A 112,674-nucleotide genomic window follows, 5' to 3' on the forward strand; every position below is an offset into this window, starting at 1 on the left:
CTAACCACTAACCACTAACAACTAACAACTAACAACTAACAACTAACAACTAACAACTAACAACTAACAACTAACAACTAACAACTAACAGCGTTAGCGATTGTAGTGAAAAGCCCACAGAGAGGTACGAACGAGGACTTGTAACGGAAAGCGCGACCCTTGTGGGAACGCCCAAAAAAACAAAGCCATCGCATTCCATCAATTTTAACAGCTAAGCGTTTAATTTTTAAGTATTTTTGCACGGTTATGCAAGAGTTAAAACTTTCAGATTGGTTGCCTACCACAAACAAAGAGGTTAAGATTCGAGGTTGGGAATACCTGGATGTCATCTTATTTAGTGGTGATGCCTATGTAGATCATCCTACCTTTGGACCTGCTGTAATTGGTCGTTTGCTGGAAAGTATGGGCTTGCGTGTGGCGATTGTGCCGCAACCGAATGTGAATGATAATCTTCAGGATTTTGTAAAACTTGGAAAGCCAAGATTGTTTTTTGGTGTGACTGGTGGTTGTATGGATCCTATGGTGAGCAATTATAACGCGAATAAAAAACGTCGTGATAAAGATGCGTATACACCAAATGGTGATATCGGTTTCAGACCAGATTATGCATCTTCTGTATATTCCAATATTTTAAAAGAAAAATGGCCAGATGTTCCTGTATTAATTGGAGGGATTGAAGGTTCATTGCGTCGTGTGACGCATTATGATTACTGGAGTGATCAACTCATGCCAACCATTTTAGAAACCTCTAAAGCCGATATGCTGGTGTACGGCATGGGTGAACAACCCTTGCGTGAAATTATACGTTTGCTTGAAAAAGGCGTTCCGTTTCGCAGTTTGAACACCATTAATCAAACCGCTGTGCTTTTAGATAAAGACGAAGCGATTCCGAAGAACAGTAACTGGGAAGATGTTGAAATTGCGTCTCATGAAACCTGTTTGAAAGATAAAAAGCAATACGCTTCTAATTTTAAGGTGATTGAGCAAGAATCGAATAAGCTGGCTGCACGTCGTATTTTTCAGAAAGTAGGTGATAAGACTTTGATGATTAATCCGCCTTATCCGACGATGACTGAGGAAGAAATTGATGCCTCTTTCGATTTGCCTTACACACGATTACCACATCCGAAATATGACAAACGTGGACCGATTCCTGCGTTTGAAATGATTAAGTTTTCTATCAACATTCATCGTGGTTGTTTTGGTGGTTGTAGCTTTTGTACCATTTCGGCACATCAAGGGAAGTTTATTGCCTCTCGTAGTCAGGAATCGATTTTGAAGGAAGTCGATACCGTTGCGAACATGCCAGATTTTAAAGGCTACTTGAGTGATATTGGAGGACCAAGTGCCAATATGTATAAAATGAAAGGCAAGGTGCAATCGATTTGCGACAAGTGTGTGGCACCAAGTTGTATTTCGCCTGTGATTTGTAGTAATTTAGATACCTCGCACAAACCGCTTACCGAATTGTATCAGGCTGTTGACAGTCATCCGAAAGTCAAAAAATCCTTTATTGGTTCTGGAATACGTCATGATATGCTGGTGCCAGAATTCAACAAAAATGCCGATCCGAAAGAGCTCGACGATTATACCGAAGAAGTGATGACCAAGCATGTGTCTGGTCGCTTGAAAGTCGCGCCAGAACATACGAGTGATCCTGTGTTGAAGCTGATGCGGAAACCGTCGTTCACCTACTTCCATAAGTTTAAGGAGCGTTTTGATAAGATTAATATCAAGAAAGGCTTGAAGCTTCAGCTCATTCCGTATTTTATTTCGAATCATCCAGCCTGTGAAGTGGAAGATATGGCTAATTTGGCTGCCGAAACTAAAGATATGGGCTTTCAGTTAGAGCAAGTGCAAGGCTTTACACCAACACCAATGACGGTTGCGACAGTGATTTATTACAGTGGTTACCATCCGTATACCCTAAAGGAAGTCAATACGCCAAAAACTCGCAAGGAAAAAGATGAGCAGCATCGTTTTTTCTTTTGGTATAAAGATGAAAACAAAGCCTGGATAAAAAAGACCTTAAATCGATTGGGTCGTCAGGATTTATTAGATGTGCTGCTTCCTGCCAAAACCGAAAAGTGGCGTAAAAATAAACCTAAAGGTGAGGCGAAACATACCTTTGATGATGCTGTGCCTTTTAATCAGCGGAAGAACAAGGTGAAGTATAAGGGGAAGAAGAAGAGGTAGTTTTTCTGTTTTAGCTTATCCAACAGAGAGTTTCGCAGCATCTTTCCATAAATAATGTGGCATTGGTTCCTCAAGTTTCCAGTTAATGCTCATTGGCTTAGATCCGTTATAGTCTTTTAAATTGCCTTCTCCAATAAAGACATATCCTAAACTGTTTCCAAATTCATTCTTTGCTTTTTCACGAACAAAGAGTAAAATTCGTTTATCATTTTCTTTATGCTTTATATAAGACAAGCCTTTACCTTTATCTGGTCTTGCTGAATTTTGAGTTTGCCAGTGAAATAATAATTCATTTACTGCATAATCATCATACATCGTAGTGGGCGAAAAGTTTTCTTCTGATTTAATGAGATTTATAAACAAAATTTCTGTGTTTAAGTTTTTGTTTTCTGCCGTACCTTCTCGGTTTGAAGATTTTTTATCAAAACTACTAAATTGAAATGCGGTTAAAATTTGGTCTCGAGTATAACGGCTATGAAGTTTCAATGGTTGTTCGTAAGGAAGATTTATTGGTATTTCTTTAAAGTCAATATTTTCAATCAATACCTCGAGAACCTCCTTTATTTCATCAACCAAAATTTTGTTCTCACCAATGGCTTTAATACTATTTTCTAATGAATCAAAACCACCTTCCTTTTGCCAAACATCATAATGTAACATCAAAAGCATCGTTTTTTCATTTTCATTGAAATCCGAAATATTGATATTGAAATTTTGTTTAGCAATTTTTAAAATGAAAGAAAAATAACTTAATGAATTTGTTGAGAGCCATTTATTAGAAATAGCGGATACAATGGCTTTTTCATTTTTTCTGTCAAAATCATCCATTTTTCCAGCAATTTGGCACAAACGCTTCCAACTGTCTCTTTTGTAGATAGATTCTAAAGGAATATTATATAGGGAACTAAAATTACCTAAATTTAAAGGTAGAGTAGTGTCATTCTGGAACTGTTGAATTCTTTGAATTAATTTTCTCTTATTTAAAGATGTTGCAGCTGTAATATTACTTAGAATCGTTTCTTTTGCTTTTTTCTCTAAAATAATAGAGCATCCTAAAGGGAGATGCGGAAAATTGTCCTCTAACTCTTTTTTAACCGTTGTGTTCGTTTTTCCTATTAGTGCTCTAAATTTACTTTCAAAATTATATTCAGAGTGAGCGTTACCTACAAAGTCTAAAACGGTTAAACAATCTTTATCTTCATGCAGTCTTAAACCACGTCCTAGTTGTTGTAAAAATACGGTCAAACTTTCTGTTGGTCTTAGAAATAAAACTGTATCAATTTCTGGGATATCAATTCCCTCATTAAACATGTCCACGACAAACAAATAATTTATTTGTTTTTTCTCTAATTTTTTACGAATCTCAACTCTATTTTTGTTATTCTGACTCGTTAAATAATCGGCTTTAAAACCTGCTAGTGTAAACTTTTCCGCCATGTACATAGCGTGGTCCATCGAAACACAATAGCCTAAAGCTCTAACATCATTTATATCTTTTGTATATTTATCTAATGCGTCAATTACTTCTCGAATTCGTCTATCATTTGAGGTGTATAAATTAGTTAATTCGCTCGGTACATACTTACCTCTAACCCAACTTACATGTGTTAAGTCTATGCTATCAGTAATGCCAAAATATTGAAAAGGACAAAGTAATTTCCTGTTCATTGCTTCAGGTAATCTGATTTCTGCTGCAATTTTATTGTCAAAATCTTCTAAAATGTCTCCACCATCCATTCGTTCAGGCGTAGCAGTTAGACCAAGAAGTATTTTTGGTTTGAAGTAATTGATTACCGACCTGTAGCTGTTTGCAATTTGATGATGACATTCATCAATAATGATATAGTCATAGTAATCTTCTGATAGATTGCTATTCGCAAGTTGATTATTTACTGTTTGAACAGAAGCAAATACAAACTCGAAGTTATTAGGAACCATTCCATCAACCCACAATTCTCCAATATTATTGTTTCTTAAAACGCCTTGAAAAGTTGAAAGTGATTTTTGTAATATTTCTTTTCTATGAGCAAGAAAAAGAAGTTTTGAAGATTCGTTATCCTGTTTAAAACGTTTATAATCAAAAGCTGAAATTACAGTTTTTCCAGTTCCTGTTGCAGCAACTACGAGATTTCTATATCTACTATGCACAGTTCTTTCAACCTCTAATTTTTCTAAGACTTCATTTTGATATGGAAATGGTTTGATGTCGAAAAAAGCAGTCGTGTTTTCATAAGGCTTACTAAACTTACTCTGTTTTAAAGCGTCTTGAAGCTTGTCGTTATGGATTGATTCATCAAATAATTCAAAATCATCACTTTGCCAATATGCATCAAATGTTTTCTGAAATTTATCAATGATATGGCTGACTTCTTTAGTAGTAACTTTTAAATTCCATTCTAAGCCATCAGTTAAAGCTGACCTTGAAAAATTTGACGAGCCGATATAAGCAGTATGAAAACCTGAATTTCTATAGAATAGATAAGCTTTTGCATGTAATCTTTCGTTTCCAGTGTTGTAAGATATTTTGACTTCTGTATTTGAAAGTCTAGCAAGTAGTTGAATAGCTTTATAATCTGTGGCTCCAATATACGTCGTTGTAATTACTTTCAGTTTTCCACCACGCTGAGTAAATTCTTTTAATTCTTTTTCAAGAATTATAATGCCTTTAAATTTTATAAAAGAGACTAATAAATTTATTTGGTTTGAAGAAAGAATCTCCTTTTTAAGTTCACTTTCTAAAGATAAACCTCCATTTCCACCAGTGAAAAGTTCACTCTGAGTTAATGTAGTGTAAGGTGTTATTTCTTTTAGATGTAAATCTAAGTTTGAAAAGTGTGCATCTGTTTTGGAGAAAACTGCCTTTAAAATTTCCCCTTCAATACTTACTAAGTCTTCTTTAAATTCTTGTTTGTTTAGCTCTTCTTTTAGGAGTCTTATTATTTTATTTGCAATTCGAATTTGTTGTTCTATTTTATTCTCACCTTTGATAATCTCAAAAGCATGTTTTAAAGTCTTTGAGAGATGTTTGGAAAGTACACGCGAAGCTTCCTCTTTATCTATTAGACTCTTTTTTAAAAAGAATTTATCTTTATCAAGCTCTTTCAACTTTTCAGAGATAAGTTGCGTAATTAATTCTTCATAAATACCTTGTTTCATATCTCTAAAAATTCTTTTAAAATTGGTAAATCGGCTTCAGCCCAATCTAATTTATGCAAATCCTCTTTATTAGCTAAAACAAAATCTACATGTTCTTTAAGTGTTAATTCTCCTGAAATATATTCCGCAATAAATGGAATTAATTCAATTTCAAAATCAGAATATTGATGAGTTACAGGAGTAAGTCTTTTTTCGATTTCAATGAGAATATTCAACTCTTCAAAGATTTCTCTTTTAATACAATCAATTTCAGATTCAGCTGCTTCTATTTTGCCTCCTGCAAATTCCCATTTAAAAGGAAGTTTCATTGTTTCACTTCTTTGAACGGCTAATATTTTATCCTCAAATTGAATGATAGCGCATGTGACAGAAATTGTTTTCATCTAAATTGAAATTAATGCGCCTCCAACCAATTATCACCAATATCTAAATCGACATCGAGAGGCACTTCTAATTTATATGCATTTTCCATTTCGGTTTTGATAAGCGTTTTCATGGTCTCGAGTTCTGGTTTGTAAATGTCGAATACCAATTCATCATGCACCTGTAAAAGCATTTTAGATTTGTAATTGCCAGTTTGAAGTTTGTCGTAAATTTTAATCATCGCAATTTTAATGATGTCGGCTGCAGAGCCTTGAATTGGCGCATTCACAGCATTTCGTTCGGCTGCACCACGAACCACTGCGTTTCGCGAATTGATATCTTTTAAATAACGACGACGACCTAAAACGGTTTGTACATACCCATTGTCACGAGCAAAATCGACTTGGTCATGAATATAGCTACGGAGTTTCGGATAGGTTTCATAATAGGTGTCAATGAGCTCTTTGGCTTCGCTTCTTGATAAATCGGTTTGATTGCTTAAGCCAAAGGCAGAGACGCCATAAATGATTCCGAAGTTAACGGTTTTGGCATTGCTACGTTGCTCACGAGTCACTTCAGCCAATGGTACATTAAAGACTTTAGATGCTGTGGAGGCATGAATGTCTTCGCCATTTTTAAAGGCGTCAATCATGGTTTCTTCTTTACTCAAGGCGGCAATGATACGCAGTTCTATTTGCGAATAATCGGCAGCTAAAAGCGTGTAGTCCTCATTTCTTGGGACGAAGGCTTTTCTAACCTGACGACCACGTTCGGTACGAATTGGAATGTTTTGTAAATTCGGATTGTTACTACTCAATCGTCCGGTTGCTGCAACGGTTTGCATATAATCGGTATGCACACGTCCTGTGCTTTCTTCAACCTGTAATGGTAAGGCGTCCACATAGGTGCTTTTCAGTTTCGCTAGTCCGCGATACTCCAAAATATTTCTAATAATCTCATGGTCTTTTGCCAAATAGGATAAGATATCTTCAGAGGTAGCGTATTGTCCGGTTTTGGTCTTTTTCGGTTTGTCAACCAGTTTGAGTTTTTCAAAAAGGATAATTCCCATCTGTTTTGGTGAGGCGATATTAAATTCTTCGCCTGCCGCTTCGTAAATCTTTTGTTCGAGATTGGCGATATCGCTATTAAGTTGCTCCGACAAGGAATTTAAGAAGTCTATATCGAGATTAATGCCTTCCAACTCCATAGCTGCAAGCACTCGTAGCAGTGGAATTTCAATCTCATCAAATAATTTTTGGGTATTGGCTTCACCGAGTTCTTTTTCGAAATGTTCTTTGAGTTGTAAGGTGATATCAGCATCTTCAACCGCATATTCGGTTTGTTTTTCGAGTGGCACCTCGCGCATCGACAATTGGTTTTTACCTTTTTTGCCAATAAGTTCTGTGATTGAAATTGGCGTATAATTGAGATAGGTTTCAGCCAGCACATCCATATTATGTCGCATATCAGGATTAATCAAATAATGCGCTAACATGGTGTCGAAGAGTTTGCCTTTGACTTCGATATTATATTTTGCTAAAACTTTGATGTCGTATTTTAGATTCTGACCAATTTTTTGAATGTTTTCATTTTCGAAGAAAGGTCGCAAAATTTCAATGAGGTCTTGCGCTTCTTCTTTTTTCTCTGGAAATGGGACGTAAAAACCTTTACCAGATTCCCATGAAAAAGCGATGCCAACGAGTTCTGCTGTTAACGGGTTAAGTCCAGTAGTTTCAGTATCAAAACATACAGAAGTTTGATTCAGTAAATTTTTGACGAACAATTTCGTTGCCATTCCAGACGCGACGCTCTGATAAAAATGCGAGGTTGTTTCAGCGGTTTTACGTGTATATTCTGAAACGGTTTCGGTTGTGGTGGAAGCATCTCCTCCAAATAATGAAAATTGTCCTTCACCAGCTGATTTTTGCTCTTTCGGAGTTGGTTTGGCTTCTGTAGGTTTAGAGTCTTGTGATTGAGTAGCTGAAGCTACTTCTGTTTCCGAAGCAAAGGTTTTTAAGAAATTATCAGTAAGACGTCTGAATTCTAAATCGGTGAAAATTTGTTTTACTTTTTCAACATCAGGATGGTCGAGTTCAAAATCTTTAGCATTAAAGGTTACAGGAACATCAAGCATAATCGTTGCTAATTGTTTGGAAAGCATCCCTAAGTCTTTGGCAGCTTCTACTTTTTCTCGCATTTTACCTTTCAACTGATCAGTATTGGCGAGTAGATTTTCCATGCTTCCAAACTCTTTGATAAACTTTTTTGCTGTTTTTTCGCCCACACCAGGCAATCCAGGAATATTATCGGAAGAATCGCCCATCATACCTAAAAAGTCAATCACTTGCATAGGGTTTTCCACTTCAAATTTCTTCTGTACTTCAGGAATTCCCCAGGTTTCATAACCACCACCAAATACAGGCCTGTACATGAATATATTTTCAGTAACCAACTGTGCAAAATCCTTATCAGGAGTGACCATATAGGTTTTGTAACCTTCTTTTTCGGCTTGACGCGATAAGGTGCCAATGACATCATCGGCTTCAAACCCTTCTTTGACCATGATTGGAATGTGCATGGCTTCTAGGATGTCACAGATATATGGAATCGCAGTTTTAATACCTTCTGGTGTTTCATCGCGATTGGCTTTATAAGCTTCGAACATTTCCACACGATCCACACTTCCGCCTTTATCAAAGCAAACGGCCAAATGATCTGGTCGTTCACGTTTAATCACATCTAATAAGGAATTCATAAAACCCATGATGGCTGAAGTATCTTCCCCTTTGGAATTGATTCTCGGGTTTTTTATAAAAGCGTAATACCCACGAAAAATTAGGGCATAGGCATCAACAAGAAATAAGCGTTTTTGATCTGACATATTGAATTTTAATTTGGAAACGAATGTCACCTTGAGCGCAGTTGAAAGGTTTTTTTGTTTAAAATAGTTCTCGACTGCGCTCGAACTGACAGCTTGCAAATTACAAAACTTAAGCCTTGAAATGAAACAAACCCATTTTAAAAAATCAACAAAAAAGGAAAGTCGTTCCCTACAAACGACTTTCCTAATCAAAAATATAGTTACTTACTAAATTTAACTATTTTATAAATGTGACTCCGTGTCGACCACATATTTCAGAAACTTTTGCGAAATCTGGAGGACCAGCAGTTAAATCGGCTAATTCTCTAAACATGATTTCAATTCCTGCTGGAAATGCACTGGTGATCATTTTTGCTTTTTCAGTCCCTACAACCTTCCAGGAATGAGGTAAGTTTTTTGGAGCAAAAGCTACATCACCAGCTTCCAGGATTGTTGTGTTGCCATCGATCATAATTTCGACTTGACCTTTAATCACTCTAAAAATTTCATCCTCTTTCGTATGCACATGAGGAGGAATTCCGACACCTGGCTCTACATCATCTACCCATTCTACAATTTGATTATTGGTGTCACTACCAACAAGCTTATGGGTTTGAATGTCACCAATGACATTTAATATTTTACCCTCATCAGCCCTGACAATTTTGGATTTCAGGTATTCTTTAGTAGAGATTATGGTCTTGGCAAATGCATTTTTGGGAATAAGCGTCAATAAACTTAATCCTCCAAGTGATTTAATAAAGTGATTTCTATTCATAATATGTGATTTTTTAAAGATTTTTAGATTGAACTTTATCGTATTTGTTCTATTTCAAAAGAGGTCACAATATCATTTGAAAAGACATCGATTGGTCCTGTATTTAAGATTTGTATTTCTACGCTATCTCCAGCATTTAAGTCCAATATTCTGTTAATAGATCGAAACACATAACCACTTCCAGAGTTATTAAAGTTTACTGCACCTTCAAAAACACCATTAACTACAATGGCAATTCCAAAGGCGTTTGTAGAGGTTGAAGTGTTGGTGCTTCTCCAAGAGGCATTAATGCGGTAGTAACCTGTTGAATTCACATCGAATTCATCTGTTGTGGTATTGAATTCAGAGTTAAGGTCAAAATCAACAGTATCAAAATTCAATTTTTGCCAGGAACTTGTAGTAAATGACTGATCGGCTGACATTGTTATACGCGCTAATGACAATGATGCTGATGGAAGATTCTGCCAGCTTGTATTACCAATGCCATCAGTGGTTAATACCTGACCAATTGTACCATCAGACGCAGGCATTGTGTACCGGTTTGATGAGGTGTTTCCAAAAGATGTTCTTCCAATAAAATAGCCAGCATAGCCATTTGTAGTTGAAACGTTAGAGTATATGCCATATTCGATACCTGTTAAATCTTCGGGTATTCTTACTTCTACACCATAAATACTATAAGAGCCTGTTAAGTATTTACCAATGTTTACACTTGTATCACCAAGTTCATTAAACACTGCAATGCCAGATCTTGAGGCAAGCGTATAACTGTTATCCACAGAGATGTCAATTGCGTTTCCACGTTGTGAATTATGATTGATATCGATAAAGTCATTAGTACTTGTTGTGTTATTCCCAATTCTGATTTCATTTAGATTAGATAATGAACTGAGACTAAATTTGTAATCGCTTGGTGCAGTTAAACCAATACTTATTTCGCCATCATTTTGAATTCTAAACGATTCGGTTCCATTTGCTGAATAGGCTGTTACCGCGTTTGATGGGCTAAAAAAACCGGTATTTGTGGACTGGAATCGAATACTCGGATCTGTTTCGGTTCCTGAATCAAATTGAATTTCATCAACAACACTTAGCTCGTCGGGATTTAAGTAATAATTAGTATTGTCCCAATCGATAATGTTATTACTAATATGAAGGTCATTATTTGTTGTATTAGTATTTCCGATGTAAACATCTCCATTTTGTCTTTCAATATTGGCGCCTACAGTAACCCAGTCATTGTCGTCGGTTAAACTCGCTAAATTTACTGAAGTTCCAGTACCATTTTGAATGCCTAAATTGAGTGTTGTCCCTGTTAGTGTTGCAGTGCTTAGGTTTTGGTTATCAGTTCCAGTACCATCTTGCAGACTAGCCAAATTTACTGAAGTTCCAGTACCATTTTGAATGCCTAAGTTAAGGGTCGTTCCTGTAAGTGTTGCGGCAGTTAGGTTTTGATTGTCGGTTCCAGTACCATCTTGCAATGTGGATAAATCAACATTAGTAATATTTCCTGCTTCTGTAATTTGTAAAGTAGTACCACTGAGCCCAGCAGCAGTGATAATTTCGTTTCCAATCACGGTGTCCGCATCATTGGCAATATGATTAGTAATAGTTGTTGTGTTATTAGCAACAGCTACGGATTGATTAAGTGCCGATAAGTCAACAGTATCTGCAGTACCATTTTCAATCCCAACGGTTAAAATGTTACTACCATTAAGGCTAAGGTTTTGGATATTTTGATCGTCTGTCCCGACACCATCTTGAAGTGCGGATAAATCTATAGACGTTCCGGTACCGTTTTCTATATTTAGGTTTAAGGTTGTTCCTGTTAAGGTTGGTGCCTGTAGGTCCTGGTCGTCAGTATTTACTGTTGCATTTTGAAAGCTGACGTTTCCTGCTCCATCTGTTGTCAATATTTGTCCTACAGCTCCATCAGTGGTTGGTAAGATAAATCCTGTTGTTGTTGGATTACCAATTTGAAATTGGCCATTTACTCTTAATAAATCGGCACCAAAATCACCATAAATAAGAGCGTTATCGGAATTAGCACTAGAGTTTTCTATATACAATTTATTACTTCCCATCTCACTCAAACCAGACTGATAGCCAATCATAACGTTGCCACTCCCTAAATTCCCTATACCAGAATTAGTACCAATAAAGACGTTTGCAAAACCTGCTATGCTATTGGCACCTGCACTTGCTCCGAGTGCTACATTTGAGTTTCCTGTCACATTATTTTCTAGAGCACTACTACCAACTACAGTATTAGAGAAGCTAGTGTTCTGTCTTAGACTTCTAACGCCTATGGCTGTATTTTGAAAGCCTGTTTGGTTTGCTCTTAAAGAGTTGGTTCCTAAGGCTATATTATCGTTTCCTGATGTATTATTAAATAAGGCCTGAAAGCCCAATGCAATGTTACTGTTTCCTGTCTGATTTGTAAACAGGCTTTGTGCTCCAATTGCTGTATTGTTATTGCCAGAAGTATTTGAGGTTAATGCTTGAAAGCCTATAGCATTATTGAAATTGTTAGTGCCATCATCTACTAATCCAGATCCAATACCAAAGAAAATTGAAGCGCCATTAAAAGATCCGTCATTATCGCTTTTTGCATCTATTAAATCGTTTATTTTTTCCACGCCTTTTACACTTAGCCAAGAACTACTTCCATTGTCCCAATAATAAAAGCCTTTTGCAGGAACTCCATTTCCAGTGACATAAACCATCATCCCATCTTGATCTGTTCCAGGATTAGTGCTTGGAAAATTATCAATTTTCGGAATTAAGAGACCGTCGGTGTGAGTTGGATTCGTTAGGCTACTAGACGCTACATCTAAACTCGCTTTCGGGTCGGTAGTCCCAACGCCTACTTGAGCATGAGATATTTGCAGAAAAACAACAAGTGTAAGGGTGTAAAGTATTTTAGTTTTCATAATGCTATGCTTTTGAGATTTTACTGCTATACATTATGGAATTTAAACTGTAACCTTTCTTTTTTGTGTAGGCAAAAAAGAATAGTATAGGTCACAACTTCTAGGTCTTAAAAAGAGGTCATAATTAATAGCTCTTCAAAGCTATCTGTAGCGTCAGAAAATGACGTGGATTATTTTTTCAAAGTCGGGTAGTATTTCGTCAAGCGCAAGGAAATAGGGTGTTTTGGTCTCTTTTGTTTCAGAAATAGGTCTCCATTGCGCTCGAACAGCCAAGAAACTCAAAGCTACTAAACGTAAGCCTTGAAATGATTGAAACCCATTTTGAAACAACAACAAAAAAGGAAAGTCGCTCCCTATAAGCGACTTTCCAAATCAAAAACATAGTTACTTACTAAATTTAACTACTCTGTTTTATTTAACTTTTTCAAAGTTATTTTAAGCTTTTACTTTTTTATCAATAGTTTCTTTGTGATGATTTGCTGGCCTACTTCAATGGTTACGAAATACATGCCATTAGCCAAATGCTTTACATCAATGATGTTTGATTGATTTTGACTCAGTAGTTTTTTACCAGAAATATCAATGATAGAAATAGTTCCAATTTCGTCAGTGACATTAGATGTTATGGTCACTATATCTGAAGAAGGGTTAGGATAAAGTGCTACAGATACTTTTGAAGAGGTAAAATCTTCGGTATTTAGAGTGTCGTTGAATAAAATGTCAAAACTGGTAAAGTTACTATTGCTTGCAGTTGCAGCAGTTCTAAAAACGCGCAATTTATAAGTGGTTCCAGTTGTGAGATTATCTATGATACTAAAATTGTTAAAACAGGCAATTTCAGTGCCTTCACAGGCATCATAAAGTGTAAATCTATTGACATTAACAGAGCCATTAATGCCTATAGCACCATCTTCTGGCATTGTAAACTCAAACCAAGTGTCTGCATAGGCAGCCATATTGCCAGAGCATCTCATGCCATTGCTGAAGATTTCGTTAGTAAAGTCGAAATTTACCGTAGTCACTGTTTCCGAAACCTGAATCAATTCCGCATTAGCGCAATTACTGCTATTGCTGCAGTCGATGCTAAAACCAGATTGGGCATCGATGTTGCTCCAGTTAGTGATGCTGTAAACAGCATTATCTACTTCGATACAATTAAGGTTTGGATTGTTAGCTGCATCAAAAAATGAAATGTTAGTATTGTTGCCGTTTTTTATGTTTAAACCAGTTAGGTTATTGGTATCAACTTCTACAACATCCAAATTGCTGTTTAAGGACAAATCGAGTGTTGTGATTTGATTTCCTGTAAGCTGTAGGGTTTCAAGTGCCGTATTTTGACTTAAATCAATGCTAGATAATTGGTTATTCTGTACCGACAAGGATTCCAGAAGCGCGTTTTGAGTTATGTTTAGTTCTGTTAATTGATTGTTTCCGACGTAACAATTTACTAGTACTGTATTCGCGCTTATATCTAGTGTGGTTAATTGATTATCAGAAACGGATAAATATTCAAGAACCGTATTTTGGTTTACATTTAGGTTTGTTATTTGATTGCCAACGAAGTTTAAATACGTTAGTGCCGTATTTTGGCTCATATCGGCATTTGTAATTTGATTGTTTGAGCAAACAAATGTCTCTAGTGCAACGAAGTCTTCAATTCCCGTTAAGTCGCTTATGTTCTGATTGGCAAGGTTGAGGTAGGTTTCTGCATTAATATTGGCCGTGGGCACATAATTGTCTAAAGCCATATCGTAACCCAAATCTATAAGGGCTTGTTCAAAATTATCGTCTGGCACATAAGTCTGTGGTGCGTTGCAATCTTCACTAAAGGTGGTTTGAGCATCTATGTTTGTCCAGTTTGTAGTACTGTAAGTTGCATCATCAACTTCAATACAGGTTAAGTTTGGGTTATTAACGGCTTGAAAAAAAGTAATCGCTGTATTATTACCATTTTTTAAGTTGAGACTTGTTAATTGATTCGAAGAGCAATCTATGCCATTTAGCAGTATGTTTTGACTGAAGTCTATACTTGTTAATTGATTAGAAACACAATTTAACTCTTGTAATGCTGTATTTTGGCTTAGGTCTAAAGTTGAAAGTTCATTAATACCACACGCCAAAATTTGAAGAGCTGTATTCTGACTTAGGTTTAAATTGGTTAGATTATTAATGCCACATTGTAATTCTGTGAGCAATGTATTTTGACTAACGTTTAAATTTATTAATTCATTTTGGTTACAATTTAATGTCTCTAAAGCAGTATTTTGGCTTAAGTCTAGATTGGTTAATTGATTATACACAACACCCAAAGTTTTCAGTGCTGTATTCTGACTTAAATTTAAACTAGTGAGTTGATTCGAAAACACATCTAAATCCGTTAGAAAAGTGTTTTGGCTGAGGTCCAAGTTCGTTAAGTTATTATTACCTGCATAAAGTTCTTCCAATACAATAAAATCTTCAAGACCAGTTAAATCGGCTATGCCTTTACTGCTAACGTCCAGCGATGTAATACCATCAATATTTGCAGTAGGGACATAATCGTCTAAAGAGCCTGAATCGTAACCCAAATCTATAAGGGCTTGTTCAAAATTATCGTCTGGCACATAAGTCTGTGGTGCGTTGCAATCTTCACTAAAGGTGGATTGAGCATCTATGTTTGTCCAGTTTGTAGTACTGTAAGTTGCATCATCAACTTCAATACAGGTCAAATCTGGGTTATTAACGGCTTGAAATACAGTAATTGCTGTATTATTGCCATTTTTCATGTTGAGACTTGTTAATTGATTGGAAGGGCAGTTTAATAATTGTAATTCTATATTTTGACTTAAGTCTAAAGTTGTTATATTGTTTGCAACCACATCTAATTCTTTAAGATTTAAATTTTGACTTACATCTAAACTGGTTAAGTTATTACCTCCACAATATAAAATTTCGAGAACTGTATTTGAATTTAAGTTCAAATTATTTAATTCATTAGCAACCGCACCTATATATGTTAGTTCAGTATTTTGACCTAAATTAAGACTTGTAATATCGTTTAGTGAGCATTCTAATTCTGTAAGATTACTATTTTGACTCACATTTAAATCCGTTAATTCGTTGTTTGCACATTCTAACACACTTAGATTTGTATTTTGACTTACGTCCAAGTTCGTTAAATTGTTGGTAATTACATTAAGTTCTTCTAATGACGTAAAATCTTCAATACCTGTGATATCACTAATGCCTTTGCTACTAACATCCAAAGACGTGATACCATTAATATTTGCGGTAGGTACGTAATCATCTAAAGGACCAGAGTCATAGCCTAAATCGATGAGCGCTTGCTCAAAATTATCGTCAGGCACAAAAGTTTCGTTATAGTGACAATCTTCGCTAAAGCTGGTTTGAGCATCTATAAATGTCCAGTTTGTGGCACTGTAGTTAGCATCATCGACTTGAATACAATTTAAATTAGGATTGAAAGCAGCAACAAAAAAAGTAATCACTGTGTTATTACCATTTTTTATATTGAGATTTGTTAATTGATTAGAATTGCAGTCTAGATGTTCTAGACTTGTATTTAAACTAAGGTCTAAACTAGTAAGTGCATTTAAATCACAATTTAATTCAGTTAACTCAGTATTATTCGTGACATCTAAACTCGTTAGTTGATTGTTGGTGCAACTTAAATAATCTAATAGGGTATTGATAGTGACATTTAAATTTGTTAATTGATTGCCAGTGACATTAAGATTTGTGAGGTCAGGGCTTGTAGTTACATCGATATCTGTTATTTGATTACTGTGACAGTCTAAAGTGGTTATCAATGTCGTGTTTGGACTTAGGTCTAAATTCACTAATTGATTATCAGAGCAAAATATGAAATGTAATAAAGTATTGCTAGTAAGATCTAAAGTAGTTAATTGATTATTGTTTACGTTAAGATATGTAAGTAGGGTATTTTGGCTTACATCTAAACTTGTTAATTGATTAACATGGCATTGAAAGTTGTTCAATAAAGTATTCTCGCTCACATCTAAGCTTTCTATTTGGTTACCTGAGCAATATAAATTTTGTAGCTGGGTGTTTTGGCTAACGTTTAAATCGGTTAGGTTGTTTGCAGAACAGTTTAATACTTGAAGTTGCGTATTGTTACTAATGTTTAAATTACTTAAATTATTTTGAGCACAACTTAATTCTTCTAAAGCGAAAAAATCTTTTATACCTGTCAGGTCGTCAATATTTTTATTGTCAACATTTAATATAGTAACCGTATTAATGTTACTTCTTGGGATGTAATCATCCAAAGGTCCAGCGTCATAGCCTAAATCAATGAGTGCTTGTTCAAAATTATCATCTGGGACATAGGTGTTAATTTCAGAAATACAATTTGTATTAAAATTAGTCTGTGGATCTATGTTAGTCCAGTTTGCATTGGCATAAGCCACATCATCAACTTGAATACAGGTTAGCCCTGGATTATTAGTCGCATTGAAAGAAATCAATCCGGTGTTATTACCATTTAAGATAGAAATGCCTCCCAAATTATTATCGGTACAACTTACTACAGAGAGCAGAGCATTTTGGTTGAGGTTTAATATGGAGAGTTGATTTCCATTTAAAGACAATGTTTGGAGTACTGTATTTTGTGTTAAATTAATCTCAGTAAGTAAATTAAAGCGAACATCTAGGTAGTCTAAGGCTGTATTTTGACGAACATCAAGACTCGTGATATTGTTGCTGCTGCAGGATAAAAGCGTAAGCGCAGTATTTTGAGTAACATCTAAACTCGTAAGATTATTATTGTCAGCGTATAATAGTTGCAATGCTGTAAAATCTTCAATACCCGTTAAATCATTGATATTTTGGTTTTGTATGTTCAGGGATGTTACTGCATTGATATTTGCTGTTTGTACTGAATTATCCAGCAAAGTGTCGTAACCTAGATCGATTAAAGCTTGTTCAAAGTTACTGTCTGGTATAACAGTTACTTGGGTATGTCCTATATTATAAAACAGGATAATTGCTAAGAAGGTAAGAATTGTTTGTTTTGAAAGCCAAAAAAAAGAGTAGTGTTTTTTCATTTTCTTATTGATTTAAAGTTTATACTTAGTGCATCACCTTCATAAAAAAAGAGGTGATAATTAATAGCTCTTCAAAGCTATCTGTAGCGTCAGAAAATGACGTGGATTATTTTTTCAAAGTCGGGTAGTATTTCGTCAAGCCCAAGGAAATAGGGTGTTTTGGCGATTTTTTTGTTTCTGAAATAGTTAATTTCTGAATTCAGTCGGACTAATATTAAAAGTCTCTTTAAAGACTTTACTAAACCAATTTGGGTCGTTAAATCCGGTAGCATAAGCGATTTCTGAAACGGAAAGATTTGTAGTTTTAAGGAGCTCTTTCGATTTTTCTAAACGTACGTTTCTTATAAAAATGGAGGTGCTTGAATTTGAAATGGCTTTTAATTTTCGGTACAGTTGTGAATCACTCATAGCTAAAGCTTTGGACAATTTTGAAGCATTAAAACTAGAATCTTCAAGGTGTTCATGAATAAGGTTTACAACTTGCTTTAAAAATTCTACATTTTTGTCTGGTGTTTTTTGTGGTGTTTGTGCTTTAAGTTGATCTAGACTGTAAGTCGCTTGCAGTTGTTGCCGTTTGCTTATGAGCATTTGCATTCGTAGGAGCAATTCTTCCTTTTGAAAAGGTTTGGTTAAATACGCATCTGCACCGCTGGAAATCCCTTCTAATTTGTCTTCTTGCATAGCTTTCGACGTTAGCATCACAATAGGAATATGATTCGTAGTAACCTGCGATTGAAGTTTTTGAGTTAATTCAAACCCATCCATAACAGGCATCATCACATCGGTAATGATAATATCTGGTATGGTGTCTTCAGCCTTTTCAAAACCTTCTAAACCATTATTAGCAAATGATACTTTGTATTGTCCTTGTAAACAAGAGGCAATATAACGCGCCATGTCAGAATTATCTTCAACAATTAAAACGGAATTGGTGTCTTCGGGAGTTACAACATCATCTAGTTTTGGGACATAGGTTTTACCAATACTGCTTTTTAATGGGTTCAACTCTGGTGAACCTTCAAGGGCCGAATTTCTAATCGGTAATGTCACTGTAAATGTTGTGCCTTTGTTGACTTTTGAATCAACCTTGATGTTGCCTTCCATAAGTTGCACCAATTCTTTGGTTAGTGACAAGCCAATTCCAGTGCCTTGAGAGACTTTATATTCTTGGTTTTCAACTTGAAAAAAGCGATCAAAAATATGAGGTAATTGGTCTTCAGGAATTCCTAAGCCTTGGTCTTTTACGCTAATTTTTAATGTATCATTTTTGATTTTAGCAGCAATTGTAATTTGTGAATCTTCGACAGAAAATTTTATCGCATTAGACATTAAATTAGTAAGTATTTGACGCATTTTTTCAGCATCAAAATCCATTTTTAGTTCGTCAATGTCCGATTCAAATTTGAGGCTTATCGATTTTTCTTCAGCAATACTGGAGAAACTATGTACCAGATATTGCATGTAGGATACGATATCACTTTGTGTCGTATTAAGGGTTAATTTTCCTTGTTCTAATTTGGCTAAATCCAGCATTTGATTAACCAATTGAAGTAAATTATTGCTGTTCTGTTCAATGGTGTTCAAAGCAGTATTACCCTCATCTTTTTCTGAAAATCGTTCTTTTAAATGATTTAAATAGCCCAGAATTACCGTTAAAGGTGTTCTGAATTCGTGGGTTATATTTGTTATGAATCGTGATTTTAAATCATCTAAATCTTGAAGGCGTTTTGATTCTTGTCCGGCAATTTGCCTTTGTAAACTTATTTTATAGAAAGCGTAAACGATTCCTAAAAACACTATTAAATACGCTAGGTAAGCTAAGTTACTTTTATACCAAGGTGGTATTACTTTGATGTTTAGTTGTAAAGGTGGTTTATTCCAAACTTTATCTCGAGATTTTCCTTGAATTTGAAGTATATGATTACCCTTAGTTAATTCTAACAGTTGAATTTCTCGAGTGCCTCGTAAGTCGTTCCATTCATTTTCATTCAAGGTGTAAATAAATTGATTGTTTTTGTTAGGTCGTAAATCCAAATCTGAAAAACTGATGTAACAAGGAAAGTCTGTATAATTGAGCCTGATTTCATCGGTTTTTGTAATGCTTTCCTTTAAAATTGATGGATGGTTTATCGGACTTATTTCTTTATCTTTTATTTTTAAAGAGGTATAGATAAGGTTGCCTTGAACATCTAATTCTGAGACTTTTTCTGGATTAAAAATATTGAATCCGTTGATGCCACCAACATAAACCTCGTTAGTCTCTTTATTGTAATAATGAGCACCTAAATTAAACTCAGAGCTTTGTAATCCGTCCTGTTGATTATAGTTAATAAACTGTTCAGTAGTTTTATCAAATTTAAAAAGGCCTCCATTAGTTGTAAGCCATAAATTATTTGCTTTGTCTTCGGTAATGCTATACACAAATGTGTTCGTTAACCCATGGTCTTCACCATAACGTTTAAAGGTGTTTTTTATAGGATCGTATTTATTAAAACCATCTTGTGTAGCAATCCACAAAATTTGATTATCATCATGCCACGTATGCAATGTTGTATTACTACTTAGGCTATTGACATCGTCTTTGTTATGATAAAATTTAGTGAATTTTGGTTCTGAATAATTAGCACCTTCAAAACTTAGTTTATTTAGGCCTTCTTCAGAAGTAATCCAATAATTTAAATCCTTGTCCTGAGACATGTTATAAGTAAAATTTGAACTTAAAGAATTATTGTCAGCACTGCTTTTGTAGTGTTCAAATGTGATTGTATTTGTTTTTAAATTACCAGTAAATCGATTTATTCCACCACCATAGGTAGCTATCCAAACACTATTATTGTGGTCTATATAAATGCCTCTAGTGGTATTTGAGCTTAATGAAGACGTATCAGTTTCGTCATGAAAGAAACTAATGATCTTAGGTTTTTCTGGATTAAAGTCAGTTAGATGTATTACAGATGCTCCTTTTATAGTTCCAACCCACAAGTAGTTATCCTGATCTATTGCCATAGCTCTGATAACGTTAAAAGCCAATTTATCGTCTGTATTTTCTTTTGTAATCGAAGTGACTTCGCCTTTCGTGTTTATACAGTTAATTCCTTTTCGAGTCCCAACAAATACATAGTCTTTATTTTTTGCAAAGGCTAAAATGAAACTATTGTTAAGCGCAATTTCAGAGGTCGTGTTGATGTTTTTGAATACAGGATTTTTAAGAGGAACGACATCCAGATTATTTGTTCCTATCCAGAGTAAATTGCCATCAGTAAATGTGTCATAAACTCTATTGGAAGAAATAGAATTGTTATGTGTTTGGTCTCCCTTATAAGTCGTAATGTTTTCAAATTGAGTACCATTAAAGTTTTTAGCAACAAAAAGGCCATTAAAAGTTCCTATGTAAAACGTATTCTGGAAAGCATCAATGGATTCGACGTTTAATTTTTCATTAACTTCATTAGATTCTAATGTTATGGTAAGGAGTGTATTTTCATTTCTATTAAAAGCAAATAATCCCATTGATGTTCCTAGCCATAGCATATGATCTTTTACAAACATAGTGTTGATTAAACCAATTGAACTACCTAGTTTTAATTCCTTAAATACTCTAGTGTTGCTAAGTATATTTTCAACAACAAAAACGCGACCATCAATGGTGCTTACGAATAATGAATTTTCATAAAGATGACTGTTGTTAAATTGTAATTGTTCATGATTAACCTGTGAAATTTTAGAGAGCACATAGTTATTATCTTTCTTTTCAAATAGTATAATACCTTCATTTAAGACTGTAGCAATAATAGATCCATCAGACATTTTTGATAGGCTTGTACAATTACCTTTTTTTACTGAAGTTGTTTTAAAACTATTCAAACTTGAATCGTAGATACAAATCCCATTATCGTTAGTACCAATCCATATATTATTGGCATCATCTTCAACCATTGTATTGATGAAATTTCCCGAAATGGATAAGCTATCTTTCTTTTGATTTTTGTAAATAGTAAACGAGGTTCCGTCAAATCTATTTAATCCATCTTGAGTTCCGAGCCATAAAAATCCATTTTTATCTTTGAGAATGCTTCTAATTGTTTCTTGAGATAACCCTTCGTCTAAACCATAATGATAAAACGTATAATCTTGTGCATTTAAAATGGTACAACTAATTATGAATAAAAATAATATCCGATAAAAACTATATTCCATAGTATTATTTAGGGTGATTTGTCATAAAAATACAATTTTTAAGGACACAGATTGATGATTCATTTTAATTAAATAATTGAAACTAAAGCGTATTTTTGAAGTCTAAATAATAATTACAAATGAACACGTTATCGATTGCCATCCATGGAGGTGCAGGAACTCTAGTAAAAGGTATGATGACTCCAGAGTTAGAAGCGAGATACAAAAACGATTTGAAGTTGGCTTTAGATAAGGGTTACGCTATTTTAGAAGCTGGTGGAACAGCCATTGATGCTGTTGAGGTTGCCGTCAAAGTTTTGGAAGATTCACCTTTATTTAACGCAGGAAAGGGTTCTGTGTTTACGGCTACAGAATCTCATGAAATGGATGCCAGTATCATGGATGGGAATACTTTAAACGCAGGTGCTGTGAGTTTAATCACAGGAATTAAGAATCCGATATCTTTAGCTCGTGATGTTATGGAAAAAAGTGAACATGTGTTTTTGGCTGGAGAAGGTGCGATGCAGTTTGCAAAGGAACTTGATTATACCATTGAAAATGACACCTATTTCTATGACGACTTTCGTCATCAACAATGGTTAGAAATCAAAGATACCGATAGGTTTCAATTAGATCATGCTAAGAAGAAAGACTCAAAGTTTGGAACGGTTGGCGCAGTGGCTTGCGATCAAGATGGTAATATTGCGGCAGCAACTTCAACAGGAGGTATGACCAACAAAAAATGGGGACGCGTTGGTGATAGTCCGATGATAGGCGCAGGCAATTACGCCAATAACAAAACCTGTGCGATTTCATGTACTGGAAGTGGTGAGTTTTTTATTCGAGGTGTTGTCGCTTATGATGTGTCTTGTTTAATGGAACATAAAAACATGAGTTTAAAAGCGGCTTCCGAAGAAGTGATTCACAAGCGTATTCTTGACATTGGTGGTGATGGTGGATTGATTGCTGTTGATACCAAAGGGAATATTGCAATGCCTTTCAATACGGAAGGGATGTATCGAGCGAGTAAAACTTCAGAAGGAGAAGAAGACATTTCTATTTATAAATAATTAGCTTTTTTTCTTCTTTTTCCAATGTATTGGCAAAAAATAAAAAATAACACTCCATATGAAAATCATATTGAACACAAACAAGGTGGTTCTATGGTTATACAACACAATATACATTGCCATATCAATAGCAATCAAAAGCATAAAAAAATTAGGAGTATATAAAAAAATATCTTTTAATGCCTCGTGATTGTAAAGTGTTTTGTCTTTCGTTTCAAGGCGAAGCCAATGTGAATTTTCAGAAGGTAAATCAGACCAAGTTTGCTTTTTGTCTCGATCTAAAAAAGTGAAAAATTGTTTTAATGGATGAAGTGACTGTTGCTTATAACTAATGCGTAATTGTTCTTTAGGAATATTCAAAAATGCCAATAATACAATAGCTAAGGATTCAATAAAGTGACCGAATCTAAAAGAGGTTAGTGTAAACAGTGTGGTATGAAAAATGATGATAAACCACAAGGTTAAATTTCGGGTTTTTTTGAATAATATTAATACGGCAATAGCGAATTCAGTAATCATCGCTATATAAGATAATAGCTTCGCAAAGACTAATTCGGGCAATAATTCTGAAACATATAAATACACAGGATTTTCTCGGGCAGTGCCTAACCAGGTATCCATAAATGCTCCAGACCACCAATCAGGTTCTAAAAACTTATTAATAGACGCTCCAAAATACACTAAGCTCAATTGAAATATGAGCAAATAAGGTGGCTCTTTGTCATTGGTTAATCCAGCTAGAAAAAGTGCACAACCACAAATAAAGGTATGGTTAAAAAATAATGGCTTTGAGGCTATAATACTTAGGATAACAACCGAACCTGTAACCAAAGCTGCCGTTCGTACCTTAATATTAAAAAGTAAAGCAAAAACACTTGAGGCATATATTGCTCTTAGTGAATATTTAAAGACATTGGGATATTCATTAAACCAATCTAAAGCTGGAATAAAAGGAATAAAAGGATCTGCTATCTTAAAAAACATATGATGTGCAGTCATTAAAATGACGAGTAGCTTGCACATCAGTAAAACATTTGGATGCAATTTTGTACCTTCAAACTGAAAGGGTCTGGTGATGAACGTTGAGACATTATTCATGTGAAAACCTCCATTCTTTTTCTTCGTGACCATTAACAGCGTAGGTGATTAAAACCTGAGCGTTATCTGCTTTACCATAGGTGCGCTCATATTGAGATATTAATGAGAAGATATTATCAATAGAGCGTTGTTCCCAACCTCTCATTTTATAATTGTATCGTGCTTCGGTGTCTTCTGGACTCAAAGTCTTTCCGTCTATGGTCACAAATACTTCAAATTTTACATGTGTATCATAGGGTGCCCAACAAAAAAAGCGCTCTGGAATAAAACGAGCATAAATTATGGATCCTACTTGAAGTAAGAGAAAAATAATTCCTATTAAAACCCTAATTTTCATAAGACTCTAAATTATAGGAAAATGTATTGGCTAACAAAATTATTAGATGAAAGGAGCTTCAATTGGGAGCACAGTCACTTTTCTGTTTTCTATATTGTATTGATCACCATTAGAAAGGACATGAATAGTAAGATTAGCAATGGTCATAGGAGTGCCTTCTTTTAGAACTTTTTCATTATTGTGCGTTAATTTACTACCATCAAAAACAATGACCATACCTGAGCCAATAACGGTACATTCAATTCCGTTTTTTATAATCATTCCAGTATCTTCTGCAAGTCCAATACCCAAAAGATTAGGATGCTTCGCTATGGCTTCAGATTGTCTTCCAAAGCGACCACGACGAATAAAATGTGTATCAATAATAACTTCAGGAATTAGGCATAAACCTTTGTACATCTTAACAGCTCCTTTAATGAAAGACTCTGTAGCACTGCCACCTGCAATCATTTCATTAGCCATGGCCATCGCACCAGCACTTGTTCCGGCAATAACAAAGCCTTCTTCGTTTTGATAACGGTCTAATAAAATCTTATGAATGGTCGATCCTCCTATTTTATTAGTAATTTTTGATTGGTCACCACCAGAAAACATCACGCAATCAGCATTTTTAATTAACTCTATAGCGTGTTGTTTTTCAGAATCTTTTTTGGAACGGATATCTAACACTTCAACATTTTTACAGCCCAAAGTCGTAAAGGCTGTTAAGTAATTTTCTCCAACTTCTTTAGGAATACTTGAGGCAGTAGGAATCACTACAATATGAGCATCAGGACCTCCAGCTTCTTTAACAACGTGAAATAAAATACCTTCATCAATAAATTCTAAAGTGTACATTTCATTAGCATCAATACCTTTATCTTCATTTCCTCCAATAGGTATTAGTGTTCCTTTTATCTTCTGCATACGGTCTATTCTGTGGTTTAAATATTAAGCAAAAATAAACTAATTTTTCTATTGAAAAATGTTATATTTATAATCTTTCACATTAACTAACCGAAATTATATTTAAATGAAAATACGCGAAATAAATGCCATGAGAGGACCAAATTACTGGTCTGTTAGACGTCATAAATTAATAGTGATGGTCCTTGATCTTGAAGAAATGGAAGAACTGCCTTCTAATAAAATTGATGGCTTTTATGACCGTTTAAAATCAATGTTCCCAAGCATGTATGAACATCGTTGTTCGGTTGGTGAACCTGGTGGATTTTTTCAGCGTGTTGAAGAAGGTACGTGGATGGGACATATAATAGAACACATTGCTCTTGAAATTCAAACCCTTGCCGGAATGGATGTTGGCTTTGGAAGAACAAGAGGTTATGGTGAAGAAGGTGTTTACAATGTGGTTTTTGCTTATATGGAAGAATCTGTTGGTCGCTATGCTGCCAAGGCTTCAGTAAACATATGTGAAGCCTTGATTAAAGGTGAAGACTATGATATGTCTGATGATATTCAGCATATGAGAGAACTTCGTGAAGCAGATCGATTAGGTCCAAGTACTGGTTCTATTGTAGAAGAGGCTGAAGCTCGAGGCATTCCTTGGATTCGATTGAATAAATATTCACTTTGTCAGTTAGGTTATGGTGCCAATCAAAAGCGTATTCAGGCTACAGTAACTAGTGAAACCAGTAGTATTGGAGTAGAATTGGCATGTGATAAAGAGGATACAAAATTTTTACTGGAACAAGCTGAGGTTGAAGTTCCGAAAGGTGATATTATTCGTCGTGAGCGTAGTTTAGAAGAGGCTTGTCGTTATGTTGGTTATCCGTTAGTGATTAAACCCATTGATGGTAATCATGGTCGAGGCATCACAGTAGATATTCAAAATTATGAAGATGCACTTCAGGCCTTTCATCATGCCAAAGAGAGTTCTAAAAGTGGTGCCATCATAGTTGAAAAATTTATAAAAGGAGACGATTACAGACTATTAGTAATTAATAATAAGCTTGTTGCAGGTGCTATTCGAACACCAGCTCATGTTATTGGTGATGGAAAATCTACAGTTCAAGAACTTATTGATAAAGTTAACTCAGATCCTAGACGAGGTTATGGTCATGAAAATGTACTCACTCAAATTACAGTTAATGAATTAACGAAAACAATTATAAAAGATGCTGGTTACACTTTAGATTCTGTGATACCTGAAGGTGAGCGACTTATATTAAAAGACACAGCAAATTTAAGTACTGGTGGAACGGCTGAAGATATTACCGATATTATTCATCCAGCAAACGTTTCTATGGCAGAACGTATCTCTAAAATTATCGACTTAGATATTTGTGGTATCGATATTATGACCACAGATATAACAAAACCACTGAGTGAAACAGGTGGAGCTGTTTTAGAAGTTAATGCAGGTCCAGGATTTAGAATGCACCTGGCACCAACATCGGGATTGCCTAGAAATGTGGCTGCTCCAGTAATTGATAAATTATTCCCTCAAAAAGGCGACACTGGTCGAATTCCAATCATTGCCATTACTGGTACCAACGGAAAAACAACAACCTCTCGCTTAATCGCTCACATTGCAAAAATGAATGGTCATCGTGTAGGTTACACAACAAGTGATGGCGTATATATTCAAAATAGATTACTAATGACTGGCGATTGTACAGGTCCTGCCAGTGCAGAGTTTGTACTAAAAGATCCTACCGTTAATTTTGCAGTCTTAGAGTGTGCAAGAGGCGGATTATTACGCGCTGGATTAGGTTTCAAAAAATGTGATGTTGGGATTGTAACCAACGTTGCAGCAGACCATTTGGGACTTAAAGGAATTCATACCATAGAACAATTAGCAAAGGTGAAAGGTGTCATCCCAGAAACAGTTTTGCCTGATGGTTATGCGATTTTAAATGCCGATGATGATTTGGTATATGAAATGCGAAGAACCGTTAATTGTAATGTGGCGCTATTTTCCATGGATGAGAATAACCCTCGAATTAAAGCGATGCAACGTCTCAATGGAATTACAGCTATTTATGAACAGGGTTACGTAACCATTTGCAGAGGCGAATGGAAGATGCGAATTATGAGAGCTGAGCAAATTCCGTTAACTTATGGAGGGAAAGCAAAATTTATGATTCAAAATGTGTTAGCCGGAATTTTAGCTGCTCATGTTCAGGGTATTAGTATCGAAGATATGAAGGCAGGTTTAGAAACTTTTATTCCTTCAGCATCGCAAACACCTGGACGATTAAATTTATTCAAATTTGAAAACTTTACAATTTTACTAGATTACGCACACAATGCTGCTGGAATGAGAGCTTTACAGAAATTTACAGATGAATTAGAAGCTACAGTTAAAGTCGGTATTATTGCAGGAATTGGTGATAGACGTGTCGAAGATAATAACGAAATGGGTTCTATTGCTGCTGAAATGTTTGATGAAATCATTATTCGTCAGGACAAACGTTTACGCGGAAAAACCGAAGAAGAACTTATTAAGATGTTAAATGATGGGATTAAAATGAAAGATCCTAACAAGAAAACGACAATCATTCCTTCAGAAAAAGAAGCTATAACCTTTGCAGTAAAAAATGCGGTTAAAGGATCACTTATCATTTTATGTAGCGATGTCATACCTGATGCACTTGATCTGGTCAAGAAGTTTAAAGAACAAGAAGCGAATGGTGAATTAAATTTCGCTTGAAGTTAAATTATAGATATAAAAAACCCGAAACAATGTTTCGGGTTTTTTTTTGATTTTATCTAGCCTATTAGCAAACTCTTACCTCTTTTACTTTAATGTGTAAACTTTTTCTGTAAGCTTTAATGCTAATAATATCTGTACTTTTTTTACGGTTAATTTTAATAATCTGAGCTTTTATTGCTGAAGCTTCAGCTGTTTCACTCTTAGTAGTTTGAGTTTCTGCGTTTTCAATTACAGTTTCAATAGTATCAGTATTTTTAATATCAGTAGTATTTGCTTCCTGTCCTATAGATAAGAAAGGTAACATTGTAATCGCTAATATTGTTAAAACTTTTTTCATAATTGCTTGGGGCTTGTTATTAAACTCATGTCAAAGAAACGTAACAATTAAGGTTGAGAATGAATATTTTGGATAAAGCGACCGATTTTTAGGTAAGATGAACACGTTCGCAAAAAACATCGATGAACTACACAAAAACGGCTTGAAGCCCAATAAATACGTTGTAGATTAAGTGTTGTTTTTTTTGGTTAAGTGGTTTTTTAGAATGCATTTTAACGATAAAAATGACACGTGTTTTTAAAAACTCAATAAATACGGGTATTGCGAGCTATGATTTCTAAAAATAGCCGTTTGTCGATATCCTTAATCTGTTTTAAGGGATTAAGTACATTATAAATTATTGTATCTTTCTTTTTTTCCAATAAAGATTATGAACTATTCCGATAATACCTACGCAGCATTGTTCAATGCACAAAAAAGTAACCAATTTGTAGTGGGTAATACCACGTATAAAACTCGAATAAAAAAGTTGAAATCACTTAAGTTCGCTTTAGAGAGAACGTACAAGCAAGAGATTAGAGATGCTCTTTATGCGGATTTCAAAAAGCCTACGCTTGAAACAGACTTAACAGAGATTTATCCTGTTATTGACGAAATAAATTTCGTGAGCCAACATTTAAAGTCTTGGTTAAAACGACAAAAAGTAGATACACCTATAGCTTTGCTTGGAAGTTCATCATGGATTAAAAATGAATCAAAGGGAGTGTGCCTGATCATCTCTCCTTGGAATTTTCCTATAAATCTTACTTTCGGACCTTTAGTTTCAGCAATTGCTGCAGGAAATACCGTAATGTTAAAGCCTTCTGAAATGACGCCTAACACATCTGCTGTGATGGCAAAGATTGTAAAAGAGGTGTTTGAAGAAAATGAAGTAGCACTTGTTGAAGGTGAAGTTGAGGTGTCGCAAGAATTGCTCAAGCTTCCTTTTAACCATATTTTTTTTACAGGTTCTCCTCAGGTTGGAAAAATCGTGATGAAAGCAGCCTCAGAGCATTTAACTTCTGTAACTTTAGAGTTGGGAGGAAAGTCGCCAGTGATTGTTGACGATACTTCTAATTTAGATAAAGCGGTTAAAAAAATTATCTTCGGAAAGTTTCTTAATGCCGGACAAACCTGTATTGCACCAGATTATGTATTAGTTAATGCGTCTGTCAGATCTGAATTTAAAAGTGCCTTTGAAAAGTACCTTACTGAATTTTACACCGAAAACCCTTCTGCTTCAAAGTCCTACGGAAGAATCGTCAACCAGAAACATTTTACACGTTTGAAAGGCTATTTAGAAGAAGCCGTTTCAAGAAATGCTTCCATTGCGTTGGGAGGAACTGTAGAAGCAAAAGACAATTACATAGAACCTACATTAGTTTTTGATGCTCCTGAAGACAGTGATCTCATGCAAAATGAAATTTTCGGACCTATACTTCCAGTGAAAACCTATGATAAAATAGCTGAGGTGGTTGATTACGTCAATTCAAAAGAAAAGTCATTAGCGCTATATATTTTCAGTAAAAATAAAAGGAATATTAAGTACATTATTAATAATACAAGAGCAGGAAGCACTTGTATAAATCATAATTTGTTACAATTTTTAAATCATAACTTACCTTTTGGAGGCTCTAACAATAGTGGTATTGGAAAGTCTCATGGCTATTTTGGATTTCTTGAATTCACAAACCAACGATCTGTTTTAAAGCAGCATACCCTTGGTGCGGTAGATTTGTTGATACCACCTTACGGCAATTTTAAACAAAAATTAGTTAATTTAACTATCAAATGGTTTTGACAAAAAAAGCCGTTCCCTACAAACGACTTTTTTTTCAAAAACATAACTGAATAGCATTCCAATTAATATGTTTATTCTTTGCTTACAATTTTATTAGTTTGATATGTTTCTGTCTTGTTTTCTAGCATTTATAATTCTTCAATATTTTATACAATACATGACAGTAATATTAACAGGTCTATTTTCTGTCGATCCTGTGAGTTCTGAATTGAATGTTGGCATATTTAATTGATGATTATGACTTCCATTAGAATACGTGTTAAGTGACGGTATATTTATAGTATGGTTATGATTTCCAGTAGTATTTGTATTCGAAGCCGGAATGGTTACAGTATGGTTATGACCACCAGAACTCAATGTATTCATAGTTTCGGGCCCTGCATTATTTTCATCTATTAGAAATGCATCGTCTGATCCAAAAGTTGATGTATTCGCATTCACACGTTGTCCTCTAAGTATATGTGTATGAGGTGCAATGTAATTTGTAGTTGTCGAATTTGATGGTACATTGTGATAATGATTACCAGAAGCATTGGTACTTATAGTTGTAGTATAGGTATTATGAGAATGGCTACCATTGGTGGTTGATATCACACTTGGCGGAATATTCTCGTGAAGATGACTAGACAGGTCATCATCTTGTGTAGTTCCTACATAATCTCCAGTAGTTCCATCACCTCTATCTTGCCTACTTGCAGCATCAGGATCGTTTCCAGCGCCATTATCAAAGCCTCTTAAAAACTTACCTCTATAGTCTGGTAAATTAAATGTCGTAGAACCGTCACCTGCTCCATAATAAGTTCCAATCAAAGCAAATAAGTCAGCATAAGTTGCACGACTAACAGCCGAACCATCGCAAACTAGATAACCAGCTGGAGGTGTTTCTACCGGAAAAGAAAACACAGCTCCAGTAGGCACAAGATCTATACTCTCTTTAAGCATGCGATCCCAAGTAGATCCATCATAGAAATAAAACCCTTTTACGTCATCTGTTTGGTAAACCATTAGTCCATCGGCAGGCGTAGTAATTGCCAATCTCTCAAGTGCCGTCATTCTCGGGATTAGAATTCCTTTGGCATCAGACTCTATATCTAAAATGCTTGAGCTGTTGGGAGATGTAGTCCCAATACCAACTTGTGCTAATGAAGCATGAGTGAAAGTGAATAACAGTAATACAACGACTCCTTTGAATATATTTTTTAAAGCATTTTCATTAACGTAAGAACGCTTAGTATTATCATTTAAGTAGTTCATCCTGATTATGTTTTCGAAGTGATTTTTTAGAGGAAATAACCTTGTGGGAATGTAGAGTAGTTATATATCGAATCCACTAAAAACCTGATTAATAGCTCTATAAATTTAACTCTTACAAGTGTTGTAACAGATAATTTTTAGTAAAGGCAGGAAAAACTTTAGTGAAAGCAATTAATCTAATTTATTTGCTTTTTAATTTACTCATGACAAGACTCTTTTGTGATGCGCTAACAGGAATTGATTCTGTTTTTAAAACTAGCTCATCTACACCTACAGAATCTATATGATTAATATTAACCCAGTATGAACGGTGAGTTTTAATAAAGTGTTCTTTATTGAGTTGCTCAGACATGTGTTTTAAAGTGTGAGGAACTAAATAGGTTTTAGACGGAGTATGTACATAGCAATAATTATCAAATGCTTTTAGATAAAGAATGCTATTTTGATTGACCTTATGTAAACGACCTTCAGATTTGAGCATAAGGAAGTCGTTGTTTTGTGACTCATAATTGTGCCATGCTAATTCAATATTACTTCTTAGACCAGATTCGGTAAATGGTTTGACGATATAGCCTAAAGGATTTGTTTGCTTAACCCGTTGAATCGTTTCAGGATCGGTTTGAGAAGTTAAATATAAATATGGTAATTGCGCTTTATCCAATTCTTGTGCCAAATCAACACCATCATGAACTCCTTGTAGTTGAATGTCAACTAGAATTAAATCTGGTTGCAAGGTTTTAATATCCTTTAATGCACTCAAAACGTCTTCTGCATCACCTACGATTTTACACCCATGCTTTAACAAAGCAGTTTCGATAGTTGAAACTATCAATGGCTCATCTTCAACGATATAAATTTGTAAGGCTTTCAAACTGGTACAGGCTTATTAAGATATCTAGGCTAAAGCTAAACTATATCTTTTAAAAAGTTAGTGAATGCTATTCTTTTTTGTAAATATTTCATAGAAGTATATTAAAGTAAATTATACCTTTTTATAATTAAGGTTACGTCTGTTCCGTAATCTATTTTAGATTTATAATTTAATGTTGCCTTAAGTTTTTTGGATAAAGCTTTTATTAATGTAATCCCGAAAGAAGCGCTTTTAACTTCACCTTCAAAACCTTTTCCATTGTCAATGACTCTTAATACTAAATGTTCTTCTTGTTTCTGAAAAAGGATGTCTATTTTACTTTCTGAAGTGACTTCATCAAAAGCATGTTTTAAGGTGTTAACAATAAGTTCGTTTAAAATTAAGCCTACAGGTGTTATGGTTTCAATATCTAAAACAAAAGGTTCTACATCGAGATGATAAGAAATAGGATTGGATTCAAACTGATGGCTTTCAAAAATATCACGTACTAAATCACTAAAATAATCTTTGGCGTTAATTCCAATAAGTTCATCTTTATTATATAATCTCTGATGAATCAATACCATGGATCGAACTCTGTTTTCGGCTTCTTTTATGGCAATTTTTGCTTCTTTATCTTCGACATTTTCAGATTGCAAATACAATAAACTAGATACAATTTGAAAACTGTTTTTAACGCGATGATGTACTTCTTTTAACAGGGTGTTTTTTTCATCTAAGGTGTCTTCTAATAAGCTTTTCTGTTTGGCTAATATTTTATTTTTTTGTCTGTTTTTAAAACTAAAATAACCCAGAACTCCTGCCATAAATAAACCAGCAATAGCTAAGGTGATATATAATTGGTTTTGTTGTTCTCTTTTTTCAGTTTCAACTTTTAATAGTTTTAATTGAGCATCTTTCTTTTCAGTCTCATATTTCTGAAGTGCTTCAGATAAGTTTTTATCTTTTTGCTCATTAAAAATAGAATCCTTAAGTTTTTGGTAATGATTTGCTAAATGCAATCCTTGAGCATAATTTTTATTCAATTCATTAGCAAGAATGAGATCTGGCATGATAGATAGTTGTTCATCAAAAAATCTATTCGTTTTATATTTATGATAAGCATCATTTAATAGTTTTAGCCCTTTTTTATTATTCCCTTCTGCAATGGCAACATTTCCTAATCCTCTAAGAGCTGAGGCGTAAGAGTAAATATCACTTATGGAATCAGTTATCATGATTACCTTTTCGAATAGAGGAGTTGCATTGTCAATTTCATTCAAGTCAAGATAAGTATTCGCTAGGTTTATGCTTAAAGAAGTTATATATTCGATATGATTTGTATTGTTCACATCTTCTAATGCGCGTTCCATATAGTATTTTGCATTTTCAAGATCACCTCTGTTTTTATAAATATTGCCAATATTATTTAAAGCAATAGCACTTCGTCTTAAATCACCTATGGATTTGCTAATATTTTGAGATCGTTTAAAATATTTTAGAGATAGCGTGTCGTTACCACTGTTTTCATAGGCTGCGCCAATACCGTTAAATACAGAGCTTAAGCGAGCAGAATCTTTTTTCTTTTCGAAATAATCGGCAGATTTAAAATAAAATTGAATGGCTGTTTCAAAGTCACTTTCAACAACATGTGCATTTCCTAAATAATAATTTGCCAAAGCAACACTAAACGAATCTTTTCGCTTTTTCGCATATTCGTAAAATTTTTGGGTGTAGTCTTTAGAGGAATTAGGATCAGAATAATACGTTAATCGCCTTAATTTATTGTAAGCATCCATTTTGATGCTATCGTTTTTAGTGTGTTCAATAACAATTTGCAGAGAATCTATTTTAGAGACGTTTTGCGCGCTTGAAATAGGTGTTAAAACGAAAAATAGTACTGTTACTATGAAAGTAAATCGCATTTTTAAAGTATTTATTCTAAGCTATGATTATTTTTTTGAACGTAATTTAAAGTTAGGATAATCAACTTATATTTCCGATTTAGCTACATAATTGTTGCAAATTTGAATGGTCCTATGACTTAATAAAGTAGTCAGAATGAACATTTTTATTCACTCCATTTTGATATTTCATATAGGTAAATCCTTTATGAATACAATAGGATCCTACATCACCTGATGTATTCATTGCGATATAAGCAATTTGAAAATCTTTGTATCGATCATTTTTATTGGTAATTCTATTTACAGCCTCTTCGCAGGCCTTTTGAGGAGACATACCGTTTCGCATGAGTTCAACTATTAAAAAACTTCCAACGGTCTTCATGATCTCTTCACCCATCCCTGTGGCTACTGCACCTCCAATTGCATTATCAATAAATAATCCTGAACCAATAATTGGTGAGTCTCCAACGCGTCCTTTCATTTTATAGGATAAGCCAGAGGTTGTACAAGCACCAGCAATATCACCATCTTTATCCATACATAACATCCCTATAGTATCGTGATTTTCGATATTAATTAATGGTTTGTATTCAGGGGATTTTAACCATTCTTTCCAGGCTTTTTTTGAGGCTTCCGTTAAGAGGTTGTCTTTTTCTAACCCTTGACGATAGGCAAATTCTTCGGCTCCTAAACCCGCTAACATCACATGAGGTGTTTCGGTCATAACACGTCTTGCCAGTTCGGCTACATTAGTAATGTTTTCAACGCAAACTACTGAACCACAATCACCATTGCTATCCATAACACACGCATCAAGAGTTACGTTCCCTTCTCTGTCGGGTGCACCACCTTTACCTACCGTTGTGTTTTTAAGATTTTTTTCTTCAACGGAAACACCTGCAATTGCAGCATCAAGTGCTTTTACCCCTTTGGACAGTTCTTCACCAGCTTTTGCATTTGCATTTACAAATCCCCAAGTACAAATAGCAATTGGGTTTTTAGATTTGTTGGTTGTTATAGTCATTTCTTTTTTGGTTTTTTCTGAAGAATTTTCAGCACAATTAAGGAGTGAGTTTCCAACAGTAAGTCCGACGCCAGTAAGAGATGCATTTTTTATAAAATCTCTACGTTTCATAATAAAAGTTAGCTGCTAGTAAGTTACACCTTGTTTGTCTAATACAGTTTTTGTTCTGAAGGCATAAAACAACAAGTAGCCAAAACAAGCCACAGCAATCCAATACGAAGATTGAATATTAAACACATCTGCTAATTTACCTTGAACAGGAGGAATTATTGCACCTCCTAAAATCATCATGATTAAAAAAGCAGAACCTTGAGAAGTATATTTTCCCAATCCAGCAATGCTTAATGTAAAAATACATGGCCACATGATTGAACAAAATAGTCCACCAGATAAAAATGCAAACAAGGCAATATTTCCTGAAGAAAATAAACCTATTAACATGCCCAGCATTCCTAAAAAGCTAAATATCTTCAGGGTTTTAACAGGACTGTCTTTAGCTAAGAAGAATCCAAAAATTTGAACTGCTATACACACTCCGAAAAATAGAATTTCATTAGTTGAAAAGGTACTGTTGTATGAATTTACCAATAGAATAACACCAAAGGCAATGTAAGGTACAATAATAAGCAATGCCTTCTTGAGTCCTTGTGAAGGATTAAAAACTGTAATGGCGCCAACCCATCGTCCAATCATCAATCCGCCCCAATAAAGTGAGATGTATTTGCCGATTTCAGAATCATTTAAAATAGGCAATCCTAGGGCGTTTAAGTTTGAGTTTCCAACACCTTGTTTCAATAATTCTCCAAGATTACTTCCAATGGTAACTTCAACACCAACATAGGTAAATATAGCCAGCATTCCTAAGACTAATTGAGGGTATTTCATTGCTCCCCATCCTTGAGGCTTTTTAGAGGCCATTGAGTTTGCAACAAATACAGACCCAATAACTGCAAAAAGTGCAATGAAAAGAATAATTAATCGTGTTTGTTCTATAGCTTCAGTTGCAATGGCATCTCCAGAATAAGTGTTAAAGATGTAACCAAAGCAGCCAACCACAACTAAAGTTAATAGAATTAATAAGTTGCGAGCTTTGTTAGCAGGTTCAAAAGCAGTTTCCGACTTTAATGCAGGTAATTTTTTTGAAAAATAAAACAAGGCTGCTGCAACTAAAAATAATGTCCCAACACCAAGGTACAAGTTTTGTACTGTTACAAGGGTGATTTTATTATCAGTTATCATTTGCGCTAATTCATCGGTACTCCAAGTGGCTGAACCAAATATTACAAAACTCACAACTATAGGTCCAATTGTGGTTCCAAAGGAATTGATACCTCCAGCTAAATTTAGTCTATGCGATCCGGTTTTTGGATCGCCAAGAGCGATAGCAAATGGGTTTGCGGCAGTTTGTTGTAATGAGAAGCCTAATCCAACAATAAACAATGCGATGAGTACAAAGTAGAAGACACTTGTTTGACCTTGTTCTGCACCAGCTGTGGCTGGATACATGATAAACGCACCAACAGCAGATAGTAACAAACCGTATACAATACCCGCTTTATAACCCCAATTATTTAGGATATCTTTTTTGATGGCACTTGACATTATAAATAGTAAAAGTGCTCCTATGTAATAAGCGCCATAAAATGCAAAATCTACTAATTGTGATTGAAACTGATCGATGTTAAAATACGTTTTACAAAACGGAATGAATACACCATTGGATGCAGCTATAAATCCCCAGAAAAAAAACACGGTAACTAATGTCGTTAAAGCTGATTTGTTGTTTTGGTTTGTCATGAGTTGGTAATTTATGTGAAAATAGGATTTTATTATTTAATTGTAATTTCATCTACAAAAATCCAGCTTCTTCCGTTATGTGAGTGACCTAAATGCCATTCTGGAAGTTCGCCTAATTTTTTAGCAATAATTTTTAAGAATCGGAATTTTTTTGAAGGTTGTTTGAAGTCAAGTGTTTTAATTTCACTTTCTTCGATAGGAACAGTGGCATCAATTGTTTTTTTGTTACCTAATCGAAAATAGTTTTCTCCATCTGTTGATCCAAAACACTCGACTTCTGTTGGGTAAAAAATCCAGGAACGTTGATCTTGTAAAAAGTTAATGGAGACGCTTGTTACATTCTTGAGGCTACCTAAGTCAATAGTGGCAATCACATCATTATTCCAATAGCCTTGCCAGGTTCCTGTTCTGAAATCAAGCGTTCCGAAGATACCATCAATAAGTGCATCATTTCCTCCTGCATTGTATTGGTTAGCATATTCAGTTTCTAGTGTAATAGAAAGATTGGGATCTATTTTATAAAATTGGGTTTCAATGGTGGCACTTTTATTTCCTTTATTTTCTGAATAGATTGTAAGTGAAATGGCTTTGTCAATTGTGAATGGTTGCTCATATTTTTTAAAGCCACCTTTATGTCCTAACCGATAATAAATGGCTGCATTTTTATCTACGTTATCTAAAACAACTTCAGTTTCACCTTTAAAAGCGACATCACCTTGAGCAATAAAAGGTACAGGGACAATAAGATAATCATCGATTTTTGTATTTGGCTCTTGACCTTTTTGTGTTCCCCAAATGGAAGGTGTATCGGTCATTTGAAACTCTAAAGTACTACCATTTATAATATCTTCGTGAGTAATAAAAGACTTTTTAAACGGATTTCCATTTAGAGACAACGATTCGATATACTTATTAGTGTGAGATAAATTATGAGCTATAATGTTGAAAAATTTTCCGTTTTCAAGATGTATCGTGGCCTTATCAAATAAGGGTGCTCCAATAACGTACTGATTACTTGCAGGTGTTACAGGATAAAATCCTAAAGATGAAAACACATACCACGCACTCATTTGTCCGCAATCTTCATTTCCAGAAATGCCATCAGGTGAGTTCGTATATAATTCAGTTAGAATCTGATGTACTTTCTCTTGAGTTTTATGTGGTTTGTTTACAAAATTGTACAGGTAAGCCATGTGATGACTTGGTTCGTTTCCGTGAGCATATTGACCAATAAGTCCCGTGATATCTGCCTGACTTCGGCCAGATGTTTCAGCTTCAGCCGTAAATAATTCATCCAACTGCGCTTCGAGTTTGTCTTTTCCACCTAACAGATTTGTAAATCCGGTAATGTCCTGAGGCACATAAAAGCTATACTGCCAGGAATTAGCTTCGGTATAATTAAAATTCACTTCGTAAGGATCGAAAGGAGCAAACCAAGTATTTCTGAAACGACCACGCATAAATTGTGTTTTAGGATCGTAAACGTTTTTATAGTATTGAGCTCTTTCAGTATAGGTTTTGTAATCTTCATTTTTGACTAAGGCTTTAGCCATTTGAGCAATCGTCCAATCGTCATAAGCATATTCTAAGGTTTTTGAAACCGATTCGCTTTCCTCTTCCACAGGAATAAAGCCATATTTTTTATAACTGGCTAATCCTAATTTATCTCTGGTAGCAGAATGTTTCATGGCTTCAAACGCCTTTTCAGTATCAAAATTTTTAATACCTTTTAGATATGCATCAGCAATAACTGGAACCGCATGATAACCAATCATACAACCAGTGTAATTGGCACTTAAATCCCAAATAGGCATGATACCACCTTCATCATATTTCGCTAAAAACGTGTTGATAAAGTCATTGGTTCGTTTCTGTTCAATAATCGTATATAAAGGGTGAGCAGCACGATAGGTGTCCCAAAGCGAGAAGACCGTATAGTAATCAAAATTTTTGGTTTCGTGAATTTCCAAATCCATACCACGATAACGTCCATCAACATCTTGATACAGATTTGGAGCAATCATAGTATGATATAACGAGGTGTAGAAATTTGTTTTATAATCTTCGTTTTGAGATTCAATGACTATTTTTTCGAGTTGTATTTCCCAGGTATTTTGGGCTTCAGTTTTTATATCTTCAAAGGACTTATTTGCCAGTTCGGCTTCTAAATTTTTGTGAGCACCTTCCGCATCAACAGCACTAATGCCAATTTTTATTAAAACAGGTTCATTAGTTGGGTTGTCAAATTCGATAACAGCTTGTTTACTTAAAAATTTATAGTTTTTTGAAATTGGTGTTTTACCTTCCAAATAGGTAATATCATTTATGGGTTCTGAAAACCGAATGTGGTAAAATAAACGTTGATTAGTAGCCCAAGCCTTTGAATGTCTGAAGCCTGTAAGCGTAGAATCATTGAGCATTTGAATTTTATAATCTAACAATTCATCGCGATGCTCTAAGTCTAAAATTACATATTGATGATCTGAAGAAGGATAACTGTATTTATGGATTCCGCTTCTTTTTGAAACCGTTAATTCAACTTCAATATTTGTGGAATCTAAAAGCACTTTATAATAACCAGGTTCTGCAGTTTCATTATCATGAGAAAAATGAGCGCGATAACCCGCTTTTCCGTCACTACCATTATTAAAATTAATTTCATTGGTAGGCATTAATAAGATATCACCATAATCACTAACACCTGTACCGCTTAAGTGCGTATGTGAAAATCCGTAAATATAATTATCATTGTAGTGATAACCAGAACAGCCATCCCAACCATTTAATCTTGTGTCTGGACTTAATTGCATCATACCAAAAGGCATCGTAGCTCCAGGGTAGGTGTGACCATGTCCTCCAGTACCAATGAATGGATTTACATATTGAATAAGAGGTTTATCTTTTTTTGCACTACGCTTACTATCACTATGAAGGTTACAGCCAGTAAATGTAAAAGCTAATAAAGCCATTGAAAAGATGAATCTCATGAGAGGGTTTTTAATTCGATTGAAAAGATAGTAAATCTTAAGGTATCGTTAAATATAATTTATCGAGATAGTTGCGCTTTAAAATGCGTTATATTTGAAAAAATTACAGGTATGGTGCGTTGGATTATCTTTATTTTAATCTATTCTCTTTTTACAGTATATGGCTTTCAGGCAATTAAAACAGTAACAAAAATAAGTTGGATACAATATTTATTTATTGTAGTTGCAATTATAGTTGCGGGTAATTTTATTTATCAATTTTCTATCGGTTCTGAAGGACGCGTACTAAATCCGGCTAAAAGTTATGCATTTGGTATTTTGCTGGCATTCATGTCTTTAAATTTGGTCATGGTTCCAATTTTGATTGGTGAAGATATTATTAGATTGGCTTTAGGCTTGTATGATAAATTATTTGCGACTAAAGAAACGTTTTACATGCCATCACGACGCAAGTTTATAAGCACAATAGCCTTAGGTTTAGCGGCAATTCCCTTTGCGTCTTTACTTTATGGCATGTATAAAGGAAAGTACAGATTTAGAGTTTTAGACTATGTGCTTCATTTTGAAGATTTACCAGAGGCCTTCGATGGCTATAAAATTACGCAGATAAGCGATATCCATTCTGGAAGTTTCGACAATCGTAAAAAGATAGAATATGGTGTTAATCTCATTAATCAACAACAATCTGATGTGATTATGTTTACTGGAGATATGGTAAATAACAAATCCTCAGAAATGCTTCCTTGGGCAGACTTATTCAGTGAGTTAAAAGCTAAAGATGGTGTGTATTCTGTTTTAGGAAATCATGATTATGGTGATTATATCGATTGGCCGTCACCTGATGCAAAAGCACAGAATTTAGCAGATTTAATTCAGTTGCAAAAGACAATGGGATATGATGTATTGCTCAATGAAAGTCGGTTTATCGAACGTGACGGACAACGAATTGCTATAGTAGGAGTTGAGAACTGGGGAAAGGGAGGATTTAAGAAAGCAGGAGATCTCAAAAAGGCTGCGAATCAAGTAAATGCAGAGGATTTTAAAATATTAATGAGTCATGACCCAAGTCATTGGGAAGCAGAAGTTGTAAACGATGATTATCATTACCATTTAACTTTAAGTGGTCATACACATGGCATGCAATTCGGAATTGAAATTCCAGGTTGGATAAAATGGAGTCCTGTAAAATGGAGGTATAAACAATGGGCTGGAATTTATGAAGAGTTAGGGCAGTATATCAATGTAAATAGAGGTTTTGGTTACTTAGGCTATCCAGGAAGAGTTGGAATTTGGCCAGAAGTAACAGTTATTACCCTTAAAAAAGGCTCAAATAACGCTTAATAGCATGGAAATGTTATATTTACTCTGAAATTGCTTATTTTTATAAATAATTCAGAGTGAACCTACTACAATACTTTATTTAAAGTATAGCCAAAAATTGTGTAGGTTTGTATATAGATATTTGATTTAAAAGTTTAAACGTATGTCAAAATTTGGGGAACTTATAGATGTTGACATTCCTGTTTTACTGGATTTTTTCACAGAATGGAATGAACAATCTACAGCGATGCATCCAGTAATGAGAGATGTTGCTGCTGCTCTTGGCGATAAAGCTAAAGTCATTAAAATTGACGTTGATAAAAATAAGGAGTTGGCTGAAGCACTTCGGGTTAAAGGTCTACCAACACTTATTATTTACAAAAACGGTGAAATGAAATGGCGTCATAGTGGTGAACAAGATGCAAATACACTTATTGGTATAGTTCAAGAGTTTCTCTAGAAACTTAAGGCTTTAAATCTAAATCCTCCCTCACCAAAATATTCCAGAACTTTGGGAAGTGCATACATCATATTTTTAGATGCTTTTACGCTGTCGTGAAAAACGATTATACTTCCTTTTTTACTTTTAGAGATGACATTAGTGTAGCATTCTTCTTTAGAAATTTCTTTTTGCCAATCAAACGATAAGACATCCCACATAATGATTTTGTAATCTAAATCTATAAGTTGTTTTCCTTGCTTTGGTTTAATTTGTCCGTAAGGAGGACGAAATAAATGCGAACGTTGAGATTGGTAAGTCCTAATCTGTTTTTCTGTCTCTAAAACTTCATCAAGATAGGCCTTACTTTTGGTTTTCCAACCCTTCACATGATGTTGAGTATGATTACCAATGGTATGACCTTCAGCTATAATTTTTTGAAAAATGTCAGGATACTTTTCAATATTTGCACCTATACAAAAAAACGTAGCTTTTGCATGATATTCTTTCAAAATATCAAGCGTCCACTCTGTGATTTCTGGAGTTGGACCGTCATCAAATGTAAGGAACAAATCCTTAGTTTGAGTTGGAATGTCCCAAACGTAATTTGGAAACATCTTTTTTGCTACTAAAGGTGTTTTAACAGGTGTGATTTTCAATGGTTCCTATTGGTCTAATTTTAAAATACTATCTATTGTATCTGTTGCAATATCTGTATCTTCTCTAAAGAATTCTTCATCATCAGGTTCATCTTCATCTGTAAAATGTCTAAACAATCTTAAGTAATTATTGAATTTTTCTGTTTCTTCAAGCGCTAAATCTTTGTCATTATAAATTACTAGCAAATCAACTAAGCCTCTGTAGCGTTCAATGTCTGAAACAATTTCATCAAGATATCTCGTTTGGTTTTCAATAGATAACTCACTGTAATACTTTAAGTTTTCCTGATATTTTCTAGCAACGTCTTGATACAGTTTTCTGGCTTTTTCAGTTTTTTCAATTTCATAATAGCCTCCAATATAAGGTTCAAGTAGTGTATAATATCCAAATTTATCTACAGGCATTTTTTCCATAGCTAAATCGGCAACGTTTTCAGCTTTGTCGAGTTGATCTTCATTAATAAGTTGCTCCATTAAACGCGCAAGGTTTCCTCTATACGTAATTCCGTTTTTACGAGTTTCAACATCGTGGTAAATAGCATCACTACCACTATTTCCCCAATCCCATGACATCACTTTATCATACATCAATTCTGAATCAATTCGTCCCATATCAAAAGGATTAGCTCTGTCAATCGGTGTTTTAATCGGTACTAATTTATAGCACAAACCATCTAACTGAAGGTAATCCTTCATCCAAATATAATCTTCGTCACTAAAGGCGCCTCCTGTAAAATAGATAGGACGTTTCCAGTCATTATTAGCTACGATATCTAACATTAACAATCTGTTCTTGTAAAGCGCGCTGCCTTTAATCTCAACATCTAAATAAGGTAAAATTTTATCAGCATCTTTTTGCTTAACGATACCATTTTCTAAAACAGCCTCTTTGTCAACTGGCACTCTTATAAAACGTGTTGGGAAATAATTAGAGTTGAGTAATTGAGTTGGATATCCAGCAGGATCTTCACCCTCACGTTGTAGGATGTATTTTAATTTATATTTAGGATCATCGCTAGAAATAAAATTCATAAAATCTTTAATCATCAAGGTGTCCTCGGTAATTTCTCGCCGCATGATATAATCTCGAGTTCCGTATTTGTACTGATCATGGGTTAATTGTGATGGGATCGGATCGCTTTCATAAGCTTTACGCTTCATTTGGTCAATATACCAATCGGTTTGAAACAAACTCGTATTTACAACTCTCACGTCTGTTCGTACACCTTCAATCTCTTGCAGATACCAAAGTGGAAAACTATCGTTATCACCAATGGTAAATAAAATAGCATTCGGAGCGCAAGATTCCAGATACTTTCTAGCCATGGCGTTTGCCGTGTATTTGTCAGATCGATCATGATCGTCCCAGTTGTTAGCTGCTAAAATCCCTGGAACCAAAACTAAACATACAACGGTTATCGCAGGTGCTAAAAATTGAGTTGCAACTTTAGTTCGTAACAAATCGTAAATAGCATAAACTCCAAATCCAATCCAGATTGCAAATACATAAAAAGAACCTACAACAGAATAGTCACGTTCTCTGGGTTCAAATGGTCTTACATTCGTGTAAAACTGAATGGCTAGTCCAGTAAATAGGAAGAACACTAACATCACCCAAAAACGTTTAGGATCTTTAAACATTAGGAAAAAGAATCCGATAAGTCCTAATATAAATGGTAGGAAATAGTACGTATTTCTAGCTTTATTATTTTCAACATCACTAGGTAAGTTGTCTTGGGACATGCCTAAATGTATTTCGTCTATAAAGTCAATACCACTAATCCAGTTGCCATGTAAAGCTGTGTATCGCCCTTGAACATCATCTTGACGTCCAGTGAAATTCCACATAAAATAACGCCAGTACATATAACCTAACTGATAATCTATCATATAATAGAAATTATCCATTAGTGAAGGTTTTTCAATATCTAAAAATTGCTGACCATACTGCTTAAGAAAGTTGTGATAATCTTCGTAATCGACCTGACCAGTCATCACGCTATCCCTAAAGGCATTGACTTGTTCTTTTATGCTATTTAATCTCAAATTAGAATATTGACTCGCTTCATCATTAGAATATCCTTGAGCTAACGCGTCATTATAAAGTGTAATGCCTAAGTCTGGCTTGATTTTAAAATCAAGTAAACCGGTAAACATCATATAGTTTTCTGCGTGTTCTGTACTCCACATTCGTGGTAAAACTGCTGCCTGCTCAGAATTGTAATTTTGCTTAGCGTTTTTATATTCGTTTACAATGACGTATTTACCTTGTTCATGATCTTTTTCATATTTAGGTTTGTCATCCACATAAGGATTGTTATCGTCTAAACCAGTGTATTGTTCCGTGAAAAGCGGACCGTAAAATAAATGCGTTTCTGGATACTGTTCTAAATTATAATAAGCTAAAAGCTCTCTGGCACTTGACGGGTTATTCTCATTAATGATCACATTTGCATTAGCTCTAATGGGTAACATTAACCATGAGGAAAATCCTATAAATATAAAAATCAAACACAGTATTAAGGTATTTGCATATTTGTAACCTTTCTTTTTAGTTTCTTTTAATCCGAAATAAAATGCTGCAACTAAAGCTAATCCAGCTATTATAGAACCCGAATTAAATGGTAAGCCAATAGTGTTGACAAAGAAAATTTCTGAAGCACTAAATAATTTTAAGGCATTAGGTAGTAATAATTTGAAAATGAACAATAAAATAGCAACAGCCACAATATTGGCAAGGATAAAATTCTTTGTCGTTACAGTTTTGTGATTTTTAAAAAAGTAAATTAATCCTAAAGCAGGAATGGTGAGTAATCCCATAAAATGAACTCCAAATGATAATCCAATAACAAAAGCTATTAAAATTAACCATCTGTGACCTCTTGGCTCGTGCATGTCTTGTTCCCATCGTAAACCTAAATAAAATAAGACAGCCATAATTAAAGTAGCCATAGCATACACTTCGGTTTCTACGGCATTAAACCAAAATGAATCTGTAAATGTAAACGCTAAGCTTCCAACCAAAGCACTTCCTAAAATTGCGATAGACGCACTTTTAGACACTTCACCTTCCTTAGATATTAGTTTTTTAAGCAAGATACTTATGGTCCAAAACATAAAAAGAATAGTGAAAGCACTGGCAACAGCGCTCATCATATTCATCATCATTCCGATGGCTTCATTATTTCCAAAAGTAAATATGGAGAAAAAAGCACCTAAAATTTGAAACAAAGGTGCTCCAGGAGGATGACCAACCTGTAACTTTGAAGACGTTAAGATGTACTCACCAGCATCCCAAAAACTTACCGTAGGTTCGATGGTTAAAGCATAGGTAATCAGTGCTATTGTAAAAGCAAACCATCCTAAAATGGTATTCCATTTCTTGAAGTTGAAATGTGTCATATTTATGGTCTATTTATGCGAGCGAATTTACTAATAAATATATGAAACGCTAAAGTTTTTAAGTAAACGTTATGCTTTTTTGATTATTTTATAGAAATTTATTTGTACAAATAAAACTTTGTACTAAATTTGCATCCTCTTTAAGAGATTGGCCTATGGTGTAACTGGCAACACATTGGTTTTTGGTACCAAAGAGTCTAGGTTCGATCCCTAGTGGGCCAACAAAAAAAGTCTTCCAATTTTGGAAGACTTTTTCTTTTTATGTGATATTTATTAAATTTTAAAGGTAATTACTGGTCGTTTGGCGTGATTTACCAAATCTTCACTAATACTGCCATTAAAGAAATGTGCAATCCCTTGTCTGCCGTGCGTACTGATGCCAATTAAATCTGCATCAATGTCTTTCGAGAAATTTAATATACCCTCTTCAACACTATTATCATTATAAATGTTCACCGTATAGTTTTTAAAACTATAGCCTTCTATAAAGGCATTGATACGCTCATTCGCTTTTTTAGTAGTAGTGAAATTTCCTGCTGTGTTTACCATTAATAAATGAATTTGAGCGCCAAAGGCAGTTGCGAATTCTGTGGCTTGACGGTAGGTTTCTTTGCTGTCATTTTTAAAATCTGAAGCAAAAACAAAATCATCTATACTAAATTCATCATGTTCATTTTTTATAACTAAGACTGGCACATCAGAATTTCTAACCACTTTTTCAGCATTAGATCCTACAAACATTTCTTTAAAACCACTGGCACCATGCGAACCCATAATAATGATATTTGCACCTTGTTCATGACAAATCTCTACAACATTGTTGAATGAAGCTTCTGGTTTTACGATTTCATGAACAGTTATGTCTTTTAAATAATCACTATCCATAATCTCTTCAAACTTTTTATGCGCCATTTTCATAAAAAACATTACTTCTGGAACTTCAACATGAGCGCTTACAGCATCAATATCCTGCATAGGAATTTCTAACATGTGCAATAAATGAATCTCACTACCATGCTTTCTAGCGATTTGAGCGGCTACCTTGAGGGCGTTTTCTGCCTCCTGAGAAAAGTCTGTTGGAACTAATATTTTTTTCATAAAGTTTTAGATTGATTATAATTACATAAATTTAATAATAAAAATCGACATAGCACAGCTTGGTAAAATCAATATAATTATTGTATATTTGCAGCGTTGTTTGAAGAAAAAAGAATAATGAGCGGACGGAAAGTCCGCTCTTTTTATACTAAAAATGTTCAGAGATACAGTAAAAAATTTATTAGACGAAGGACTTAATCAAAGGGAAGACTTGTTTCTGGTTGATTTTGATGTGTTGGCAGATAACGCTATTAAAATCGTTATTGATGGAGATAATGGTGTTTTGGTTGAAGACTGTATGTTCATCAGTAGAGCTATTGAACACAATCTGGATAGAGAAGAACAAGATTTTTCTCTAGAGGTATTGTCTGCAGGTGCAACTTCGCCTTTAATTAATAAAAGGCAATACAAAAAGAACATTGGCAGAACGCTTAGTGTGAAAACAACAGATAATGAAAACGTGGAAGGAACACTTACCGAAGTTGATGATGAAAAAATTCTTCTAGAGTGGAAAACCCGAGAGCCAAAACCTGTAGGCAAAGGCAAAGTAACTGTTAAAAAGCAAGCAGAATTATCGTTTGATTCGATAAGTAAAGCTCAAGTTGTAATAAAATTTTAATTCACAAGAATAATGGAAAATATTGCGTTAATTGATTCTTTTTCAGAGTTTAAAGATGAAAAGCTAATCGATCGTGTAACGTTAATGGCGATTTTAGAAGATGTTTTGAGAAATGCCTTAAAGAAAAAATATGGTGACGATGATAATTTTGATATCATTATCAATCCAGATAAAGGCGATTTAGAGATTTGGAGAAATAGAATTGTAGTTGCAGATGATGAAGTTGAAGAACCCAATCAAGAGATTGCTTTATCGGAAGCGCAAAAAATAGAGCCTGATTTTGAGGTTGGTGAAGATGTTGCTGAAGAAGTAAAGCTTGTTGATTTAGGTCGTCGTTCAATTTTAGCATTAAGACAAAACTTAATCTCTAAAATTCACGAACACGATAATACTAATATATACAAGCAGTTTAAGGATTTAGAAGGAGAAATATATTCAGCTGAGGTACATCACATACGTCACAGAGCAATCATTTTATTAGATGATGAAGGCAATGAAATTATTCTTCCAAAAGACAAACAAATTCCTTCAGATTTCTTCAGAAAGGGAGAAAACGTCAGAGGAATTATTGAAAGTGTAGAATTAAAAGGGAATAAACCTGCAATCATCATGTCAAGAACTGCACCTGTATTTCTTGAAAAATTATTTGAACAAGAAATTCCTGAAGTGTTTGATGGTTTAATTACCATAAAAAAAGTCGTTCGAATTCCTGGTGAAAAAGCTAAAGTGGCTGTAGATTCTTATGATGACAGAATTGATCCTGTTGGAGCGTGTGTTGGTATGAAGGGTTCTAGAATTCATGGAATTGTTCGTGAATTAGGAAACGAAAATATTGATGTGATAAATTACACCAATAACCTTAATTTATTTATTACAAGAGCACTAAGTCCTGCAAGAGTAACTTCTATTAAAATAGACGAAGAAACAAAACGAGCAGAAGTTTTATTAAAGCCCGAAGAAGTGTCTAAAGCTATTGGTAGAGGTGGTCATAATATTAGGTTAGCTGGTCAATTAACAGGTTACGAAATAGATGTGTTTAGAGAAGGTGCAGAAGAAGATGTAGAGCTAAGCGAATTTACCGATGAAATTGAAAGCTGGATTATTCAAGAATTCAGTAAAGCAGGTTTAGATACTGCAAAAAGTATTTTAGAACAAGATGTTGAAGATCTTGTAAAACGTACAGATTTAGAAGAAGAAACAATATTAGATGTTATTCGAATTCTTAAAGAAGAATTTGAAGAATAATGCCAGTTTAACATTGTCAAGTTAATTTGGTATAAAAGATTTTTAAGTTATATTACAAGCAATTTATGGCTCAAACAAGATTAAATAAAGTATTACGAGAACTCAATATTTCTATTGATCGTGCTGTTGATTTTTTAGAATCAAAAGGTGTCGAGATAGAAAAGAGTCCGAATACAAAAATATCAGAAGACGTTTACACAATTCTTTCCAACGAATTTCAAACTGACGCTAACAAAAAAATGGCGTCGCAAGAGGTTAGTGAAGCAAAACTAAAGGAAAAGGAAGAGTTGCGCGAACAACGTGAGCGTGAATTGGAAGAGAAAGCTAAAGCTGAGGAGAGAAAGAAGAAGGAGGTTGTAAAAGCTAAAGCTGAGTTAAGCGGTCCTAAGCAAGTTGGTAAAATTGACTTAGATAAGCCTAAAAAAGAAGCAGAGCCTAAACCTGAAGCGCCTAAAGAGGAGAAAAAGGAAGACGTTAAAAAAGAAGAGCCAAAAAAGGAAGACGTTAAAGAAAAAGCGCCAGAGGTATCAGAAAAGAAAACTGCAGAAACTCCAAAGGCTGAAGTTAAGGCTAAAGACACACCGAAAGAAGAAACAAAAACTGCGCCTGCTGATGAAACGTTGAAGACGCAATATAAAAAGCTGTCTGGACCAACCATAGCTGGTGAGAAAATTGATCTTTCTAAGTTTAATAAGCCTAAAAAGAAAAAAGAGGAGAAGAAAACTTCTGATAATAAATCAGCTTCTGGAGACGCAAATAAAAAGAAAAGAAGACGAATTAGTAAGGGTCCTGGATCTGGTGGAGGAGATAATAATTACGGAAATAGAAGTGGTAACCAAAGAGGAGGATTTAAAGGAAAAGGAAAACGCCCAACTACTGTAAAAGAAGAGCCAAGTGCAGAAGAAGTTCAAAAACAAGTTCGTGAAACCTTAGAAAAACTTCAAGGAAAATCAAGCAAAGGAAAAGGCGCTAAGTATCGTAGAGATAAAAGAGATCAACATAGAGAGCAATCTGAAATTGATCAAAAAATAGAAGCTGCTGAAAGCAAAATCCTTAAAGTGACAGAGTTTGTTACTGCTAACGAAGTTGCTACCATGATGAATGTGTCTGTAACTGAAATTATTTCAGCTTGTATGTCACTTGGTATGATGGTAACGATGAACCAACGTCTAGATGCTGAAACCTTATCGGTTGTTGCTGATGAGTTTGGGTATAAAGTTGATTTCGTTACTGCTGATATTGAAGAATCAATTGAAGAAGTCGAAGATAAACCTGAAGATTTAGTAACTCGTGCACCAATCGTTACCGTTATGGGTCACGTTGATCACGGTAAAACGTCTTTATTAGATTATATACGTAAAGAAAATGTTATCGCTGGAGAATCCGGTGGAATTACACAGCATATTGGAGCTTATGGTGTTCAATTGGATAACGGACAAAAAATAGCATTCCTTGATACACCTGGTCACGAAGCCTTTACAGCGATGCGTGCTCGTGGTGCTCAGGTGACCGATTTAGCAATTATTGTTGTTGCGGCAGATGATTCAATCATGCCACAAACTAAAGAAGCAATTGCTCATGCTCAAGCAGCAGAAGTGCCAATTGTTTTCGCTATAAATAAAATTGATAAACCTGGAGCAAATCCTGAAAAAGTAAAAGAAGGATTGGCGCAAATGAATTTATTAGTTGAAGATTGGGGTGGAAAAATTCAATCTCATGATATTTCGGCTAAAAACGGAACAGGTGTTAAAGAACTATTAGAAAAAGTATTGCTTGAAGCCGAATTGTTAGAGCTGAAAGCAAATCCGAATAAATTAGCTAGCGGAACTGTTGTTGAAGCCTTTTTAGACAAAGGGCGTGGCTATGTGTCTACAATTTTAGTTCAAGCTGGTACATTAAAAGTTGGCGATTACGTTCTTGCTGGTAAGAACAGTGGAAAAGTAAAAGCTATGCATGATGAACGTGGTAAAGAAGTTAAAGAAGCTGGACCATCAACTCCTGTCTCAATTTTAGGTTTAGATGGTGCGCCTCAAGCGGGTGACAAGTTCAATGTGTTTGAAGATGAAAGAGAAGCGAAGCAAATTGCTGCCAAACGTACACAGTTGCAACGTGAGCAATCCGTTAGAACACAACGCCATATTACACTAGATGAAATTGGACGTCGTATAGCACTTGGAGATTTCCAGGAGTTAAATATCATACTTAAAGGTGATGTGGATGGTTCTGTTGAAGCGTTAACAGATTCATTCCAGAAATTATCTACTGAAGAAATTCAAGTGAATATTATTCATAAAGGTGTTGGAGCCATTACAGAAAGTGATGTGTTATTAGCAACAGCTTCAGATGCTATTATCATCGGATTTAACGTTAGACCAATGGGTAATGCGCGTCAAATTGCTGACAACGAAGAAATTGATATCAGAACATATTCTATCATTTATGATGCTATCAATGACTTAAAAGATGCTATGGAAGGTATGTTATCTCCAGAGCTCAAAGAAGAAATCACTGGTACTGCTGAAATTAGAGAAACGTTTAAAATCTCTAAAATTGGAACCATTGCTGGTTGTATGGTTACTAGTGGTAAAATATTCAGAAATTCTGGAATTCGTCTCATTCGTGATGGTGTAGTCATCCACACAGGAGAGTTAACATCATTAAAACGTTTCAAAGATGATGTTAAAGAAGTTGCTAAAGGATACGATTGTGGTATTCAACTGAAAAACTACAATGATATTCAAATCGACGATGTTCTTGAAGCTTTCCAAGAAGTTGAAGTAAAGAAGAAATTGAAATAATTTATTGATGTTCTTGAAAATATATCAAGCTATATAAACAAAAAAGCGACCATTTGGTCGCTTTTTTTATATCCTACTGAAAACTAAATCAGTTATTTTTTGTCCTTTTTTGGTTCGAAAATAAAAGCGTTGTTATATTTCTTTTTAATTTTTAATAAGGCTTTGTCAGCTTCCAATCTACTTCTGAAATTTCCAACCCATATTTTAGTATTTGGCGAATCAAATTCCATGCTTACAGGCCATTCGTGAAACGAGTTTAAAAAATTCTGTTTAGATGCTTCAGCACCTGAACGTGTTCCAGAATACACTTGAATTTTGTACAAATTCACCGTTTTAATATCCTTTTTATACTCTAATAATTTATCGATATCGCTATCTTGATCAACAGTAACAGTGCCATTCTGTGCGAATACTCCAAATGAAAAGCTACATAAAGCAATCATTGTTAAAGAAAATTTGATCTTGTGTATTGTCATAACTATGTGATTTTATGCAAAGAAAATGATTTTTTTTTACTGCAATCTTAATTGTTTCAATTATATAACTTTTTTAAGGTCTTAATTATTATTTAGAATCTTTATAAATTAACAATTAACAGTTCACTAACATTTCTAAAATCCACATTAAGTGTTATTTTTGCGTGAGATTTTACAAACGTTTTTTTCAATTTAATTAATGAAAAAATCATACCAAAGTTTAGAAGATAATTCAACTAACACTATGATACAAGTGATTTACCGTAAACTAACATCAAATTTTCTCAATTTAGGGTTAGTTTTTTTACTCACGATTTCTACTTCACTTACTGCTCAGGAAGGTGATCCAGCAAAAGGAAAAACTTTATACAATACGAATTGTGCGTCTTGTCATCAATTAGATAAAAAGATGACTGGTCCTGCTTTACGTAATGTTGAGGCGAGATTAGCTGAAGAGCAAGGTTTAGATAGAGAATGGTTAAATAAATGGATTAGAAATAGTGCTGGTTTGATAAAATCTGGTGATGCCTATGCCAATCAGATTTACAATGAGTACAATGGAACAGCAATGACTGCTTTTCCACAGCTGTCTGATCAGGATATTTCTGATATCTTAGCGTATACAGCTCAGCCAAAAGCAGAACCTGCTCCAGCTGCTGGATCAGAAACTGGTGCAACTGGTGCACAGACTGAAGGTGGTATTTCCAATAAATTGATCTTAGGTGCTTTAGCTATTTTATTTGCTTTATTGGCAATGGCTTTAGTGTTAGTTCGTAAAACATTAAATCGTTTTGCAGAAGCTAAAGGTATTGATATTGCAATGGAAGATAAAAGTATTCCACTTTGGAAAGCTTTTGTTAAAAACCAGTTCTTGGTTTTAGTGTCAGTCATATTCTTGTTATTAGCTAGTGCTTATTTTGTGTATGGTTATTTATCACAAATAGGCGTTGATCAAGGTTACGAGCCTGTTCAGCCAATTCATTATTCACATAGAATTCATGCAGGAGACAATGGAATAGATTGTAAGTACTGCCACTCATCAGCAAGAGTAAGTAAGCATTCTGGTATACCTTCTTTAAATATATGTATGAACTGTCATAAATCGATATACCAAGTTGCCGAGGAAACTCAGGCTGAAGGTATCAACGAATATGGTGTGGATTACAACGCTGAAATCAAGAAGTTATACGCTGCTGTTGGTTGGGATGATGCAGAGCAAAAATATACAGGGGAAACACAGCCAGTTAAATGGGTGAGAATTCACAATCTTCCTGATTTTGCATATTTCAATCACTCTCAACACGTTACAGTTGCAGGTGTTGAATGTCAAACTTGTCATGGTCCAGTGGAAGAAATGGAAGTTATGTATCAATATTCACCTTTAACAATGGGATGGTGTATCGATTGTCATAGACAGACTGAAGTTAATGTTAAGGATAATGCGTATTATACAAAAATACATGAGCAATTATCTAAGAAATATGGTGTAGATAAATTAACAGCTGCTCAAATGGGTGGGCTTGAATGTGGAAAATGCCATTACTAATAAGTTTAATAAGAAGTAATTCAATTATATAATATGTCATCAAACAAGAAATACTGGAAAAGTGTTGAAGAGCTAAACCAAAATAGCTCTATTGTTGAGACGCTTAAACAGAATGAATTTGTTAATGAGATTCCTACCGAAGAGTTTTTAGGTAATAAAGAATCTTTAGAAACGTCTTCTACTACGCGTCGTGACTTTTTAAAGTATGTAGGCTTTAGTACTGCAGCAGCAACATTAGCGGCTTGTGAAGGACCTGTAATTAAATCTATTCCTTACGTAGTTCAGCCTGAAGAAATTATTCCTGGAGTTGCTAATTACTATGCAACAACCATCGCTGATGGTTTTGATTTTGCTAGTGTGTTAGTTAAAACTCGTGAAGGTCGTCCAATAAAAATTGAAAATAATACTTTGGCAGCTACCAATGGTAGTGCTAATGCTAGAGTTAATGCTTCAGTTTTAGGATTGTATGATATATTAAGGGTAAAATCACCAATGAAAGGTGAGTCTGAAATTACTTGGTCAACTTTAGATACTGAAGTAGGTCAGAAGTTAGAAGCAATGAAAGCTTCTGGAAAGCAAATTGTATTATTAACACAAACATTTGCAAGTCCGTCAACTTCAAAATTGATTTCTGAATTTTCTGCCAAATACGGGAACGTACGTCATGTTGTTTATGATGCCGTTTCAGAATCTGCTGCTTTAGATGCATACCAAGCGAAATATGGTGAGCGAGGATTGGCAAATTATGATTTCTCTAAAGCTGCAACTATCGTGTCTGTAGGAGCTGATTTCTTAGGAGATTGGCAAGGTGGTGGATTTGATTCTGGCTATGCTAAAGGACGTGTGCCTAAAGAGGGTAAGATGTCTCGTCATATTCAGTTTGAATCTAATATGTCTTTATCTGGAGCCAATGCAGATAAACGTATACCGTTAACACCTAGTCAGCAAAAACAAGCATTAGCAAAATTATATAGTTTAGTTGTTGGTGGTTCTGTGTCTGCAGATTTACCTGAACATATAAATACAGCTGTTCAAAGTGCAGCGAATGAATTAAAAAAAGCAGGAAGTAACGGTGTTTTAGTTACTGGAATTCAAGATGTGAATGCTCAGGCTGTTGCCTTGGCAATCAATGAGTCCTTAAGAAGTAAGGCATTCGATCCAAAAACACCTATTAAAACAAGACAAGGTAGCGCTAAAGATGTTATGTCTTTAGTTGCTGATATGAAAGCAGGAAAAGTTGGAGCTGTAATCATGAGTGGTGTAAATCCAATGTATACGCTTCCAAATGCTGCTGACTTTGCTGAAGGTCTTCAAAAAACTGAATTATCAGTTGCTTTCTCATTAAAAGTAGACGAAACATCTTCAGTATGTGATTACATTGCAGCTGCACCACATTATTTAGAATCTTGGGGAGATGTTGAAATGAAAAAAGGTCATTTCAGTATCATGCAACCAACCATTCGTCCGTTATTCGATACACGTCAGTTTCAAGAAGCATTATTAAAGTGGACTGGAAATGATATGACATACCGTGAGTACATTAAAGATGCTTGGGGAGGATCAATACTTTCTGGAACACCTTTTAATAAGGCAGTTCAAGATGGTGTGTATGTCCCTGGAATGTTTGATAGTCGCCCGGCAGGATCTTCTGTTACAACAACTACAACGTCAACTGAATTAAAAGATAAGAAAGACAGGACTTTCGTTGGTGGTATCATTCATGATGTTGCTGTAGGCGTTGGTCTTAAAGATGATGATAAAGATGAATATACTACAAGTTCATCTTCAACGACAACAACCAGTTCTGGCGTTGCTGGTATTGCAGCAATTGATGCTGGTAATGCGGCAAGAACATTAGCATCATCTACGAAGTCTGAAGGTATGGAGTTGCAACTTTATACTAAAACAGGAATGGGAGACGGTCAACAAGCCAATAACCCATGGTTGCAAGAGTTTCCAGACCCTATCACAAGAACATCTTGGGATAACTATTTGACCGTTTCGGCTGCTGATGCTAAAGCATTAGAATTAGTCAATGAACACGAGGCAACAGGTGCTTTAAATGGTAGTTATGTCGATGTTACTGTGAATGGAGTGACTGTAAAAAATGTACCTGTAATTATTCAGCCAGGACAAGCTAAAGGGTCTATTGGATTGTCTTTAGGTTTTGGTAGAACTGCAGGTTTAAAAGATGAAATGAAAACTGGTGTTAACGCGTATCCGTTATATCAGAATTTTGATAACGCTCAAAATGTTACGATTGCCAAGGCGGCTGGTATGCATGAATTTGCATGTGTTCAGTTACAAAACACATTAATGGGTCGAGGTGATATTATAAAGGAAACAACACTTGAGATTTTTAATACGTATGATAGTCAAGATCATAAGCATGGTTGGAACAGAATTCCAATGGTATCTTTAAACCATAAGGAAACACCTGTGACTTCTCCTGAGGTAGATTTGTGGGATGAGTTTGACCGTTCAATTGGACATCACTTTAATCTATCTATAGATTTAAATGCTTGTACAGGATGTGGTGCATGTGTTATCGCCTGTCATGCCGAGAATAATGTGCCTGTAGTTGGAAAAGAAGAAATTAGACGTAGTCGTGATATGCATTGGTTACGTATTGATAGATATTATTCGTCAGAAGATACTTTTGCTGAAGATGATACTAAGAAAGATGAGTTTTCCGGACTTTGGGGTGATAAAGGGTCTTTAGGTGGATTTGGAGAAATGGAAAATCCAGCTGATAATCCACAGGTAGCTTTTCAACCTGTAATGTGCCAACACTGTAATCACGCACCTTGTGAAACGGTTTGCCCAGTAGCAGCAACATCGCATGGTCGTCAAGGTCAGAATCACATGGCTTATAACCGTTGTGTTGGAACACGTTATTGTGCAAATAACTGTCCTTATAAAGTTAGACGTTTCAACTGGTTCTTATACGCTAAGAATGATGAGTTTGATTATTACATGAATGATGATTTAGGGCGTATGGTTTTAAATCCAGATGTTGTGGTTCGTTCTCGTGGTGTGATGGAAAAATGTTCTATGTGTATTCAAAAAACACAAAAAACGATACTTGATGCTAAGCGTGATGGACGTGAAATTAAGGATGGAGAATTCCAAACTGCATGTTCTGCTGCTTGTAGCAATGGTGCAATGGTGTTTGGAGATATCAATGATAAAGACAGTAAAGTTGCAAAACTTTTAAAAGATGATCGTATGTATCACTTATTAGAGAGTGTTGGTACCAAGCCAAATGTGCAGTACCATACTAAAGTGAGAAATACAACAGAAGCATAAAAATTAATTAAGAAACAATTATAATAGATTATGGCGTCTCATTACGAAGCACCTATTAGAAGACCCTTAGTTACGGGAGAAAAATCATATCACGATGTATCGATAGATGTGGCAGCTCCAGTTGAAGGAAAAGCAAACAAATCTTGGTGGATTGTATTTTCAATAGCACTAATAGCTTTCCTTTGGGGAATAGGTTGTATTATCTATACAATTTCCACTGGTATTGGAACTTGGGGTTTGAACAAGACCGTTGGTTGGGCTTGGGACATTACTAACTTCGTTTGGTGGGTTGGTATTGGTCACGCAGGAACACTGATTTCTGCAGTACTCTTATTATTCCGTCAAAAATGGAGAATGGCAATTAACCGTTCTGCTGAAGCAATGACAATTTTCTCTGTTGTTCAGGCAGGTTTATTCCCAATCATTCACATGGGTCGTCCATGGTTAGGCTATTGGGTATTACCTATTCCAAACCAATTTGGTTCGCTTTGGGTGAACTTTAACTCACCATTACTTTGGGATGTATTTGCAATCTCAACATACCTTTCAGTATCACTAGTATTCTGGTGGACAGGTTTGCTTCCAGATTTCGCAATGTTACGTGATAGAGCAATTAAGCCGTTTCAAAAGAAAATATACGCATTATTGAGTTTTGGATGGTCTGGTAGAGCTAAAGACTGGCAACGATTTGAAGAAGTATCTTTAGTGTTAGCTGGTTTAGCAACACCTCTAGTACTTTCTGTACACACCATCGTATCTTTCGATTTCGCAACTTCTGTAATTCCAGGTTGGCATACTACAATTTTCCCACCTTACTTTGTTGCAGGAGCTATTTTCTCGGGATTTGCTATGGTGAACACACTTTTAATTATTATGAGAAAAGTGTGTAATCTTGAAGATTATATTACCGTTCAACACATCGAATTAATGAACATAGTTATCATGATTACAGGTTCAATAGTTGGTGTGGCTTACATTACTGAATTGTTTATAGCATGGTATTCTGGTGTTGAATACGAACAATACGCATTCTTAAACAGAGCTACAGGACCTTATGCTTGGGCATATTGGGCAATGATGACATGTAACGTATTCTCTCCACAATTTATGTGGTTCAAAAAATTACGTACAAGTATCATGTTCTCTTTCTTTATTTCAATAGTTGTAAATATTGGAATGTGGTTCGAACGTTTTGTTATTATTGTTACTTCATTACATAGAGATTATTTACCATCGTCTTGGACAATGTTCTCACCAACTTTTGTTGACATAGGAATCTTCATAGGAACAATCGGTTTCTTCTTCGTATTATTTTTATTATATGCAAGAACATTCCCAGTAATCGCTCAAGCGGAAGTGAAAACCATCTTAAAATCGTCTGGTGAGCGTTATAAAAATATTAGAGAACGAGGAGATAGTTTAGTTGGTACAGGTTCTGATGCTAGAACATCTAACTTGAAAATTGAAGAAACGACTACCGCTAAACGTCCATTACAGGACAAAAAAGATAAGTTAGAAAACTTACTGAAAGGTGTTGGAACGTTTGATGCGACAATACAAACAGCTGATGACTTAAAAGTCATCAACGGTATCGGTCCTAAAATGGAAGAAGTACTTAACAGTATTGGTATTTTTACTTATGCTCAAGTAAGTAAAATGACAAAAAGAGAATATGACTTGTTAGATGATATTACAGGTTCTTTCCCAGGAAGAGCAGAACGTGATGATTGGTCTGGACAAGCAAAAAAACTAATAAACTAAAAATAGTACATGGAAGCTTCAAAAGTAATTCACGCTATTTATACAGATGATGACGTTTTAATGAATGCTGTCAAAAAAGTTAAAGCAGAAAGACATCACATCGAGGAAATTTATACGCCTTTTCCAGTTCACGGACTAGACAAAGCTATGGGCTTAGCTCCAACGCGTATTGCAATTGCATCATTCATGTATGGATGTGTAGGTTTAACAGTTGCTATTGTCATGATGAATTTTATCATGATTGAAGATTGGCCTCAAAATATCGGTGGTAAGCCAAGTTTTAGCTATATCGAAAATATGCCAGCTTTTGTGCCAATAATGTTTGAGTTGACCGTATTTTTTGCAGCTCACTTAATGGTAATAACGTTCTATCTAAGAAGTAGAATGTGGCCTTTTAAAAAAGCTGAAAACCCAGATCCAAGAACTACTGATGATCATTTTCTTATGGAAGTTGCCGTTCATGGTAATGAAAACGAATTGTCAGAGTTATTAAAAGAAACTGGAGCAGTAGAAATTAATTTAATTGATAAAGAGCACTAATTTATTCAGATGAAAAGCTTATTTAAAATAATAGTAGTATTAATGATGTTTGCTAGTATTCTTTCGTGTAAGAAAGATACAAGACCAAATTATCAGTTTATGCCAAACATGTATGAACCTGTCGGTTATGAAGCTTATGCAGAGTCTGACGCTTTTCCAGGAGGCGTAGAAGCTCAATTACCAGCAGAAGGGTCAATACCAAGAGGAGACTTTATGCCTTTCGAAATTGAAAATAATAATGATGGATATCTTTTAGCTAAGCAAACCCTAAAGAGTTCATTAGATTCCACTCAAATCGATAGCGAAAGAGGAAAAGAACTTTATGATATTTATTGCGGAATTTGCCATGGTAACAAAGGAGCTGGTCAAGGTAAATTAGTTAAAAGAGAAAAAATATTAGGTGTGCCTAGTTATGATGATGCGGGAAGAGCAATCACCGAAGGGAGTATTTACCACACTATTTATTATGGTAAAAATGCAATGGGTTCTTATGCGAATCAATTAAATGAAGAAGAACGTTGGCAAGTTGTAGATTACGTTTTAAAATTAAAAGCGGATCTAGAAAAATAATTTAGATAAAGATTATATACAGATATGTACACATTTTCAAGTAAATTAAAAATATTTTCTATTGTACTTATTATTTTAGGTGCACTGGGCGTTGCTTATGGTTTTATGTCATCTCACAAATCTTTAGATGAAGTAAAAGAGATGATTGCTCATGAAGAAGCAGGACATCATGGAGGTAGTCATGATACTGAAACTAAAGCACATGTTGTAGCAGGAGTTGAAGATCATTCAGATAATGCTCATAAAGCTAATGCACACGATGCTTTAGCAGATGCTCACAGCGATGCTGAAGCTCATCATGGTGACGAACACGCAGAGCACGTTTTACATCAAATTCATAACAGGCCTTACGCAGCTTTATATGTTGCGGCATTCTTTTTCTTTATGATTGCATTGGGTGCCTTAGCATTCTATGGTATTCAGTGGGCTGCACAAGCTGGATGGTCACCTGTATTGTTTAGAGTGATGGAAGGTATTACTGCTTACGTGTTACCTGGAGGACTAATCGTTTTATTAGTGGCTTTTTTAGCTGGTGATCATATATTCGTTTGGATGAATCCTGATATGGTAGATCCTAGTAATGATAAATACGATGCTTTAGTTGCTGGTAAAGAAAGTTGGTTAAATAGACCTTGGTTTTTTATAAGAGGTCTAATCTTTCTAGGTGGATGGGTGTTATATAGACAATTTGCAAGAAAGTTTTCTCTTGCTCAAGATAACGCAGATATAAACGATAATCGTAACTTTAAAAAAACATTCCGTATTTCAGCTGCATTTTTAGTGTTTTACATCTATACAGAATCTATGATGTCATGGGACTGGATAATGAGTGTTGATCCTCACTGGTTCTCTACTTTATTCGGATGGTACGTTTTTGCTTCAATGTTTGTTAGTGGTATTACGGTAATTGCAATGATTACAATGTACTTAAAATCTAGAGGTCATTTACCATTTGTAAATGATAGTCACTTACATGATTTAGCAAAATTCATGTTTGCGATCAGTATTTTTTGGACATACTTGTGGTTCTCTCAATTCATGTTAATTTGGTATTCGAATATTCCTGAGGAAGTAACATACTTTGTAACACGTTTCCAAGATTATCAATTACCATTCTTAGGTATGGTTGCCATGAATTTTGTTTTTCCACTTTTACTTTTAATGAACAGTGATTACAAACGTATTCCTTGGTTTGTTGTCATGGCTGGTATCGTTATTTTATGTGGTCACTATATTGATGTTTTCAATATGATCATGCCAGCAACAGTTGGAGATAGATGGTATATTGGAATTCCTGAAATCGGATCTGTAATGCTTTTTGCTGGATTATTTATTTTTGTGGTATTTACGGCACTTACTAAAGCACCATTACTAGCTAAAGGGAATCCATTTATTAAAGAGAGTGAACATTTCCATTATTAATATTAAATAAAGAAGACAAAAGACAATGACTGCTTTTTTAACACTTATAATAGTACTTTTTATAGCTGTTGCCATTTGGCAAATGGTTAAGATATTTGACCTTGCTCAAGTTGGTTCAGATAGTAATGATCAGGTAGCTACAGATAAAGACAATAAGCTTAATGGATACTTAATGATGGGATTTCTTGTCTTTATTTATGCCATTACTATTGCTAGTTTTTGGTATTTAGGAGATTTGCCATTAATGTCTAACTCGGCATCAGAGCATGGACCTCAAATTGATAATTTGATGATAATCTCCATGGTTGTCATTTTTATTGTACAAACTTTCACACAATTTTTATTACACTATTTTGCTTACAAATACAAGGGAGAAAAAGGTCGAAAAGCATTGTTTTATGCAGATAACAATACATTAGAGGCCATATGGACATTCATTCCTGTTGTTGTTTTAGCGGGTCTAATTATTTATGGTTTGTTTACCTGGACAAGTATTATGAACATAGATGAAAGTGAAGATCCTATGGTCATTGAGTTATATGCTCAGCAATTTAACTGGAAAGCACGCTATGCTGGAGAAGATAATACATTAGGAATGGCTAATGTTAGATTAATTGATATTGATCGCGCCAACATTTTAGGAGTAGATGAATCTGATCCTTACGCTCAAGATGACATTATTACAACAGAACTTCATTTACCAGTTGGGAAGCCAATCTTATTTAAAATGCGATCTCAAGATGTGTTGCATTCAGCGTATATGCCTCACTTTAGAGCACAAATGAACTGTGTTCCAGGAATGATAACACAATTTGGATTTACGCCAACGGTGACTACTGCAGACATGCGCCAAAATCCAGATATTGTTGAAAAAGTCAGTAATATCAATGCTCTCCGATTAGAGAGAAAAGAAGAAATTGAAGCTAAAGGACAAGAATTATTATATGAATTTGATTACCTATTGTTATGTAACAAAATATGTGGTAAATCTCATTATAATATGCAAATGAAGATTATTGTTGAAACCCAAGAAGAATATGATGCTTGGATAAGTGAACAAAAAACTTTTAAAAATTCTTTGATAGTTGCTGAAGAAAAAATGGATGATATAATTACAGTTGATGATGAATCCATTCAGAATGAAAACGAAGAAGCTAGAGAAGAGTTAATTGTGAACTAAATTTTAATACTGAAATTCAACTAATATTGTGAAGTAATATGTAGTGTGTTTTAGTAGATTCAAAACAGTTAAATAAAAAGATTTAAAAAAGAAAATAGATTATGTCAGCACACGCAGATACTCATACACACGACGATCACGGACATCATCATAAAGAGACTTTTGTGACTAAGTACATCTTTAGTCAAGACCACAAAATGATTGCTAAGCAATACCTTATTACGGGAGTACTAATCATGGGTATTATAGGAATTTTAATGTCTTTGATGATGCGTTTGCAAATTGCATGGCCAGAACAACCTAATGTTGTTTTTGAAGCGTTGTTAGGAAAATGGGCTCCTGATGGTGTAATGGATGCCGATATTTATTTAGCATTAGTTACCATTCATGGTACCTTAATGGTATTCTTTGTATTAACTGCTGGTCTTAGTGGTACGTTTAGTAATCTACTTATTCCATTGCAAATTGGAGCACGAGATATGGCATCAGGTTTCTTAAACATGATTTCATACTGGTTATTCTTTTTGTCATGTGTAATCATGATATTATCATTCTTTGTTGAGTTTGGACCTGCTGCTGCTGGTTGGACTATCTATCCACCTTTAAGTGCCTTACCTATGGCTCAAGGAGGCTCAGGAATGGGAATGACTTTATGGTTAGTATCTATGGCCATATTTATTGCTTCGTCATTGTTAGGATCTCTTAATTATATCGTAACCGTTATCAATTTACGAACTAAAGGGATGTCGATGACAAGATTACCATTAACGATTTGGGCTTTCTTTGTTACAGCAATTATTGGTGTTATATCATTCCCAGTATTACTATCTGCTGCGTTGTTATTAATTATGGATAGAAGTTTCGGAACATCATTCTTCTTATCAGATATTTTTATTCAAGGTGAAGTGTTACATTACCAAGGTGGTTCTCCAGTTTTATTTGAACACTTATTCTGGTTCTTAGGACATCCAGAAGTATACATCGTATTATTACCAGCACTTGGTATTACTTCCGAAATTATTGCTACAAACTCACGTAAGCCAATTTTTGGATATAGAGCAATGGTTATGTCAATTCTCGCAATTGCATTTTTGTCAACTATTGTTTGGGGACATCATATGTTTATTTCAGGAATGAATCCATTCCTTGGATCTGTGTTTACATTTACAACTTTATTAATTGCGATTCCTTCTGCTGTAAAAGCTTTTAATTACATAACAACTCTCTGGAAAGGAAACCTTCAAATGAATCCGGCAATGCTATTCTCTATCGGATTGGTATCTACATTCATTACTGGTGGACTTACAGGTATTATTCTAGGAGATAGTGCATTAGATATTAACGTACATGATACGTATTTCGTGGTAGCACACTTTCACTTAGTAATGGGTATTTCTGCGCTTTATGGAGTATTCGCTGGAATTTATCACTGGTTCCCAAAAATGTTTGGTAGAATGATGAACAAAAACTTAGGATATTTACATTTCTGGATTACAGCGATAAGTGCCTATGGTGTGTTCTTCCCAATGCACTTTATAGGTATGGCAGGTTTACCAAGACGTTATTATACGAATTCTAATTTTCCACTCTTTGATGATGTAGCTAATGCAAATGTCATCATCACTATATTTGCTTTAATAGGTGGAACAGTGCAATTAGTATTCTTATATAATTTCTTAAGTAGTATATTTTTCGGAAAGAAAGCTGTTCAAAATCCATGGAAATCAAATACCTTAGAGTGGACGACTCCAGTTGAGCATCTGCATGGTAACTGGCCAGGCGAAATACCACATGTTCATCGTTGGGCTTATGACTACAGTAAGCCAGGACATGATGAAGATTTCGTTCCTCAAAACATACCTTTGAAAGACGGTGAAGAAGAACTTCAACATTAACATACGTTTAAAAAATATTGAAAAGCCTTTCGTAAAAACCGAGAGGCTTTTTGTTTATATTTGTGTTATATGAATGAAAACCTAGATCCAACAAACGATAATTTTTCTCCAGATGATCTGGATGTAGAAAAAAAATTAAGACCCTTATCATTTGATGACTTCACGGGTCAGGATCAAGTATTAGAAAACCTTCAAATATTTGTTCAGGCAGCAAACCAAAGAAATGAAGCTCTAGATCATACTTTGTTTCACGGACCTCCAGGGCTTGGTAAAACCACTTTGGCACACATTTTAGCAAGTGAACTAAGTGTAGGAATTAAAGTAACTTCAGGGCCAGTTTTAGACAAACCAGGAGATTTGGCTGGCTTGCTGACTAATCTCGAAGAACGTGATGTTCTATTTATTGATGAAATCCATAGATTGAGTCCAATCGTAGAAGAATATTTGTATTCTGCTATGGAAGATTATAAAATTGATATCATGATAGAGTCTGGGCCAAATGCCAGAACAGTACAAATCAATTTAAATCCGTTTACACTTGTTGGTGCAACAACGCGTTCGGGATTATTAACTTCTCCAATGCGAGCTCGTTTTGGAATTCAAAGTCGTTTACAATATTATAACACTGAATTACTAACCACAATTGTACAAAGAAGTTCTAGCATTCTTGATGTACCAATTTCTATGGAAGCTGCTGTAGAAATTGCAGGAAGAAGTCGTGGCACACCTAGAATAGCTAATGCACTCTTACGTCGTGTTAGAGATTTTGCTCAAATTAAAGGTAATGGAAGTATTGATATCAAAATAGCAAAGTTTGCTTTAGAAGCCTTGAATGTTGATGCTCATGGCTTAGACGAAATGGATAATAAAATCTTGGAAACAATCATCAATAAGTTCAAAGGAGGTCCAGTAGGTATTACTACAATAGCCACAGCAGTTAGTGAAAGTCCGGAAACCATTGAAGAAGTTTACGAGCCGTTTCTAATTCAGCAAGGATTTATTATGAGAACGCCTCGCGGACGTGAAGTTACTGAGCAAGCGTACAAGCATCTAGGGAAAGTTAAAGGACCAACTCAAGGTGGCTTGTTTTAAAATTCTTTAAGTCATTCTGAATTTATTTCAGAATCTCACCATACCTTTATAGGAAACAGTTTTAATGTCTTCAAAAAAAGAAATTCCTACAGTTCCATTACATAGATTTCTAAAACATTCTTTAGAGATTCTTAAAAATCCTTTGCCGTTTCATCGTCAAAATTTTAATGAGAAAGGTGACATCTTTAGATTAAAAGTTGGGTTCAATACAGACGTATTATTTATTCGAGACACTGCATTTGCACAATACGTCCTTCAGAAGAATCAAAAAAACTACGTTAAATCCAAAATTCAAACAGAAGATTTAGTAAAGTATGTAGGTGAAGGCTTGTTAACTTCCGAAGGTGAAAAATGGAAGAAGCAACGCAAAATGATGCAACCTGCCTTTCATAAAAAGCAACTGGAAAATTTGTTAATCGGAATGCAAGACACGATTGTTTCTGAATTCAAAAAAATTAAAACAGATCAAACCATAGATGTTTTTCCTATTCTTAATGATTTAGCATTTCAAACAGTTGTAAAGTCCTTGTTCACAAAAGCTGCAAGAGAAAACGACATGGAACGGCTTCAATTCATTACTGAAGCGAATCAAAAAATGCTAGTTAAAGAATTGCGACAACCTTATTTGGGATGGTGGTTCAAAAGCAGTGGAGTTTTAAAAAAACATTTAAATCTTTCAAATGAAGCACGAACCATTTTAAAGGGTATTGTTGAAGACAGAAAGACATCAGGACAACGCTTTGGCGATTTATTAGATATGCTTTTAGAAACCAGGTATGATGATGGTAAAGGCATGTCTGAAGAACAACTTATTGATGAAATCTTAATCATTTTTACTGCTGGACATGAAACAACCTCTAATGCGTTAACGTTTACGTTTCAGTTATTGGCAAAACATCCGGATTGGCAAAATCAAATTTTTGAAGAATGGAGAACTTTAAAAGATGAAACCAATGTCATGACTCGTATTTCTAACTCAAAAGTGTGTCAGCAAGTATTAGAGGAATCGATGCGATTGTATCCTCCAGCTTATTTTATAGATCGCGTGAATGTTGCAGCTGATGATTTTAATGATATGCATTTTGAAGCAGGTTCTAATTTGTTATTTTCGGTTTACGAAATACATCGTCATCCTGAGTTATGGGAACAACCTGAACTATTTTTACCAGAACGGTTTGAAGATGGCGGACGACAATTTTCGTCTCAATATTTTCCATTTGGAGCAGGACCAAGAAAATGTATTGGAAATAATTTTGCCATGTTTGAAATGATTATTGCTGTAAGTGAACTCATTTCTAAATACAAAATTCATGCTGATTTTGATACCATTGAAATCACACCATTAATTACGTTGAAGCCAAAAAATGCGTTTTTAAGATTTGAAGAACGATCGTAGTGTTAGATAAAAAATCCAAATACAGCCAATTCATTAAAACGGAAGCCAAGCGCCTCGGATTTTTGTCCTGTGGTATTAGCAAAGCAGAATTTTTAGAAACTGAAGCACCACGACTGGAAAAATGGCTTAAAAATAATGCGCATGGAGAAATGCGTTATATGGAAAACCATTTCGATAAACGTTTAGATCCAACAAAACTGGTGGAAGGTTCTAAAAGTGTAGTGTCTCTATTGTTGAATTATTTTCCTTCAGAAATTCAAAGCGATGATAGTTACAAGCTTTCAAAATATGCTTATGGAACCGATTACCATTTTGTCATAAAAGATAAATTGAAAACTTTATTACATTCAATTCAGGATGAAATTGGAGCCGTACATGGTCGTGCGTTTGTAGATTCGGCTCCAGTATTAGATAAAGCTTGGGCAGCAAAATCTGGTTTGGGCTGGATAGGAAAACACAGTAATTTGCTCACACAGCAAGTGGGTTCGTTTTACTTTATTGCTGAATTAATTATCGATTTAGAATTAGAGTATGATTATGTCACAACAGACCATTGCGGAACTTGTACTGCGTGCATAGATGCTTGCCCTACAGAAGCCATTACTGAGCCTTATGTGGTTGATGGGAGTAAATGCATTTCGTATTTTACGATAGAACTCAAGGATAATATACCTTTAGAGTTTAAAGGTCAGTTTGATGATTGGATGTTTGGTTGTGATGTGTGCCAGGATGTTTGTCCGTGGAATCGTTTTTCAAAGCCTCATCGTGAACCGTTATTTAATCCGCATCCTGAATTGTTAGCGATGACTAAAAGCGATTGGGAAGAGGTTACGAAAGACACCTTTAATAAGGTATTTAAAAACTCGGCTGTTAAACGTACAAAATTTGAAGGTTTGCAACGGAATATTAAGTTTTTAAAATCTTAGTTTTAGTTGAATCTCTTTTTACTAGTGCAGTTTCTAATTCGATAATTTTTGGGTTGACTTCTCGTCCTTTTTTTAATGCTTTTAATTCTTTATACAATTGCTTAAAAGCCATTTTGCCCATTTCATATCCAGGTTGATCAATAGTAGATAAAGAGGGAGTAATAGCTGAAGACATGAACCAATTACTAAAACCTACAATAGAAATATCTTCAGGAATTTTCACTCCTAATCTATTAAATTCAGTTATAGCTCCAATAGCAACCATATCTGTATTTATAAAAATACCATCTACATCATTATGATCTTGGATTAATTGTGAGGCATTTTTTTTGCCTTCCTCAAAGCTCTTATCACTACAATCACATATATATACTAAACTTGGGTCATAAGGCAAATTATTGTCTATTAGAGCTTTTTTATACCCAAGAAACCTATCAATAGAGTTTTGTGGCAATAATGGACCTCTAAAATGGGCGATACGTTTACAACCGATATCAATGAGGTGCTGAGTTGCAGTATATGCAGCCTTTCTATCATCTATAATAACTTTTGAGCAGTTTACAATTTTAGCAATTTTATCAAACATAACTAGTGGTTTGCCTTGATCAATAACATCAGTAAGATGTTTGAAATCTGAAGTGCCATTAGCTAATGAAATTAAAATGCCATCAACATGCTTGCTTAATAGCAAATCAATTTGCTTTTTTTCAAGTTCAAAAGATTCATTAGATTGTAAAATAATAACAAGATATCCTTTTCTTTCAGCTTGAGAGATAATGCCTTTTATTACTGTGGAAAAGAAGTGGTGTACAACTTCAGGTATAATCAATCCAATAGTTTTTGATTCTTTAGTTCTCAGATTAACCGCAAAAGAATTAGGTCTGTAATTTAATTGAGCTGCTGTTTCTCGAACCAGTTTTCTAGTTTTTTTACTAACATCAGGATAATCTTTTAATGCTTTTGAAACCGTAGTTATTGAAATATCTAAAGTTTCGGCAATTTCTTTTAGTGTAACTGGTTTCAAAATGTCAGAATTTTAATCGCAAAATAATAAAAATAAATGAAATCGAAAACGTTTTCGGTCAATCGAAAACGTTTTCGATTTATGAAATTCTTTAAAAAAGAAATATTAAATATAGATTCGGTAAAAATTAACCACAATAATTATCAAATTATTAAAATAGACTAAAAATGATTACAACTAAAAAAAGTTACAGTTTATTGCTTTTGCTAATGATTTCGATGTCTGCCGTTTTCGCTCAGTCGAAAATCTCTGGTAGTATTACAGACAGTGCAGGTATTCCTTTAGCAGGAGTTAATGTTATTATTGAAGGAACGACTCAAGGAGCAGTTTCTGACTTTGATGGAAATTATACCATTGTAAATGTAGAAAACGGAACATATACGTTAAATGCGTCGTATTTAGGTTTCTCTAAGTTTTCTCAAAGCGTCACAATTAATAATGAAGACGTTATTATTAACATTTCAATGACTGAAGATGCAGAATCTTTAGATCAAATCATTGTAACCGGAGTTACTAATCCAAAATCAAGAATAGAATCAAGTGTTTCTGTAACAACAATGCGACCTGAAGTTATAGAACAATCTGCACCAAGAACTACTGCAGAAATTTTCAGAACTATTCCTGGTATCCGTTCAGAGTCTTCTGGAGGCGAAGGAAATTCTAATATAGCTGTTCGTGGTGTCCCGGTTTCATCTGGAGGATCTAAATATGTTCAGTTACAAGAAGATGGGTTGCCAGTTTTACTGTTTGGTGATATGTCTTTTGCAACAGCAGATATATTTACTAGATACGATTCAAATATTTCTAGAATAGAAGCTATTAGAGGTGGTTCGGCCTCAACGTTATCCTCAAATTCCCCAGGTGCAATAATTAACCTAATTAGCAAAACTGGAAAAACAGAAGGAGGTTCAATTTCAACAGCTTTCGGATTAGATTATGGGAATTTTAGAACAGATTTTGAATATGGAGCTCCAATAGCTGAAGGACTTTATTTCCACATGGGTGGATTTTACAGAGTGGGTGAAGGTATTCGTGATGCAGGTTATGTTGCTAACAATGGAGGGCAATTCAAATTTAATATCACTAAAGAGTTTGACAAAGGTTATGTTAGATTATATGCAAAGTATTTGAACGATAGAGCAATTGCATATTTGCCAAATCCAATTCAAGTAACTGGAACAAATGCCGATCCTAATTTTGAAAATGTTCCAAATTTTGATGCAAATAATCAAACGTTACATACACCGTATTTATCACAAAACGTTGGTCTTGGAGAAAGTGGACAATTAAGACGATCAAATGTTAGTGACGGAATGAACCCTATTTCAACTTCTGTGGGTATGGAAGCTTCATTTGATCTAGGTGATGGATTTAAAATTAAAAATAATGGAAGATTTTCATTTAATAAAGGTGGATTTAATTCTCCTTTTCCTGCAAGCGTTTCAACAGTATCAGATTTCTTAACTGGTGATTTCGCTACTACAAATGGATATGATTCTTTAGCCTATGCTAATGGAGATGGAGCTGTCGCTTCAAATTCACTAATTGCTCCAGTTGTGCTTTTCGATACCCAATTAAATAACTTCAACAACTATATGAATGACATTCGTTTAACAAAGTCATTTGATAATGTAGACGTGACTGTCGGTTATTTTAAAGGCATCCAAAACGTATCAATGTCATGGTTATGGAATTCTTATTTGTTAGAAGCTAGAGGAGATGATGCAAGATTAATTGATGCTCTAGATGCAGGAGGAAATACCTTATCTACTAATGGATTAGTTGGATATGGAGCTGCTTTTTTCGGAAATTGTTGTCAGCGTAGTTATGACACAAGGTATAATACGTCTGCGCCTTATTTAGCAGTTGCTATCGAAGCTTCAGAAAAATTAAATTTTGATGCAAGTGTTCGATACGATAAAGGACAAGTAGATGGTTCGTTTGCTGGACCAGTTACTTCAGTTAATGACATAAATAACGATGGTGACATTTCTCTACCAGAGCAAACGGTTCAATCTATAGATTTAGCTAATCCAACTACAGTAAATTATGAATATGATTATGTTTCCTTTTCATTAGGAGCTAATTATTTATTAAATGATGACCAAGCTATTTTTGCTCGTTATAGTAGAGGTGGTTCAGCTAAAGCAGATCGTATTTTGTTTGCTGGTTTAGATTATACAAATAGTGATAGAATAAATGCACTCGATTTTATAAATCAAGCAGAAATTGGATACAAAAGAGGATTTGAAAAAGGATCACTTTATGCAACTGTCTTTTTTGCTAAAACCGTTGAAGAAGGAGGATTCGAAGCGACTTCTAACAGCATTATAGAAAATGATTACAAATCTGTTGGTATAGAAATAGAAGGTTCTTACAGATTTAGCGATTCATTTGATATTAGAGGAGGATTAACTTTTACAGATGCTGAAATTGATTCAGGAGATAATGCTGGTAACACACCAAGAAGACAACCAGACTTTATTTATAGTTTTATTCCTACGTTTAATTTCGGAAAAACAAATCAGAATGCATTTGGTCTAAGTTTTATAGGTCAGAGTAAAGCTTATGCTCAAGATTCAAATGAGTTAGTATTACCAGGTTTTGTAATCATTAATAGCTTTGTTAATTTGGGAATAACAGACAACCTAAAGGCTAATCTTTCAGCTAATAACATCTTTGATACTCTAGGTATCACTGAATCTGAAGAAGGAAGTATCGTTGAAGGACAAACAAATTATTTAAGAGTTAGACCAGTTCCTGGAAGATCAATTTCTTTGGGACTTAACTATAGTTTCTAATAAATTTTAATTAAGTGTTAACAAAATTTATTTATTTTTAAGTTGATTTGAGTTGGGAGTCAATGCCTTTTAATAGCATTGGCTCTTTTTTCACAAAAATTAAGTTACATTACTTAACATTAAAACGTTACAAAACAATAGGCTATGCTAAAAAAACCAAAATTAAGCTTCTGGCAAATTCTGAATATGAATGTTGGATTTTTTGGAATTCAGTATAGTTTTGGATTGCAACAAAGTGCAGTTACTCCAATTTATGATTTTTTAGGAGCAAGTCCTGATCAGATTCCTATTTTACATCTTGCTGGACCAGTAACTGGTTTATTAGTTCAGCCCATCATTGGAGCATTAAGTGACAAAACATGGAGCCCGAAATTAGGAAGACGAAAACCATTTTTCTTAATTGGAGCTATTCTTTGTAGTTTAACTTTAATAGCGTTTCCGTTTAGTAGTTCTTTATGGATGGCAGCAGGATTATTGTGGATTTTAGATGCTGGAAATAATACAGCAATGGAACCTTATAGAGCATTGATAGCCGATAAGTTAGATGATGACCAACAACCTTTAGGTTTTCAGATGCAAAGTTTTTTTACTGGATTAGGACAAGTATTAGCTAATGTATCCTTGTTTATTTTCCCATTAATTTTTATTGGAATGACAGGTTCTTTGCCAACTTGGGTTTATGCTTCGTTTTTTTTAGGTGCATTTTGTTCTATATCATCGATTTTATGGAGTATCAGCAAAACAAAAGAAATCCCTCCAACAGCTGAAGAATTAGAAAAACTCAGAGAGAAAAGGAGTGTTTTTGAACCACTTATAGAAATTTTCTCAGCCATTAAAGATATGCCAAAGGTTATGTGGCAATTGGCTTTAGTGTATCTGTTTCAATGGTATGCGTTATTTTGTTATTGGCAGAACTCTTCAAAAAGTGTTGCGCTTTCAGTGTGGAACGTAACTCCTGAAAATAAGGAAGTCTATAGCGAAGCTGTAAGTTGGACAGGTTTAGTTAATGGCTGGTATAATGTGGTCACTTTTCTAGTTGCTTTTGCTCTTGTAGGATTTGCTAAAAAGTACAGCGCAAAAAGAGTTCATGCGTTTTGTTTGCTTATTGCTGCAATTGGATTTCTAGCTTTTCCACATATTGAAAATAAAAACTTACTATTCTTTGCAATTACAGGATTTGGAATTGGCTGGGCAAGTATGATGGGTATACCTTATTTAATGGTTGTTTCAGATATTCCAAAGGAAAGATATGGAGTTTACATGGGAATTATAAATATGATGATTGTTCTACCTATGATTCTACAAACGCTATCGTTTGGTTATGTGTTAAAACATTTTTTAAATAATGATCCACGAATGGCAATTTCATTTGCAGGAGTTCTTTTAATTATTAGTGCAATTTTAACATTATTCATTAAAAGTAAAAAAGCACCAAACAACACAATAGTTGCACCAATAGGTCACTAATTTTAACATTAAATTATTTATGAAAAACATAGATATTCTATGCGTTGGAGAAGTTTTAATTGATTTTATAGGTCATCAATCAGGAGTATTGATCGACGACACTAGAGATTACCATAGATATTTAGGTGGTTCACCAACAAATGTAGCTATGAATTCTTCGAGGTTAGGATTGCATGCAGCTATGGTTGCAACTGTTGGCGATGATGGTTTTGGAGATTATATCTTTAAAAGATTTCATGAAGTTGGTGTACATACGGATAGCGTTAAAATCATTAAAAACAAACCTACAAGTGTCATATTTGTTTCTAGGTCAGAAACAACACCAGATTTCATACCTTTTAGAGAAGCAGATGCCGAAATTACTGAAGATCAAATTTCAAAAGATATTTTATCCAAAACGACTATTTTTCATACCACCTGTTTTGCTTTAAGTAAAAAACCTGCTCAAACTACAATAATCAAAAAAGCAGAAGAAGCATTTCATCTTGGTACCCAATTGAGTATAGATTTAAATTATTCTAATAAATTATGGCACAGTAGAGAGGAAGCATTACATGTTATAAAAGCGTATTGCAAGTTCAATCCTTTAATTAAAATTAGTGAAGACGATCTAATTCGACTTTTTGATAAAAACATGTCTCACAAACAAATGTTTGAATTCTTTCATAACGAAGGAGTTGATATGGTGTGTTTAACTTTAGGTTCAAAAGGTGTGAAGTTGTCCCAAAAAAATGAAAAATTAATAGAAATGCCTGCTATCAAAATCGAAAAAGTAATGGATGCAACTGGAGCAGGAGATGCCTTCTGGTCAGGCTTTTTGTTTGCTTACATTAAAAAAAATCCCTTAGAGAAATGCTTAGAAGTTGCTTTAAAACTGGCAGCTCTTAAACTGCAAAATGTTGGGAGATTACCTGATAATATCAATATACTTTCTAAACTATTATAGTAGAATAAAATTAAAATCACTCAGTAATGAGCATAGTATATAACAAATCAATTGAATTATTATTTAAGTGTTCTTCCGAAGATGGATTTCTGGCGAGTGCACAAAATATTTCTAATTATAAAAGGGTTTGGGCTCGAGATGGTGTCATTTGTGGTTTAGCTGCTTTAGCTTCAGGAAATGAGGAACTTATTCGAATTTTTAAAAAAACCATAGAAACCTTAGCAACGCACCAACATAAAATAGGAACCATACCTTCCAATGTAAGTATTCAAAATAATGATATAGATATCAGTTATGGTGGTTTAGCAGGTAGAGTAGATGCCGTAACGTGGTTTGTAATAGGAGTTTGTCAATATGCGTATTATAAAAAGGAGAATTCATGTATTGATAAATACAAGTCTAATATCGAAAAATGCATTACACTTTTAGAAGCTTGGGAGTTTAATAATAAACATTTGTTATACGTGCCTTTGTCTGGCAATTGGGCTGATGAATACATAACTGATGGCTACGTTCTATATGATCAACTACTCAGATTATGGGCTTTGAAAAGTTATAATTATTTTGTGAAGAGTGATAGTATATCGACTAAGATTGAACGTATAATAGAACAGATTCAAATTAATTTTTTTCCTAATTCTGGTGGAGAAAAATTTCATGAAAGAGCTTATGACGAAGTTAAATTTAAAGATTATTTGCCTTGTTCATTCTCTCCTTCAGGGTATAAAATTCAATTTGATGCCTTTGCGAATGCTTTAGCTGTGATGTTGAATATAGGTGATGAAGATTTTCAAGATAGGCAAATGAATTTTGCATTCAACTTGGCTTCAGAAACAAAATTAGGAATGCTTCCAGCATTTTGGCCACCTATATCAGAAGATGATGAACACTGGAACTTATTAAAGAATAATTGTAAATACGAATTTAGAAATTATCCAAACGAATTTCATAATGGAGGAAGCTGGTCAATGGTCAATGGTTTTTTTGGTTTAGCACTATTCTCAAAAAATAAGATGTTACAAACTGATTTTATTCTGGAAAAAATCAATAATGCCAATGAGATCTCCGATTTTTCTTTTTATGAGAATTTCAACACAAAAACTAGGGAGCCTAACGGAGTTCCTTATTGTGCGTGGAGTGCAGCAGCAGGAGTTTTATTACATCAAACAAGACATGGTGATTTTAAACTTTTAGTTTAATTTAAAAAATTACTTAAACGTAAAACCTGCCGCAAATTTAAACACAAAGTTATGGCCTGAATCTGGTAAGTTATGAAATCCGTAACGGTAAAATCCACCAGCTCCAAGTCCTAAATAACCAACATCAAGATAATTCAATTTGAGAATATTACGAAGCTCTAAACCGGTTTCTAAAAAGAGCTCGTTTTTAATGTTAAAGGCAATGTTTTCATGCTTAGAAGCATGTGATAAATCTCCTATACCAAAGTTGTTATGCAGCACTACTTCTGGCGTAAAAAAGCCTTTGTTATTGAGTAGCATTCCGAAGTTATGATACGTAAAAAGATTGACATATCGATCCGATAAAAATTCATAAGGTTCAGCTGTTTGAAAATAATTATGAAACACATAAGGAAACACATTATCGTAGCTTCCTTCACCTGTGAATAATTGTCCGTAAGGAATAGCACTGTCAATAAATCCCATATCCAATCTATAGGTTGTTTTTCCTAAACCTTTAGTTCTAAAGCTATGGTCTAGTGTGAAACGGATTTTATTATAACTAAAATTACTTCCGAAGACATTAGATAAGCCACGTGAATAGGTGAGATTAAAAGCAGGATCATCACTTGCTATTCTTGTAATAGAATTAAAAATGTTACTCAATTTTTCATTTACAAAGTAGCCAACACCAATGTTTATTTCAGAATTGGTATAACTAACAACAGATGTGCCATTTGCATTAAAACTATAATCGTAAAGCGGATTAATTTTAGCAGTATGAAAACCAACCTTCCAGTCTATATTTCTAAAGAGTTTCATTTTGGTATTGAAACTAAACGCTTCTATCTGATCCATTTGTTCTCCTAGCACATCTCTAGCATTAAATAAACGCTGATTGTGTTTAAAATAAGAAGTTCCAGTTTCTTTTAGATTGTTTTCATATTTCAATTGAAGTTGAATCTCCTTTTTGCCAGGAATGTCAATTAAAAGTTCGCCACCATATTTCCATTCATAATCCTGAAATCCATAACCTGCAAATCCGCCAATAGAAACGTTTTCAAATACATCTTCATTAGTGTAAAAACCTGCTCCAAGTCTTAAGCCTTCGAATTTATTATAAAGGAAGAGCTTTGTTAAATCTAAATCCACATATTTGAATGAAAACCTTCCTTTTACAAGTTTCGCAGAAAAGTTTAAGATCTTGTCGAATTTTATCTTTTCACCAATACTATCAATAACAACATAAGTCCGTGTTTCTTTTTCGGTTAGAGAATCCTGCCGAATGGTAGTCCAGAACGCAACATCTTTTTTTACAGCATCTTTTTGAATACCAATAGGCAATACAGGAAAGTCTTTTTTTGTTAAAGGTGGATTGAGTTTAACGTCTGAAAGATAACTTTTACCAAGATACTTTAAGGCTGCATATTTTCCACCGATACTAATTTGAAAATTTAATTGTTCGGGGAACCAATGTTCATCTTTTATAAACGAATATTTCTGTTGAATGGAAACTTCTATTTTTCCAGAATTAAATGTTGTTGCATCTACACTTTGTACAGCGTAGCCATTAGAGTTGATATAAACTAATCCTTTCAGTCCTTCGAAATTTCTATTGTTATTCGGTTCAAATGAAATAGCGAAAATAGTATCCTTACCTCTCAAATATTCTTCTTTAAGTCTGAATTTATATTTCTTTGTACTTCCTTTTGAAATCGGATTCAAATAATCGGTTTCGAACAAGGTAATGTAGTCTTCATAAAATGAAAATGGCTGAATGCTATTCGCCAATAAAGCAAAACTCGGAGTTTTTAAACCTGAGGTACGAGTTGCAATAATGCTATCTTCAGTAAATTTGGGTTTGAGGTATTTGTGTTTGGCTACAGTTTCAGTAATAAATAAATATGATTTTTCAAAAAACTTACCCAATTCATTTAAGGTATCTTCTTCTACTTCCATTTCTTCACCATCTACTATAATTTTGTCATAAGACTGATAGGTGAAAGCATTTAAATTCTCTGGATTGTTGAATTTCTTGTTTTTGACCGCATTTCTGATAATACGATGTGCAGGATTTTCAGAATTGGTAATAACGACTTCATCAAGTGCGCTTATTTCTTTTTTAAGAGGAATTTTATTCGAACTTAAATCAGATAAGTTAAGCGTTTTAGAAGCATAGCCAATATAGCTGATGGTTATTTTTTGTACTGTATTTGAAGCATAAAAAACACCGTCAATATCAGAAATTGTTCCGCTGTAAACATCATCGTTGAAAATAATGTTTGCAAAAGCTATAGGTTCATTAGTATCAAAATCGACAATAGTAAACAACGAGCCGCTTTGCGAAAAGCCTTCAAAAGCTATGAGTAAAACTAAAATAAGAAGGTTTTTCATTCAGACATTAAGGTTGGATATTCTTACAAACGAGTAAAGTATAAATATAGTATTCTATTTAAAAAGCAAGCGCTTGTAATCTTTTTTTTTAAGATAACATTTGCTTTAAAACCGTTACATTTGTAGCTTATTTAATTCAGGTAGTTAATTCACATTTTCATGAGCAAGCAAAGTAAAAGAAGGGAAGCCTTAGTATATCATGCCAAACCAAAACCAGGAAAGATTGAGGTCATTCCTACAAAAAAATATGCAACACAACGTGATTTGTCGTTAGCGTATTCTCCAGGCGTTGCTGAGCCATGTTTAGAAATAGAGAAAGATAAAAACAATGCTTACAAGTATACAGCTAAAGGGAATTTAGTTGCTGTTATTTCAAATGGTACTGCCGTTTTGGGTTTAGGAAATATTGGTCCGGAAGCATCAAAACCTGTAATGGAAGGTAAAGGTTTATTGTTTAAAATTTTTGCGGATATCGATGTGTTTGATATTGAGGTTGATACTGAAGATATTGAAGAATTTATTCAAACCGTAAAAATGATTGCACCAACTTTTGGTGGCATTAATTTAGAAGATATCAAAGCACCTGAAGCCTTTGAAATTGAACGACGTTTAAAAGAAGAACTGGATATTCCGGTTATGCACGACGATCAACATGGAACTGCAATCATTTCTGCAGCTGCCCTAATCAACGCTTTAGAAATAGCAAATAAAAAAATAGAAGAAGTCCAAATTGTTATTAGTGGAGCTGGAGCTGCTGCGATTTCTTGCTCAAGATTATATCAGTCTTGTGGTGCCAAACGGGAGAATATGGTCATGCTCGATAGTAAAGGTGTGATTAGAGACGATCGTGATGATTTAAGCTCGCAAAAAGCCGAATTTGCTACACATCGAAAAATAGATACACTAGATGAGGCCATGATAAATGCCGATGTATTTATTGGTTTGTCTATGGCAGATATTGTAAAACCAGAGATGTTAAAAACAATGGCAGCAAATCCTATTGTTTTTGCAATGGCGAACCCAAATCCGGAAATAGAATACAAGCTTGCTATTGACACGCGAGATGATATCATTATGGCGACAGGTCGAAGTGACCATCCAAATCAGGTGAATAATGTACTCGGATTTCCTTTTATTTTTAGAGGAGCTTTAGATGTTAGAGCTACAAAAATTAATGAGGAGATGAAAATGGCTGCTGTAAAAGCATTAGCAGATTTAGCCAAAGAACCAGTTCCAGAGCAGGTTAATATTGCTTATGGCGAAACGAGATTAACTTTTGGTAAAGACTATATCATTCCTAAACCTTTTGATCCACGACTTATTGCTACAGTGCCTCCAGCTGTTGCAAGAGCGGCAATGAATAGTGGTGTAAGTAAAGAGCCGATTGTTGATTGGGATAAATATGAAGAGGAATTATTACAACGATTAGGTTCCGATAATAAAATTGTGCGTTTACTTCATAATCGTGCTAAATTAGATCCAATGCGTGTTGTTTTTGCAGAAGCAGATCAATTAGATGTTTTGAAAGCGGCACAAATTGCTTATGATGAAGGTATTGCTATTCCTATTTTGTTGGGAAGAAAAGATACCATCTTAGAGCTCATGAACGAGATTGAATTTGATGTCGATGTTGAAATTATTGATCCAAAATCTGATGAAGAACTGGAGCGTAAAAATAAATATGCTCAGGTGTATTGGAAAAACAGAAAGCGTAAAGGAGTGACGTTATATTCTGCAGAAAAAATCATGAGAGAACGTAATTATTTTGCGGCAATGATGGTTAATGAAGGTGATGCAGATGCGTTAGTTACGGGATTTTCAAGAAGTTATCCTTCAGTCGTAAAGCCTATGTTAGAGCTTATTGGTTTAGCTCCAGGAGCCACGCGAATAGCGACAACAAATGTGATGATGACTAAACGTGGGCCAATGTTTTTAAGTGACACGTCAATCAATATTAATCCGTCAGCAAACGATTTAACACGTATTGCACAAATGACAGCTAAAGTGGTGCGTATGTTTGGTATGGAACCAGTCATGGCGATGACATCCTATTCTAACTTTGGGTCATCAAAAAATCAAACAGCCACTAAAGTTCGTGAAGCTGTAGAGTATTTACATAAACGTCATCCAAATTTATTGGTCGATGGTGAATTACAAACTGATTTTGCTTTAAATAGTGAAATGCTACAGGATATTTTTCCGTTTTCTAAATTAGCTGGGAAAAAAGTAAATACGCTTATATTTCCTAATCTGGAATCGGCAAATATAACGTATAAGTTACTGAAAGAATTGAATAAAGCAGATTCTATTGGTCCAATAATGATGGGAATGCGTAAACCTGTTCATATTCTTCAGTTAGATGCAAGTGTTGAAGAAATAGTCAATATGACAGCTATAGCAGTTATCGATGCGCAACAAAAGGCAAAAGCAGAACAAGAACGCCTAAAACATTAGCAAAACATCACCTTTGAAATGTAAATAATTTTATTACATTTGAGTTTTTAACCGAAGCTAATAAATGATCACGCATATTCAGGGGAAATTAGTAGAGAAGAACCCAACAGATGTTGTTATAGATTGCAATGGTGTTGGTTACCTATTAAACATATCTTTACATACGTATTCTCAAATTCCTGATCAAGAAAATCTAAAATTATATGCGTATTTAATTGTGCGTGAAGATGCGCACACCTTATATGGATTTTCTTCAGTTTCTGAACGCGAAATTTTTAAACTTTTATTGTCTGTAAGTGGTATTGGAGCTAGTACAGCAAGAACGATGTTGTCTTCGTTGACGCCTCAACAAGTTAAGGAAGGTATAGCTCATGGAGATGTAGCCTTAATTCAATCTATTAAGGGAATTGGCGCAAAAACTGCGGCAAGAGTCATTTTAGATTTAAAAGATAAAGTATTGAAGGTGTATGATATTGATGAAGTTTCTGTTAATAAAAACAATACGAATAAAGATGAAGCGTTATCAGCTTTAGAAGTTCTCGGATTTGCTAAAAAGCAATCTGAGCGTGTATTAGATAAATTACTGTCTCAGCAACCAGATTCAAATGTAGAAACCCTTATAAAGGCCGCATTAAAAAATTTATAAATTTGATTACAACAACTAACTATACCTTGCTTAAATCCATACAACGTTTTATCTTGATTCCAATTTTGGTATTGGTTAGCGCTCCTGCTTTTTCTCAGGAAACACCAGAACCAGAAGAACAAGATACCACTACAACAACTCAAAATGGTTATTCATTAGGGACAATGAATATGCCAAACCCTAAAAGTATTATATCAAAATATACCTACGATCCTTTAACTGATCGTTACATTTATACAGAATCGGTTGGTAAATTCAATATCAATTATCCTATCATATTAACACCTGCAGAATATCAAAAGTTAGTTTTACTCGAGCAACAGCAAATGTATTACAAACAAAAAATTGATGCAGCAGATGGGAAAAAAGAAGGTTCAGAAGAGGAACAAAAAAATCTACTTCCTGAATTTTATGTCAATTCCAGTTTTTTTGAAACGCTCTTTGGAGGTAATACCATAGAAGTGATTCCGCAAGGTTCCGTTGAAATGGATTTAGGAATTTTGTTTACAAAACAAGATAATCCAACATTCTCACCTAGAAACCGAAGTAATTTTACGTTTGATTTCGATCAACGTATTAGCTTAAGTTTACTGGGTAAAGTAGGTACAAGGTTACAAGTGACTGCAAACTACGATACCGAATCAACATTTGATTTTCAGAATTTAATAAAGTTAGAGTATACACCAACAGAAGACGATATTGTTAGAAAAATTGAAGTTGGTAACGTCGCAATGCCACTAAATAGTTCATTGATTACTGGAGCTCAAAGTCTTTTTGGTGTCAAAACCGAATTGCAATTTGGAAAAACAAGAGTGACAGCTATTTTTTCTGAACAACGTTCACAATCACAATCTGTGACTGCTCAAGGCGGTGGAACTTTAGAAGAGTTTGAGTTTTTTGCTAGAGACTATGATGAGAACAGACACTTCTTCTTATCGCAATACTTCCGAAATAATTATGATGAAGCGATGCTTCGTTATCCATTTATAAACAATAACATTCAAATTACTCGTGTTGAAGTTTGGGTAACCAATAGAAGTAATCAAACCGATAATGTGAGGAATGTGGCTGCTTTCCAAGATTTGGGTGAATCTGAAGTTATAGGTCTAAACAATCCACCACCTGGATTTGTGAATGTCGGAGCAAATCAGCCACCAGATAATGGAAACAATGATTTTGATCCGACTAACATTGCAGGGCCAGGTTCCTTACTTTCGCCTTTGGTAAGAGATATCACGACCGTTGAACAGGGAATTCTGGTGTCGGCCAATGAAGGGTTTGATTTTGGTAAATTAGAGAATGCCAGAAAATTACAACAAGGGACAGATTATCAATTACAACAGCAATTGGGTTATATTTCCCTGAATCAAAGATTGTTAAATGATGAAATTCTGGCTGTTGCTTTCCAATATACGATTGGTGGAGAAGTGTATCAGGTTGGTGAGTTCGCCAATGATGGTGTGAACTCTACTGCTACAAATAGTGATGACGACCAGGACGGAATTCCTAATGATGCAGATGTAGATGTCAATGGTGATGGTGCTCCAGATAATGGTACAGATACTGATGGTGATGGCATTAATGATGCTGCTGATGCCGATGTCAATGGCGATGGTGTAATCGATAATGGTACTGATACCAATGGTGACGGAATTAATGACAGTTTCATCGTTGTTGAAGGTTCTACTCAAAGTTTGATTGTGAAAATGCTTAAGAGTCCGATAACGAGTGTTGATCAACCTATTTGGGACTTAATGATGAAAAACATCTACGATACAGGTGCTTTTCAATTGGAACAAGACGATTTCAGATTAAACATCTTTTATACAGAAGCGTCGCCTTTAAACTATATTTCTCCTGTTGTTTTACAGGATGGTACAGTAGTGCCTTTTCCTGTATTTGATAACAATTCACCTTTTGATACAACTGATGACGGTCAGATTATAGATACACCTTTAATTCGATTGTTTCATTTAGACCGATTAAATTTCAATAACGATCCGCAAGCTGGTGGTGACGGGTTCTTTGATTATGTTGAAGGGATGACTGTCCTTTCTCAAAACGGAAAAATTATCTTTACCAAAGTAGAGCCATTTGGGCGTTACCTTTTTGATGTTCTTGATACAGATGGAAACCCTAATGATAACGAAGCAGATTACGAACAAGAGACCTACGACAACTTAAACCAGGAAAAATACGTTTACGATATTCTTTATAAACAAACGAAAACAGCCGCTTTAGATGAGGCTGAAAAGAATAAGTTTCAGATTAAAGGTCGCTATAAATCTTCAGGAGGTGATGGAATTCCTTTGGGTGCGTTTAATGTGCCAAGAGGTTCGGTTGTTGTTACTGCAGGTGGACGTACTTTAGTTGAAGGTGTAGATTATACAGTGAACTACCAAATTGGACGAGTTCAAATTCTTGATGAAGCACTAAAAGCATCTAATATTCCAATCAATGTTTCCGTAGAGAATAATGCTATATTTGGTCAGCAAACCAGACGTTTTACAGGTGTAAATGTTGAGCATCAGTTCAATGAAAACTTTGTTTTAGGCGCAACGATTTTAAACCTGAACGAACGACCAATTACACAAAAAGCAAATTATAATACGGAACCAATTAATAATACCATTTTTGGTTTTAACGGAAACTACTCTACTGAAGTGCCGTTTTTAACTCGATTGGTTAATAAACTTCCAAATGTTGATACTGATGTGCCTTCAAATTTATCTGTTAGAGGCGAATTTGCTTATTTAGCACCTGGAGCTCCAAAAGGAACTGATTTTAATAATGAAGCAACTGCCTATGTTGATGATTTTGAAGGTACACAAGGCGCCATTGATTTATTATCTCCTCAATCTTGGTTTTTGTCGAGTAGACCTAGACAATTAGGTAAATCCTATCCTGGATTTAATGGTGAAGATGAAAACGGAATTCAAAATGGTTTTGACAGAGCCATGCTCAACTGGTACACGATTGATCCTATATTTTATAGTAATCAACGTCCAAACGGAATCACAGATGATGATGTATCCAATCTTTATACAAGGCGAATTTTTATCGATGAGGTATTTCCTGAAGTTGATATAGCTCAGGGACAACAAACCATCATCAATTCTTTAGATTTAGCGTATTATCCTACCGAAAGAGGACCTTATAACTTTGATCCTAATGCAACTGATGGTGTAATTGATGCTAATGATAGTTGGGCTGGTATAACGAGACAAATCACATCAACAGATTTCGAGCAAGCCAATGTTGAATATATTGATTTTTGGGTGCAAGATCCCTTCCTAGATGATACAGCGCCTGCGCAAGGAGGAAAACTTTTTATAAATCTTGGTAATATTTCTGAAGATGTATTAAAAGATGGTAAAAAGCAATATGAAAACGGACTTCCGGAAAATGGAAATATTAGTGATTTAACACCAACAAGTTTTGGTACTGTTGTACCAAGAAACCAATCACTCATTTATACGTTTTCAACAGGCGGACAAGAACGAGATAATCAAGATGTTGGTTATGATGGTTATGACGATAATGAAGAGGCCAATCTTAATGTTAACGGTCTTATCACTGGAGCAGCATTTGGTCCAGATCCATCAAATGATAACTATACGTATTACTTAAATACAGATGGTGATATTTTCGAGCGATACAAGCGTTATAATGGTTTACAGGGAAACTCACCAGACATCTTCACAGATACCAATAGAGGTTCAACAGCACAACCTGATGTTGAAGATATTAACAGGGATAACACGATGAATACTATTGATAGCTATTTTCAATATGAAATAGATATCAATCCAGGTGTATTAAATATTTCGAATCCTCAAATTAACGATATAAAAACAAGAAACGTGACTCTGCCTAATGGTGAAGAACGCGAAGTGAAATGGTACCAATTTAGAATTCCGATTTCCGATCCTACTGAAGCTATTGGTGGTATTACTGATATTCGTTCGGTACGTTTTGTGAGATTATTTCTTAATGGGTTTCAACAACCAAGAGTTTTACGTTTTGCAACACTTGACTTAGTACGAAGTGATTGGAGACGTTACACATTAACGCTTGACGATGAGCCAAATAACGATAATGATAATACCGATCTTAATGTTGGTGTTGTAGGTCTTCAGGAAAATGATGGGAATTATGTATTACCTCCAGGTGTTGTTTTAGAGCAATTAAACAACAACAATAACATCATCAGACAAAACGAGCAATCCTTACAGGTTGAGGTTTGTGAATTAGAACCTAGAGATTCGAGAGGTGTATTTAAAAACATTAATGTTGACATGCGTCAGTATAACAAGCTGCGTATGTTTATTCACGCTGAAGAAGGTGAAACCGGTAGTTTAAGTGATGGTGATATGGTAGGTTTTATTCGTATGGGTAATGACTTCACTCAAAACTATTATCAAATTGAAGTGCCTTTGCAAGTGTCTTCTGGAAGTGTGTCTCCTGAAAGTATTTGGCCTGAGGTTAACGAAATTAACATCGAATTAAATGTTCTTGAACAAATTAAATCTTTAGGAATTGCTAATGGTACTTTAGCCAATGAAGAACCAACATTTTATAATTTAGCAGATGGTCAACTTACCGAAGTTGGAGAATTTGATACGCATACCATTGGTCAGCAAAGGGTAGCGATTAAAGGTAATCCAAATTTTGGAGACGTAAGAGTGTTGATGGTCGGATTAAAAAATCCTGACAATAATGGAATGAATGTTTGTGGTGAAGCTTGGTTTAATGAACTTCGTTTATCAGATTTAGACAATGAAGGTGGTTGGGCGGCAGTAGCAGCAGTAGATGCTAATTTCGCTGATTTTGCCGATATTAGCGCAACAGGAAGAAAAAGCACGATAGGTTTTGGTTCTGTTGAACAACGTCCGAATGAACGAAGTCGAGAAGATGTGCAACAGTTTGATATTGTGACTAACATGAACTTAGGTCAGTTGCTGCCAAAAAAATGGGGTATTCAAATTCCGTTTAATTATGGTATAGGAGAAGAAATTGTGACCCCTGAGTATGACGAATTCTATCGTGATATTAAATTAGAAACTCAATTGCAAAACACGAACAATAAGGATTCTATTCTTAATGTTAATGAGAGTTATACAAAACGACAAAGTATCAATTTTATTGGTGTACGAAAAAATAGAACGACAGATAAAAAGCCTCGTTTTTATGATGTTGAGAATTTAACGTTTAATTATTCCTACAACAAAACTGAGCATAGAGACTTCGAGATTGAAAACTCTTTAGACCAAAATATTAGAGCCGGAGTCAATTACAATTATAGTTTTGAACCTATGACTATTGAGCCTTTTAAAAAGAATGACTCTTTATTCAGAGGAAAATATTGGAAAATACTTAAAGACTTTAATTTTAATCCCATTCCTACAAGTTTCTCAGTAAATACGGATATATTGAGACAATTTAATAAGCAGAAGTTTAGAGAAGTCGATTTAACTGGTGATAATATTGGTTTAGAAGAATTGTTTAGACGGAATTATAATTTCAACCTTCAATACGTCATCAATTATAATTTGACAAAAGCTTTAAGTTTAAATTTTACAGCATCAAATTCAAATATTGTACGTAATTATTTTGTTGATGATGTCATTAACGGAAGGCAAGATCCAAATTTAGACGTTTGGGATGGTTTCTTTGATTTAGGTGATCCTAATATTCAAAACCAACAACTTCAGATTAATTACGAAATTCCGCTTTATAAGATTCCAACGCTTAGTTTCCTAAGAGCCACCTATTCATATACTGGAGATTTTCAGTGGCAAAAAGGATCAGATTTAAATGAGAATTTGCAAATTAGAGATCCTGATGATCCGAATATTGTGAATACCTACAACTTAGGTAATTCCATTCAAAATGCGAACACACACAATATCAATTCTACTTTTGATATGACTAAGCTTTATAAGTATGTCGGACTTGTAAAAAAACCAGTTCGTAGTCCAAGAGGTGGACGTTCTACAAAAAGTGCCGTTCCTAAAGGACTTGAAACTAAAGGAGGAAAAGCAGATTCTAAAACTTCAGATGCTAACACACTAACTGATGAAAAGGGTAATCCTGTAAAAAGTAAAGTTGGCGCTGGGACAAAAGTTTTAAATGGCGCAATAGATTTATTAACGAGTGTTAAGCGAATTCAAATTAATTATTCTGAAAATAACGGTACATTCTTACCAGGTTATTTGCCAACTCCAGGGTTTTTGGGTACACTAAAGCCTTCTTTAGGCTTTACGTTTGGTAGTCAAGCAAATATTAGAGATCGAGCTGCGCGTAATGGATGGCTAACAGTATTCCCTGATTTTAACCAACAGTATACTGAGGTCACTACCCGTATTTTAGATGTATCAGCTAATATTGAATTGATTAAAGACTTAAAGATTGATGTCACAGGTAATAGAACATACGCTGAAAATTTAACTCAAAATTTTAATACTACAGATCTTAATGATGATGGATTTAGTGATACCTACAATAGATTATTAACCAACTCATTTGGTAACTTTAGTATTTCGACTGCTTTAGTTAAAACAGCATTTCAAAAAAGTGATGAAACACAGTCTCAAGCGTTTGATGATTTTAGAACTAACAGACTTATTGTAGCGAACCGTTTGGCTCGAAATTTTTATGGTACCGATAACTATGCGAGAGATGGAGAAGGCTATCCGTTAGGATTTGGTAAAAATAATCAAGCCGTTCTTCTGCCATCATTTTTAGCAGCTTACAAAGGTCAGAGTGCCGAAAAGATTGGATTATCTGCGTTTAGAGATATCCCAATTCCTAACTGGCAACTAAAATATACTGGTTTTATGAATATAAAATGGTTTAAAAAGAATTTTAAACGTTTCTCCGTCACGCATGGTTATAGATCTAGCTATACGATAAACCAATTTAGAACCAACCTCGATTTAGAGCCTGACGCTTTACAGCCTGGAGTGTCTTATGAAAATCAAGATCAGGATTTGGTTCTGGATCAGTCAGGTAATCTAAAAAATAGAATAATATTCAGTAACATTAACTTAGAGGAACAATTTAGTCCATTATTCAGATTGGATTTTGAAATGAAAAATTCAGTTAAGATTTTAGCTGAAATGAAAAAAGACAGAATTTTATCATTGAGTTTTGATAACAACCTCTTAACCGAAATTCAAGGTAATGAGTACATTTTAGGATTAGGTTACCGAATAAAAGATGTGCGAATTCGATCGAAATTGGCTGGTCCTAAACAAATCATTAAAAGTGATTTAAATATGAAGGCCGATATTTCTGTACGAAATAATAAAACTATCATTAGATATCTAGATATTGAAAACAACCAAATTACACAAGGACAAACCATTTGGGGACTTAAATTTGCTGCAGATTATGCCTTTTCGAAAAATTTAACTGCTATATTCTATTTTGATTACACATTCTCTGAGTATGAGATATCGACAGCTTTTCCGCAAACCACAATTCGTTCAGGATTTACATTGCGATATAATTTCGGTAATTAATGATATTTATTAGATCAAAAAAATTATTTTTGTAAGCATAATAATTATAACCATAAAGATGAATATACCGTCAGATTTAAAATATACAAAAGACCACGAATGGGTTAAAATTGAAGGTGACACGGCTGTTATTGGTATTACCGATTTCGCTCAAAGTGAATTAGGAGATATTGTGTATGTTGAAGTTGAAACCGTTGATGAAACTCTCGATGCTGAAGAAATTTTTGGTACAGTCGAAGCTGTAAAAACAGTGTCAGATTTGTTTTTACCACTTTCAGGTGAAATCACTGAATTTAATGAATCACTTGAAGACGAACCAGAAAAGGTCAATTCAGATCCTTACGGAGAAGGTTGGATGATTAAAATGAAATTTTCTGATGCTTCACAAGTTGACGATTTACTTTCGGCAGATGATTATAAAGCTCTAGTAGGTGCTTAAACGTTGGTCATTACCAATCTTATTAATTTACAGCATAACTTTAACGTCTGGAAGTTTAGGTAGAGTTAGTAGTATCCCAAAACTTGGTTCATCTTTTGATGATAAAATTTATCATTTTTTAGCATATGCCGTTCTTACGATGGTCCTCTATAACTTTATAGCTACAACGACTGTAAAATTCAAAATTTTATTTTCAGCGAGTATTGCAATTATTTATGGCATTATTATTGAAGGTTTACAATCGATATTGACAGATTTTAGAACACCAGACTATTATGATGTTCTGGCTAATACCATTGGTGTTGTAATTGCCATACTGTTGTTAAAATTAAAAAATAAACTAAAGTTAAAATAAACAATAGCTTGCTTTTTTAACATATTTTTGGTTAATTTAGCATTCTTAATACTTAAAAAAATGGAACCTAAAAAGAATACAAAATCTGATGTGAGCAGAAATGCATCACTTTACTTTGCTGTAGGTCTTGCGTTAATGATGACATTAACCTATTTAACTATTAACTATAAGTCATATGATAAATCTAATATAGACATTGGAATGGTTGATGTTGATGACGAGCTAGAAGAAGAAGTTCCAATTACACAACAAGAAATAATTCCACCACCTCCACCACCTCCACCACCAGTAGTTCCGGAAGAAATTGAAATTGTTGAGGATGAAAAAGAGGTTGAAGAAACAGTTATTGAATCTACAGAAACAGATCAGGAAGAGGAAATTGTCGAGGTTGAAGAAGTAGAAGTTGAAGAAGTAGAAGAAGATATTGAAGTTCCATTTGCGGTTATTGAAAACGTACCAATTTTTCCGGGATGTGAAAACGAAAAAGGAAACAATGCTAAAAAGCAATGTATGTCTGATAAAATTGCCAAATTTGTGAACAGAAAATTCAATACCGAATTGGCTGCAGATTTAGGATTATCAGGTAAACAACGTATTAGTGTGATTTTCAAAATCGATAAAAACGGAAACATTACCAATGTTAGAGCAAGAGCTCCTCACCCAGGTTTAGAGAAAGAAGCGAAACGAGTTATTGGCTTGTTGCCAAAAATGCAACCAGGAAAACAAAGAGGAAAAGCAGTAACAGTACCTTACTCACTACCAATTCTGTTTCAGGTTCAAGACTAGATTAATCTTAAATACATATTAAAATTCAAAATCCCATCTAAAATTAATTAGATGGGATTTTTACTTTGGTATGCTTATTGCGATTTTATCATAATATTAACATTAACATTTAAATATTATGAAAAATTTAAAAAAGACGCACAGTATTGCTGGTCAGAGCAATACTAAAGTGCAAAAATCACAAAAGCATGATGCAAATTTACAAAAAAACTCAACGCTCTATTTCCAAATCGGACTTATTCTATGTTTGTTAGGTACCTATGGTTTGTTCGAAATGAGATTTGAAAAGAAGGATCTTGTTATAAGTGAAACTACCTTTGATGCTGAGATTGCAGAAGTACATGTTAAAAATTACGTTGTAGAACCAGAAGTCAAAATTGAAAAGCAAGTCAAACAACGTTCGCAAAAACTTGCCGATAAAGCACCTGTGATTGTAGATAACGATGTAGACATTGTTGTTGATAAAATAGACTTGATAAAGCCAGATATTGTAAGTACACCTATTCCTGTTAATAATATTGAAGATTTTGATGAACCTAAAATTATAGATGAGCCTTTCAATATGATAAACGTTGAAGTTGTTCCAATTTATCCTGGTTGTGAAACAGCTACAACAAATAGAGAGCGTGTAAAGTGTATGTCTCAAAAGCTTGGTAAGTTAGTTCAAAGAAAATTTAATACTGAATTAGCTGCAGATTTAGGTTTGTCAGGAATGCAAAAAATTGACGTGCAATTTAAAATTGATGAAAACGGAAATATCACCGAAATTAAAACAAGAGCACCTCTGAAACAACTCGAAGATGAAGCAGAACGTGTTGTAAATAAAATTCCACAAATGACACCAGGGAAACAAAGAAATGAGCCTGTTTCTGTGTTGTATAATTTACCTATTAAGTTTCAGGTGAGATGATAAAATAAAATTCTAGTGACGTAAAGTCGTTATCAATTTGATAACGACTTTTTTTATCTATATGAATTTGTAGGTTTTGCTTACACTTTTGAAAAAAATAGTATCTTTCCAGCATCAAAAACGCATCCTTTGTTTATGAAATATTGTTGCCTTATTATTTTTACTTTAGCTATTGGCCTTTTAAATGCACAAACAATTGAAACCTATGAGAAACCACCAATTTTTACAGGATGTGAAGGTGAACCTATTGATGATCTCAAAGCGTGTTTCAACAACAAGCTTAATCAACATATCTTCAACGCATTTAAAGTGCCGCAAATAGTAAGTGATGAGGCCTACAATGGAGATATAAAAATTCTTTTCGAAGTTGATAAAGATGGTCAAATTAATGTGCTTTATATTGATGCCGTCTATAATGAACTTAAAGATGAGACAAAACGTGTTTTTGAGGAATTGCCTAAAATTACACCAGGAACTTATAATAGTAAACCAACGTATTTTCAGTATTCCTTAAGTGTGAAAATACCATTGGTCAATCCAGAAACGATAACTAATACAGTTAAACCTTTACCTAGTGTGAAGGAGGTGGAAGATTTAAATGCTCTAGTAAGTCATGAGTTTGATAGTGTTAATATCAATACAACCAAATATGAAAAGCTTGAATATCAAAGTCAGCTAAACATCCCATTTACTCATAATTACTACGCACAGTTTGATCAGCAAATGAATGGGTTGGGCACCAATAGCCATACAGCTGCTAAGCCATTCATGTACAGTGAAGTTGCTAAATATTACGATTTTAAGGCAGAAAAAGAAGCATTAATCAGAGGTACAGATTCCTGGTGGAGTAGAAAACTCTACAATGAACATCTAGTAGCAGTTCAAGGGAAAGACTATTGGTTTACTGCAGATCCAATTTTTGATTTACAAGTTGGAAAAGATACTGAAGCTGATTTTAGTTCTACATTTAATAACACTCGTGGTATTTTGGTACAAGGAGGTTTAGGTAAGAAATTTAATTTTACAGCATCGGTTTATGAAAGTCAAGGTCGATTTGCTCAGTATTTTAATGAATATGCAGAATCAATAGCAGCTGGTAATGGTGAGCCAATTGTACCTGGTAGAGGGTTAGCCAAGCGATTTAAAACAAATGCCTATGATTATCCTGTGGCAGAAGGCTATTTGTCATATACACCCTCAAAATATATTAACATTCAATTTGGGCATGGTAAAAATTTCATAGGTGATGGTTACAGGTCGCTCTTACAAAGTGATGTAACTAGTCCGTATCCGTTTTTAAAGCTAAATACGAAATTCTGGAAAATCAAATACACCAACACCTGGATGTGGTTAAGAGATGTAAGGCCAGAAGTGACTGAAGATGGAGCCTTTCTTACAAAATATATGGCTAATCATTATTTGAGTTGGAATGTTTCAAAGCGTCTTAATATTGGTTTGTTTGAATCTGTATTATGGGCAAATGATAATAATCGAGGTTTTGATATCAATTATCTAAATCCTGTTATTTTTTATAGAGCTATTGAGTTTTCTACTGGTCAAGATGCTGGTAATGCTATCCTTGGAGCTTCAGCTAAATATAAATGGAATAATAAGGTTAATATTTATGGTCAATTAATAGTTGATGAATTTGCTATTGACGATGTTACAGGTGGTAATAAAAGTTGGAGAAATAAATTTGGATACCAGTTAGGTGTCAAATATTTTGAAGCTTTTAAGGTGAAGAATTTAATGCTTCAATTAGAATATAACAGAGTAAGACCATACACGTATTCTCATAATTCAATAGTATTAAATTATGCGCATAACAACCAGCCTATGGCGCATCTTTGGGGAGCAAATTTTAGTGAAGCTATTGTCATAGGTAGGTATAATTACAAAAGATGGTTTGCAGATGCAAAATTTATTTTCGGTAAACGAGGTTTCGATTTTAATGATGGTACTGACTTCGGAAATTATGGCTCAAATATTTACAGAACGGAAGATGATCGTGTTGCCAATGTAGGTGTTACTGTTGGTCAAGGGAATACCACTAATGTATTTCAAGCCGATGTAATGGCAGGATACATCATTAATCCTGTGAGTAATTTAAGATTGTTTACGAATGTGACCTTTCGAAATTATAACCCGCAAGCCAATACAGCTACAGCCTTAAATACAAATACGTCTTGGTTTAATGTTGGCTTAAGAACCGATTTGTTTAATTGGTATAACGATTTCTAAAATTAACTTAGCATTTAGTCTTCAATAAAAAGCGAATTACTTTTGATTAGCATTGCTCAAAACCTTTTTTCAGAGTATCTTTGCAGACGCAATAAAATCACTTGTATTGAGTACGGTAAAAACATCTATTCCTAAAGCTTCTATAATTTCCGATTTTAAAGAAATTACCAAGATAAGATTATCTGTAAGTGTTGTTTTTTCTGCAATTGCAGGATATTTGCTTGGAGCAGTTGAAGTCGATGTTTATACTTTGCTTTTATTGGCTTTTGGTGGTTATTTTATGGTTGGAGCTTCTAATGCTTACAATCAAATCATTGAAAGAGATTTAGATGCCTTGATGGACCGTACTAAAAACCGACCGGTTCCTGCTGGTCGAATGTCGGTAAGAACAGCGTTCATCATTGCAACTGTTTTTACAATTGCAGGAATTGCAACGCTTTATGTTATCAATCCTAGAACAGCAATGTATGGCGCAATATCAATTTTTTTATATACTTGTGTTTATACACCTTTAAAAACGAAAACACCTTTGGCTGTATTTGTGGGAGCAATTCCAGGTGCAATTCCTTTTATGTTAGGTTGGGTTGCTGCTCGAAATGATTTTGGTATTGAGCCAGGAACACTTTTCGCGTTACAATTTTTCTGGCAGTTTCCTCATTTTTGGGCTATCGGGTGGTTTTTATTTGACGACTATAAAAAAGGTGGTTTTTTTATGTTACCCACAGGAAAACCAGATAAAGGGACAGCAGTGCAAATTATCATGTACACTATTTGGACAATCTTAATTTCTATTATTCCAGTCTTTGGTGTTACGGGAGATTTAAAGCTATCTGTTGTAGCCGCAATAATTGTTTTTGTGCTTGGCCTAGTTATGTTGTATTATGCATTTGAGTTATTTAAAAAGCGAACGGCTAAAGCTGCAAAACAGTTGATGTTGTCAAGTGTTTCGTACATTACTTTGTTACAAATAATATATGTAATTGATAAGTTTATAAGATAAATATGGATTTAACGGAAGGAACGATACAAGAGAAAAACGATAGAGCTAAACGAATGATGCTCTGGTTCGGGATAATTTCACTTATCATGTCTTTTGCTGGCTTAACAAGTGCAGTTTTGGTAAGTAGAAAACGAGAAGATTGGATGCAGGATTTCGAAATGCCAAGTGCGTTCTTAATTAGTTGCGTGCTTATTATAGTGAGTAGCTTAACTTTTATTGTAGCTAAAAGAGCATTGAAAAATGACAACAGAACTCTAACTACAATCATGTTGCTACTAACCTTCGGATTGGGAATTGCATTTATTTACAGTCAGTTTTACGGGTTTGGTCAAATTGTGTCTTCTGGGTATAATTTTACTGGCCCAACAAGTAATGTGACTATGAGTTTTATTTATGTTATTGCTGCAGTTCATATATTACATGTAGTTGCAGGTCTTATTTCATTGTTAGTCGTAATTTATAATCATTTTAAACAAAAATATAACGCAACAGATATGCTAGGCATGAACCTTTCGGCTACGTTTTGGCATTTTATAGATATACTGTGGTTATTCTTGTTTTTGTTTTTGTCATATTTAGTTTAAATATTACATCATTTTTATAGGCTTAAAGCCTCTATCTAGTCTAGTATGATACTATGTTTTCATTTTTTAGATGATGATGTTTTTTTAGATAGATAAAATGATTATTTTTGTGCAACTTTTAATAACTAAACGCTTTATATGGATACTACAGTAGCAAATACTGGAACAGAAGGCAAAACTTGGGGTGGAGGAAACGAACCCTTAAAAGCTAGTTATGGTAAGATGATGATGTGGTTTTTTATCGTATCGGATGCCTTAACATTTTCTGGATTTTTAGCAGCTTACGGATTTTCAAGATTTAAGTTTATTGGTTCTTGGCCAATAGCAGATGAGGTGTTTACACACGTTCCGTTTTTTCATGGTAACTATCCAATGATTTATGTTGCTTTCATGACATTTATTTTAATTATGTCATCTGTAACGATGGTGCTTGCTGTAGATGCTGGACATCATATGCAAAAAGCTAAAGTTACATTTTATATGTTTTTGACCATTATTGGTGGTTTGATATTTGTCGGTTCTCAAGCGTGGGAATGGGCAACTTTCATTCAAGGTGATTATGGTGCTGTACAAACTAAAGGAGGTAATATTCTTCAGTTAGTTGATAATGAAGGGCATCGTGTGGCTATTAGTGATATTGCCATTGGAGCACATGGAGAACGTGTTCAGCATGAGCGCAAAAACGGACTTTGGTTCGTTAGTGAAGGAACGCTTCCTTCATATACTGTTGATGAAGTTTATAGTGGACTAGTAGCCAATCCAAATGTGCTTGTTAGAACTCAAGATATAAATGCTGAAGGAGAAAAAACAGTTTTATCTAGAGAAGAATCATTAAAGCAAATTAAAAATAACGGTCAGTTGGTTGTTGAAGGTGCTAATTTGCATGTTAACGAATACGGAACATCATTATTTGCTGATTTCTTTTTCTTTATAACAGGATTTCACGGGTTTCACGTGTTTTCTGGTGTAGTAATTAATATCATTATCTTTTTCAATGTAATCTTAGGAACCTACGAAAGAAGAGGGAGCTATGAAATGGTTGAGAAAGTTGGATTGTATTGGCACTTTGTAGATTTGGTTTGGGTTTTCGTATTCACATTCTTCTACCTAGTTTAATTTCGAATAATAGTATTTAAAATGGCACACGCACATAAATTAGAAATATTAAGAGGTTTAGTAAAGTTTAAATCAAATACTCAAAAAATTTGGGGAGTTTTAATATTACTTTCAATTATTACCGCTGTTGAAGTAGTATTAGGTATTTACAAACCAGAATCTTTAATGGGTGATTTTATTGGAATGAAAATCTTAAACTGGATTTTTATCATACTAACGATTGTTAAAGCTTATTACATTACTTGGGATTTTATGCATATGAGAGACGAAACTAAAGCGTTACGACGAATGGTTGTGTGGACAGCAGTCTTTTTGATATGTTACCTTGTCTTCATCTTATTACAAGAAGGAGGATATATTGAAAGTGTGTATTCTAACGGATTTGTGAAAAGAGATTTTTAACATGTTATAATTAACATAAAGTATATAAAAAGACGGTTTTTTTGAGCCGTCTTTTTTATTTTTGCAAAACAAATTAAACACAATAACCTTATGAAAAAAATGCCATTAAAAACGATACTTGTTTTGGGTATTTTGTTCTTTTTGCCAGTCCTATTTTTATTGATGTTATATCCGTCTACACACAATTATAATCCTTTAGATATTGTTGATGATTCTGTAGGTGAATTACAATTTTTTTCTTCTAATTCAGATGAGCAGGTGCAGTTAAAAGACCATATCACTATTTTAGGTTTTTTAGGAAATGAGCCTTTGGATCATGTTATTGCAGCTTCTAACTTAAAAGAATTGGTTTATGACAAGTTTAAAGGATTTAAAACGTTTCAAATTGTGATTGTGCTTCCTAAAGGAACCGAGGATAAAGCCCTTCAGCTTCAAAAGGAAATTAATAATTATGAAGATATGCGTTTTTGGTATTATGCATTTGGAGAACCTAATGATATAGCTAAGGTGTTTAATAGCCTAAAATCTGAAGAGTCGCTTGATGAAAACTTTTTCACAGATCACGTGTTTATTATTGATAAAGATTTGGCACAACGTGGAAGGATTGATGATAGAGAAGATAAGGAATTAGAACAAAACAAAACTACCTATCCTTTGTATTCTTACGATTGTATTGAAGTCGCTGAAGTGAAAAATAAAATGAGTGATGATCTTAGAATTTTGTTTACTGAGTATCGTCAAAAACGTAAAGGAAAATTTGATTCATCTTCAAGACGCGCAGAAGACTTAAAAGAAACTAAATAACAAATAAGTCCACCTTCTTTGTGGGATTTGTACGTATTATGAGCACAAGAAAAACTAATTATTCATTCATTGGCATCGCCTTTATAATTCTGGTTTTCGGTATTATTTTTGTTCCTAAAATTATAGATCGGATTACAGGTAATGATGTGACCAGAACTGAAAGCCGAAGTAAAAATGTATCTACTAAAACCAAAGGGTTTATATCCGATTTAATGTTCCTGGAAATTAATGGAGAACCTAAACAGGTGCCTTCATTTTCATTTGTAAACCAAAATGGAGATACTATTACAAATAGTGATTATGACGGTAAAGTGTATGTTGTAGAATTTTTCTTTACAACCTGTCCAACCATTTGCCCAAGAATGAATAGAAATCTGGTTCAAATTCAAAATACATTTTCAGATTTTAAAGATTTTGGAGTGGCATCATTTACGATAAACCCAGATTACGACACAAAAGAGGTATTAAAAGCCTATGCTGAAAATTATGGGATTACAAATCCGAATTGGCATTTAATGACAGGTGATAAAGACGCTCTTTATGAACTGGCAAATGTTGGTTTCAATATTTATGCTGGAGAAAACCCTAATGTTGAGGGAGGATTTGAACATTCAGGTAATTTTGCTCTCATTGATAAAAACGGTTTTATACGTTCAAGAAAAGACAACTTCGGTAATCCAAAAATATTTTATAAGGGTATCATTAGTGAGGCTGAAAAAGAAGATGAAGATGGTGAAACTGAAGAAATAAGTATGTTAAAAGAAGATATAGCTAAACTTTTAAAAGAATAATAATTCAACATGAGCGAAATTAAAAACCTTTCAGAAGAAAAAAAATACAATAAATGGATTGTCGTTTTGGCCATTCTAATTCCTGTAGTTGTGGCTATTCTTTCAAGATTAAAACTACAGGATTTCGGTATTGAAGTTGAACCGTTATCTTATTTGCCTCCGATTTATGCTGGAATCAATGGCTTAACCGCTTTAGTGCTTATTATTGCTGTAATTGCAATTAAAAATAAGAATAAAAAGCTACATGAGCGCCTAATGAAGTTTGCTATCATATTATCGGTTGCGTTTTTGGCTATGTATGTCGCTTATCATATGACTAGTGACTCTACGACATTAGGTGGTGAAGGAACCATAAAATATGTATATTATTTTATTCTTATCACACATATATTGTTGTCAATTGTTATTATTCCTTTTGTTTTAATCACTTATGTAAGAGCCATAACTAATAATATTGAACGTCATAAAAAAATAGCTAAAATTACCTTCCCACTATGGCTTTATGTTGCTATTACTGGTGTTATTGTCTATCTCATGATATCACCTTATTACGTATAGAATGAAACGTTTTGTTCTCTTTTTACTTGTCTTCTTTCTCTTGTTTATAACGAGCAATGCGCAATGTGCTATGTGTAGAGCTGTTCTGGAAAGTGAAGAAGGGCAAACGACTGCCGAAGGAGTCAATGATGGTATTATGTATCTTATGGCTATTCCCTATGTGCTTGTTGGAAGTGTCGGTTTTATCATTTATTGGACATTCTTCAGAAAGAAAATCGTTAAAAAATAAATTAATTCACACATTACTGTAACATTTCTGATATTTATAAGTCTTATAAATATCAATCAAAAAATCAATTCTTAACAAATACTTAGCATAACCCATTTAAGGATTGTTGTAATATTGTTAGGAATTAACCATCTCCATTATGATACAAATCAAAGATTTACACAAATCTTATCACATGGGAAGCAATTCGCTTCACGTTTTAAAAGGGATTAACTTTGATGTAAAAGAAGGCGAACTCGTCTCAATAATGGGTTCTTCAGGATCTGGTAAATCTACGTTGCTTAATATTTTAGGAATGCTGGATGAAGCTGATACTGGCAGTTATATTCTTGACAATGTTCCTATAAAAGGTTTGAATGAAAAAATAGCAGCTAAATATAGAAACGAATTTCTAGGTTTTATCTTTCAATCATTCAATCTAATAAACTATAAGAGTGCTTTAGATAATGTGTCAATGCCATTATATTATAAAGGCATCAAAAGAAAGGAACGTACTGAAAGAGCTATGCATTATCTCGAAAAAGTAGGCCTTGCGCAATGGTCGCACCATTTACCTAGTGAATTGTCTGGTGGACAAAAACAACGTGTTGCCATAGCAAGAGCACTGGCCAGTGATCCAAAAGTGTTACTGGCAGATGAGCCAACGGGAGCTTTAGATACCAAAACGTCTTATGAGGTTATGGAACTTATTCAAGGTATTAATGATGAAGGAAAAACCATATTAGTGGTCACTCACGAGCACGATATCGCTCAAATGACGAAACGCATTGTTAATCTCAAAGATGGTGTTATCATTGATGACAGTAAAGTAGAACAAGTAAGAGCTTCTCAATATGTTTGATATAGAACGTTGGCAAGAGATATTTGAAACCTTGAAGAAAAACAAATTAAGAACGTTTTTGACAGGTCTATCTGTGGCTTCAGGTATCTTTATTTTAGTCATTCTTCTTGGGTTTAGTAAAGGTATTGAAAATGGTGTAAAGTCTGAATTTGAGCAAGATGCTACCAATTTAATTACCGTATGGACTGGTGTGACAACTAAAAGCTATAAAGGCTTAAATCCAGGGCGTTATATCCAAATGAAAAATGAAAATTTTGATTTTATCTCCCAAAAGTATGATCAACATATAGAATATGAAACTTCACTTTTTTCAATTTGGGGAGCTGAGATTTCTTATAAAAATGAGACTGTAAATTATCAAGTTCGAGGTGCGATGCCTGGTCATCAGTTTATTGAAAATGCCGATATGGAGTCTGGAAGATTTGTCAATCAAGCAGATTTGGATGAAACTAGAAAAGTTGCAGTTATTGGTCGCAAATTAAGACAAGATTTATTCAAAGATGAAGACCCAATCAATAAAAGTATTTCTATTTATGGAATGAATTTTAAAGTCATAGGTGTGTTTATTGATCCTGGAGGAGAGCGCGAAGAACAACAGGCTTATATTCCATTATCAACATCACAAAAAGTATTTGGAGCAGGAGATGATATTCGAAACATGTTATTCACAGTTAAGATGTCTGATAACTTTGACGAAGCAGTAGCTTTATCACAAAATATGGCTAATGCAGTAGAAAATGAACTTAAGCTTATGCACACAGTTGCTCCAGATGATACGAGTGCTGTTAGAGTCTTTAATACATTGGACGAAGCTAAAAAGATTTATTCATTAGTAGCGACAATACAGGCTGTCTTTTGGTTTGTTGGTATAGGGACCATTATTGCAGGAATAGTTGGTGTTGGTAACATTATGCTCATTATCGTTAAAGAACGAACCAAAGAAATTGGTATTCGAAAAGCTTTGGGTGCCTTACCAATGTCTATAGTTGGCATGATTTTACAAGAAGCAGTTTTTGTTACCATGTTCGCTGGATTGTTCGGATTAATTTTTGGTTTAGCACTTCTTGAAATTGTTGGCCCTCAAGTAGAAAGTGATTTTTTAAAGTATCCTCAAGTAGATTTCAATATCGCGCTTACTACAGTATTTTTATTGGTATTCGCTGGAGCTATAGCTGGATTTATTCCTGCATATCGAGCAGCTAAAATTAAACCCATTGTAGCACTTAGAGACGAATAACATGTTTAGTAAAGACCGTTGGAACGAAATATTAGAAGCTTTAAATGCCAATAAGTTCAGAACTTTTTTGACCGCATTTGGTGTGTTTTGGGGTATTACAATTCTTGTTTTATTATTAGCCCTAACAAACGGTTTGAAAAATGGTGTGATGTCCGATTTTGGCGATTTCGCTACCAACTCTATGTTTATGTGGACGCAAGGCACTTCAAAGCCATATAAAGGATTGCCTAAAGGACGTTACTTTAATTATAAAATAGATGATGTTGCTGCTATAAAAAATCAGGTTCCAAATCTAAAATATGTCTCTCCCAGAAATCAATTAGGAGGTTTTAGAGGTAATAACAATGTGATTCGAGGTACGAAAACAGGTGCCTTTGAAATCTATGGTGATTATCCAGAATACATTAAACAACAACCAATGGATATTATTGACGGTCGCTTTTTGAGTTATTCTGACATTGAAGCGAAACGAAAAATATGCGTTGTTGGAACTGGCGTTGTAAAAGGGCTTTACGATAAAGATGAAGATGTTTTAGGAACCTATATTAAAATAAATGGAGTCAATTTCTTAGTCGTTGGAACGTTTAAAATGAGTAATAGCAGAGGAGATGGAGAACAGGATGCAAATACCATTTATATTCCATTTACGACTTTCGGACAAGCTTTTAACAGAGGAGATCGCGTAGGTTGGATGGCGATCACTGCTGTTGACGGTATTCCAATTACAAGTATAAAAAAGCAAGTGTTTGAATTAATGAAATCCAGACATAAAGTACATCCTGAAGATGATAGAGCTATTGGTCATTTTGATTTATCAGAACAGTTTGAACGTATTAATGGTTTGTTCTCTATTTTAACCATTGTAGGATACTTTGTGGGAGCTCTAGTTTTAATGTCTGGAATCATTGGCATAAGTAACATCATGCTTATTGTTGTTAAAGAGCGTACTAAAGAAATAGGAATAAGACGCGCTTTGGGTGCCTCACCATGGACTATCAAATCACAGATTTTACAGGAGAGTTTAATCTTAACGATTTTATCAGGAATGGTTGGAATTTCTTTTGCAGCATTAGTAATCTGGATCATGAATACCATTTTAGATAATGCAGGTCCTGTTGAAAATTTTGCAAATCCTAGCGTAAGTATGCAAGTTGTATTTACGGCTTTAATCATATTAGTGGTTTCTGGAGTTTTAGCTGGATTGATTCCAGCCAACAGCGCAACCAAAATGAAACCTGTTGACGCATTACGAATCGAATAAAATTACAATCATCAAGAAAAAATAAAATCAACCATGAAAAGAACCAAAACCGTCATCTTGTTGTTATTAATAGTTGTTGTATTTACAGCAGCTCTATATTATTTATGGCAAAAAAATCAGGAAGATCCTGTAACTTATACTTCTGAAGCACCAACAGAACAGACCATTGTCGTTAAAACTGTAGCAACAGGAAGCATAGTTCCGAAAGAAGAAATTTTAATTAAGCCAAATATTTCAGGAGTCATTGAAGAGGTATTCATCGAAGCAGGTGAATATGTTCAGCAAGGTGATCTAATAGCTCAAATTAGAGTTATTCCAAATGTCTCTAATTTAACAAGTGCTAAAAATAGTATTGCTTCCAATAGTAATGCTTTACAAACAGCTGAAATAAATTTTAAAACGCAACAAGCGATCTACGATCGTCAAAAAGCCCTTTTTGATAAAGGTGTTATTTCGGCAAATCAATTTGATGAAGTAAATAATACCTATTTACAGGCAAAACAGCGTGTCGGACAAGCAAGAATTGATGTCACACAAGCACGTCAAAACTACGATATCATTAAAACAGGAACTACGTCAGGCTTAGGGAATGTAGCGCAAACGCAAGTTAGAGCAACGGTTTCTGGGATGGTTTTAGATGTGCCAGTCAAAGCTGGAAATCAAGTCATTGAAGCTAATAATTTTAATGAAGGAACCTCAATAGCATCACTGGCTGATGTAACCAAAATGATTTTTGAAGGAAAAGTTGATGAAAGTGAAGTTGGTAAAATTAAAGAAGGTTTACCACTAGAAATTACGGTTGGAGCTATTGAAGATCAAAAATTTGATGCCGTCTTAGATTATATTGCTCCAAAAGGAGTTGAAGAAAATGGAGCGATTCAATTTGAAATAAAAGGAACACTTAAAAAAATGGATTCTACGTTTATTAGAGCTGGTTTAAGTGCCAATGCATCCATTATTCTTGAAAAAGCTGAAAAGGTTTTGGCAATTAAAGAAGCCTTGGTTCAATACGATGATGAAACTAAAAAGCCTTATGTTGAAGTTGAAGTAGGAGATCAAAAATTTGAGAGAAAAGAACTAGAATTAGGGATTAGCGATGGTATCTTTGTTGAGGTTAAAAGCGGCATAACAAAAGACGATAAAATTAAAGTTTGGAATCAGGTTCAAGGCACTCAACAATTTGGTCAACAATAATTCTAACATTTAGTGTAACACTTAACGATTTATCTAGACATATAAGACATTATGAAAAAATCAATCATTATAGCATTACTTCTTTGTGGCCTTTTAGTCAATGCACAAGAGAAAAAATGGACGTTATTAGAATGTGTGAACCATGCATTAGAAAATAATATTTCTATACAGCAATCTGAATTAGATGTAGATTTAGCTGACATAAATAAAAATCAGGCAGTGAGTAACTTTTTACCTTCATTAAATGCTAACGGTTCCTACAGTATTAATACAGGTGCAAATATTAATCCGGCTACAAACCAATTCGAAAATAATGTTTTTAGGTCAGCCTCAGGAGCTATAAATTCTGGAATTAATATTTTTAATGGTTTGGCCAACTGGAAAACACTTCAACGTTCCAAAATTAATAAAATAGCCGCAGAATACCGTTTAGATAAAATGAAGGATGATATTTCATTGTTTGTGGCTAATTCGTTTTTACAAATTCTATTTAATAGAGAACAGCTTAAAGTTTTAGTTGCTCAAAATGATGTAACTAAGGAAAATATATTAAACACACAGCAATTGGTTGACGCAGGCGTTCTTCCACAAGGCGACTTATTAGAATTGAAAGCAACGGAAGCAACGCAAAATCAACAAATTATTGCGGCTGAAAATGCCTTATTTATATCAAAATTAGGCCTTGCTCAAACCTTACAGTTAAAAGACTATGATACATTTGATATATCTGAAGAGGATTATGGATTGGTTGCTGGTGATATTTTAGAAAAAAAACCAACAGAAATTGTTGAAAAGGCTAAAGAAGAAATAAATGATGTAAAAATCGCCGAAACTAATTTTGAATTAGCAAAAAAAGATTTAGAATTGCAAAGAACAGCTTATTATCCAACCTTATCGGGATTTGTGGGTTATAATACAAGATGGGCAAGTACACAATTAAATCCGTTTACAGGAGAAGACATTCCTTTTGTTGATCAATTATATTTATTTGATGGTACTTCAGTCGGACTTCAGTTAAATGTGCCTATCTTTAATAGATTTACAACGCGAAATGGAGTAAAACGTAGTAAAGTTGAAGTAGAGCGTTCGAAGTTTCTATTAGAGCAGGCCGAATTAGATTTAGAATCTACAGTGTATCAGGCATATAATGATGCTAAAAATTCTAAAAAAACATATGAAGCCGCTCTGCAAACAGAGGAAGCTCGCAAACTGGCTTTTGAATATGCGCAAGAACGTTATGATGTTGGATTTTCGAATGCATTCGATTTTAACCAGTCACGTACTGCTTATGAAAATGCACAATCGGACGTAATAAGAACAAAATATGATTATATATTTAAGCTCAAAGTCTTAGAGTTTTATTTTGGGCTACCCATAACCGACTTAAATTAAAATAAAATGAGTAAAAGATTAAAAATTATCCTTTTAGTTGCTGGTTTACTTATAGTTGCCTTAGTGTTAGGTAAAACTATGGGATGGTTCGGTAAGAAAGGTAATTTTAAAGAAGTTGAAATTAAAAAGGTTGCCTTGTTTGATATTGTTGAAACCGTATCGGCAACGGGAAAGATTCAACCAGAAGTTGAAGTTAAGATTTCTAGTGAAGTTTCTGGAGAAATTTTAGATCTTCCATTTAAAGAAGGACAACAAGTTAACAAAGGAGACTTGTTGGTTAGAGTTAATCCAGATTTAATTCAGTCTGCTGTGAGTCGTTCTCAAGCAACATATCAAAACATACGTGCAAATTTAGAACAAGCTGAAGCGACTTTAAAGCAAGCTAAAGCCGATTACGATAGAAATAAAACACTATTTGATAAAGGGGTTATTTCCAAGTCTGAGTGGGACAGATCTATTGCAGCTTATGAAACAGCAGTTGCCGGAAGAAGTTCAGCCTATTACAGTGTTCAAAGTGCTGCTGCTTCTGTTAATGAAGCTAAAGATAATTTAAGTCGTACCGAAATTTATGCACCGATGAGTGGTACGATATCTTTACTAAATGTTGAACTAGGTGAACGCGTTGTGGGAACACAACAAATGGCAGGTACCGAAATTTTGAGAGTGGCCAACCTCAATAATATGGAAGTTGAAGTTGATGTCAATGAAAATGATATTGTCAAGGTTCAGATAGGTGATTCTACAATCGTAGAAGTAGATGCCTATTTGAAGAAAGAATTTAAAGGTATAGTTACTGAAATCGCAAATTCAGCTGCTGGAACGTTAACTGCAGACCAAGTAACTAATTTCAGAGTGAAGGTAAGAATCTTAGAAGAATCGTACCAAGACCTTATGGAAGGAAAGCCAGAATTCTTTTCACCTTTTAGACCAGGTATGACTGCTACTGTTGATATTATAACCAATAAACGCAATAATATAGTTGCAGTGCCAATAAGCTCAATCGTTATAAAAACAGATACAACTTCTGTTAAGAAAAGTTATGAAAAATCCGCTTCAGATGACATTAAACCTGAAAGTGAAGAGAAATTTGAATGTGTTTTCGTGGCTGAAAATGGAGAAGCTAAATTGAGAGTGGTTAAAACAGGTATTCAAGATGATACCAATATTGAGGTTGTTTCAGGCCTGAAAGAAGGTGATGAAATCATTACAGGACCATATAATGTGGTTTCGAAAACATTGAAGTCTGGAGATAAAGTTCAAAATAAAGATCAAGACAAGAAGGAAGAAATTCCTACAGAAGACTAATTTTATTATCAATTAATATGGCCATCATATTAAGTCTAGAAACATCTACAACAAACTGCTCAGTCTCGCTTTCAAATGAAGGGGAGACTTTAGTTTTAAAAGAAGATAACAATGCCAATTATTCGCATGCAGAATCTTTACATATTTTTATAAATGATGTGTTAAAATCAGCTAAGCTTAGTTTAAAAGATCTTGATGCAATTGCAGTGAGTAAAGGTCCTGGTTCTTATACAGGATTACGAATAGGAGTTTCTGCGGCTAAAGGATTGTGTTATGCTCTAAACATTCCACTTATTTCTGTATCAACTTTAAAAGGATTGGCATGCCAAGTGAATGTTAGTGATGGTATTATTGTGCCTATGCTTGACGCGAGACGATTGGAAGTGTATTCTGCTATTTACGATGCATCCTTTAATGAAATTCGAAATGTAGAAGCTCAAATTTTAGATGAGAATTCTTTTTTAGAGTATCTAGGTAAGGAAACGGTCTATTTCATTGGCAATGGTGTTGAAAAGACGAAACGTCTAATCGCAAATCCTAATGCCTATTTTATAGAAGATAAGTTTCCATCTTCAAATGAAATGAGCTCATTAGCTTTTGAAAAATATAAAAAAAGCGACATCGAAGATGTCGCCTATTTTGAACCCTTTTATTTAAAAGATTTCATTGCGTTAAAATCTAAAAAGTAAAATTATTCTTGTCTTTGTATTTCAACTTGATGTGGATATGGTATTTCTATTCCAGCAGCGTCAAGTGCTTCTTTTGTTTGTTCAGTGACATCAAAATACACATCCCAGTAATCTGCAGTATTGCACCAAGGTCGAACAGCAAAATTGATTGAACTGTCCGCCAATTCCATTACAGTTACTGCTGGAGCAGGTTCTTTTAATACTTTTGGGTGAGAAGTTAAGACTTGTTTTAACACATCTTTAGTTTGTTTAATATCTGAATCATAACCAACACCAAAAACTAAATCCACACGTCTTGTACCTTCAGTGGTGTAGTTAATAATGTTGCCATTAGATAATGCGCCATTAGGAATGATGATTTCTTTATTAGAAAGACCAGTTAATTTGGTTGTAAAGATTTCAATTTCTTTAACAACACCAATTTCACCTTGAGCTTCGATTAAATCTCCAATTTTTATAGGTTTGAAAATCATAAGTAAAACACCACCAGCAAAATTACCAAGAGACCCTTGAAGTGCCAGTCCGATAGCAAGACCTGCGGCAGCTAAAATCGCAGCAAAAGAAGTCGTTTCGATGCCTACAGTTCCTAAAACAACAATAATAAGTACAATTTTTAAAATCCAACCTAATAAATTTAAGAGGAACTTTTTAAGACTTTCATCATAGTCTCTTTTTTCCATGGCCTTTCTAAGACCTTTAATTAGAGATTTTATAATCCAAGATCCAATAATCCATATCGCTATTGCGCCTAATACTTTCGGACCGAAATCAACAATGATTTCGTAACCTTTATCTATCCATTTTTGTAATTCCATTAGTAAGTGTTTCGTTTTAGTGTGAACAAAAATAAAAAAACTGAATGGATTATCGCGGTGATAACACATTCAGTTTCAATAAATTTAAGATTTTATAGTTTAGAGTGTATTTATGTAATTCATCAATTGCACTAAATCTTCTTCTCTAGATGTTTTAATTTTATTTTCTTTCATATAATTAAAAACAACATCTTTATGCTTAGGAAATAACTTCGCTATTGCTCTTTTACCTCTTGGTAATTCCTTAACAAGTTTAGCGTCTCCTAGTTTTATGAAAAACTTGTCATTCCATCTTTTATATCTTGCTGATCTAGGTGTATCATAACTCGTTACAGCTCTCTTTTCGCCAATGAATGTTATTCTTTCTTTTTTCAATAAAACAGCTTCCCTATCTGAATCACTTAAAAACACAAAATAACCAAAATTTTCATTTAGATTCTCATCCATATAACCAAACACTTGGTATTTTTTGTTCAATGGAACAATTTCTACAACGATATCTCTTCTATATCTGTTTAAAGAATAGGCCGTATTGTTTTGTCCTTTTACTTCAAACTCATCTCTTAATGCGTTATATCTTACATAAAAGGTATTGCCTTGTGCTGCTGATATTTTTGCGGGAAGATATTCTTTATTAATATAAGGTGTACCTTCAACAGATTCGTTTAGTACAATAGGTGTTGTAGAAATAATTCCAGCAACTCGACTCCCTCCAACTGCTTGGCCAGCCAAAACCTCTTGGCCAGAAATAGAAATTAGGGGTAATGCAAGTGCTAGTAATAGAAGTGTTGTCTTTTTCATAAAAAATTTTTTTCAAAAAAAGCAAAAAAAAGACGAACTAAAAAGGATAATATGTTAAGATTAACGTAAATGTTTGATTAAGCTTGTTAAATATTACGTAAGTAAACTGCTACAATCAAAAATTTATTTTTTTGAGATAAATCTTAGATAAAAAAACGAATATACCATTCATAAAATGATATATTCGTCAAGTAAAATTTAATAGCATTTAACTAAAGCGTATTTACATAATTTATTAATTGGATTAAATCTTCCTCCTTAGAAGTTTTAATTCTATTTTCTTTCATATATGCGATTACACTGTCTTCATGTTCAGAAAATAGCTTAGCTAAGTCTTTCCTTTTGTTAGGTAGTTCTGAAAGTATTTTTTTACCATTGAGTTTGATGAAAAATTTATCATTTATTCTCTTGTATTTTGCAGGATCGTTACTGTCATAGCCAGTACTAGCTTTTTGCTCATCAATAAAAATAATTTTTTCTTTTTTAAACAAAACAGTTTTTGCCTTTGGGTTGGTTAAATATAAAAAGTATCCAAAATTTTCATTTCGTTCATCATCGTAGTATCCAACAACCTGATATGTTTTTTTTAACGGAAGTATTTCTATAACAATATCTCTTCGATATCTATTTAGAGCATAAGCTTTGTTTTGATCTCCTTTTACTTCAAATTCATCACTCATGGCATTATATCTAACATAAAATACATCACCTTCAGATGCAGATATCGTAGCGGGTAAAAATTTTTCGTTAATGTATGGTGAACCTTCAACGGATTCATTGAGTACTACTGGAGTAACATCTATAAGAAGGTTAACGCGACTTCCTCCAATGGCCTGACCACCTATCAACTCTTGTTGAGGAAAAGCTGAAACTATTGGAAATACGATAGCAATAAATAATATGTTTAGAGTTTTCATGAGAACTTTTTTATTAAAGATAAAAAAAATATGATAAGTATTAATATTTTGTTTGGTTTCAAAATGAAATTAAACAAAAAAAACACTTTAATTAAAGTGTTTTTTTGATTTTGATTTTGATTTGTACGGTTATTTGACTTCAAAAGTTAATTTTAAATTCACCCTAAATTCGGTGACATCATCGCCATTAACTATGGCGCTTTGCTCTTGTACATATACTGAACGAATATTTTTTACCGTTTTAGAAGCTTCTTTTACCGCTTTTTTTGTTGCATCTTCCCAGCTTTTATCTGAATTTGATAAAACCTCAATTACTTTTAATACTGCCATTTCTTATGTTATTTAAATTAAAAATATTATCCTATAAAGATAAGTATTTTAAGTGTAATCACCTAACCATTAATAGCTTCTACGGCATTTACTTTTCCACTTAACATTTCTTTCAGCATATTTTCAATTCCATTTTTTAGTGTGAATGTTGAAGAAGGACAACCACTACAGGCACCTTGTAAGATTACTTTTACAATTTTACTTTCAGCATCGTACGATTGAAATTCAATATTGCCACCATCACTGGCAACGGCTGGTTTTACATATTCCTCCAAAATGTTAATGATTTCTTTTGAAATATCATCATGTGTTTCAAATTTCGCATCAAGCACTTTATGATGTGTTTCTTCTAAATTTTGTTTATCAACTAATACGATGTCTTTAGCATTTTCAATATACACTCTAATAAATTCACGTAATTCCATGGTGATATCATTCCAGTCAGCGATATCATACTTGGTAATTGAAACAAAGTTTTCATCTAAGAAAACACTTTTCACAAATGGGAAATGAAATAATTCAGAAGCAAAAGGTGAATTTTTAGCCTCATCTATAGACTTGAATTCATGATAATTCTGAACTAATTTTTTGTTTGCAACAAATTTAATTACAGAAGGATTTGGAGTGCTTTCAGCATACACGGTTACAGGTACTTTCTTTTTGATATTTGTATCTGTAATTAAAACTCCACCATTATTAATATACGTTTCAATTTGTTCGGCAACTTCGTTTTGTACATCAGGCCATTCTACAATATTAAAGCGTTCAACAGCTATAAAATTCCCTGATATATATACTTTTTTAACAAAAGGTAAGTAAAATAATTGTTGTGCCAAAGGTGATGGCGCTGCATCATCAATAGTATTAAATTCATAACTTTCATGCTGCGTTAAAAATTTATCAGCTTCGAATTTTATAATTGTTGGATTGGAAGTATTTTTTATTGAAATTGTTACGTTATCCATAGTACTCATTTTTTTTGCAAAAATACTAAACTATTGGTTCAATACTGTATTTTTTGAGGAATACGTAATTCATATAAAATTTGGATCATACTAAAGTCAAAAAAAATGAGTTATAAAGAACATTGCTAAATGGTTTAGAACTGTTAAACTGGCAATTTTGTAAGTGATTAGAAGATGTAATTAGTTAAAATTTACTAAATTTCGCCTTTATTGTGAAAAAGCTTAACTACCACACTAAAGGAGATTAGTGCAAATACTATTTATAACAACAGGTTTAAAATAGCGTATATGGTTGTTTTTTAATTAGTTGCATTTCAATATTTTTTGCAACCTTAAGTGACAAAGCTTAGTTTACAGAGAGGTTAAGTATTATGAAAAAACTATACACGTTACTGTTATTATTGCTTTCATTTGGTTCTTTTGCTCAAGATCTATTAATGCAAGATGGTACATTCAACAGATGTGAGCCTGATGTATTTTATGATTCGGGTGGTTCTGCTGGGTCATATTCAAGTGATGAAAACTTAGTGACGACTATTTGTCCTGAAAATATTGGAGACTTTATCAGCCTTAATTTTATAACATTTAGCACACAATTAAATACAGATATTTTAACCATCTATGATGGAGATGACACAACAGCACCAATAATCGGATCCTATTCCGGAGTTGCTGGACCAGGAGTTGTTACTGCTTCAGCAACAAATACAAGTGGATGCATAACTTTTGAGTTTATATCTAACCCAACAGGAACAACAACTGGTTGGGAAGCTCTTATTACTTGTCAAGAACAATGTCAAACTATTGCGGCTTCAATAGATAGTACGAATCCTGTTGCAAATGGCGCAGGAGTGATTGAAATTCCTCCAGGAACAAATATTGATTTCAATGGAAGCGCAACATTTTCAGATGATCCAACGGGAGCTACTTATAATTGGAATTTTGGTGATAGTACAACCGATATAGGAACTACTGTTTCTCACATGTATGCTAATCCAGGTACATATAATGTAACACTTACGGTTACTGATACTAATCCGACAGGATGTTCTGATACAGTAACCATAACCGTTTTAGTTTTAGAGCCAATTGTTACAATCAATAATCCTGCATATCCTGAGTCGTCATTTACTCCAGAAGAACTGATTGAAAATGTACTCGTTTCTGGTGGATGCTCCGGAGTTGATAATTTTTCTTTTCAAGTTAACGGTACGCCAAATGCGTTTCAAACAAAAAGTTATGGGTACTTTACTAAAGGTGGAGCTGTAAACTTTCCTTTTGACGAAGGAATAGTGTTGTCAACGGGTAGAGCTTTTCCTGCGGGAAATACGCCGAATGGAGGTGCTTTAGTGTCTTTTGCTAACGGTCAGCCAGGAGACGCAGATCTTGAGGCTGCTTTAGGTCAGAATAACACAAATGATGCTACTTTTATAAAATTTAATTTTGTTCCTACAGCTGATGAGATTAGCTTTCGCTACATCATGTTTTCTGAGGAATATGATGGTAGTACAGAGTGTAGTTTTGCAGATAGTTTTGCCTTTTTACTAAGAGAAGTAGGCACCACAGCATATACTAATCTAGCCGTTTTACCAGATGGAACTCCTGTGAGTGTTACCAATATTAATAACTCTGGAGTTTGTACTGCTAACCCAGCCTTTTTTGAAGGCTATCTCTTAAATGATACTAATTATGGAGGAAGAACAGTAGTTTTAACAGCTACGGCAACTGTTATTCCTAATACAACTTACGAAATCAAATTAGTAGTTGCTGATGAAGGGGATTCAATCTGGGATTCAGCAATTTTTCTTGAAGCCGGTAGTTTTAATTTAGGAGGTGAACTTGGAGATGATATTACTATCGCTGCTGGTACAGCTGAATGTGAAGGACAGATAGTTACTTTAGATACTGAAGCACCTACAGCAATTCACACTTGGTTTAAAGATGGTGTTGAAATTGTTGGAGAAACAAGCTCTACCCTCGATATTACTGAAGGTGGTGTGTATTCTGTAAATGTTGAATTTGCTCCAGGTTGTGATTCTTCAGATTCAATTGAAGTTGAATTTAAACCTAGTCCTGTTGCTAATCCTGCCTCAGATCTTAATATATGTAGTCTAACAGGTGTTGGACAATTTAATTTAACAGATAATGATTCAGCAATTTTAGGTGCTCAAGATCCTACAGATTTCGTAATTACTTATCATCTTAGTCAGGCTGATGCAGATGCAAATTTAAACGCGCTTACCAGTCCTTATACAAATATCTCTAACCCTCAAACCGTTTACGCGAGAATCGCAGATATGACTCAAGAGTGTTATTCAACAACAACTTTTGATTTGGTTTTTAGTGTATTAGCGATTAATACTGTCACTCCGTTGCAAGTTTGTGACGATAATGCCGACGGTTTTGCAATGTTTGATTTGAGTTTAAAAAATGCTGAAGTTATTGGTGGTTTAGATTCAACTACAGTAAATGTAACTTATTATGCAACTCAAGCCGATGCAGATGCTGCAACAAACCCGTTATCGATACCATTTACAAATACGATAATTAATAATCAAACCATATTTGTCCGATTAGAAGCTAATAATGAAGCTAGCTGCTACAATACCACGACTTTAGATTTAGAGGTTATCATGAATCCATTAGCAAATTTTGTAACGCCCTTGGAGGTTTGCGATGATGACAACGATGGGTTTTCGAGTTTTGATTTAAGTTTAAAGGATTTGGAGGCCGTTGGAGTTCAAACGGGTATGGTTGTCACATATCATGAGACGCAATCAGATGCTGACAATGGGGTTAATGTACTCCCAATACCCTATGATAATATTGTACCAAATGTACAGACAGTGTATATTCGAGTAGAGAGTGGAACGACAGGTTGTTATGATACGGTAGAGTTAACATTGCTTGTTAATCCGTTGCCAGATACGGTTTCAGTTGCGCCATATGAGTTGTGTGA

At 34.3% G+C, this 112,674-nt stretch carries 76 protein-coding genes and 1 tRNA gene; 49 read left to right on the plus strand and 28 right to left on the minus strand.

The genetic code is table 11. From position 1 onward, the window contains the following. The first annotated feature begins 246 nt into the window (after positions 1-246). Positions 247-2,196, plus strand: coding sequence for a YgiQ family radical SAM protein (locus tag TD18_RS05800; RefSeq protein ID WP_040249845.1), 1,950 nt, complete (start codon positions 247-249; stop codon positions 2,194-2,196). 15 nt (positions 2,197-2,211) lie between these two features. On the opposite strand, the gene TD18_RS05805 is transcribed toward TD18_RS05800, so the two are convergent. The 7 genes from TD18_RS05805 to TD18_RS05835 all read right to left on the minus strand — a co-directional run bounded on the left by TD18_RS05805 (position 2,212) and on the right by TD18_RS05835 (position 21,549). Next, a complete protein-coding gene (locus TD18_RS05805; protein ID WP_040249848.1) occupies positions 2,212-5,352 on the minus strand; it encodes a DUF3427 domain-containing protein in 3,141 nt (1,046 codons plus the stop codon). Further along, entirely contained in the window at positions 5,349-5,735 is a 387-nt protein-coding gene (locus TD18_RS05810) for a (deoxy)nucleoside triphosphate pyrophosphohydrolase (protein WP_040249851.1), read from the minus strand. The genes TD18_RS05805 and TD18_RS05810 overlap by 4 nt, the downstream gene beginning before the upstream one ends. Positions 5,736-5,746: 11 nt before the next feature. Further along, positions 5,747-8,596 (minus strand): DNA polymerase I, encoded by a 2,850-nt coding sequence (gene polA, locus TD18_RS05815; RefSeq protein ID WP_040250014.1) that lies wholly within the window; start codon positions 8,594-8,596, stop codon positions 5,747-5,749. Positions 8,597-8,813: 217 nt separating this feature from the next. Beyond that, positions 8,814-9,353, minus strand: coding sequence for a cupin domain-containing protein (locus TD18_RS05820; protein ID WP_040249853.1), 540 nt, complete (start codon positions 9,351-9,353; stop codon positions 8,814-8,816). 35 nt (positions 9,354-9,388) lie between these two features. Further along, entirely contained in the window at positions 9,389-12,286 is a 2,898-nt protein-coding gene (locus TD18_RS05825) for a beta strand repeat-containing protein (protein WP_040249855.1), read from the minus strand. Positions 12,287-12,729: 443 nt separating this feature from the next. Beyond that, positions 12,730-17,352: a T9SS type A sorting domain-containing protein gene (locus TD18_RS16610; RefSeq protein ID WP_052461057.1), complete on the minus strand. Its 4,623-nt coding sequence runs from the start codon at positions 17,350-17,352 to the stop codon at positions 12,730-12,732. A gap of 186 nt (positions 17,353-17,538) precedes the next feature. Beyond that, positions 17,539-21,549 carry an ATP-binding protein gene (locus TD18_RS05835; RefSeq protein WP_040249857.1) on the minus strand — a complete coding sequence of 1,337 codons (4,011 nt, stop codon included), beginning with the start codon at positions 21,547-21,549 and terminating at the stop codon, positions 17,539-17,541. 119 nt (positions 21,550-21,668) lie between these two features. On the opposite strand from TD18_RS05835, the gene TD18_RS05840 reads away from it, so the two are divergent. Beyond that, positions 21,669-22,598, plus strand: a complete 930-nt coding sequence (locus tag TD18_RS05840; protein ID WP_040249862.1) for an isoaspartyl peptidase/L-asparaginase family protein — start codon at positions 21,669-21,671, stop codon at positions 22,596-22,598. Here the strand turns inward: TD18_RS05840 and TD18_RS05845 are convergent, their stop codons facing one another. The 3 genes from TD18_RS05845 to TD18_RS05855 are packed head-to-tail and all read right to left on the minus strand — an operon-like array spanning position 22,599 to position 24,939. Then, entirely contained in the window at positions 22,599-23,729 is a 1,131-nt protein-coding gene (locus TD18_RS05845; RefSeq protein ID WP_084205855.1) for an HTTM domain-containing protein, read from the minus strand. Beyond that, positions 23,689-24,033 (minus strand): hypothetical protein, encoded by a 345-nt coding sequence (locus TD18_RS05850; RefSeq protein ID WP_040249866.1) that lies wholly within the window; start codon positions 24,031-24,033, stop codon positions 23,689-23,691. Before TD18_RS05850 ends, TD18_RS05845 begins: the two co-directional genes overlap by 41 nt. Positions 24,034-24,075: 42 nt before the next feature. Continuing rightward, on the minus strand, positions 24,076-24,939 hold the full coding sequence (locus TD18_RS05855; RefSeq protein ID WP_040249869.1) for a cyanophycinase: 864 nt from the start codon (positions 24,937-24,939) through the stop codon (positions 24,076-24,078). Positions 24,940-25,045: 106 nt separating this feature from the next. Here TD18_RS05855 and cphA point away from each other — a divergent pair, with 106 nt between their 5' ends. After that, positions 25,046-27,685, plus strand: coding sequence for a cyanophycin synthetase (gene cphA, locus TD18_RS05860; RefSeq protein WP_040249871.1), 2,640 nt, complete (start codon positions 25,046-25,048; stop codon positions 27,683-27,685). 67 nt (positions 27,686-27,752) lie between these two features. Here cphA and TD18_RS05865 read toward each other — a convergent pair whose 3' ends face one another. Then, a complete protein-coding gene (locus tag TD18_RS05865) occupies positions 27,753-28,025 on the minus strand; it encodes a hypothetical protein (RefSeq protein ID WP_040249872.1) in 273 nt (90 codons plus the stop codon). A 370-nt stretch (positions 28,026-28,395) separates the two neighbouring features. Between TD18_RS05865 and TD18_RS05870 the strand changes: the two genes are divergently transcribed. Continuing rightward, positions 28,396-29,805: an aldehyde dehydrogenase family protein gene (locus TD18_RS05870; protein WP_040249874.1), complete on the plus strand. Its 1,410-nt coding sequence runs from the start codon at positions 28,396-28,398 to the stop codon at positions 29,803-29,805. 138 nt (positions 29,806-29,943) lie between these two features. On the opposite strand, the gene TD18_RS16615 is transcribed toward TD18_RS05870, so the two are convergent. From TD18_RS16615 to TD18_RS05900, 6 genes are all read right to left on the minus strand, one after another. Continuing rightward, a complete protein-coding gene (locus TD18_RS16615; RefSeq protein WP_052461058.1) occupies positions 29,944-31,059 on the minus strand; it encodes a tail fiber protein in 1,116 nt (371 codons plus the stop codon). Between the two features lie 181 nt (positions 31,060-31,240). Further along, a complete protein-coding gene (locus tag TD18_RS05880; protein ID WP_040249876.1) occupies positions 31,241-31,930 on the minus strand; it encodes a LytR/AlgR family response regulator transcription factor in 690 nt (229 codons plus the stop codon). Between the two features lie 101 nt (positions 31,931-32,031). After that, the gene (locus tag TD18_RS05885) at positions 32,032-33,834 is read right to left on the minus strand and encodes a tetratricopeptide repeat-containing sensor histidine kinase (RefSeq protein WP_040249878.1); all 1,803 of its coding nucleotides are present in this window, start codon (positions 33,832-33,834) and stop codon (positions 32,032-32,034) included. 112 nt (positions 33,835-33,946) lie between these two features. After that, positions 33,947-34,951: an isoaspartyl peptidase/L-asparaginase family protein gene (locus tag TD18_RS05890; RefSeq protein WP_040249880.1), complete on the minus strand. Its 1,005-nt coding sequence runs from the start codon at positions 34,949-34,951 to the stop codon at positions 33,947-33,949. A gap of 15 nt (positions 34,952-34,966) precedes the next feature. Continuing rightward, on the minus strand, positions 34,967-36,637 hold the full coding sequence (locus tag TD18_RS05895) for an MFS transporter (protein WP_040249882.1): 1,671 nt from the start codon (positions 36,635-36,637) through the stop codon (positions 34,967-34,969). Between the two features lie 32 nt (positions 36,638-36,669). Further along, positions 36,670-39,624 (minus strand): GH92 family glycosyl hydrolase, encoded by a 2,955-nt coding sequence (locus TD18_RS05900; RefSeq protein ID WP_040249884.1) that lies wholly within the window; start codon positions 39,622-39,624, stop codon positions 36,670-36,672. Between the two features lie 111 nt (positions 39,625-39,735). Here TD18_RS05900 and TD18_RS05905 point away from each other — a divergent pair, with 111 nt between their 5' ends. Together TD18_RS05905 and TD18_RS05910 are read left to right on the plus strand one after the other, a co-directional pair. Continuing rightward, a complete protein-coding gene (locus TD18_RS05905; protein WP_040249886.1) occupies positions 39,736-40,965 on the plus strand; it encodes a metallophosphoesterase in 1,230 nt (409 codons plus the stop codon). 142 nt (positions 40,966-41,107) lie between these two features. Beyond that, positions 41,108-41,404, plus strand: a complete 297-nt coding sequence (locus tag TD18_RS05910; RefSeq protein WP_033957573.1) for a thioredoxin family protein — start codon at positions 41,108-41,110, stop codon at positions 41,402-41,404. Here TD18_RS05910 and TD18_RS05915 read toward each other — a convergent pair. Both TD18_RS05915 and TD18_RS05920 read right to left on the minus strand, forming a co-directional pair. Then, on the minus strand, positions 41,401-42,042 hold the full coding sequence (locus TD18_RS05915) for a polysaccharide deacetylase family protein (protein ID WP_040249890.1): 642 nt from the start codon (positions 42,040-42,042) through the stop codon (positions 41,401-41,403). The two genes, TD18_RS05910 and TD18_RS05915, sit on opposite strands and share 4 nt — an antisense overlap. A 6-nt stretch (positions 42,043-42,048) precedes the next feature. Next, positions 42,049-45,444, minus strand: a complete 3,396-nt coding sequence (locus tag TD18_RS05920) for a glycosyltransferase family 117 protein (RefSeq protein ID WP_040249892.1) — start codon at positions 45,442-45,444, stop codon at positions 42,049-42,051. Positions 45,445-45,593: 149 nt separating this feature from the next. Here TD18_RS05920 and TD18_RS05925 point away from each other — a divergent pair. Beyond that, positions 45,594-45,666 (plus strand) — tRNA-Gln (locus TD18_RS05925). 51 nt (positions 45,667-45,717) lie between these two features. Here TD18_RS05925 and TD18_RS05930 read toward each other — a convergent pair. Next, positions 45,718-46,542, minus strand: coding sequence for a universal stress protein (locus TD18_RS05930; protein ID WP_040249894.1), 825 nt, complete (start codon positions 46,540-46,542; stop codon positions 45,718-45,720). 154 nt (positions 46,543-46,696) lie between these two features. Here TD18_RS05930 and rimP point away from each other — a divergent pair, with 154 nt between their 5' ends. From rimP to infB, 3 genes are all read left to right on the plus strand, one after another. Next, the gene (gene rimP, locus TD18_RS05935) at positions 46,697-47,161 is read left to right on the plus strand and encodes a ribosome assembly cofactor RimP (RefSeq protein ID WP_040249896.1); all 465 of its coding nucleotides are present in this window, start codon (positions 46,697-46,699) and stop codon (positions 47,159-47,161) included. Positions 47,162-47,173: 12 nt separating this feature from the next. Beyond that, positions 47,174-48,406, plus strand: coding sequence for a transcription termination factor NusA (gene nusA / locus TD18_RS05940; RefSeq protein WP_040249904.1), 1,233 nt, complete (start codon positions 47,174-47,176; stop codon positions 48,404-48,406). Between the two features lie 65 nt (positions 48,407-48,471). Continuing rightward, on the plus strand, positions 48,472-51,204 hold the full coding sequence (infB, locus tag TD18_RS05945; RefSeq protein WP_040249906.1) for a translation initiation factor IF-2: 2,733 nt from the start codon (positions 48,472-48,474) through the stop codon (positions 51,202-51,204). A gap of 92 nt (positions 51,205-51,296) precedes the next feature. Here the strand turns inward: infB and TD18_RS05950 are convergent, their stop codons facing one another. Continuing rightward, a complete protein-coding gene (locus tag TD18_RS05950) occupies positions 51,297-51,680 on the minus strand; it encodes an SPOR domain-containing protein (RefSeq protein ID WP_040249909.1) in 384 nt (127 codons plus the stop codon). A gap of 244 nt (positions 51,681-51,924) precedes the next feature. Between TD18_RS05950 and TD18_RS05955 the strand changes: the two genes are divergently transcribed. From TD18_RS05955 to queG, 11 genes are all read left to right on the plus strand, one after another. After that, complete coding sequence (locus TD18_RS05955) at positions 51,925-53,226, plus strand: c-type cytochrome (RefSeq protein ID WP_040250024.1); 1,302 nt, start codon at positions 51,925-51,927, stop codon at positions 53,224-53,226. Between the two features lie 33 nt (positions 53,227-53,259). Beyond that, positions 53,260-56,535, plus strand: a complete 3,276-nt coding sequence (locus TD18_RS05960) for a TAT-variant-translocated molybdopterin oxidoreductase (RefSeq protein WP_040249911.1) — start codon at positions 53,260-53,262, stop codon at positions 56,533-56,535. Between the two features lie 30 nt (positions 56,536-56,565). Beyond that, positions 56,566-58,296 (plus strand): NrfD/PsrC family molybdoenzyme membrane anchor subunit, encoded by a 1,731-nt coding sequence (gene nrfD, locus TD18_RS05965; RefSeq protein WP_084205856.1) that lies wholly within the window; start codon positions 56,566-56,568, stop codon positions 58,294-58,296. Positions 58,297-58,305: 9 nt separating this feature from the next. Next, positions 58,306-58,836 (plus strand): DUF3341 domain-containing protein, encoded by a 531-nt coding sequence (locus TD18_RS05970; RefSeq protein ID WP_040249914.1) that lies wholly within the window; start codon positions 58,306-58,308, stop codon positions 58,834-58,836. A 42-nt stretch (positions 58,837-58,878) separates the two neighbouring features. Continuing rightward, positions 58,879-59,406, plus strand: coding sequence for a c-type cytochrome (locus tag TD18_RS05975; RefSeq protein WP_241480649.1), 528 nt, complete (start codon positions 58,879-58,881; stop codon positions 59,404-59,406). A gap of 24 nt (positions 59,407-59,430) precedes the next feature. Next, positions 59,431-60,828 (plus strand): quinol:cytochrome C oxidoreductase, encoded by a 1,398-nt coding sequence (locus TD18_RS05980; protein WP_040249917.1) that lies wholly within the window; start codon positions 59,431-59,433, stop codon positions 60,826-60,828. 25 nt (positions 60,829-60,853) lie between these two features. Next, positions 60,854-62,008: a cytochrome c oxidase subunit II gene (locus TD18_RS05985; RefSeq protein ID WP_084205857.1), complete on the plus strand. Its 1,155-nt coding sequence runs from the start codon at positions 60,854-60,856 to the stop codon at positions 62,006-62,008. Between the two features lie 101 nt (positions 62,009-62,109). Then, on the plus strand, positions 62,110-63,903 hold the full coding sequence (locus tag TD18_RS05990) for a cytochrome c oxidase subunit I (protein ID WP_040249919.1): 1,794 nt from the start codon (positions 62,110-62,112) through the stop codon (positions 63,901-63,903). 69 nt (positions 63,904-63,972) lie between these two features. Continuing rightward, positions 63,973-64,995 carry a Holliday junction branch migration DNA helicase RuvB gene (gene ruvB / locus TD18_RS05995; protein ID WP_040249922.1) on the plus strand — a complete coding sequence of 341 codons (1,023 nt, stop codon included), beginning with the start codon at positions 63,973-63,975 and terminating at the stop codon, positions 64,993-64,995. Positions 64,996-65,059: 64 nt separating this feature from the next. After that, positions 65,060-66,391, plus strand: a complete 1,332-nt coding sequence (locus TD18_RS06000) for a cytochrome P450 (RefSeq protein ID WP_040249925.1) — start codon at positions 65,060-65,062, stop codon at positions 66,389-66,391. Continuing rightward, positions 66,391-67,317, plus strand: a complete 927-nt coding sequence (gene queG / locus TD18_RS06005) for a tRNA epoxyqueuosine(34) reductase QueG (RefSeq protein WP_040249927.1) — start codon at positions 66,391-66,393, stop codon at positions 67,315-67,317. Before TD18_RS06000 ends, queG begins: the two co-directional genes overlap by 1 nt. On the opposite strand, the gene TD18_RS06010 is transcribed toward queG, so the two are convergent. After that, on the minus strand, positions 67,298-68,341 hold the full coding sequence (locus TD18_RS06010) for a LacI family DNA-binding transcriptional regulator (protein WP_040249933.1): 1,044 nt from the start codon (positions 68,339-68,341) through the stop codon (positions 67,298-67,300). The genes queG and TD18_RS06010 overlap by 20 nt on opposite strands. 167 nt (positions 68,342-68,508) lie before the next feature. Between TD18_RS06010 and TD18_RS06015 the strand changes: the two genes are divergently transcribed. The 4 genes from TD18_RS06015 (at position 68,509) to TD18_RS06030 (ending at position 74,754) form a co-directional block, all read left to right on the plus strand. Next, positions 68,509-71,142 (plus strand): TonB-dependent receptor, encoded by a 2,634-nt coding sequence (locus TD18_RS06015; protein WP_040249937.1) that lies wholly within the window; start codon positions 68,509-68,511, stop codon positions 71,140-71,142. Between the two features lie 144 nt (positions 71,143-71,286). Continuing rightward, positions 71,287-72,609, plus strand: a complete 1,323-nt coding sequence (locus tag TD18_RS06020; protein ID WP_052461059.1) for an MFS transporter — start codon at positions 71,287-71,289, stop codon at positions 72,607-72,609. 19 nt (positions 72,610-72,628) lie between these two features. After that, positions 72,629-73,555: a carbohydrate kinase family protein gene (locus tag TD18_RS06025; protein WP_040249940.1), complete on the plus strand. Its 927-nt coding sequence runs from the start codon at positions 72,629-72,631 to the stop codon at positions 73,553-73,555. 26 nt (positions 73,556-73,581) lie between these two features. After that, on the plus strand, positions 73,582-74,754 hold the full coding sequence (locus TD18_RS06030; protein WP_040249943.1) for a glucosidase family protein: 1,173 nt from the start codon (positions 73,582-73,584) through the stop codon (positions 74,752-74,754). Between the two features lie 9 nt (positions 74,755-74,763). Here the strand turns inward: TD18_RS06030 and TD18_RS06035 are convergent, their stop codons facing one another. After that, positions 74,764-77,127, minus strand: coding sequence for a DUF5686 family protein (locus tag TD18_RS06035; protein ID WP_040249945.1), 2,364 nt, complete (start codon positions 77,125-77,127; stop codon positions 74,764-74,766). 159 nt (positions 77,128-77,286) lie between these two features. Between TD18_RS06035 and TD18_RS06040 the strand changes: the two genes are divergently transcribed. The 23 genes from TD18_RS06040 (at position 77,287) to tsaB (ending at position 105,887) form a co-directional block, all read left to right on the plus strand. Beyond that, on the plus strand, positions 77,287-79,581 hold the full coding sequence (locus TD18_RS06040; protein WP_040249946.1) for an NADP-dependent malic enzyme: 2,295 nt from the start codon (positions 77,287-77,289) through the stop codon (positions 79,579-79,581). Between the two features lie 64 nt (positions 79,582-79,645). Continuing rightward, on the plus strand, positions 79,646-80,227 hold the full coding sequence (ruvA, locus tag TD18_RS06045) for a Holliday junction branch migration protein RuvA (protein ID WP_040249949.1): 582 nt from the start codon (positions 79,646-79,648) through the stop codon (positions 80,225-80,227). 5 nt (positions 80,228-80,232) lie between these two features. Beyond that, positions 80,233-87,753: a T9SS outer membrane translocon Sov/SprA gene (sov, locus tag TD18_RS06050; protein ID WP_040250032.1), complete on the plus strand. Its 7,521-nt coding sequence runs from the start codon at positions 80,233-80,235 to the stop codon at positions 87,751-87,753. Between the two features lie 58 nt (positions 87,754-87,811). Next, positions 87,812-88,192 (plus strand): glycine cleavage system protein GcvH, encoded by a 381-nt coding sequence (gene gcvH / locus TD18_RS06055; protein WP_040249950.1) that lies wholly within the window; start codon positions 87,812-87,814, stop codon positions 88,190-88,192. Further along, a complete protein-coding gene (locus TD18_RS16960; protein WP_052461060.1) occupies positions 88,185-88,547 on the plus strand; it encodes a VanZ family protein in 363 nt (120 codons plus the stop codon). Before gcvH ends, TD18_RS16960 begins: the two co-directional genes overlap by 8 nt. A gap of 60 nt (positions 88,548-88,607) precedes the next feature. After that, positions 88,608-89,333, plus strand: a complete 726-nt coding sequence (locus tag TD18_RS06065) for an energy transducer TonB (protein WP_040249955.1) — start codon at positions 88,608-88,610, stop codon at positions 89,331-89,333. Positions 89,334-89,451: 118 nt separating this feature from the next. After that, complete coding sequence (locus TD18_RS06070) at positions 89,452-90,243, plus strand: energy transducer TonB (RefSeq protein WP_052461061.1); 792 nt, start codon at positions 89,452-89,454, stop codon at positions 90,241-90,243. 135 nt (positions 90,244-90,378) lie between these two features. Next, complete coding sequence (locus TD18_RS06075; RefSeq protein WP_040249958.1) at positions 90,379-92,484, plus strand: hypothetical protein; 2,106 nt, start codon at positions 90,379-90,381, stop codon at positions 92,482-92,484. A gap of 106 nt (positions 92,485-92,590) precedes the next feature. Next, positions 92,591-93,484, plus strand: a complete 894-nt coding sequence (gene cyoE, locus TD18_RS06080) for a heme o synthase (protein ID WP_040249961.1) — start codon at positions 92,591-92,593, stop codon at positions 93,482-93,484. 2 nt (positions 93,485-93,486) lie between these two features. After that, complete coding sequence (locus TD18_RS06085; RefSeq protein WP_040249964.1) at positions 93,487-94,068, plus strand: cytochrome c oxidase subunit 3; 582 nt, start codon at positions 93,487-93,489, stop codon at positions 94,066-94,068. Between the two features lie 138 nt (positions 94,069-94,206). Beyond that, positions 94,207-95,184, plus strand: coding sequence for a cytochrome c oxidase subunit 3 (locus tag TD18_RS06090; protein WP_040249967.1), 978 nt, complete (start codon positions 94,207-94,209; stop codon positions 95,182-95,184). Between the two features lie 21 nt (positions 95,185-95,205). Continuing rightward, positions 95,206-95,586: a cytochrome C oxidase subunit IV family protein gene (locus TD18_RS06095; RefSeq protein WP_040249971.1), complete on the plus strand. Its 381-nt coding sequence runs from the start codon at positions 95,206-95,208 to the stop codon at positions 95,584-95,586. Between the two features lie 90 nt (positions 95,587-95,676). Then, positions 95,677-96,390 carry a hypothetical protein gene (locus TD18_RS06100; protein WP_040249973.1) on the plus strand — a complete coding sequence of 238 codons (714 nt, stop codon included), beginning with the start codon at positions 95,677-95,679 and terminating at the stop codon, positions 96,388-96,390. Positions 96,391-96,428: 38 nt separating this feature from the next. Further along, positions 96,429-97,181 (plus strand): SCO family protein, encoded by a 753-nt coding sequence (locus TD18_RS06105; RefSeq protein ID WP_040249976.1) that lies wholly within the window; start codon positions 96,429-96,431, stop codon positions 97,179-97,181. 9 nt (positions 97,182-97,190) lie between these two features. Continuing rightward, on the plus strand, positions 97,191-97,739 hold the full coding sequence (locus tag TD18_RS06110) for a DUF420 domain-containing protein (RefSeq protein ID WP_040249979.1): 549 nt from the start codon (positions 97,191-97,193) through the stop codon (positions 97,737-97,739). 1 nt (position 97,740) lies between these two features. Then, a complete protein-coding gene (locus TD18_RS06115) occupies positions 97,741-97,968 on the plus strand; it encodes a hypothetical protein (protein ID WP_040249982.1) in 228 nt (75 codons plus the stop codon). Positions 97,969-98,107: 139 nt separating this feature from the next. Further along, complete coding sequence (locus TD18_RS06120) at positions 98,108-98,809, plus strand: ABC transporter ATP-binding protein (protein ID WP_040249984.1); 702 nt, start codon at positions 98,108-98,110, stop codon at positions 98,807-98,809. Beyond that, positions 98,802-100,046 carry an ABC transporter permease gene (locus TD18_RS06125; RefSeq protein ID WP_040249989.1) on the plus strand — a complete coding sequence of 415 codons (1,245 nt, stop codon included), beginning with the start codon at positions 98,802-98,804 and terminating at the stop codon, positions 100,044-100,046. Before TD18_RS06120 ends, TD18_RS06125 begins: the two co-directional genes overlap by 8 nt. A 1-nt stretch (position 100,047) precedes the next feature. Beyond that, positions 100,048-101,307: an ABC transporter permease gene (locus tag TD18_RS06130; protein ID WP_040249991.1), complete on the plus strand. Its 1,260-nt coding sequence runs from the start codon at positions 100,048-100,050 to the stop codon at positions 101,305-101,307. 33 nt (positions 101,308-101,340) lie between these two features. After that, positions 101,341-102,501, plus strand: coding sequence for an efflux RND transporter periplasmic adaptor subunit (locus TD18_RS06135; protein ID WP_040249993.1), 1,161 nt, complete (start codon positions 101,341-101,343; stop codon positions 102,499-102,501). 51 nt (positions 102,502-102,552) lie between these two features. Then, on the plus strand, positions 102,553-103,893 hold the full coding sequence (locus TD18_RS06140; protein WP_040249994.1) for a TolC family protein: 1,341 nt from the start codon (positions 102,553-102,555) through the stop codon (positions 103,891-103,893). Positions 103,894-103,899: 6 nt separating this feature from the next. Beyond that, complete coding sequence (locus TD18_RS06145) at positions 103,900-105,198, plus strand: efflux RND transporter periplasmic adaptor subunit (RefSeq protein ID WP_040249996.1); 1,299 nt, start codon at positions 103,900-103,902, stop codon at positions 105,196-105,198. A gap of 17 nt (positions 105,199-105,215) precedes the next feature. Further along, complete coding sequence (gene tsaB, locus TD18_RS06150) at positions 105,216-105,887, plus strand: tRNA (adenosine(37)-N6)-threonylcarbamoyltransferase complex dimerization subunit type 1 TsaB (RefSeq protein WP_040249997.1); 672 nt, start codon at positions 105,216-105,218, stop codon at positions 105,885-105,887. Between the two features lie 2 nt (positions 105,888-105,889). On the opposite strand, the gene TD18_RS06155 is transcribed toward tsaB, so the two are convergent. From TD18_RS06155 to TD18_RS06175, 5 genes are all read right to left on the minus strand, one after another. Then, a complete protein-coding gene (locus tag TD18_RS06155) occupies positions 105,890-106,702 on the minus strand; it encodes a mechanosensitive ion channel family protein (RefSeq protein WP_040250000.1) in 813 nt (270 codons plus the stop codon). Between the two features lie 99 nt (positions 106,703-106,801). Beyond that, complete coding sequence (locus tag TD18_RS16620) at positions 106,802-107,503, minus strand: hypothetical protein (RefSeq protein ID WP_052461062.1); 702 nt, start codon at positions 107,501-107,503, stop codon at positions 106,802-106,804. Between the two features lie 212 nt (positions 107,504-107,715). Next, the gene (locus TD18_RS06165; RefSeq protein WP_040250003.1) at positions 107,716-108,420 is read right to left on the minus strand and encodes a hypothetical protein; all 705 of its coding nucleotides are present in this window, start codon (positions 108,418-108,420) and stop codon (positions 107,716-107,718) included. Positions 108,421-108,549: 129 nt separating this feature from the next. Beyond that, positions 108,550-108,750, minus strand: a complete 201-nt coding sequence (locus TD18_RS06170) for a dodecin family protein (protein ID WP_040250005.1) — start codon at positions 108,748-108,750, stop codon at positions 108,550-108,552. A gap of 62 nt (positions 108,751-108,812) precedes the next feature. Beyond that, a complete protein-coding gene (locus TD18_RS06175) occupies positions 108,813-109,715 on the minus strand; it encodes a NifU family protein (protein ID WP_040250008.1) in 903 nt (300 codons plus the stop codon). A 371-nt stretch (positions 109,716-110,086) separates the two neighbouring features. Here TD18_RS06175 and TD18_RS06180 point away from each other — a divergent pair. Continuing rightward, a partial coding sequence (locus TD18_RS06180) for a choice-of-anchor L domain-containing protein (RefSeq protein WP_040250011.1) occupies positions 110,087-112,674 on the plus strand: 2,588 nt, incomplete at its 3' end.

Source organism: Psychroserpens mesophilus, assembly GCF_000826645.1.
In the GTDB taxonomy this organism is placed as follows: domain Bacteria; phylum Bacteroidota; class Bacteroidia; order Flavobacteriales; family Flavobacteriaceae; genus Psychroserpens; species Psychroserpens mesophilus.

Bases quoted from the DNA above. Each gene is read 5' to 3' on its own strand.
- TD18_RS16610 (WP_052461057.1), bottom strand. From the start codon at position 17,352: ATGAAAAAACACTACTCTTTTTTTTGGCTTTCAAAACAAACAATTCTT.
- TD18_RS06025 (WP_040249940.1), top strand. From the start codon at position 72,629: ATGAAAAACATAGATATTCTATGCGTTGGAGAAGTTTTAATTGATTTT.
- TD18_RS06170 (WP_040250005.1), bottom strand. From the start codon at position 108,750: ATGGCAGTATTAAAAGTAATTGAGGTTTTATCAAATTCAGATAAAAGC.
- TD18_RS05975 (WP_241480649.1), top strand. From the start codon at position 58,879: ATGATGTTTGCTAGTATTCTTTCGTGTAAGAAAGATACAAGACCAAAT.
- TD18_RS06140 (WP_040249994.1), top strand. From the start codon at position 102,553: ATGAAAAAATCAATCATTATAGCATTACTTCTTTGTGGCCTTTTAGTC.
- TD18_RS05950 (WP_040249909.1), bottom strand. From the start codon at position 51,680: ATGACAATACACAAGATCAAATTTTCTTTAACAATGATTGCTTTATGT.
- TD18_RS05855 (WP_040249869.1), bottom strand. From the start codon at position 24,939: ATGCAGAAGATAAAAGGAACACTAATACCTATTGGAGGAAATGAAGAT.
- TD18_RS06040 (WP_040249946.1), top strand. From the start codon at position 77,287: ATGAGCAAGCAAAGTAAAAGAAGGGAAGCCTTAGTATATCATGCCAAA.
- infB (WP_040249906.1), top strand. From the start codon at position 48,472: ATGGCTCAAACAAGATTAAATAAAGTATTACGAGAACTCAATATTTCT.
- TD18_RS06120 (WP_040249984.1), top strand. From the start codon at position 98,108: ATGATACAAATCAAAGATTTACACAAATCTTATCACATGGGAAGCAAT.
- gcvH (WP_040249950.1), top strand. From the start codon at position 87,812: ATGAATATACCGTCAGATTTAAAATATACAAAAGACCACGAATGGGTT.
- TD18_RS05805 (WP_040249848.1), bottom strand. From the start codon at position 5,352: ATGAAACAAGGTATTTATGAAGAATTAATTACGCAACTTATCTCTGAA.
- cphA (WP_040249871.1), top strand. From the start codon at position 25,046: ATGAAAATACGCGAAATAAATGCCATGAGAGGACCAAATTACTGGTCT.
- nusA (WP_040249904.1), top strand. From the start codon at position 47,174: ATGGAAAATATTGCGTTAATTGATTCTTTTTCAGAGTTTAAAGATGAA.
- TD18_RS05960 (WP_040249911.1), top strand. From the start codon at position 53,260: ATGTCATCAAACAAGAAATACTGGAAAAGTGTTGAAGAGCTAAACCAA.
- TD18_RS06065 (WP_040249955.1), top strand. From the start codon at position 88,608: ATGGAACCTAAAAAGAATACAAAATCTGATGTGAGCAGAAATGCATCA.
- TD18_RS06135 (WP_040249993.1), top strand. From the start codon at position 101,341: ATGAAAAGAACCAAAACCGTCATCTTGTTGTTATTAATAGTTGTTGTA.
- TD18_RS05890 (WP_040249880.1), bottom strand. From the start codon at position 34,951: ATGAAACGTAGAGATTTTATAAAAAATGCATCTCTTACTGGCGTCGGA.
- TD18_RS06035 (WP_040249945.1), bottom strand. From the start codon at position 77,127: ATGAAAAACCTTCTTATTTTAGTTTTACTCATAGCTTTTGAAGGCTTT.
- TD18_RS05970 (WP_040249914.1), top strand. From the start codon at position 58,306: ATGGAAGCTTCAAAAGTAATTCACGCTATTTATACAGATGATGACGTT.
- ruvB (WP_040249922.1), top strand. From the start codon at position 63,973: ATGAATGAAAACCTAGATCCAACAAACGATAATTTTTCTCCAGATGAT.
- TD18_RS06095 (WP_040249971.1), top strand. From the start codon at position 95,206: ATGGCACACGCACATAAATTAGAAATATTAAGAGGTTTAGTAAAGTTT.
- TD18_RS06090 (WP_040249967.1), top strand. From the start codon at position 94,207: ATGGATACTACAGTAGCAAATACTGGAACAGAAGGCAAAACTTGGGGT.
- TD18_RS06030 (WP_040249943.1), top strand. From the start codon at position 73,582: ATGAGCATAGTATATAACAAATCAATTGAATTATTATTTAAGTGTTCT.
- TD18_RS06070 (WP_052461061.1), top strand. From the start codon at position 89,452: ATGAAAAATTTAAAAAAGACGCACAGTATTGCTGGTCAGAGCAATACT.
- rimP (WP_040249896.1), top strand. From the start codon at position 46,697: ATGTTCAGAGATACAGTAAAAAATTTATTAGACGAAGGACTTAATCAA.
- tsaB (WP_040249997.1), top strand. From the start codon at position 105,216: ATGGCCATCATATTAAGTCTAGAAACATCTACAACAAACTGCTCAGTC.
- TD18_RS05810 (WP_040249851.1), bottom strand. From the start codon at position 5,735: ATGAAAACAATTTCTGTCACATGCGCTATCATTCAATTTGAGGATAAA.
- TD18_RS05980 (WP_040249917.1), top strand. From the start codon at position 59,431: ATGTACACATTTTCAAGTAAATTAAAAATATTTTCTATTGTACTTATT.
- TD18_RS05910 (WP_033957573.1), top strand. From the start codon at position 41,108: ATGTCAAAATTTGGGGAACTTATAGATGTTGACATTCCTGTTTTACTG.
- TD18_RS05920 (WP_040249892.1), bottom strand. From the start codon at position 45,444: ATGACACATTTCAACTTCAAGAAATGGAATACCATTTTAGGATGGTTT.
- TD18_RS06075 (WP_040249958.1), top strand. From the start codon at position 90,379: ATGAAATATTGTTGCCTTATTATTTTTACTTTAGCTATTGGCCTTTTA.
- TD18_RS06155 (WP_040250000.1), bottom strand. From the start codon at position 106,702: ATGGAATTACAAAAATGGATAGATAAAGGTTACGAAATCATTGTTGAT.
- TD18_RS05990 (WP_040249919.1), top strand. From the start codon at position 62,110: ATGTCAGCACACGCAGATACTCATACACACGACGATCACGGACATCAT.
- TD18_RS06020 (WP_052461059.1), top strand. From the start codon at position 71,287: ATGCTAAAAAAACCAAAATTAAGCTTCTGGCAAATTCTGAATATGAAT.
- TD18_RS05800 (WP_040249845.1), top strand. From the start codon at position 247: ATGCAAGAGTTAAAACTTTCAGATTGGTTGCCTACCACAAACAAAGAG.
- TD18_RS05900 (WP_040249884.1), bottom strand. From the start codon at position 39,624: ATGAGATTCATCTTTTCAATGGCTTTATTAGCTTTTACATTTACTGGC.
- TD18_RS05825 (WP_040249855.1), bottom strand. From the start codon at position 12,286: ATGAAAACTAAAATACTTTACACCCTTACACTTGTTGTTTTTCTGCAA.
- TD18_RS05865 (WP_040249872.1), bottom strand. From the start codon at position 28,025: ATGAAAAAAGTTTTAACAATATTAGCGATTACAATGTTACCTTTCTTA.
- TD18_RS06105 (WP_040249976.1), top strand. From the start codon at position 96,429: ATGAGCACAAGAAAAACTAATTATTCATTCATTGGCATCGCCTTTATA.
- TD18_RS16620 (WP_052461062.1), bottom strand. From the start codon at position 107,503: ATGAAAAAGACAACACTTCTATTACTAGCACTTGCATTACCCCTAATT.
- TD18_RS05985 (WP_084205857.1), top strand. From the start codon at position 60,854: ATGACTGCTTTTTTAACACTTATAATAGTACTTTTTATAGCTGTTGCC.
- TD18_RS06125 (WP_040249989.1), top strand. From the start codon at position 98,802: ATGTTTGATATAGAACGTTGGCAAGAGATATTTGAAACCTTGAAGAAA.
- TD18_RS05895 (WP_040249882.1), bottom strand. From the start codon at position 36,637: ATGACAAACCAAAACAACAAATCAGCTTTAACGACATTAGTTACCGTG.
- TD18_RS06165 (WP_040250003.1), bottom strand. From the start codon at position 108,420: ATGAAAACTCTAAACATATTATTTATTGCTATCGTATTTCCAATAGTT.
- TD18_RS06000 (WP_040249925.1), top strand. From the start codon at position 65,060: ATGTCTTCAAAAAAAGAAATTCCTACAGTTCCATTACATAGATTTCTA.
- TD18_RS05840 (WP_040249862.1), top strand. From the start codon at position 21,669: ATGAACACGTTATCGATTGCCATCCATGGAGGTGCAGGAACTCTAGTA.
- TD18_RS05955 (WP_040250024.1), top strand. From the start codon at position 51,925: ATGATACAAGTGATTTACCGTAAACTAACATCAAATTTTCTCAATTTA.
- TD18_RS06115 (WP_040249982.1), top strand. From the start codon at position 97,741: ATGAAACGTTTTGTTCTCTTTTTACTTGTCTTCTTTCTCTTGTTTATA.
- TD18_RS06085 (WP_040249964.1), top strand. From the start codon at position 93,487: ATGGATTTAACGGAAGGAACGATACAAGAGAAAAACGATAGAGCTAAA.
- TD18_RS05905 (WP_040249886.1), top strand. From the start codon at position 39,736: ATGGTGCGTTGGATTATCTTTATTTTAATCTATTCTCTTTTTACAGTA.
- TD18_RS06100 (WP_040249973.1), top strand. From the start codon at position 95,677: ATGAAAAAAATGCCATTAAAAACGATACTTGTTTTGGGTATTTTGTTC.
- polA (WP_040250014.1), bottom strand. From the start codon at position 8,596: ATGTCAGATCAAAAACGCTTATTTCTTGTTGATGCCTATGCCCTAATT.
- TD18_RS16615 (WP_052461058.1), bottom strand. From the start codon at position 31,059: ATGAACTACTTAAATGATAATACTAAGCGTTCTTACGTTAATGAAAAT.
- TD18_RS05820 (WP_040249853.1), bottom strand. From the start codon at position 9,353: ATGAATAGAAATCACTTTATTAAATCACTTGGAGGATTAAGTTTATTG.
- TD18_RS05845 (WP_084205855.1), bottom strand. From the start codon at position 23,729: ATGGTCACGAAGAAAAAGAATGGAGGTTTTCACATGAATAATGTCTCA.
- TD18_RS05930 (WP_040249894.1), bottom strand. From the start codon at position 46,542: ATGAAAAAAATATTAGTTCCAACAGACTTTTCTCAGGAGGCAGAAAAC.
- TD18_RS05835 (WP_040249857.1), bottom strand. From the start codon at position 21,549: ATGGAATATAGTTTTTATCGGATATTATTTTTATTCATAATTAGTTGT.
- ruvA (WP_040249949.1), top strand. From the start codon at position 79,646: ATGATCACGCATATTCAGGGGAAATTAGTAGAGAAGAACCCAACAGAT.
- TD18_RS06015 (WP_040249937.1), top strand. From the start codon at position 68,509: ATGATTACAACTAAAAAAAGTTACAGTTTATTGCTTTTGCTAATGATT.
- TD18_RS06110 (WP_040249979.1), top strand. From the start codon at position 97,191: ATGAGCGAAATTAAAAACCTTTCAGAAGAAAAAAAATACAATAAATGG.
- TD18_RS06130 (WP_040249991.1), top strand. From the start codon at position 100,048: ATGTTTAGTAAAGACCGTTGGAACGAAATATTAGAAGCTTTAAATGCC.
- nrfD (WP_084205856.1), top strand. From the start codon at position 56,566: ATGGCGTCTCATTACGAAGCACCTATTAGAAGACCCTTAGTTACGGGA.
- TD18_RS05870 (WP_040249874.1), top strand. From the start codon at position 28,396: ATGAACTATTCCGATAATACCTACGCAGCATTGTTCAATGCACAAAAA.
- TD18_RS06145 (WP_040249996.1), top strand. From the start codon at position 103,900: ATGAGTAAAAGATTAAAAATTATCCTTTTAGTTGCTGGTTTACTTATA.
- TD18_RS06175 (WP_040250008.1), bottom strand. From the start codon at position 109,715: ATGGATAACGTAACAATTTCAATAAAAAATACTTCCAATCCAACAATT.
- TD18_RS05885 (WP_040249878.1), bottom strand. From the start codon at position 33,834: ATGCGATTTACTTTCATAGTAACAGTACTATTTTTCGTTTTAACACCT.
- TD18_RS05850 (WP_040249866.1), bottom strand. From the start codon at position 24,033: ATGAAAATTAGGGTTTTAATAGGAATTATTTTTCTCTTACTTCAAGTA.